Here is a 114,776-nt window from a genome sequence, read left to right as displayed (position 1 = left end):
CATACCGCGCGCCTTGCGGGTCTCGCTGGGCGGCTCGCCGTTCCACCGGACGTAGGCGCGGCGGAATTCGCGCGCATCGCTGTAGCCGGTCTGGGTCGCGATCTGGGCGATCGTCATGCCGGTCTCCCGGACCAGGAACAGCGCCCGGCGCTGTCGCACCCTGTCGCGGATATCGCTGAAGCGCTCGCCGGCGACGGTGAGCTGTCGGCGCAGGGTGCGCTCGGTGACGAACAGCCGATCCGCTACCTCGGCCATGGTGATCACCCGGCGCAGATTCTCGCCGAGGATGGCCTCGACCGAGGCGACCGTGTCGGTGCGATCGGGGACCGCGTCGACCATGCGCTTGAAGGCGTCCAATGAGGCATGGAGGTTGGCCTCGTTACAGGTGCGGATGGGGCGGCCGAGCAGGTGGCTGGGAAAGGTCAGCTCGGTGACGCCACGGCCGAATTCGATCGGGCATCGGAAGTATCTGCGGTAATAATCGGCGTGCGGCGGTTCCGGATACGCGATGCGCACGCGTTGCGGGCAGATATCGTCCTCCAGCACCCACCGTGCGGTCATCAAGGTGGTGAATATCGCCTCCTCGGTCAGGAATCGCACCGTTTCGGGATCGGGAATCCGCTCGAGAACCCGCAGGGTGCTCGATTCCGGCCCGCAGTCGAACTCGAAGTCGAGCATGCTGCCCACCGACCGATGCAATTCGACGCCGAGGCCGAATGCCTCCCCAGCGATGCGGCAGGAACGCATCGCGGTCCCGAGCAGGCCGAAGCGCACGGTCGCGTTCTTCACCCCCATCTCGACGCCCCACGGGCCGTCCGGCAGGGCGCGCAGCGCGCGGCGCAGAATCGTCGCCGCCTGCCGGAAGGAGACTCGGGCGTCGGATGCGTCGAGCTGGTCGGGTACCACGCCTATCCCGTCGAACCACAGCTCGGTGTCGAAACCACGGTCCGCGGCGAGCCTGCTCAGGTGCAGCAGGATCGTCGGCGGGATTACGGCGGCGCTGAACTGCGGATCGAAGAGGTCCATCGCGGGTGAAACTCCTTTTGTCGAGCTTGCGAGCTTGCAACAGAAGTCCTTGCGGGACCGAACCGATGGTTCTCGGACGACTGCACCAGCGTCAAGCAACCTATCGGCAACATTTGGATCCGAGCAGGTCAGCGGCGCGCGCAAAAGATCGCCTGGCGATAATATTGACGAGTTCCTAACGGTCCAGGCCTTGACAGTCGCCCACTCGCGCGAGCTGCGCGGCCTGCCGGGTCTGCTCGGTCACCTCCTGGGACGCCATGAGCAGACTCCGGGATCCGTTGCGCAGGATCCGTCCGGCATGGGTGAGCGTCACCCGCCGCGTCGTCCGGTCGAACAGCATGACGCCGAGTTCTTGCTCGAGACGCCGCACGGAAACGCTCAGGGCCTGCTGTGTCATGTGCAAGCGCTGGGCGGCCCGGGTGAAACTCAACTGCTCGGCCACCTCGAGGAACTGGGTGATCCGATACAGATTGAGCGGTTCTGCACGTGTCAACAGTGGAATCGGCTCCATAACACTGCCCTTCTCGGTCCGGCACGGACGGGCCGGCGACGCTGCCGACCGGGGAAACCTTCAGGGCCGTAGCTTATTTTGCCAAGTTTGCGACACGGGAGGGCATTGCAGGCCGAAAGGGTGTGCCGCCCGGACGATCCGACCTCCGGTTCGTCCCTAAGTTTGCGACACGGGAGGGCATTTCAGGCCGAAAGGGTGCATCACCCGGACTGTCTGACCTCCCGTTCGTCCCTCGGCGGGCGTTCGGATCGGCCACGACGGCCGCGATGTCGGAGCCGGAAAATCGGTCGGGAATCACAAAGAATTGCGAGAGTCAAGGGGATTTCCGGGCATTCGACCGGACAGGCCGACCGATTTCTATTGACGTGAGTATGTGGATTATGGAATATCTTTTGCATTCGCTGGCTCGTCGACGGTGAGGGGATTCGCATGCTTGATTATCGGGCTCCGCGGCGATCGGATTCGCCACCGGTCATCCGGTCGCGGCGCGACCGGCCGAAGCGTGATCGGAACGGTTTGATTCGCGTGCTCGCCGGAATCTTCATCGCCTACCTGCTCGTTTTTATCTCGAGCGTGGTGGTGATCGTCGCCCTGGTGTGCCGCTGAACGCCCCGATTCACAAAGAATCTGCGTAGGCCGGCCGTCCAGTGTGGAAGCTGGCTCCCATTCATCAATTTTATTTGTATGGAAACGTACGTCACATGGATATTCGTTGCCCTTTTCGTATGCCCCACTATTATTTAGCTGGAAATTAGCTCCACCGAATATCGGAATTCTGGGCGTCACACGCTATGGACAGGAGTCCCCGATGGGCTATCTCGATTACGAACCCGGCCGGAAAACACGAACCACCAAGGCCTCGGGCCAGCACCGGAGAAACACCGACAGAAATCGCCGCGGCCTGTATACGGCTGCCGCGTTCGCCTCCATAGCGGCGGCGTCGTTCGGCGCCCAGAGCGTCGCGCAGGCGGAGACCACACCGGCCACCGCCACGGCCACCGATACCGGCGGCGGGCCGCTCGGCCGGCTCGGTGCGGCGGTCGGGACCCATCTCGATCCGGGCGCACGCGCTCAGCTCGAGTCGGCTCTGAACGGTGCCCAGGGGCTGGCGACGGGCAGCCCGCTGGCCGCACCCCTCGGCACATTCGCCGACGGGGTGAGCGAGCCGGCCCCGCAGCGCGCGGTCGATCCCGCTCCGCCGGTGTCGGAGGCGACGTCCACCCCGGCCACGGCCGCACCCCTGATCCGCCCGGCGGTCCAGGCGGCGGCCGAGCCCGAGAACGAGGGGGTCGCCAGCAACGGTGACACCGGTCGTGCCCCGCTGGCCGTCGAGAACATCGCCGGTGCGGTCGGCCAGATCGCGACCTCGGGCCTGAATCTGACGCAGGTCAGCGCATGGGCCGAACAGATTCCGGTCGGCCCGCTGCGGCAGCCGGCGGAAGATGTGCTCGCCTTCGTCCGCGATGCCACCGAAATGGCCGGCGCCCGAAGGGATTCCGGCGATTCCGTGATCGATACCCTGATCGCTCAGGCGCGGGAGGTCTTCGGCACCCCGCAGGAGGGCGGGGAGGATCCGACCAGGGCGCTGCGCGAACTGGTCGAGCCGGTGCTCTCCCACGCCACCAGCGCCGACTGGTCACCGGTGCTCGCGCAGATCGCTCCGGCGTTGCGGGACATCGCATCCGGGGCCGACATCAAAACCGTTGTCGCCGATCGCCTGACGCCGCTGCTGCAGTCCGGGCCGCTGGCCGATGTCGTGCGACCGATCCTCATGCACTTCGCCCCGGTCCTGCGAGAGGCGGCCCCGACCCTGACGGCCGTCGCCGCGGGATCACAGCCGCTGAGCGCGCTGCTCGGCGCGTTCGAGCAGGTGGTCCGGTCCGGAACGCTGATGGCCTCGCTCGCCCCCCTCGCCGGATTCGTGAGTCCGCTGCTCAATGCCGTCACCAGCCCCGGCTCGATCTTCGCGCCGCTGCGCGACATGGTGCTGCGCGGTGTGCGGGGGCTGCTGCCGGGCCAGATGCACAACACCGCGGTGTTCCTATTCGGCGGCGTGGCCATCGTGCCGGGGCTGCTGATCGTGGCCGCCGTCGTGATCGGTCTGGTGGTCGTGGGCGCGATCGTGCTCGCCCCGGTGCTGATCATCGGTGCGATCATCGCGCTGCCGGTGGTGCTGGGCCTGGGCGCACTGGCCTTGGGGCTGGGTGCATTGGTCCTGGGCGCGGTGGTGTTCGGTGGGCCGATTCTCGCCGGTATTGCTGCTGCGGTGCTCGGGCTGGGTGCGCTGGCGTTGGGTGCGGTGGTGTTCGGTGGGCCGATTCTGGCCGGTATTGCCGCCGTGGTGCTGGGTCTGGGTGCGTTGGCTCTGCCTGTGGTGCTGGGGCTGGGTGCACTGGCGTTGGGTGCGGTGGTGTTCGGTGGGCCGATCCTGGCCGGTATTGCTGCTGCGGTGCTGGGGCTGGGTGCGCTGGCGTTGGGTGCGGTGGTGTTCGGCGGGCCGATCCTGGCCGGTATTGCCGCCGCGGTGCTGGGTTTGGGTGCGCTGGGTCTCGGAGCGCTGGGTCTCGGTGCGCTGGTGGTGGGCGGGCTCGTTCTCGCCGGTATCGCCGCCGCGATCGTGGCCGCACCCGTGGTGCTGGGTCTGGGTGCGCTGATTCTGGGTGCGATCGTGTTTGGTGGGCCGATTCTCGTTGCGCTGGGTCTGGGTGCGCTGATTCTGGGTGCGATTGTGTTCGGTGGGCCGATTCTCGTTGCGCTGGGTCTCGGTGCGCTGGTGGTGGGCGGGCTCGTTCTCGCCGGTATCGCCGCCGCGGTTGTGGCCGTGCCCCTGGTGCTGGGTCTGGGTGCACTGGCCTTGGGTGCGGTGGTGATCGGCGGGCTGATTCTGGCCGGTATTGTCGCCGCGGTGCTGGGTTTGGGTGCGCTTGTGCTGGGTCCGCTGGTGCTCGGCGCGCTTGTCCTGGCTGGTATCGCTGCCGCGGTGGTGATCGGTGTGCTCGTGCTGGGCGCGATCGTATTGGCGCCGATCGCGTTCGTCGGTTCGATCATCTTCGTATTCGTGCACCTGGCGTTGATGATCGTCGGGTTGGCGATATTGATGGTCGCCGGTGTCCTGATCGCCTACACCGTGGCTTTCGTGGGCAAGCTGCTCGCCATCGCCGCGCTGGTGGCGATCGTTGTGGCACTGGGATTCGGCACGGTCGCCTCGGCGCTGCTGATCCTCGGCCTGCCGATTATCGGACCGTTCCTTGCGCCGCTGTTCTTCCTCGGGCTGGTCGCGCTGCCGGTCGTCCTCGGGGTGTTCGGGCTGCTGGCCAGCCTCGCGGCGGGCATGGTGGCCACGGTGCTGACCGTGGGTATCGGGCTCGTGGTGATCGCAGGCCTGACCGCCCTGCTACTACTGCTCTCGCTGCCCCTGATGGTGATCATGCCCTGGGCCATTCCGTTCATCCTGATCGCGGATGTCGTATTGGCCGCGGTCGTGGCGGTCGCGCTGGCCGCGCTCTGCATCGGAGCGGCCGCTTCGACGCTGGTCGAGGGCGGCGCCTTCGTCTTGGCGGCGCTCGTCGCCGCGGTTGTCGTCGTCGGCGGGTTGTTCGTCGCCGGTTCCGCCCTGGCGGTGGTCACTGTCGTCGCAAACCTGATCGCGGCGGTGTTGCTGGCCATCTTCTGCCCGCCGCTCGCCGTGCTGGCCTCGCCGCTGATCTTCGGCGCGATGCTGTTCAACGTGCTCGCCATGGTCGGAACCGCGATGCTGGTCGGCAACGCGGTGGCCGTCCTGCTGGCGATCGGCGCCGTCGGAATGGGAATCGTCTGGGGCCTGACCGTTCTCGGGTTCGCAGCGGGCCTGCTTCTCGTGAGCGCGCTGTTCCCGCCGCTGTGGTTGATCACGATCCCGGTCGCGATCGTGCTCGTCGCCGCGATCTGGCTGGTCGCCGCCGTGGGCATCGGCGCGGTCCTGATCGCGCTGGGCGTGGTGGCGCTGGCCGGCAATATCGTCGCCATTGCCGTCGGGATTGTGGCGGCCGTGGCTGTTGCGGCGATCGTGCTGGTGGCCACCGTGTTCGCCGCGGTGCTGACGATTCCGTTCGTGCTGTTCCTACCGGTCGCGATCTTCGTGTTCCCGCTCCTCGCGATCGGTCTGGTGGTGCTGGCCTCGCCGGTGTTCCTCGCCCTGCTCGCGGTCGCCGCCCTGGCGGCGCTGGTGGTGGGGGCCGTCTCGGTGGTGGCGGGCCCGGTGGCCGTGGTCGTCGGGCTGGGCGGGCTGTTCGTGCTCGGCTGCATCATCCTCCTGGGGTCGATGATCATCGCGCTGCCGATAGTGGTGGTATCGAAATCGACCGGCGGATCGGGCACTCGGGGCCTGCGCAAGCGTGGCAACGGAAAACAGGTGGCCGCGGATGTCGACACCGCACAGGTCGTCGCCGGGCTACAGAATCTGCTGGCTCCGAAACCGGCTGCGACCGAGACCGTTTCGCCCGAACCGGGCATCCCGACCGTCGGAGCCGGTGCGGCCGACGGCCCGGTGCGCGAATCGGCCAACCGGTTGGTGTCCGTAACGCTGTGATCCGTTGACCGCGGTACCGGGGCCGGCCCATCCGGGCCGGCCCCGGTCACCCTCCGACAACTCCCGAGGTGCGAACGATGACTCGTATCCAGACTCACATCGTGACAAGGGTTTTCAGCTTCGTCGTCGTCGCAGCGGCGATGTGCGCGGTCGATCTCGTTGCGCCCGTGGCCACTGCGTTGCCGCCGGTACCGGGACTTCCGAGCCCGTCCGATGACCCGTTCTACACGCAGCCCGCATCGTTCGAGGGTGCCCGGATGGGTGAGGTCGTGGACAGCAGACCGGTCGAGATACCGGATATCCCCGCGGGGGAACCGCTGACCTCCTGGCAGGTGAAGTACGTGAGCCAGGACACCAAGGGCACACCCTGGACGACGGTCGCGACGATCATCCAGCCGGTCGGCGGCGCGCAGTCGACGAAGCTGGTGGCCTTCGATCCGTGGGTCGACGCGCTGAGCGATCGGTGCAATCCCTCGTATCAACTGCGGGCGGGCACCGCGTACCTGGCGTCCACGGGAATGGTTACGGAGCTGCCGAATCTGGTCGCACTGCTCGGTCGTGGCTACACGGTCGTCGTCCCCGATTTCCTCGGTCCCGACAACCAATTCACGGCCGCCTACGTCGAGGGCCGCAACACCCTGGACGGCATCCGCGCCGCGCTGAACTTCGCACCGGCGGGACTGTCGCCCGGAACTCCGGTCGGGATGCTGGGCTACTCCGGTGGTGCGCGCGGCACCGAATTCGCCGCCGAGTTGGCACCGGAATACGCGCCGGAGCTGAACCTGGTCGGTGCGGTCGCCGTGGGATTGCCCGCCGACCTGAACGCCTCGGGGCGGCGAATGAACAAGAGCCCCTTCGCCGGAATCGACTTGACCTCGATTTTCGGCTTGGCCCGGGCCTATCCGGAACTGAATCTGCCCGGCCTGTTCACCGATCCGGATCTGGGCCGCGAACTGAGCAGTATGTGCAATGGCGAGGTGCTGGCCCGCTATGCCTTCGCCGACGGCCGTGACACCACGGTCGACCGGATCTGGCCCATGGACCCGCCGCAGGTCGCGGCCGTCGTCGAATCCGTCCGAGCCGGTCGGCTGGGAACACCGCGGGTGCCGCTGTATCTGGCCGTGGGCGAGAACGACAGTGTCGCGCTGCCCGAGGCCAACGACCGCCTGGCGGCGGATTACCGCAGCCGAGGTGTCGATCTGACATACGTGAAACTGCCCCTCGCCGAGCATCTGTCGTCGGCCGCGATGGCGGCGCCGATGGCGCTGGCCTGGCTGTCCGACCATCTCGACCGGGCCTGACGAGGGGTGTGCGGGTGCGCGACCGGGGTCCGGGCGGACAACTCGGTCCGCCACCGGAAAGGTAACTAATAGTTAGCCATAGGCTGGCCGGGCGCTATCGCTGGAACTGAATCGGGCACGTTCGACGCTGGAAGGGTCTTCGATGACGGTGAAACGGAGCGCTGCGCTCTTTCCCGGGCAGGGGGCATATGCCCCTGGCGCCCTGGCGGCTGTGCGGGATCTGCCGGAGGTCCGGGAGACGCTATGTGAGATCGACGCGGTGACAGGCCGATTGGCGGGCGGAACCGTCTCGGATCTGCTGTACGACACCGACGCCCCGGATATCGATGAGCTCCTGCGGTCGAGTCCGGATCTGCTGCAGGCGGCGATCTACGGCACCTCGGTGGCCGCGTATCGCGTCCTGCTCTCGCGCGGACCGCGCCCGGATGTCTTGGTGGGGCACAGTTTCGGTGAGATCGCCGCACTGGTGTGCGCCGATGCGTTCTCCGTCACCGCGGGTGCGGAGATCGTCTGCCACCGCGGCGCGGCGTTGGACGCGGCGGGGGAGCGCGACGGATGTCAACTCGCGTTGAGCACCGATGTCCGTGCGGTCGAACAGATTCTGCTGCTGATCGGTGATCCGCAGGCGGTCGTCGCCGCGGAGAACCATGCCGCGCAGACGGTGATCGCGGGCCCGGGCGGCTCGGTCGAGAAGGCGCACGCGATCGCCACCGCGCTCCGAATCGGCACGGCGGCACTGAAATCGGCCTATCCGTTCCACAGCCCGATGCTGTCGGCCGCGGCCCTGGACTTCGCCCTGCGGATCCGGCACATTCCACAGCAGCGGCCGCGGGCCGAGGTCTGCTCGCCGATCCTGGGCCGCGCCTATCGGGACACCGACGATCTGACCGCGGCACTGGCCGGACATCTCACCCGGCGGGTGCGTTTCGCCGATACCGTGCGCGCGCTGCGCGCCGGTGGTGTCGGTACTTTCGTCGAGTGCGGTGCGCTCGACGCGCTGACCAAGATCACGCGAGGTGCCCTTGGCGATGGCCCGGAAATCGTTTCGCTGCTGCGAGATTCGGTCCGGCCGGAGATCTTCGCGGAGGTAGCGGGACAGGTACCGCAGCGTGAGGCGGACGAATTCGATCGGCTGTGGCAGACCCGTGTCGAACGCATCGCGCAGCTCACGATCAGTGAATTCGTGGCCGCCATGCACGACGACGCGCCGGCTCGCGCGGTATCCGCCGCCGTATCCGACGAACCGCCCGCGCCGGCCCTCACGCCCCGCCGGGAATCCGTGCCCGAGGACGAAACACCTTCTCGGAAGGAACTTTTCCAGCAACTGGTCGTCCTCTACGCCAACGCTCTGGAATACCCGCCGGAGGTCTTCGACGAGGACACCGATCTGGAAGCGGAGCTGGGTGTCGACTCGGTGAAGCAGACCGAACTGCTGATGCGGATCGGGGACACCTATCGGCTCGGCCCGCTGCCGGCGGACTTCAAGATCGGAGAGTTGAACACTCTCGGACGTATCGCCGACCTCATCGTCGCGACGTAGGCAGCGGAGAAGGCTGTGTACCTCGACGGGAAGATCGCGTTGGTCACCGGCGGCGCACGCACTGTGGGCCGGGCCATCGCCCTGCGCTTGGCGGCCGAGGGTGCGCTGGTGATCGTCAACCACTTCCGCTCGCCGGAGCAGGCGCGTGCGACCAAGGCCGAGATCGAGGCCGCCGGTGGGTGTGCCCACATCATTCGGGCCTCGGTGGCGGACGCGGCCCAGCGTGACCGGATGTTCGATGAGATCGCCGCGGAATTCGGGGCGCTGGACGTCTTGGTCAACAGCGCCGCCGACGGTCGCCTGGCCACCGGGCCCGAGGTCGACGAGGCGATGATCGACCGCGCGATCGATACGAATCTCAAAGGCGGGCTGGGCTGTTCGCGCCGGGCCCTGTCGCTGATGAAACACCGTCCGGGTGCGAGCATCGTGAACGTCTCCACCCTCGGCGGCGGCCAGTTCGTCATGTCGGGATATCTGGCCTGTGGCCCGGCCAAGGCCGCCGTCGAGGCCCTGACCCGCTACCTCGCCGTCGAATTCGCCGAATTCGGCATCCGGGTGAACACCGCCGCGGCCGGAATGCTGAAAAGCCCAGTGGCCGACCAGTTTCCCGATGCCGCCGCCATGCAGCAGGCGACGATCGCCGCGACACCACTGGGCCGTCTCGGCACCCCCGAGGAACTCGCCGCAATCGTCGCCTTTCTGGCCTCTCCGGACGCGAGCTGGGTGACCGGACAGGTCCTCCTGGCCGACGGCGGCCTGTCGACCGGTGCGGCATTGCTGTCGCCGCCAAGGGATTTCGTGCCGCGCGAGGCCCCGACCGCTCCCGCGGCCACTGTGGCTCCGACCGCTCCCGCGGTCGCTGCCGCACCGGTGGACGACGAGGACGACGGGGACGCCATCGCGATTGTCGGGATGGGTGTCACGGTCTCCGGAGCGAACGATCCCGAGGAGTTCTGGCGCGAACTCGTCGCGGGGGGCGAGCGTTTCATGCGGGTTCCCGTGGATCGGTGGGACAACGAGAGCTTCTACTCGCCGGATCGCGGTACCGAGGACAAGTCCTATTCCCGGCATTCGGCGTTCATCACCGACTTCGTCCCGCATCCGGACCTGGCCGCGGAACTCGCCGCCGCGGGGCGGCATCCGGGCGATATCGAATCGACCACGCTGTGGCTGCGTAATTCGGTGCTGCAAGCGCTGGACTCGGTGGTCCGGCGGCCGTCGGACAGGTTCGGATTCCTGGTCGGGTACACCGCCGACGGCAATCAGCACGCCGAGGAGGCGACGGTTGTCGCGGGCATTGTCCGGCGGGCTCGACAAGCGCTGCGGGACAGGGGAGTCGACCGGATCGAAGACCGGCTGGCCGCAATCGAGGCCCGGCTGCGGGCGCGGTATCCGCGCAGCATCATCGATCCGAATCGGATGTTCCCGCATCAGGTCGGCGCCGGGGCGATGGCGGGCCTGCTGCCCGACGAGACCGAGATGATGATGATCGATACGGCGTGCTCGTCATCGCTGTACGCCGTGGATCTCGGTCTCGAGGGCCTGCTGGCGGGCCGGTACGACATCGCGGTCTGCGGTGGCGCGTTCGCGGTCGGGCCGCGGGGTTCGGTGCTGTTCGCGAAGCTGCGGGGCCTGTCGGAACGCGGTGAGGTGCGCAGCTTCGACAAGACCAGTGACGGTGTGCTGTTCTCCGACGGCGCGGCCACGGTCGTGCTCAAGACCTTGCGCCGCGCGCGCGGCGACGGTGACCGAATCCTCGGAGTGGTCAGGGCTTTCGGCGCCTCCTCCGACGGTAAGGGTAAGGCGATCTACGCCCCGAGCGCGGTGGGTCAGGAGCTGGCCATCCGGCGCGCGGGGACGACGGTGCCGGACTGGGTCGTCGCCCATGCGACGGGTACCCCGGCCGGGGACGCCGCGGAGTTCGCCTCGCTGCGGGCCACCATGTCGGGTTCCGAACCGGTACGGGTGACCTCGAACAAATCGGTCATCGGCCATACGGGCTGGGCGGCGGGGACATCCTCGCTGATCCAGATCCTGCTCGGCTTCGCTCACGAACTCATCCCGCCGCAGCACCGATTCGACCATGCCCCAACGGAATTCATGATCGATTCGGGCAATCTCGAGATCCCGAAGACGGCCGTGCCCTGGCCTGCCGGCGGGAGGAAGCCGCGGGTGGCCGCGGTATCCGGCTTCGGATTCGGTGGCACCAACGCCCATCTCGTCGTCGAGGAACCACCGGTGCCCGGACAGTGGGCCGTCGACGCCGCCGACCGTTCGGAAAGGCCCACCGCCGCCGGGCGACTCGCCGTGGTCGCCGTCGCCTCGCATCTGCCCGGCGCGACCGATCCGGACGAGTGGCTGGCCGCGCCGGAACCCGCGACGACCTTCGGTGACCAGTACCCACTGCCGACCATCGACGAGGTCAAGTTGCCGCCGGGGCTGATGCGTGCGATCGACCGCTGCCAGCTGATGATTCTGGCCTGCGCCCGGTCCATCCAGGCCCGCATCGGCGACTTCTGGACCGCGAATCAGGCCGAAATGGGCGTGATACTGGGCCATTTCGGAGAGACCCGCAATGCCACCCTCTATGCGACCCGCTGCTATCTCGACGACGCCGCCACCGCGCTGCGCACCGATCCGGCACTGGCTCGCGAACCCTGGCTGGAGCAGATGCTGGCCGATATCGCGGCGGATGTGCGGACCCTGATCCCCCCGGCGACCGAGAACACCTTCCCGGGCATGATGCCGAATGTCATCCCCGCCCGGGTGTCGAACTACTTCGGCCTCAACGGTGTGACGATGACCGTCGACACCGGGTTCACCGCCTCCATGAGCGCGATCGACGTGGCCGCCCGGTATCTGCGCACCGGCGCGCTGCGCATGGCATTGGTGGGCGGTATCAACGGCAACACCACCGCTGAGCACCGGACACTGCTCGGCGATCTGCTGCCTCCCGACGCTCGTATCGCGGAGGGCGCCTTCCTGCTCGCGGTGACCACCGAGGAGACCGCCACCCAGGCCGGACTGCCGGTGCTCGGCTTCCTGGACCCGATCGCCGCCGACATCGCGGGCGATATCGAATGCGGCGCCCGCAATGACGGCGGCCGCCCGAACTTCCTGGGCGGTGAGGGAGCGTTCGGCATCATCTCGGCCCTGCGCTCGGTCGCATCGGGCGGCAGCGCGGTCGTGCGCTGCCACGGCGAGGACGGTGCGCCGGACGCCGCGGTCCGCGTCACCGGCACCGAAAAGCACGCGGTCCCAACCCGTGTCGACCCGCACGCCTGGAGTCTGGAGCCGGAGCCCGGTGTCGCGGTGCGCCCGGCGATCGACTTCCTTCCCGAGGCGCCCACCCTCCTGATGGTCGAGGACCCGTCGGTGTTGCGCGGGATCGCGGTGCCCGAGCGGACCACGGTATTGTCGTTGCGGCCCGGCGCGGGTGTGCTGCACGTGCCGGATGTGACACCGGAGGCAGTTGCCGCGGTACTGGAACGCACGGCCGGGACACGGCATGTACGTCTGGTCGCCGACCTCTCGGGTGAGATCGGCATCGAGCGCACTCGAACCCTGTGTGCGTTGCACGATCTGTGGTTCCTTGTGGCACAAAAGCTTTCGGACCCGCTGGCCGAACCCGATTCGTCCACCGTAGTCCTGCTGACCCATGCCCTGAACGCGACCACACCGAACCCGTATGTGGGCCTGTTCACCGGGGCGATCAAGGTCGCCGCCCTCGAACGACCCCGCAGTACGACCTTTGCCCTGGTGACCGACGGCGATATCGCCGATGGTCGCTCGCGGGTCGCGGCGGAATCCATGCTCGACCGATCGGCCCCGGTGGCGTATTACGCCGACGGCCTCCGATACCGGGCTCGCCTGACGGTGCTCGACGACCCGCAGTCGGAAATCTCGCCCCTGGACGGCAATTCGCTGGTCGTGGCGGTCGGCGGCGGCCGGGGCATCACCGCCGAACTCCTGGTGGCCGTGGCCCGGAACTTCGGCAGTCGATGCTATGTCCTGGGCAGCACCGAATTCGACGCGCTGCCCGCGGAGTACCTCGACCTCCCCGATGCCGAATTCGCCGCCGCGAAACGGGAGTACATGCGGCGACGGCGGGCCGAGGAGCCGACGGCGACACCGCGGGACCTGAATCTCGAATACGAGCGAATCGCCAACGCGCGCACCGTGATCCGAAATCTGCGCCGAATCGAGGAAGCGGGCGCGGCCGTGGAGTATCTGGCCTGCGACGTGCGCGACAGGGACGCGGTACAGCGCGCGATGGACCGAATCCACGTGGCGGCAGGCCGAATCGATCTGCTGATCAACGCGGCCGGCCTCAACCGTCCCGCACCCATCGCGGCGAAGGACTTCGGCGAATTCCGTGCGATCCGCGATATCAAACTGCTCGGCTACACCAATCTCGCTGCGGCCCTGACCGATCGGCCACCACGCCTCTGGTGCAACTTCGGCTCACTGCTCGGCGTCACCGGGCAGATCGGTGAGGTGGACTACGCCTCGGCGAACGATTTCCTGGGCACCGCGGCACTGGCGTCGGCCGGAGGGGGCCGCGACGAGTTCACCATCGGGTGGACGCTCTGGGGGCAGGTCGGGCTGGGCGCCAACGATTTGACCAAGGCATACTTCGATCGCACCGGTCAGTACTCGAACATGTCGACCGACGAGGGCGTGCACCATTTCCTGCGCCAGTTGCGGGCGGCGCGACCCAGTCCGTATGTGGCGCATCTGGGTATCGCGGAATACGGCGCGGTCGACGCGCTGCTGCCCGGCTTCCTCGGGCCGACTCCACGTCCGTTCTACCTCGACCGCGAGGTGGCCGGAGGTGTCGTGGACGGACGACCCTGGGCGGTGCACGAGCACACCTTCGATCTGCGCAGTGACAGCTATCTGACCGATCACCGGGTCGGCGATGTCGCGACCCTGCCCGGGGCGTTCGTCGCGGAGATCGCACTGCAGGCCGCCGCCGCGCTGGTGCCGACGATGCGGGTATACGCCCTCGAGGATATGACCTTCGACCGGTTCCTCAAGGTGTACGCGCCGGATCGGCCCGCGCTCAAGAGGATTCGGGCCGAGGTGTCGCAGCGACGGGACGATCTCGGGCAGGTGCGCGTCGATGTCGAGGTCACCGGCGATATCGTCGCGCCCAACGGCACCGTGCTGGTGCGCGATATGGTCCACTTCCGTGCCACGGCCCTCATGGCGGCGACCATGCCCGCGGCCCCGCCCTGGCGGTCGTGGTATCCGGCGGCCGAACAACCGGTCGCCGACCCCTACCATCGAGACGGTTCCCCGGTCCTGCTGACCGGCGTCTTCGAATCGACCTCCGGCACCAGGCTGCATCCACTCGGCCGGCGCTCCACCTACGACCTGCGGCTGGCCCCGGACGATCCGGTCTTCTCCCGCTTCCGCGTTCCGGTCGTCCTCCTGGACGCACTGCTACGCACGGGTGTGCTCTCGGCCGGTGACGCCGAGGGTTTCGTGCCGATCGCCGCACCGCTGCGGATCGATCGACTGGATCTGTACGAGCACACCAACGACGCCCTCGTGGCGAGCTCCGGACCGATCGACCTGTACGCCGTCGGAACGTCCGCGCCGGACAACCGATTCGTGGCCGTGCGACCGGACGGCCGGGTCGTCCTGTCGCTGGCCGGACTGGATTGGACCACCACCGGATATCTGAATCCGGCCACCGGCGAAACCCGCCCGGCCGGCATCCATCCACGTAAGGGAGCCGAGTGAGATGACCGCCATCGATATCGGTACGGCACGCCGACTGCCCCCGGGACCTGTGGGGGCCCTGCAGATCGCGAAGCACGTTCGAGCGCTGCGCGGCAACGGCCCCGGCCTGTTCGAGGCCATGCGCCAAAGCTACGGCGATACGGTGCGGCTGCCGCTGGGCCTGATGACCGCCACTCTGGTCTACCACCCGGACGGCATCAAACACGTCCTGCTGGACAACAACGCCAACTACGTCCGTGGCATCGGCTACGAGCGGTTCAAGATCTTCATGGGCAACGGGCTGCTGACCACCGACGGAGAGGCCTGGCGAGTCCGGCGGCGGGTGGTGAACCCGCTGTTCCACCGGGATGCGATCGCCGCCATGGTCGATGCGATGGTGTCCTCGACCGCGGCGGTCCTCGACGGCTGGCACCGGCGCGAGCGCGCCGGATTCACCGGCGACGTGATCCCGGCGATGATGCGAATCACGTTGGACGCGTTGGGCAGAACCCTGTTCGACACCGGTCTGGACGGTGATGCCGAACGGGTCGGCCCGGCCATGGACACCGCCATCGAAGCGATCGTGCACCGCGGCCGGGTGCCGGAACTGCTCCCCGCATGGCTGCCGTTCCCGTCCACTCTGCGCACGGTCCGCGCCCGGAAGACCCTCTACGACATGGTCGGCCGGATCATCGAGGCCCATCGCGGCGGCGCCCATGCCGATCGGCCGGATCTGGTCAATCTGCTGCTGGCGACCGACCGCACCGATGCCGATGTGCGCGACGAGATGATGACGGTCCTGATGGCCGGACATGAAACGGCCGGAACGGGTTTGGCGTGGGCGCTGTGGGAGTTGGCCGATGCGCCCGAGGTACAGGACCGCATGGCCGACGAGGCCCGGCGGGTATTCGGTGGCCGCGATCCCGCGGCCGCGGACGTGCCCGGGCTCACCTATACGAGAATGGTGCTCGACGAGGCACTGCGGTTGCATCCGCCGATCTGGGTGTACCCCCGCGCCACCGTGGCCGCTGATGACATCGCGGGCTGGCACGTCCCGGCGGGCGAGTGTGTCTTCCTGAGTCCGTATGTGACGCACCGGCATCCGGACCTCTGGGCCGCGCCCTACCGCTTCGATCCGGAGCGATTCACCGAGGCCGCCAAGCAGGACCGGCCGAAGTACAGCTACTTTCCGTTCGGTGGCGGCCAGCGCAAATGCGTCGGTGAGATGATGGCCGTGACCCAGATGTGCCTGACGCTGGCAATGCTGGTCTCCCGGTTCAGGATTCGGCGCGTGCCCGGCAGCACCGTGACACTCAGGACCGCCGCCTCCCTGCGGCCCGCCCACGGCATCGAATTGCGGATCGTTCCGAGGGACTCATGAGCGGCGTGCTGCCCGTCCGGCGATTCGTGTGGCGCCCACTGGAAGTCGCGGCGGTACCCGACGAGCCGAGCCCGCAGCTGCCCGGCCGCCGCATCGCCGTCCTCGGCGGCAGCGATGCCTCCGCGGATCGGGTGCTGGCGGCGCTGCGCGGAGCCGGTGCGATGCCGTGGCGCTTGGCGCCCCCGAACGAGGGCGGTGACGTCGCCGAGTTCTGTCGAACCATGGGCCGGATCGACGGCATCGTCGATCTGAATATCGAAGGGACTTTCGGCCTTTCACATCCCGGGGGCTGGGAGGCGCCGCTGCTGCAGACGATCGAACTGCTGCAGCGGTGTTACGACGACTGGCATGCCGAATCCAGTGCCGAGCGGCTGTTCTATCTCGCGGTGACTCGGATGGACGGCTGCCACGGCTATTCGGGCGGCCCCATCGCCCAGCCGCTGGGCGGACTGTGGGCGGGCCTGGCGAAGGGACTGCCGCGCGAATTCGACACTGTGAACATCCGCGTGCTGGACTTCCCGCCCGGCGACACGGCGGTCGAACCGCTCGATGCCGAGATGGCCACCATGATCTGCCGCGAGCTGTATCGGTGGGGCCGCTTCGAGATCGGCTACCACGAGGGTCGGCGCTATACGCTCGCCGCCGAGCGGGCCGAGGTCCCGGGTCCGGTCGTCGACCTCGGGCCCGGCGATGTCGTGGTGATGTCCGGTGGTGGCCGGGGGATCGGATTCGCGCTGGCGCGGCATCTGGCCCTGCGGCACCGCTGCCGCGTGCTCATCAGCGGCAGGATGCCGTTGCCGCGACCGGACGATCCGATCATCGGTCTGTCGGACAGCGAGTTTCGCGAGTACCGGGACCGCAGGCTCATCGAGGCTGCCCGGCAACGCACCCTCGCGCAGACCCGTGCGGAGTTGTCCCGGGCCGCATGGAGTCGGCAGCTCGTCGAACGGCTCGACGATGCGCGTGCCGAGGGGCTCGACATCGGCTATCACCGCTGCGATGTCACCGATCCGGACCAGGTCCGCGCACTGCTGGCCGCGGCGGGGCCGCGGCTGGCCGGTGTCGTGCACAACGCGGGTATCGACGCTCCGGTCCGGCTGCCCGCCAAAACGCCCGAGGTGGTCGGCCGGACCGTCGGCGTCAAGGTCATCGGCCTGCTGAATCTGCTTGCCGCACTGGCAGATCACCCTCCGCTGCGCTTCTTCAGCAGCGCGGGCTCACTCGCGGGACGCTGGGGTGGGATGACCGGGCAGCTCGAGTACGGCGCGGCCAACGACGCGCTGAGCCGGATCGGATTGTGGGCCGCGGGCAGCGGCCCCGGGCCGTCTGTTCCGGTGGCGACGATGTGCTGGCCGACCTGGGAACGACTGGGCATCATCAGCAATTACGAAGCGGCCCTGACCTATACATCGGCGATGCGGGTAGACGAAGGCCTGCGGCACTGGGAGAGCGAGATCCTGGCGGGCACGGCGGGCGAGTTCACCTTCGTCGGCGAAATGGGTAAGGCGCTGCTGCCGTCGCTGCTGCGCGGATATCCGCCGACGGCGGAGCTGGCCGGTATCGGGAATCTTGCCAATCGCCTGCTGTTCCTGGGCGATCCGATCCGGTTCGCGGCCGGTGCGGTGCTGGAGACCGAGGTCGATTTCACCGCGGATCTGCTGTCGGCCTGCGCCGATTTCCGGGTCGACGGTGCTCCCGCGATACCACTGAGCGTCCTATTGGAATTCCTACGCTCACTGGGTGATTGGGTCCGGCCCGACGGTGGTGAGCGGCCGCTGTCGGAGATCCGGGACGTATGGATCGATCTCGCCGCCATCCGGGTCGACGGCGCCCGGCTGCGGGCGACCGCCGAAGGGCGATGGACCGCGGACCGGATCTGGGTGGTTCACGTCTGGGTCCGCCACGGCACGGTGCCCGTGGCCCGAGCGACGCTGCGCTACGGCGCGGGCACCGGAAACGAGGATGTGGCAACGGAAGCCATCGACCACACCGTGTCGGACCCGGACCGCTCGGTGCACGACCTGCGGTGGAACGGCCAGGTGTTCCGGCTCGGCCGATGGACGTCCTCCGGTGCCCGGACCGCCGAGGTGGAGGCCGATCGCCCCCGCGATCTGGTGCTCGAAATCCCGGCGCCGGTACCGGAACTGCCGCTGAATCAACTGGAAACCCTGCTGCGCGATGTATACGAACGCCGGACGGTCCCCGCGGTGCGCTGCCTGCGGATCGGTTCGATCGACATTCCGGCGCCACTGTGCGGGTCCGGGGGCCCGGTCGCCGTCGAAGGCGAGACGTCGACCGCGCACACCCCGGAAGGCCGGGTGCGCCTGGCTGCTCATGGAATCCGTTACGGGAAAGGATGATCCGATGGTGGACCGAACCGAACGATACTGCGTCATCGGCGCGGGCGCCGCGGGCCTGACCGCGGCGAAGAACCTGCTGGAATACGGCTTCGCGGTCGATGTCATCGAGCGGGCCGCGGATGTCGGCGGCACCTGGAATCCGGACTGCCCGACCAGCGGTGCCTATCCGTCGGTCCACCTCATCACGTCCAAACCGTTCATCCAGTATCCCGACTTCCCGATTCCGCGCGACTATCCGACCTATCTCGGACAGCGGCACATCATGTCCTATCTGCGTTCCTACGCAAACCATTTCGGTATTCGCGCACATATCGAGTTCGACAGTTCGGTGGAATCGGTCCGCCGGGTCGACGGTGGATCGGACTGGCTCGTACGGATACGCAACGCCACGGGCGTCACCGAACGGCGTTACGGCGGAGTGGTCATCGCCAACGGGCACCACTCGTCGCCGCGGCAACCGCAGCTTCCGGGCGTCTTCGACGGGCTGCAGATACATGCGATCGACTACAAGGGCCCGGAGCTGCTGCGCGGGCGGCGGGTGCTGGTCATCGGCGCGGGCACCTCGGGCTGCGATATCGCCGCGGAGAGCTGCCAATCCGCCGCGGAAACCTTCCTGAGCGTCCGGCGTGGCAACTACATCTGGCCGAAGTACATGTTCGGTATTCCCACCGATGTCTACTACGAGTTCATGTTGAAGTTCCATATGCCGCGTCCGCTGGTGCGGACCTTCGGTAAGCCGCTGCTGCGCATGAACAGCGCGGGCAATCCGGTGCACTACGGCCTGCCGCGCCCCGAGCACAAGCTGCTGGAAGAGCATTTCGTCATGAACTCGACGCTGCTCTACCACCTCGGGCACGGCGATATCGGTGTGAAGCCGGAGGTGACCGAATTATGCGGGGACCGGGTGCGTTTCGCGGACGGCTCGGAGCAGCGGATCGATGTCGTGGTCTATGCGACCGGCTACCACCAGGCCGTATTCCCGTTCATCGACCGGAAGTACCTGAACTGGACCACCGGCCCGATCCCCGAACTACATCTGCACGCCTTCCACCCCGACTACGACAATCTGTTCGTCATCGGCTACTTCCAGACCGCGACCGGCACCTGGCCGCTGATGGACTACCAGTCTCGGATCATGGCCAGATACCTGTACCTGTCGCATACCGACCCGCGACGGGTGGCGGAATTCCGTGCGGCGAAGGCGAATCCGGTCTTCGGCCCGAGATTGAACGGCGGTATCGACTTCTACCGGTCCGAGCGGCACTGGCTGCAGGTCGAACACGTCTCCTACCGGAAGCGATTGCGCCGCTTGGCGAAACACCTCGAGGTCGCACCTCGTCAGTCCACCGCGACCGGCTCTATCGGCCAGGCCAATTCGGTCCGCCGAACGCCCGAGCCGCCCGCGATCGTGGGCGCGTCCAGGTAGGTCTCCCAGCGTAGGGCCGCGGGCTCGAGCCGGCGACCATCCATCCACTGCCGCAGGGCCTTCCATGCCTGCGCGAGGTCGGCGGGAGTGCCGGTGTGCACGGCCTGGGCGACGTGGCCGGTCGGGAGCAACCCGACGGTGAAGTAGTCGTCGGAGGGGACGCGGCGGTCGATCGGGAAGCCCAGTTCGACATCGATCAGGCCGTCGGCCGCGGGACGATAGAGGGCGAAAGCGAATCCGGTGATCGCGGCGCCCTGGGCGACGATGGAGACCGGCAGGGTTCGCCGGACCCAGTCACGGAAGTCGGCGAGTTCGGTGTCCGGTAACACCGTGTGGATCACGCCCGTGGGGGTGATCCGGGTGCGGCGCAGGATCTTGGGGTCGAGATGCATCATGGTCGTTCACGTTCAGCCGGGGTAGACGCCCGCGACGAAGGCGCCTCTGGTGGTGTACTTCTCGAGCGGTTGCAGGGTGTCGGTGTCGTAGGCGGTGACCGAGGTGTCGAGATCGGCGAAGTTGGCCATGAAGGGATCCCACGCCTGTTGTTTGGAGTGGTACCAGCCCGCCAGCGGACTGAAGTAGATCAGCGGCACGCCGTCCGACACGGTCGACAGGTATGCGGTGTGGCCGTCGGAGGAGAACCCGGCGTAGACGGCCGCGCCGTCGGTGGGGAAGCGGTTCAGTTCCGCGCCGGTGTGCGCGTCGAGGATGATCACCTCGTCGGAGTTGTAGTCGCACACCCACAGCCGATCACCGTCCGGGGTCAGGGTCGCCGAGATCGGTTCCGCCCACAGATCCATGAATGTGGTTGTACGCACGGTCCAGCTCGGCACATCCACGATCGTGACGCCGGACCAGAAGTTGACCGCGTAGAGCGTATCGCCGTTCGCCGACAGCGCGCCCCAACCGGGTGCCGCTCCGTTGAGGAATAACGGAATTCCTTGGACCGCACCGGTGTAGGCATCGTATTCGGTCAGGATTCCGGCAGCGGACAGCACGTAGAGCGATGAGCTGTCCGGCGATACCTCGATATGAGCGGGACCGGGCGGCAACATCACCGGAATGGTCCGTACCACCTCGAGGGTCGTGGTGTCGATGACCTGCGTGACCGACAGCGCGGTCGGCGCGAACAAATAGCGACCATCGTGCGACAGGGTGATCGTCGCGTAGGGGGCGCCGAGTGTCGGAATCCGTTTCACGACTTGGCCGCTCGGCATGTCGATCACCGACACGTTCCAGGTCAGCGGATTCGCCGGGCCGAAATTGCCGACGAATATGCGCGATCCGTCCGGCAAGGCCTTCATGACCATCGGATGATCGCCGACATTCGGTATCTCCTGCTGGACTGCCAGGGTGGCCGGATCGAGCTTCACCACCGATCCGGTGCCGTAGTTCGGCACCCAGATCGATCCATCGGGACCGCTGGTGGATCCCGGGATCGATGGATTGGCCAGTGCCATACCGGAGGTCGCGCAAAGGGCGATAGCGCACGCGGCGATGAGGACTGCGGCGCGACGCATCAGCCCGTGGGCGGCTCGATCGATGTCGATGAACAAGACAGACTCTCTTCGTCGTTGCCGGGCGGGCGGTGCCGCTACTTCAGGGAGGGGAGCCACACCGGAACGCCGGGACCGACATTCACCGGAATGGGGTCTCCGACAATCTGATCGGTGCGGGGATCGAAGACGATCACCTGCCCCGGAGTGAGCCCGATACCGGCGGTCACCAGATTGCCGAACAGGAGCGGATCGAGAATCGGGCCTGGATAGGCATTCGACGACGGACCCATATCGGAGATGTAGCCGCGGGTGCCGTCCGCGCTGAACATGACCGCGGTCGACGCGCCGGTGGTCGGAATACGCCCGATCACTTCGTCTTTCGCGGTGTCCACGATCAAGACGTCCGTGCCGCCGAACATCGTGACGTACAGTTTGCTGCCGTCGGGGGTGAGCGTCGAGACGAAGGCGCCGGGATTGCTCAGGTGGTAATCGTGGTCCTCGCCGGTGTGGATCAGCTTGGCCACCCGCCAATTTCGCAGATCGATGACGCTGATCGTGTTGATCGAGTTGGCGTAGAGCTTGGATCCGTCCTTGCTGAAGGTGTACCAGAAGGTGCCGATGCCACCGACGATGAGCGGTGGGCGGACGACGTTTCCGGTGATCGGGTCGATCGCCTCGACCATGCCGCTCTGCATGAATCCGACGTAGAGCAGGCCGTCGGGTCCCTGGATGGCACCCGCCGGAATATCCGGAATCCGCCCGGAAGGCAGATCGGGATAGTGGAAGCGGCGCACGATCGTATCGGTGGCGACGTCGAGAACCTCGATCACGTAACCGATTTCGGGTATAAAGATCTCCCTGCCGTCGTTGGACGTGAAGATGCCCAGCGGCGGGCTTTCCACCGGAACGGACCGGGTGGTGTTCGAGGGCCGGTCGATGACCGTGACGCTCGGCGGGGTGAAGCCGAAGTTGTCGACGTAGACCTTTCTGCCGTCCGGGGTCGCGGTCAGGACGCCGGGTTTGGTCGCCGGACCCGTCGGTATCCGCTCGGTGATGGTGTCGGTCGCGGTATCGATCACCGCGACGGTATTGCTCTGCACCTCCGGCAGATACAGCTCACCGGGTGGTCCCTGCGGCTCGGCGGGCGGGTCCGCGTGCGCTGTGCCCGCCACGACGCACAGCGCGAGGATCGCCGAGATGGCGATGCGGTTGCTGATGATTCGCATATACCCCTCCGGTCGTCAGATGTTGGTGCTGGTGGGAATGCGGCTGGGGAGCAGGTACGTATACGGATCGCGCCCGGAATTGCGATCGTTGATCGTGGCCTCGACCGCCTGCAACGCCGACCTGAACTGCTCCAGAGGGCCACCGGGGCCGACGATCCGGGGATCGTCGAACGCGTTCGGGAACGGGGGGTGATTGGTGCGGTAATCGCCCAGCGGGCGGTAGAGGACACTGCCGAGGCTGTCCAGGGTGTACAGCTGGGCGATCGCCGTCAACAGCGGCGGCAGCATCCGAACCCAATCGGGTTCGGTATTCCCGGTCAGGTCGGATGGTGGCGGAGCCGAGGCGATACCCGCCGAGAACGGCGGGTATTCCATCACGGTTTTCTGCGGGAAGTTGACGGCGGCGTGCTGGGCACTGGCGGTGAAGATGATCATCGCCACGACATCGGCCAACTGCTCGCTGGTATCGATTCGCCGGAAGCCCTTGACCTTTCCGGTTCCCGCGATCTCGTCGGCCCACGCGGTCAGCTCGAAATCGTCGCGCACGTCGCCGTCGGACTGGTAGTACGTCCGGATGTACCCGTCGGCCCAATCGTGGATGGTCGTCCAGATCAGCAGCGCGTCGTCGCGGTACGGGTATTGCAACTGGGCGCCGTCGACGCCGCGTGCGGAGAATTCACTGGGCGGCATGTTCTCGTAGAAGTCCCAGCCCAATCGCGCTTGGCCCGCTCCGGCGATGATGTCGTCGAGTTGCGCGGCGAGGATCAGGTCACCGGTGAGCTCCGGTGCCAGGATGAGGTAGGTCGCCAGCTCGTTGATGAACAGCGACCCCTCGAAATGTGGTGTCAGCAGGACGTTCAACGGGTGATTCACGCCCAGGTGCCGACGGGTGGCCACACAGAACGCCTCGGTGACCAGATGGGTCCGGGCAAGGTGTGAGAACATCTCGTGGTGGTTGAAATCCGCCACTTGGACAACCGTTTTCGCCATCTGCCAGCCCCAGTAGCGGTCGGCGGCGCCGGGATCGGGGCGCAGGAACATCACATGCCTTCCGGGATCCTGGCCACACTGGATCGCCACCGCTTGCAGTTCCCCACCGCCCGCGGGGACCGCGAATGCGGCCATCGGCGCGGTGTTGTATCCGGGCCCGGTCAGCAACTTGTAGGTCGCGGATTCCGATGCCATCGGTCCCAGCTCCGCATAGTCGGCCAGGTACAAGCGGCTCTGCGAGATCGCTGCGCTCAAGCTGTCACCGGGGCCCATCACCGACTGGTAGCCGCGGTTGTCGAGCGGGAAGTTCGCCGGTAGCGAGTCCCGAACCTGCCGCAGCACCATCGGATTCGGGCCCGCGACCCGCATGCGCGCGAAAACCTGGTCGTCGTGGATGACGTCGGCGATCGCGGGCACCGGCAGGGTGGCGTAGAGGAGCCGGTAGCGCTCGACCCCCTCGGGGGTGCCGAAGTTTCCGGTACCCGGACTGTCGAACATCTTGCGCAGGGTGATGAACAGCCCGTCACGAATCTGGTCGAGCGTGCGCAGCGCGGTTTCCGCGGTCTGCATCGCGAGGAATTCAGCACCGCGGGCGACGGGGTCGAGCGGATGGAATACCGGGCCCCCGACCACGGGTGCGACCGTGCGGGCGACGTTGTCGAGCGTGGCCTGCAGACCGGCCAGCTGATCGACCAGCGGTTGCAGCAGATCACCGGCCAGGTGGTTGAAGTGCCTGCTCAGTGCCACCATGATGTTGGAGATCACGTCGTACTGCTGTTGGAGGGTAATCGTCAGCCACTCGAGGGTCGGATAGTCCTCGAGTGACAGCGAGGCGGCCATCGGGACCCCGTGCACGAAATTGGCATCCTCGGTCCACACGTACTTCGACTGCAGGCGGACGAGTTCGCCCGCGCGCGGGGCGGGGTTCGGATCATGCTGTGGGAGTAGCGGATTCACCGGCCCCGGTGCCGCTGGATCACCGAACGGCAGCGGTAGGGGCAGGTCGAACGGCGGCTGGCCGGCCGCGCGCGACCCCACGGTGCCTGCCATCGAAGCTCCGGCTGCCACGACTGATGCTCTGAAGAATTGCCTGCGATCCATTATCAATCCTGACGTGTTCGATTTCCGAAGATTGGATGACCGGAATCGGTCATCCATCACGACTGGACAGCAATCGTTCAGCAACAGTAACTATTGATGATTTGCCGGACAGAGATATGTGAACTAAGACACTATGCAAGTAAGGGTGTAACGGATTCGAAGAATCAAACGATAACCGATCTGGATCAATCTCGTACGAACGAGTCGGATGATCCGGCGATCCCGGCGGTTCGTCTCTATCAATTGCACTCTGCATCAACATGATTCGACAATGGGATGCTCGGCCGGAGCATGTCGGAACGAATGCCCAGTCGTGCCGGCGCTGCCTGTTCGGGTGTGCGGAGCTGAATTTCCGGAAGACCGGATGGACCACCCGACTGACCGGTTGCACCCCCCATTTTCATTCGGCAATCGAAGGCCCGTCACGCATTATCAGCATCTCATTTGTTAATGCGTAGCAAATCTAAATCCGATGTACCGGATCGGAGCGACAGAGGGGAGCGCACCCGAAGAAGACTCACGCGCTCCGCTCCTGAAAGCCGCCGAAGTCCGGCGGCATCGCATGTGTGCTCTGTCAGCGCGGTAGCGGAAAGATGTCGCCGTCACGGGCGATGCTGAGCCGCCCTCGATAGTGCCGGCCGATGCGGTCGGCCCAGCGTGGATCGTCCGGTGGCGCACCGTAGTAGTGACTGAGCACCAGATGTTTCGCCCCGGCCGCGGCGGCCACCGCGCCGACGTCCTCGGCGCTGGTGTGCGAGGCCCGGCTGTAGTCGTCCTCATGGTCGAGAATGGCTTCGTGCACGAGAATGTCGGTGCCGGAAGCCAATTCGATCACGTTGTCGGATTTCACGGTGTCGCCGGAGAAGGTCACCGACCCGCCGTCGATCAGATCGAACCGGAAAGCGAACGACGGGTAGACATTGTGATGCGGTACCAGCGTCGCGGTGACGGCCACGGTCTCGTCGCGGTACACGGGAAACGGGGACATCCGTGGCGCGGTGTGGATGAAATCCGAGCCGGGCGGGACCGCGATCTCGTGGGCTGCGATCAGCTGCCGGATATCACCCTGATGCATGGATCGGATATGGACGTTCACTCCGTAGGCGTAGCCGGCGATGAGGTGGTCGGTGAGGGCGCCGAGCCCGGGTTCGCCGCCGAGGTCGATTCCAGCCGCACTCCCGACGGTCGGCGCGGCCGGATCGAGGCCGGGCTGCAGTCCGCGCGCCGATCCGGGCCCGTACACCTGGAGGGGTCGGTCGGTTTTTCCGTCCCACCAGTAGCCGAGCAGGAAGCTGGGGTAGTCGACGATGTGGTCGATATGGAGGTGGGTGATGAACATCGTTCGCAGCCGGTGGATGTCGAGCCCGGCGTGGTGGAACCGGGGGACCGTGCCTCGGCCGCAATCGACCAGATAGATGTGTGCGTCGTCGCCGTCGCCGATTGTCAGTGCGGTAGCGAATCCGGCTCGGTCGCCGATCGGCGGCCCTGCCGCGGTACCGAGGGTGATCAGCGAATCGGCGGGTGTGGAAACGGATACGTTCCGCGGGGCCGCGGCCATCGCGGCCGGACCGGCTCCTGCGGTCGAACCGACGACCGCTGCCGCCCCACGCATCAGCGACCGCCGGGACACGAGTCCATGATCTTGGCACATGAGGCGCCAACGTAGCGGCCGATCCGAGATTCCGAAAGATAAACGGTCACTGAGATTTTGGGTATTCGGATCGACCGAGTGCGGGTTGCGCAGGGGCTCAGGGAGTGATTGCTGTGACGCCGGGTAGCTGTCCGAACCGTGCTTTCGCATCGAGGGAGACCACAGTTCGGGCGGTTTCTGCTGCGTGGGATGCGATGATCAGATCGTGGGCGCCGCGCGGTGCACCCGCTCGGCGGACGTGGGCAAGAAGTTGGGCGTGGTAGTTGACCGTGCGTTTGGTGTATTCCAGCACGTCGATATCCGCGAGGAGCAGATCCAGTCTGCGTGACCTCGCCGCCGCGCGATCCGGGGTGTCGGCCAGTTCGATGCCGACCCGGAACTTCGCGACGGTCACGGCTGCGACGGCGAGTTCGTCGTCGTCGTAGGCGGTCCGTTCGATGGTTCCCCGCTCGTACGCGATCAGTACTCCCGTGTCGAGGATCAGTGTTCGGCCCACGGGTCCTTCACCTCATCCGAAACCAGCGACAACGCGTTCGCGATGTCCGACTCGTAATCTTCATCGAACGGTGGCACGTCGGTGTCTTCCAGAGCCAAGCGCAGGGCCCGGCCGGTCCGTTTCGGAGCTGGTGTGATGGTCGCGACGGTGCGTCCGTGCCGGACGATCGTGATCGTCTCGCCGTGCTCGGCACGATCGAGCACCGCCGAGAAGTTTCTCGATGCCTCGGCTGCCGTCATCGTAGTCATGAATTCAGAATATCTGATTTTGGGATCCTCGGGCAGGTAGGCAGCAGGGCCTCATAGGCGGCGACGAGGTCGTTGCGGGAGGGCGTTGCCGCCGACCGTCGTCGTGCGTGTGGGTGTGCTGCCACGCCGAAGCGGGTCTGTTTCTACTGGAAAGGATTTCAGGGGAACTGAAATCGATCATGATCCGAAAGGGCGGTGTAGTTTGCTGGAATCTCTTCTGCTGCTTCAACTTGGTTAAGGAGGACCTAAACCGAGTTGGTTAAGCAGGACCTAAAAGGGAACGGACCGGTCGTGCTCTGCGCCGGGGCGTGAGCGGGAGGGTGAAACCCCAGGTAGCGCGGATTTCGGAGGTTCGGGGGCAATGTGCGCCAATGGCAAGTTCATCTTTACGTTGTGTTCTGGGAACGCCATTCCTTTGCGGAAGCGATAAGCTCCCGCGAGAACGGCTGCCGGACGCTGGTTTTCATGTGTCGTGGTGGCTATCCGCAGGAAGCGGCCGAGGTTGGCCGTGCGAGGGAAAGGCCGAACAGAGTATGCGAGGCGTGACTGTGCGCAAGGAGCAGGGAAGACGTCCGGGACGGTGGGCCGGCTGGCTCAGGCGATCCGCGGCATGGATGGCGTTGGCGACGCTGTTGCCGTTCGGGGTGTCGGTGGCCGATGCCGGCACTGCTTCGGCCGCGTTCAATCCGTCGGGCGCCGACTTCTGGGTGACGTCGCCGACCATGGGGCCGATCAAGACCCGCGTCTTCCGTGCGGCCGACGGCAACACCGGTCGCGTCGTGTACGCGCTCGACGGGATGCGCGCCGGACAGGATCTGTCCGGGTGGGAGATCAACACCAACATCGTCGACGCGCTCACCAAGGCGAACATCAATGTGGTGATGCCGATCGGCGGCCAGTCGAGCTTCTATGCCGACTGGAACTCGGCGAGCGAGTTCTTCGGTATGGCCCCCTCGGGTGGAGCGCCGGGCGGTCCGGGCATCACCCAGGTGGCCGCCGGTGGCCCGGGCAAGAGCTACCGCTATACCTGGGAGACCTTCCTGACCCAGGACCTGCGCAACGCCCTGAAGGATCGGCTGGGCTTCAATCCGGTCCGCAACGGCGTGTTCGGCCTGTCCATGGGCGGCAGTGCCGCGCTGACGCTGGCGGCCTACCACCCGGACCAGTTCAGCTACGCCGGTTCCTACTCCGGCTACCTCAACAACTCCGCGCCGGGTATGCGAGAGGCGTTGCGCGCGGCCATGATCGATGCCGGTGGCTACAACATCGACTCGATGGCTCCGCCGTGGGGCGCGGCATGGTTGCGGATGGACCCGTTCGTATTCGCACCGCAGCTCAAGGCCCACAATACCCGACTGTGGGTCGCCGCCGCGACCGGTATCCCCGCCGCGGGCGATGTGCACAGCGCCCTGGACGTGGTTCAGGGTGTCCCGCTGGAGACACTGGCCATGGCCGGCACCCGGGCCTTCCAGGTGCGGATGATGAGTTTGGGTGGGGGCAATACGACCTACGACTTCCCGACCGTCGGCATGCACAACTGGCGCAACTGGGAGTCCGAGGTCTACCGCATGCTCCCCGATCTGTCGGCGAACATCGGCTGATCCGCCGGGAGCCGCCGGCCTAGATCCAGCCCTTGTCACGGGCTTTGAGGGCGGCCTCGTAGCGATTGGATACGCCGAGCTTGGCCATGGCCGAGGACAGGTAGTTGCGTGTGGTGCCCGCCGACAGATGCGCGCGGCGCGCGATGTCCTCGACGGGTGCGCCGTCGATGGCGTATTCGAGGACATCGGCTTCGCGTGCGGTGAGGACGGTGTTGCCGGAGCTGATGGCTTCGGCGGCCAGTTCGGGGTCGACGTAGCGGCCTCCGTTGTGGACGGTGCGGATCACCTCGGCCAGCGTCGCTGCCGAGGTGGTCTTCGGCAGGAAGCCACGCACTCCGGCCGCGAGGGCTCGTCTGAGATAGCCGGGTCTGCCGTGGCTGGTGACGATCAGGCTGCCCGCGCCGGGTGTGAGCCGCTGCAGTTCCACGGCGGTCTCGATACCGTCGATGCCGGGCATCTGGAGATCGATGACGGCCACCGCGACAGGCTCGCCGCTGTCGCTGTGGCGCCGCCACGCGGCGAGGAGCTCCTCGCCGGAGCCGACGTGGTCGACCACGTCGATATCGGCCTCGAGACCGAGCATGGTGGCCAACGCGGACCGGACAAGCGTTTCGTCATCGGCCAGGAATACCGGAATCATCTGTTCTCCCAACGAATTTCGAGCATGAACTCCTCGCGTGACGCGATGACGCGGTTCGTCATCAGTAGTAAGCGCAGTCATCGAATCCCGGTGAGGGACTCCATGATTCGGTGATGACAAAAGTCATCACCGCCGTCCCCGGTCGCGCGCCCGTCGGCTACTGTCCTCAGCTGCCGGTGCTGCCGGTGCCGAGTGCGTCGGTCAGCAGTTGGAGGACGCTCTGACCGACCGACACCACGTCGTAGCCGAGTGTTCCGAGCATCGTGGTGAAGTCCTGCATGGTGGTACTCCTGTCGGGCAGATGACAACGTCGGCGAAACCGCTTGCTCGGCACGGTAATCAGCGATCCGACGCTCGCCAAGTCCGGCGATTCGCCCGCGAGTTCGCCGCTGCGAGATCAAAAGCCCTTCTCGTGCACCAGTTTCCGGTCGGCCGACCCGGTGCTCGTGACCTCTTCCGCCGGGAACCTCTCATCGGACTCCCAGCGGAATTCGCAGCAGATCCGCAGCATCTTGTCGCGGTGTCGCCGACACGCCGATCTCCACCCCGTCGCGGTCTTCGATGCCATCGGATGGCCTCAGGGTGCCGCGTGGAAGGCGATGCGTTCGAGCATGGCGTCGAGTCCGGCCTCGAGTGCTTCGGTATCGCGGTGGGCGCGAGTGAGGATCAGCCCGCCCTGCAGGGCCGCCACCGTCGCGAGCGCGAGGTGGTGGGGGTCGGTGTCGTCGCGCAGGACGCCGCGGTCGACCATGGCGCGCAGGCCGTCCTCGATCGCGGTGGTCCATCGGGTGAAGCTGTCGGCCAGCGCGGCACGGGCGAGCGGATCGCTGTCGGCGAGTTCGTTGGTGAGGCTGCCGAGCGGACAGCCGCCGCGGCAGTCCAGGTCTCGGACGATCGAGACCACCGCGTCCCGCCAGGCGCGCAAGGCCCGCATACTGTCGAGCCGACCGAGTAGGGCCTGCTGTCCGTCGAGGATCCGGGCGGCCTGGAATTCGATCACGGCCCTGGTCAGGGCGCTCTTATCCGCGAAGTAGTGATAGATCTGCGACGAGCTGACCGCGGCGGCATCGCGCACGTCCGGTGTGCTGGTGCCCGCCACGCCGCGTTCGAACATCAGCTGCGCGGCGGCGGTGACGATCCGTTCTCGGGTCGCCTGCCCGCGCGCGGTGCTCGGGCGGGTGGCTGTCTCGCTCATCGCTCCAGGGTACGAGAGATCCGGAAAACTGGATTTGACTATCCAGTCACAGCTCGGTATTACTGGATTGTTCGATCCAGTCAATGACGAAGCCCGAAAGGCTCGATATGACAACCGAAATCGACACGATCGCCCAGCGAGTAGCGACCCTGCATGCGGAATCGGTCACCCGGCTCCCCGGTGAGGTGCTGGCCGCATTCAGCGCCGAGCAGGCGCTTCTGGACGAGGCGGGAATCCCGGCCGGAGTCCTGCCCGCCGGATCCGCGATGCCCGATGGTGAACTGCTCGACGTGCACGGCAACCCGACCACACTCACCGAGGCCCGCCGGGGTAAGCCCGCGGTGGTCGTCACCTATCGCGGCGCGTGGTGTCCGTACTGCAATGTCGCCCTCCACGCGTATCAGGAACAGCTCGTGCCCGTCCTCGCCGACCGGGGAATCGAGCTGATCGCGATCAGCCCGCAGAAGCCGGACGGCTCACTGACCATGGCGGAGAAGAACGAACTGACCTTCACGGTGCTGTCGGATCCGGGCAACCGGATCGCCCGCGGCCTGGGCGTGCTGACCGCCTCGACCGAGGCAGCCCGCACCGCGCAGCAGACCCTCGGACTGGATCTGACCCAGGTCAACGCCGACGCCACGCACGACGTCCCGATGCCCACGGCGGTGCTCGTGGACGCGACCGGGGTGATCCGCTGGATCGACGTCCACCCCAACTACACCACCCGCACCGAATCCGCCGACATCATCACCGCACTCGATCTGCTGGCGTGACACCGTTCAGTGCTGGAGGGTTCCGTCCGGGCTGAGCAGTACGGTCGCCGCCTGCGCGCGCTGGAAGTCGAACATGCCTGTCAGATCACCGGATTCGGTGTCGGAGGCGCCGTTGCCCAGCGCGGGCAGGCTCCAGTTCTGCTCGATGAACTTCACCACCGACGACTCCTCGGTGAGCGTGTGATCGACGTAGTTCGACTTGGCGTAGGGAGAGACGACCAGCAGCGGCAACCGCGGACCGACACCGCAGCGGCCCTGATGGCCGCCCATCGCCGGTGTGGTCCCGCAGGCGGCGTAGGCATCGGATGAGGTCTTGGAGCCGTTGATGATCGGCCCGGCGACGTGGTCGTACCAGCCGTCGGAGTCGTCGTAGGCGAGGACGATGGCGGTCGAGGCCCAGTCCGGCGACTGCTCGACGGCGTTGATGGTGTCGACCAGGAAGTGCTGTTCGTCGATCGGATCGGAATAGCCCGCATGCCCGTTCTGGTACGCACCGGCTTTCACATAGCTCACCGCCGGCAGCTTGCCCGCCTTGGCGGCCCGGGTGAACCAGGTCGCGTCGTATTGGTGATTGGCGGGGCCGCCCCGGCCGATCTCGTCCAGTGATCCCGGTTCCGTGTGGTGGGGGTTGGCCGTGGACTTGTAGAACTGGAACGGATCATGGTGCGGCACATAGTCGATGACCTGTTGTCCGCCGAGGTTCTGATGTTGGGTATCGCAGACGGCATAGCCCGCGGCGTTCTTACCGGTCGCGGTGAACCCGGCCTGGAACCAGCCCCAGGAGATGCCCTTGTCGTTCAGGCCGTCGCCGATATTCCTGCCCATCATGGTCAGCAGGTTGTCGGTGCTGGTGTGGCTCTTGTCCGAACAATCGTCGTAGGCGGGGTCGGCGTCGTCGATATCGGAGCCGACGCCCTGGTCGTCGGCGGCGGCCACCAGATTCGGATCCTCGACGACCTTGCCGGTCTTCGGGTCGGTCGCTCGCGCGCCGTAGGTCTGTGCCGCGGTGACTTCGAGTGCTCCCGGGGTGGACGGGCCGAAGGTGGTGCCGAACGAATTGTCGTTCAGTGCATAGTGCTGGGCGTAGTTCCACAGTGCGGTGACGGTGTTGCCGTCGTAGTAGTCCATCACGATGCCGTTCGGGCCGTATTCGCCCTTGCAGTCGGCCACCTGGGTCTTCTGGACGAATTGGTCCATCTTGCCGTTGTCGTAGGCTTCCTGCTCCGGTTTATAGGAGTGGTCCTGATCGCAGGTCATCGCCTGTGTCGGTGAAAGGCGTTGCGGTGGAAACAGATTCGGGTTGTGGGTGAGTAGATCCGGCGTCAGGCCGTTGACCTGCGGCGTGCCCGCGGTCGCGGTGAACGGCACCCCGTCGGTGTTGGCCGCGTTCGGGTAGGTGCCGAAGTAGTGGTCGAACGAGATGTTCTCGTCGTAGAGGACCACCAGATGTTTGATCGGCGTCGTGGTCGCCGCCGCTGCCGGTGGGGTGGTGGTGGGCTGGGTGCCGGTCGACGACGAACATCCGGCGGCGGCCAGTAATCCGGTGGCCGCCGCAGCGGCCACGATCGCGCGGGGCGTGCGCCGTCGTGCCCCGTCGAGCACGGAGATGCGCTGTGCCCGAGGATTTCTGCCCATGGAGTCCTCCTGTGAAGCAGTGTGGTGCAGCCAGCTGATCCTCGTACCCGCAGCTGTCGGCCCGGTGAACGGGCGGCGACCGGCAATCGTCACCGCAGTAGTGCGCGCCCGTAGTAGTCGTGGTCGTCGCGTACGCCCGGCAGTATGAAGAAGTATCCGCCGCCGAAGGGTGAAATGTAGTCCGTCAGTGGCTCATCGATCAGTCGCCGCTGCACCGTTTCGAACTGGTCGATCGGATTGCGCTGGTAGCACAGGAAGATCAGGCCCTGGTCGAGGTCGCCGACGGTGTCCATACCGCGGTCGTAGTTGAAGCTGCGGCGCAGGATCCGGCTGTCCGCGGTCTGCGGTGTGCGCGGATTGGCCAGCCGGATATGCGAATTCAGCGGGATGACCGAACCTTCCGGATCCGTGGCGTAGTTCGGTCGGTCCTGCTCGTGATCGCCGTCCAGCGGCGCACCGTCGCAGCGGCTGCGGCCGAACATGTTCTCCTGCTCGGTGATATCGACCCGATCCCAGAATTCCACCAGCATCCGGATGAGTCGGATCACCTGATACGTGCCGCCCGCCGCCCAGGCCGGCTCTGTCTCGCCGGCCCAGACCAGCCGGTCGTATTCCGGCGGATCCGGATTGGCGATGCCATCTTTGAAGCCCATCAGGTTTCGCGGTGTTCCGGACGGTCGCGGTGGACTGACGAAACCGTCCATGCGCCACCGTGGTTGCATCGCACCGCGGGTGGCGCGGGTGATGGCGCGCAGGGCGTGTACGACGGTATCGGAGTCCGGCGCGCTCACCTGCAGGCTCAGATCGCCATGGCAGTACTTCGGTCGCAGGTTGTCGTTGGGGAAGCCGCGCATCGCATGCAGTGCCGCGGGACGCCGGTCGGCCAGGCCGTACCGGTCGTCGAACAGCGATGCGCCCACCCCGACCGTCACGGTCAGGCCCGCCGCCGGGGCATCGGGTCCCAGCAGCCCACTGTCGGCGGGCGGTGCGGAGATGCCGACGGCGGGTGCGGGGCCGCCGGTGGTCAGGGCGCGCGCGGTGTCGGTGAGAGTCCGCAGCAGGTCGGCGAGTTCGGCGGGATTCTCCGCGATCATGTCGTAGGCCGCCACGATCGTCCGCGTTCCCGGTCGCGGTGGATCCGCGATGCCCGCCTGATGAATTCCGTGGAAGGCGGGTGTGGGCGGTATCGCCCCGTGCTGCTGCGGCGCCGCCGACGCGGCGCTGGCCGCACCGGCGACTCCGGTGGCGAGCGTGCCGCGCAGGAAGGATCGGCGATTCACCGAAGGCGGTGTCATTGGAAGGTTTTCCGAGGGGTGCAGATGGTGGCGATCGGGGCGAGGTATTCCAGGAGTCGGCCCAGCGTGCCGTCCAGGTGTTGCCGGTCGGCCTCGCTCAGGTCCGCGACCGGGGTCCAGTGCGCGTCGTGGTGCTGGGCGGTCAGCAGGGTCCGGAACCGGTGCAGCCAGGTGGTGGTCTCGGGCAGTGGCGAATAGCGGGTTCTCAGCAGCGGATCCAGCACCGACAGCAGCTCCTCGGTGCCGTCGACATTGGCCTGCGCGGTGGCCAGCGTGGTGCCGCTGCCGTAGTCGGCATCCCCGGTCAACTGGAATTGCAGTGTGTTCTCCAGGATCTCGTGGGTGCGCAGCCCGAGATCCCGGATCGGCACCTGCATGGTGGGGAAGTCCGCGACCAGGGCGTGCACGTCGGTGTCGAGTCGATTCGCCGGTCCGATCAGGTCGACCGAGGGTTCGGTATGCCACAACCCGTATTCCATCCGGTGGAAGCCGGTGAATCGCGGGTCGTGCACCCCGCCGGGCAGGCCGTCGGCGCGCCCGTCGAGTCTGTCGTCGTACTCGCCGAATGCGTCGTAGGCCGCGCCGAGGCGCTCGTAGTCGAGGTGGGCGGTCAGCCATGTGGTCCTCGCCGCCGCGGTGTCGCCGCGATCGATATCGGCGCGCAAGGCGTCGGTGTCGATCGCCAACTGCCGCAACCCCTTCGAGACGTACGCGGTGTACTGGGCATCCGGACCGTACAGATCGCCCGGGGCGACCGGTGCGATCGCGGGCCCGGCCGCGGCGCCGGGGAGGGTGATGACCGGACCGGTGATCATCGGATTGTCCGAATTCTCCATGGCGCAGCGGAAGGCGAAGCGGCCGCCGCCGATTCGCACCCGGACGCCGCGGGTGGTGTTCGGGCCCATGTCGACGACCTCGGCGTAGATCGCGCCGGTACCCACATCGATCAGGTCGACGGTCGTCGGATTGCTGCCGGTGTTTCGGAGATACAGCGTCTGCTCCCCGGGCCGCGGATTCTGCCAGCCTGTGCCGCAGTCGTTTTCGGCGACCTGGATGGTCTGCAGGTTGGGTGTGCCGGTACACGAGGCCGTGGCCGTCAGCGCCGCCGCCACGGCCACGGCGGTGATGCCGCGCCGCGGCCGACTCATCCTGCCCATAACCAGGCCAGCCTAGGACTTCGGTTCATCGGCTCACGCCGCCGTCACCACCTGTACAGCGGGAATTCATATCCGCGGCGAAAGGCGAACCTTCCGCAGGTCATGGCGACCTCACGATAGGCCCCAATAATGTTGCGGTACAAGGGATTCGGGGTCGGCAATAGGGGATGCCTTGGAGCGGTTGACCAACCGATGCTTCCGTGCGAAAGTGGTTGGGCGAGCGATAGTTTCGAAGCAACTTAAGGTCTTCCTAGACGTTCGATCGGCGTCATTACCGAGGCGCATTCTCCGGCCTGTGCCGAAACCAGTGAATACCTCCGCGCTGCGCGGAAACTCGCGACGGCCCGGTGGAAGAAAAGAAGTAACCAGAAGAAGTGATAACGACGGAATGGAGTTCGCTCATGCAGGATACGACCGCCAAGGAAGCAGTCTCGAAGCGCTACGCGCCTCCGGTCGCCGTGCGGGTCGGTCGCGTCGCCACCGACACGTTCGGCACGATTCACACCAAGAAGGACGCCACCACCTGGGGTTTCAAGAAGCAGCACTGAAACCGATCGGGGCCCAGTGATACAGGCCCCATTCCCGGGAACCACTTCGGGTTCTGAGCAACACCGATGAAACACGGTGGGGATCGAGACTCGTCGATCCCCACTCGTGCGCCACATCGTCCCCGTCATCGCCCGGCATTACCGTCTGTTTCGAGGCTGCCTATGTACGCGCTGACCACAAGCCTTGTCGTCCTTCCCGATTCGTCGGGTGGCGTCCGGGCCGGTCGACAGGTTCCCCATCACGACCCTGAAATCGTCACCCATTCGTCCGGGCGACCGTGGCTGATCGGCCAGTGGGCGCCGGAGAATCTCGTGGTGGCCGAGGCGGGCGGTGTGCGGATCGCGGTGTTCGGGCATTGCCCGATGAGTTCGGAGCGACTGACCGCATTCGCCGCCCGCATTCGTACGCCGAGCGATGTGGACTCGCTGGCTCGGATATTGCCCGGCAGCGCGCATCTCATCGCCTCGATCCACGGCCGGGTCCGGTTCCAGGGCACACTCACCGGTTCCCGGCAGGTCTTCTCTGCCCGCCTGGAGCAGATCCCGATCGCCGCCGACCGGGCGGATGTGCTGGCGGCGATGATCGGCGCCGAGCTGGACGAGGATATGCTCGCGGTGAATATCGCATGCCAGCAACTGATTCCACCGCTGAGCGAGCGCAGCTGGTGGCGCGGAGTGCAGCGGGTCGCCCCGGATTCCTATCTGGTGCTCGACGATACCGGCGCGCGGCCGGTGCGCTGGTGGAGCCCGCCGGAGCCGACCCTGACCCTCGCCGAGGGCGCGCCCGAAGTGCGTGAGGCATTGCGGGAGGCGGTGGCGTGGCGCAGACCGGCGCAGGGGCGGCTGTCGGCCGATCTGTCCGGGGGAATGGATTCCACCTCACTGTGCTTCCTCGCCGCCGAGCACACGCCCGATCTGCTCGTCTTCCGCCGGACCGAGGGCAGCGCGATCAACGACGACCCGCACTATGCGGGCGAGGCCGCGCGGCTGCTGACGCGGGCCGAACATATCGAACTGCGCGATGACGACGGCCCGACGGTGTTCGCGCCCCCGTACTCGTTGCCCGATACCGAAGCTCCGCATGCCCTGGTCCGAGGCATCAACACCATCAGAAACCAGATCCAGCGACTGGTCCGGCACGGCACCACCCTGCACCTGGCCGGACATGGCGGTGACGAACTGTTCACCGGCAGCGCCGTATACCTGCACTCCCTGCTCTGGCGGCAACCGGTGACGGCGTGGCAGGATCTGCGCGTACACCGGGCCTTGGGACGATGGCCGCTGCTGCCCACGCTGGCCGCACTGTGCCGCAGCGGCGACCTGAACTCGTGGTGGCGGCACAGCGCCGACCATCTCACCGACCCGCCACAGCCGCCGAACGCCCCGAAGCTGGACTGGGCCTATCCGCTGCGAGTCACGCCGTGGGCCACCGCCGATGCGGTCGGCACCGCGCGACGAGTGCTCCGCGACGTCGCCGAGCAGGCCGTGCCGCTGGCGCGTGATCGCGGTCAGCACGAGGCGCTGACCTATCTGCGTTTCGCGGGCCCGCTGTTCCGGCAACTCTGCCGCGACTACGCCGAAGGCGGTCTCCGCCTTGATCTTCCGTACCTCGACGATCGCGTGGTCGAGGCCGCGCTCATGGTCCGGCCCGCCGAACGGTACAGCCCGTGGCGGTACAAACCCCTGCTGGCAGAGGCGATGCGCACCCATGTTCCCGATTTCATCCTCGATCGTCGCACCAAGGGCGACTACGAGGAGGAGGTCGATCATGCCCTGCACCACCATCTTCCCGACCTGCTGGATCTTTTCGAGGATTCGGCCCTGGCCGCCCGCGGGCTGATCGACGTCGATGCGCTGCGCACCAGCCTGTACACGCCGACAGGCGGCGAGCAGGACGATCCGGCGCCGAATCTGGAGATGACGCTCGGCTGCGAGATGTGGCTGCGGCACGTCGCACAGCCCCGGCAGGCCCGCGCGGAGGAGAGACTATGAGCACGCCCTACGCCGCACCCGAACGGATCCGATTGCCCTGGCGGAACAGGGTTGTGCCGCTGCTGGCCGTCGCGGTGGCCGCACCGCTCACCCGGCTGCCACCCGCGGTGCTGCGCGCGGTGCTGGCATTCGTCAGTCGCGGCGCCCGCCCGGCCCGGGCCGACCAGGCCTCCGCGGCGCGCCGGGCGGTCATGGCGGTCAGCATCCGCTGCGCGGTCAACGGCTGTCTGCAGCGGGCGATCGCGACGGCACTGCTGTGCCGGGTCCGCGGCAGCTGGCCCACCTGGCAGCTCGGCGTGCGTACCGCACCCTTCGGCGCGCACGCCTGGGTGGAGGCCGAGGGGCGGATGATCGATGAACCGCTGCCCGAGGGGTACTACACGCCGTTGATGACCGTCGCGCCGGCGCGATCCGGCGCCACACCGGACCGTCCTGCCCCGCTGGACACGGGCACGGGGATCTTCCGTACTCGTGCCCCACGGGGCACGGGCACGGGAACCTTTCGTATGCATCGTGACGTGCTCAGCGCCGAAACGAACGCCGGGGCGGTGCTGCTCAATCTGCGCACCGGGCAGTACTGGCAGCTCAACGACACCGGGCTGGATTCGTTGCGGCGCATGCTGTCCGGGCAGTCGGTCGACGATATCGCCCTCGGGCTCGCGGGTGAATACGATATCGAACCCGCGCGCTCGCGCCACGACCTCACCACGATGGCCGACCAGCTACTGGGCGCCGGATTCCTGGTGAAGCCGTAATGCTGCGCCAACTCTGGCGGATGACCGGGGGGCACCGTGTCGCACTCGCCGCGGCCCTGCTGCTGACGCTCGTGGCGGCCGGGCTCGGGATCGCGCAACCGATCGCGATGAAGGCCGTCATCGACGCGCTCGGCACGGGCCGGTCGATCACGCTGCTCGTGGTCGGACTCGTGAGTCTGCTGCTGCTCGAGGCCTGCGTCGGCGCGGGGGCGTCGTATCTGCTGGAACGCACCGGGGAACGGTTCCTGCTGCGGATGCGCACCCGCCTGTTCACGCATCTGCTGCGGCTGAGGATGCCCACGTTCGACCGATTCCGCCTGGGGGACTTGATGTCCCGGGCGTCGACGGATGTGATCATGGTGCGCGAGGCCGCGACCCGGTCGGTCGTGGATATCGCGACGAGTGTGGCGATGATCGTGGCCACGATCATCGTCATGTTCCTGATCGACCCGGTGCTGATGGGTGTCGTCGTCGGTGTGCTGCTCGCCGTCACCGCCGCGACCAGCGGCATGACCGTCGGGATCGGCCGGGTATCGGCCCGGCTGCAGCATACGGTCGGCGCGATGTCGGCGGATCTGGAGCGCGTGCTGGGGGCGATCCGGACGGTGCGGGCCAGCCGCGCCGAACACCGTGAGACGCAACGTCTGATCGGCCTCGCGCACGACGCCTATGACGCCGGGGTGCACAGCGCCCGTCTCGTGGCCGGGGTCCACGCGCTCATCACGATGGCCGTGAACGGTGCCTTTCTCGCGGTTCTGCTGGTCGGTGCGGTGCGGGTCAGTCAGGGCGTACTCACCTTCAGCTCACTGGTGGCGCTGCTGTTGTACGCCAACCAGCTCGTACTGCCCGTCGCCCAACTCGTCGAGGGTGTCGCGACGGTGTACAAGGTTCGGGGCGCGGCCGAACGGGCTCAGGAGGTGTTCGCACTTCCCGTCGAGGAGTCCGCGGCCGTCGGTGCCGCCGTACCGAGCGCCGCGGATTCCTCGGCGGTGCTGGAGATCCGGAATCTGCGCTTCGGATACTCCCCGGCCGCGCCTGTGCTGCTGGACCTTTCGCTGACCGTGCCGCGGCATTCGATGGTGGCGCTGGTCGGATCGTCCGGAGCCGGGAAGTCCAGCACCTTCGCCCTGATCAACCGCTTCTACCAGCCGTGGCAGGGCAGTATCCGGCTCGACGGGCATTCGCCGGACGAGCTCGATCTCGCCGCTTGGCGTGCGCGCATCGGCTGGGTCGAGCAGGATTGCCCGATACTGCACGGCACGCTGCGCGACAATCTCCGTTACGCCGCTCCCGACGCCGACGACGAGGCCCTCTGGCACGCCATCGATCTGGTCAATCTGCGGCAGAAGGTCGAGAAACTGCCGGACGGGCTCGATGCCCAGGTCGGCGAGCACGGCGCCCGGCTGTCCACGGGGGAACGCCAGCGCGTGGCCATCGCCCGAGCCGTTCTCACCCGGCCCCGCCTGCTGCTGCTGGACGAGCCCACCGCACATCTGGATCCGGCCAACGAGGCGGCGCTGACCGCGACCCTGGGCAATCTTCGCCGGGAATGCTCGCTGCTCGTGATCGCCCACCGCATGTCCACCATCCGGTCGGCAGACACGATCCTGTTGCTGGCCAATGGAACTGCGCGGGCGACGGGGGCCTGGCCGAAGCTGTTCGACACGCATGTCGAGTTCGCCGCGCGATAATCGTATTCCTCGCCGCCGTAGCGGTGTCGATGGTCATAATGTTCATGCTCTTGGCGGGTTCTCGCCGAACAATCGCTCTGCCGTCGTTCGAACTATCGAAATGAGGTGAGCTGGATTGCTGTGTGCCACACGCTCGACCGGGAAGACAGTGTCGCGTTGGGGTCTCGGTGTGATCGCCGCGCTGGCGGTCGCATCCTGTTCGAGTTCACATGCCAGCGACGCCGCCGCGCCGGGGACGCTGGACGCCGGATTCGGGTCCGGCGGGAAGGTGTCCACCGATCTCGGTTCGCCCGCCGATCACGCGCGGGCGGTCGCGGTGCAGCCGGACGGCAAGATCGTGGTCGCGGGGGCGACCCAGGATCCGGCGCAGGGGGATAACTTCGCCCTTGTCCGCTACACGACCGACGGGAAGCTCGATACCGGATTCGGTGATGGCGGCAGGGTGTCGACCGATTTCGGTGGGAAGGCCGATGTGGCCAATGCGGTGGTGATCCAGCCGGACGGCAAGATCGTCGCGGCGGGCACCAGTCATGGCACCGCGTCCGGCGATAACATCGCGCTGGCTCGCTATACCTCGGATGGCAAGCTGGACAGTGGGTTTGGTGATGGCGGCAGGGTGTCGGCCGATCTGGGTACCCAGGCCGATCATGCCAATACTGTCGCTGTGCAGTCCGATGGCAGGATCGTCGTCGCGGGTTCCACGCACGATCCCGTCCAGGGCGACAACTTCGTGGTACTGCGCTATAACGCCGATGGTAAGCCCGATGCCGGATTCGGTGATGGCGGCAAGGTGTCGACTGATTTCGGTGGGAAGGCCGATGTGGCCAATGCGGTGGTGATCCAGCCGGACGGCAAGATCGTCGCGGCGGGCACCAGTCATGGCACCGCGTCCGGCGACAATATCGCGTTGGCTCGCTATACCTCGGATGGCAAGTTGGACAATGGTTTCGGTGACGATGGCAAGGTGTCGACCGATCTGGGCGCGCAGGCCGATCATGCCAATGCTGTCGCTGTACTGTCCGACGGGAGGATCGTCGTCGCGGGTTCCACGCGCGATCCCGTTCAGGGCGATAACTTCGTGCTCGTCGGCTACACCACGGATGGCAAGTCCGACAATGGATTCGGCGACAAAGGCAAGGTGTCGACCGATTTCGGCGGCAAGGCCGATATCGCCTACGGATTGGCGATCGCGCCCGGTGGAAAACTCCTCGCCGCCGGGACGAGCACCGGCACCGCGACCGGCGACAACGTCGCGGTGGCCCGCTATACCCCGGAGGGCAAGCTGGACAACGGTTTCGGTGATGGTGGCAAGGTGTCCACCGATCTGGGCACCAAGGCCGATCGCGGCACCGCGGTCGCCGTCCAGCGCGATGGGAAGGTCATCGTGGTCGGCAGCACCGCGGATCCGCAGCAGGGCAACGACTTCCTGGCGATCCGCTACAACGGCTGACCGGCCGGTCGCTCGCGCGGCGTGCCGCGCAGCACCTGAAAACCGGCACGCGCCACCACGACCGGGATCCGCCGCGCGGCCTGCATATGCCGCACCCGCGCGGCGTCCGGCAATTCGTCCCATGGCAGCGGCACGGCGTCATCGAGGTCGTGCTGTTCGGACAGATTCGCGAAGCGCGCGGCGATCTTCTGCTCCATCCAGCGGTCGTACTCGAGCCGGGCCAGCGAGCGCACCTCGCGGTCGTCGAAGACCGCGTCCAGCCCGGGGGCGAATGTGGGCACCATGAAACAGCCGATCGCGGCGAGGTTCTCACCGAGGCGGCGGGCCTGCACCCGATTGGCCTCCCGCGCCCGATCCGGCAGCTCCTCCCATCGGCGCAGGACGTCGGCGTCGGCCGGGACCGCGCCGGTGGCCATGGCCTCATGGACCCGTGCCTGATGGGCCAGCCGCTCGCTCGTATCGTGCACCGCCTGCGCCAACTGCTCGGTGACCCGGACGGTGACATATCCGGTGAGACTGTCGAGCACGCGGTCCTGCGCGATCAGCCGCTGTTCCATCCGCCGGCATTCGTGCAGCACCGCCTGGGCATCGAGGAAGGTCTGCTCGGAGCGCCGGTCGCCGGTGCGGCCCAGGACATCCTGGCCGACCATGATCACGATCATGAACGCCAGCTGGGCGAGGCTGGACAGAAACGTCATGAACAAGAACGGATACCGATCGAACCGCTGAATTCCGGCCTCGGCCAGTACTATCCACACCACCTGTGTCCCGGCGGCCAGATAGAACGCCCACACGCTGCCCAGCCGCGTGGTCAGCCAGGCCGCGATCCGGTCGTTGCGCGTGACCGCCTGATCGGCGGCCTGGGGCGGATGCTGGACCCGATGCTGTTCGATCCAGGGATGTGGGCTCGACTCCAGCAGACTCAGGCCCCGGCTCAGCACCCGATCCTGTCGATCGAGATGCGCCTGCAGGTCCGCGACCTGCCGGAAGATCGTCTCGGTGTTCTCGTAGGTCTGCACCGACCGCCGGTCGGCGGCCGCGCTGAGCACTCGCTGACCCACCAGAATGATCAGACACAACACCAGTTGCGCGACGTTGTTCAGGAAGAGCAGGAACGGGAACGGATACGGATCGATCCGATGCAGCGGATCCCACCAGGTCGCCAGCGCCATATATCCGCTGAAAACCACCAGCACCAGGTACAGGGCGGGCATCGATCCCACCCAGCGGGTCACCGTGGCGGCGACGGCGTCGTTCGCGCCGATCCGCTCGTCGGCCATCAGTACCGGAGAGTGTCCCTCGATCGCGGTGCCGCTGCTCAATGGTTCGTCTCCTCGCCACGCAGTTCCGTAACGCCCCACAGTAGTTCGGCACCGCCGCCATCCCGCACTCACCATCACGGTAGCCGCGCACCGTCGGATCCCGGCCCGGATCGAGTTCCTCCGCCTACCGGCCCCATACTGGGAGCTACCTACTACCGGAGGTGTCCGATGGAACGCCACGAGGATCTATCGCAGGACGCACGCCGCAAAGCAGAAGACGAACGAGCCGCCGCCCACCGCGCGGAACGCCACGACCAGACCGCCGAGATGAATGCCGTCCGCGATGCCTCGGGTGGCGATTACGCCGAAGAGACCCGCGATATGTACCGCGAGGACGGCGACGAGAACCCGACTTAGTCAGCGGACATACTCGTCAACGGCGTCCTTGCGTGATACGCATTCTCCACGAAATCGAACGCGTCTCCGGTCACGCGGCTACCGAGAATATCCAAGTGGTGTAAGCATATTGGAGCATGGTCCATCGGTACCGGACCGTGGAGCGCGAGCGACGCGACGCCCGGTTCAGCCCGGCTGGTTGATCGCTCCGTCGACCACCTGGGCCAGCACCGTGTCGGTGGGGTAGATACCGATCCACAGGGCGGGGGAGCCGGTGCAGTTCAGCATGGCGATGCCGTGCAGGGCCGCCGACAGGCCCGCGGCGATCACACCGGAATCGCCCACGGCCGCCTCGGTGCGGCAGCGGGCCAGTGCGTCGGCCAGGACCTGCATGGACTTCGCGGCCGAGGACTCCTCGTCCACCCGCTGGGTCATCACCTGATACCGCAAGGGATGTCGGCGCGCGAATTCGACGTAGGCGACGCAGCCGAGCATCAGGCGCTCGCGCGGATTGCGGCCGTGTTGGGCGTTGCCGGTGATGGTGCCGACGAGGTCCTCCCAACCGGCTTCGGCCACCGCATCGATCACCGCGTCACGGTCGGGGAAGTGCGGGTAGATCGCGGGTGCGGATACTCCCGCCGCGCGCGCGATGCTGCGCAGCGTCAGCTCCGATTCGGTATCCGCCTCTGCCAGCAGGCGAGTGGCCGCGTCGACGATCTCGTGACGTAGCGCACTCCCCTGGCCTCTAGCGTTGCGCTTGCGCGGTGTCGGTGCCATGCTCCCAGCTTAACAGCTGTAAACTAACACTTGTTAACTTAGGGGCAAGCATGAAAGTCGCACGGGCCTTCGGCCGTCACCCGGGTACCTGGTTACCCCCCTTACTGGTCGTTCTGTTTCTGGCGGCCGCGCTGCCCGCCGTCTATCTCGGCGGCAGCGTCGACCCGGCCGGGAATCTGCGTGATCTCCCGATCGGCCTGATTGTCGAGCCACAGACCAGCGCCGCGAACACCGCCGCCGATCAGGTCGCCACCGCGATCCGCAATAGCGTGAACCACGAGGCGATCGACCTGATCTCGATGAGCGCCGAGGAAGAACAGCGCCAGATGGGCGCCGGTAAAATCTTTGGGGCGGTGCGCATTTCGGCCGATTTCAATGCCGAGATCGGACGCCTGGCCAGTGGTGCGGCCGGACCGCCCGCCCATGCGGTTGTGCATCTGGACACCGCCCCGGCCACCGGCGGATTGACCACCGGACTGTTCACCGGGCAGGTCGCGCCGGTCGTCGCCGCCGTGAACGCCAAGTTCGGGGCCCAGATGGCGGCCGACGCCGCGACCGTGGCCTCGGCGACCGCCCTCGCCGCTCCGTTCACCGTCGCCAGCGCGCCACTCACGCCGCTGGCCGGCCATACCGGTCTGGGAACGAGCATCTTCTACTACGCGATCGTGCTGGTGCTGCTCGGCTTCGTCGGCGCCTCGGTGATCCACCCGACCGTCGACTCCGCCAGCGGCTTCCAACCCAGCGAATTCGGCCCGATGGTGCAGCGCCGCAAGTATATTCACCTGCTCCGACTGCATCTGCTGCTCATCAAATGGGGGGTCATGCTCGCGGCGGCGCCGCTGGGGGCCGGGATCATCCAGCTGATCGCGGGCACGATGCTGGATATGCCGATTCCGGCGCCGCTCGAGCTCTACCTGTTCTCCACGACCACGATCGCCGCCATCGGCATCGGCGCACTCACCGTCTTCGCCGTGTTCGGCTCGCTCGCACCGCTGGTCAACATGTTCTTCTTCGTCGCCCTCGCCATGACGACCTCGGCGGGGACGATCCCGCTGGAAGCGACCCCCCAGTTCTTCCGGACCATCGCCGCGATCGAGCCGATGCGCCCCATCGTCACCGGGCTTCGCTCGATCCTGTACTACGACTCCTCCGTACTGTCCGGACTGCGCTCGGCGTGGATCCGCATCGGCATCGGCGCGGCCATCGGTGCGGCCGTAGGCGCCGTTGTCACAAGCCTTTTCGACGCTCACCCGCCCTTCAGCCGGGATCCCGGTCACCCCGTGGCGCAATCCGGATCGTCGGCTGCCGAGCCCGTCCATACCCACTGAGCCCCAGATCAATTCAATTGCAGAGAAAGGAACGACAATGACCATCAACATCCGCAAGGTGACCGTCCTCGGAACCGGAGTCCTGGGTTCACAGATCGCCTACCAGACCGCCTTCCATGGTTTCGAGGTCACCGCCTACGACATCAACGACGAGGCCCTCGACGCCGCCCGCACGCGCCTGAGCCATCTCGTAGCCACCTATCGCGACGAGGTTTCCGGGGCAGGCGACGGAAAGGCCGAGCACACGGCGGCGGCGATCGTGCTGACTTCGGATCTCGCCGAAGCAGTTCGCGAGGCCGATCTGGTCATCGAGGCCGTGCCCGAGACACTCGCCATCAAACAGCAGACCTATGCGTTCGTGAACGCGGCCGCACCCGAGCACGCCATCTTCGCCACGAACTCCTCGACCCTGCTGCCCAGCGATATCAAGGACTTCACCGGCCGCCCCGACAAGTTCCTCGCCCTGCATTTCGCGAACCAGATCTGGAAGCGCAACATCGCCGAGGTCATGGGCACCCCCGAGACCGATCCCGCGGTGTTCCGCGCCCTCGTCGACTTCGCGGGCGCGATCGGCATGGTTCCGATCGAGATCCACAAGGAGAAGGCCGGTTACGTCCTCAACACGATGCTCGGCCCGTTCCTTATCTCCGGAATCGAGCTTGCCGCAGGCGGATACGCCACACCGGAGACGATCGACCGCACCTGGCGCATCGTCACCGGTATGTCCGCCGGCCCTTGCCAGATGCTCGATATCGTCGGCCTCAACACGCCCTACAACATCCTGCTCTCCCGCGGCAATGACAAGGCGGATGAGCTCGCGGCCTGGCTGAAGGCCAACTACATCGACAAGGGCAAGCTCGGCGTCGCCACCGGTGAGGGCTTCTACCGATACGACACGGCGTCCAACTGATTCAGACCTCTCGGCGCACCGCGGTGACGGCCTTGCGGGCCGCGACCAGGATCGGGTCCCAGACCGGGGAAAACGGTGGGGCATAACCCAAGTCGAGTGCGGTCATCTGTTCGACGGTCATGCGGGCGGTCAGCGCCACCGCGGCGATATCGATGCGTTTGCCCGCACCCTCGCGGCCGACGATCTGGACGCCGAGCAGGCGGCCGGTGCGGCGTTCAGCGAGCATCTTGACCGTCATGGGGGCCGTGCCGGGGAAGTAGCCGGAGCGGCTGGTGGATTCGATGGTGACGGTGACGTATTGCAGCCCGACGCGGTGAGCGTCCTTCTCGCGCAGGCCCGTTCGGGCGACCTCGAGGTCGCAGACCTTGCTGACGGCGGTGCCGACGACACCGGGGAAGGTGGCATAGTCGCCGCCGACGCCGGAACCGATGATCTGGCCGTGTTTGTTGGCATGGGTGCCGAGCGGGATGTGGCGCTGGGAGCCGGAGACCAGATCCAGCACCTCCACGCAATCGCCACCGGCCCAGATGTTTTCGTGGCCGAGCACGCGCATGGCCAGATCGGTGAGCAGTCCGTCGTGGACGCCCAGCGGTAGTCCGGCGGCGCGGGCGAGGTCGGTGGCGGGGCGCACGCCGATGCCGAGGACGACGACATCGGCCGGATACTCGGCCTCATCGGTCGCGACCGCGCGGACCCGGCCGGTCCCGTCGGTGCGGATGGCGGTGACCTCGGCATCGCCGACGATGCGAATATCCATGCCCTGCATGGCCTTTCGGATCAGCACGCCCATATCCGGATCGAGGGTGGCCATCGGCTCGGCGCCGCGGTTGATCATGGTCACCTCGTAGCCGCGGTTGATCAGCGCCTCGGCCATCTCGACGCCGATATAGCCCGCGCCCACCACGACCGCGCGCCGCCCCCGGCTCGTATCGAGGGTGTCGATGAGGGCCTGGCCGTCGTCGAGGGTCTGCACGCCGTGCACTCCGGCGGCGTCGATGCCGGGCAGCGGCGGCCGGATCGGGGTGGCGCCGGTGGCGAGGACGAGTTTGTCGTAGTGCCACCAGGTTTCGTCCCCGCTGGCCAGATCGCGAGCGCACACGCGGGAGCCGGGCACATCGATCTCGAGCACCTCGGTGCGCAGGCGCAGATCGATGCCGTGGGCCCGATGCTCCTCGGGCGTGCGGGCGATGAGGTCGTCGCGCTCGGCGACCTGGCCGCCCACCCAGTAGGGAATGCCGCAGGCCGAATACGAGGTGAAATGCCCGCGCTCGAATACCACGATCTCGAGTTCGCCCGCATTCTTCAGCCTGCGGGCCTGCGATGCCGCCGACATCCCGGCCGCGTCGCCACCGATGACCACCATGCGTTCGCTCATATGATCACCGTACGAGGGCTCCGGCGCCGCGGTGCGCGCGGCCGCGCGGATCGGTCAGTCGTTCTGGATTCGGTGTTCCAATTCCGTTGCGACAGCGGCCATTCCGGCCTCGGTGGGGTGGTAGGAGGAGGCCATCGACAGCGGCCCGGTGGTGACGGGGTTGTGGAAGCCGCCGACCCAGGGCTCGGGAGAGCAGGCGGTATGCGCGTCGGCGTCGGGGATCGCGATGCTGCCTGCCCCCGCGTCGCGGGCCGCGGCCCGGGTGGCCGCGATCAGGCCCTCCCAGGTGTGGCGGGCGGTGCGGGCGTCCGGTGCGGTCAGGGGGACCGACGAGCAGGTCGCGGCGTCGGGGCTCAGGGCGGGCAGATACTCCACCAGCAGGACCGTCGCCGACGGGGCGATGTCGTGGATCCGATCGACGATATCGGCCATCGCTTGCCGAACGGCCGTGAAATCCGCTGCGGTGGACTGCTTCTGGTGGCCCAGCGCCCGCTTGCAGGCCGCCGATACCGGATCGTGCAGTGCCGGTGCGCCGGCCACGATCGCCGGACAGCTGTCGGCGATCATGCCGCCGATCAGGCCGAGATCGTTACCGCCGATGGTGACGGTGACCAGATCGGTATCCGGTGTCACCGCCTGAATCTGCGGCGGGACGGTCGCATGCGTCGGCACCCGCTGCGCGCGATGCAGCACATCGGCGGTCGTGGCTCCGGAGCAGGTGGCATCGACCAGATCCAGGCGCAGCGCCTGGGCGAGGCGATGGGGGTAGTCGTTGCCCGAGCGGGCGCAGCCGATATCGATCGTGGGTGCCAGACCCGGTCCTGCGGCGTAGGAGCTGCCCAGGGCGACGTAGTGGGTGGGGTGATCCGGCTGCGCATGCGCGGAGGCGGCGGTCGCGGCCAGTGCGAGCGCGGCGAGCAGGAACGCCGTCGGGCGGGACGTGGTCAACGTGGCTCCCTTCGTGGCGGATCAACGATAAACCGGTGGTCGCGGATGAGCACCCCGGGGGCGGCCGATTGACGACAAGTACTCCAATTGGCAACAAGGCTTCTTGTTGGAGTGGGTGTTTTCTGCTGTAATGGCGCGGATCGGCCGACTAGCGGAGAGAGTGCGAGCGATGCGGGTGCAGGACAGTGTGGCCCTGGTGACCGGGGGCGCTTCGGGTTTGGGGCTGGCCACCGCGCGGCGGCTGACGGCTGCGGGGGCGCGGGTGGTCGTGGTGGATCTGCCGGACTCCGACGGGAAGCAGATCGCCGCGGAGCTCGGGGGGATCTTCGCGCCCGCCGATGTGACCGACGAGGACGAGGTGGACGCGGCGTTCGACGCGGCCGAGCGGCTCGGACCGGTGCGAATCGTGGTGAACTGCGCGGGAATCGGGCTGCCGGGGCGGGTGCTGACCGGCGATCGGGTGTTGCCACTGCACGCGTTTCAGTTGGTCGTGGAGGTCAATCTGGTGGGGACCTTCAACGTGCTGCGGCTGGGGGCGCAGCGGATCAGCCGGACCGAGGCGATCGATGGCGAGCGCGGGGTCATCGTGAACACCGCCTCGGTGGCGGCATTCGACGGGCAGATCGGGCAGGCGGCCTATGCGGCGTCCAAGGCGGCGATCGCGGGGATGACGCTGCCGCTGGCCCGGGATCTGGGCGACCACCTGATTCGCGTGGTGACGATCGCGCCCGGGATGTTCGATACGCCGCTGCTGGCCGCGCTGCCGCCGGAGGCGAGGGCCTCGCTGGAGGGGCAGGTTCCGCATCCGAAGCGGCTGGGCGATCCGGCGGAGTATGCGGCGCTGGTGGCGCATATCGTCGAGAATCCGATGCTCAACGGCGAGGTGATCCGGCTCGACGGGGCCATTCGGATGGGTCCGCGCTGAACCGTCCGGCCCTTCCCTCTAGCTGGAACAGGTTATAGATTGATCCGGCGATACCGTTGTCAGCGGGAAGGGAAGCCATGTCCGCCACCGCATCCGGGGCCGAACTGCTGGCGGCCGTCGAGCAATCGCCACGGGCGGTCGCCGCACACGATCGCGCGGCGTGGGTGGGACTGTTCACGGATCGGGCGCTGGTCGAGGACCCCGTCGGATCGCGTCCACATATCGGAACTGCCGCGATCGAGCGGTTCTACGACACCTTCATCGCGCCCAATGCCATTACCTTCCGGGTCGACCACGATGTGATCTGCCCGATGGGCGTGTTCCGCGATCTGACCATCGAGATCGCCATGTCGACCGGGGTGACGCTGCGGGTGCCGATGCATCTGCGCTACGACCTCGAGCGGATCGACGGGGAGCTGAAAATCGCTGAGCTGCATGCCCATTGGGAGCTTCCGGTCATGGTCTCCCAGCTGCTGCGGGCCGGACTGCCCGGGCTGGGCGCGGCGGCGACGCTGGGGCCGCGGCTGTTCGCCAACCAAGGGGTCGGCGGGACACTGGGTTTCGCGCGCGGGTTCGTCCGGGTGGGTGCGGCGGGTCGGCGGGTGGCGACGGAACTGTTGGCTGCGTCAGGGCGGGGCAGCGTTGCGGCTGTCCGAAATGCCGTGTTGCCCGGGGCGGTTCTCGAATGGCCGGTCGGAAATCCGGTCACCGCGGACGAATTCGTCGCCCGCGGGGCCGGAGTGCGGGTGAGCAAGGTGATTTCGGCCGGGCGCTTCGTCACCGCCACCGTGGAGACCGCTGCCGGGCGCGGCATCGCCGAACTCGAGGTCGCGGTGGGCGGCAGGCATATCGTGGCGGCCCGGATCCATCTCGCCGACTGATCGCCGGACGCCCGAATCGGGGCGAAATGGGCATTTGTCCAGGTAGCGGCGTAGATTTCGTTCGAACGGGTCGGCTTGTTGTGCGGGCCGGATGCGGGAGCGCCGGGCAGAATGCCGGGTGTGGATGGCTGGGGCGGGCAGGCATCGGAACACCGGCGGGCCGAGGGGTCCGGCGGGGCCGGTGCGCGCAAGCGGCACGGCCGCCACTACACGCCGGTGCGGTTGGCGGAATTCCTGGCGGAGCGGCTGTTCGAACATGTGGCGCCGCGGGATCGGGGCGAGCTGCGGGTATTGGATCCGGCGTGCGGGGACGGGGAACTGCTGGTGGCGGCGCGCCGGGTGGCGCGGCGGCGGTTTCCGGGACTGCGGCTGCGGCTGGTCGGATACGACCTGGACGAGGCCGCGGTCGGCGTCGCCGCCGCGCGCGAGCCCGAGATCGACTGGCGGGTCGGCGACTTCCTGCAGGCCGCAACGAGTTTGGCCGATGAGGGATTCGACGCGGTCATCACCAATCCGCCGTATGTGCGCACCCAGCAGCTCGGCGGGGCGACCGCGCGGCTGCTCAGCAGGCAGTTCGGGCTCCAGGGCCGGATCGATCTGACCCATCCGTTCGTGGCGAGCATGCCTCGGCTGCTACGGCCCGGCGGGGTGCTGGGGTTGTTGTGCGCCAACCGATTTCTGACCACCAAGGCCGGGGCGAATCTGCGGGAGCTGCTGAGTTCGGAGCTGTCGCCCGTCGAGCTGTACGACCTCGGCGATACCCGGCTGTTCGAGGCCGCGGTGCTGCCCGCCGTCACGATCGCGGTCCGTGGGGCGGGCGTCCCGCGATGCCGGTATGTGTCGGCCTACGAGATTCCCGAGGGCGAGGCCGGCGACGATATGGATCTGTTCGCCGCGCTGGCACATCCGCGTGAATGCCTGATCGATCACGAGGGACGATGTATCGCGGTCGAGGTCGGATCCCTCGAGATCGGAAGTGCCGCTGCGCATTCCGTGTCGGGACCGAGAGTGGCCGATCATACGGTCCCGTGGCGCATGTCGCGGCCGGGGACCGACGAGTGGCTGCGGCGGGTGGGGAACGGGACCTGGCGGACCTTCGGGGAACTGGCGCGAATTCGCGTGGGTATCAAGACAACCGCGGATCGGGTGTTCATCTCCGATCAGTGGGACGAGCGGTCCCCGCGCCCGGAACAGGCGCTGTTGTTCGATCTGCTCACCCACCACGATATGGCCGCCTGGCGGGTGGCTCGGGAGCGCGCCACTCGGGTGCTGTATCCCTACGATGTCACCAGCCCTCGCCGCACACCCGTCGATCTGGCCCAGTTCCCCGGGGCCGCAGCGTATTTGGCCGAGCATAAGGATGCGTTGGCCGCGCGGGACTATCTGACCGCGAGCGGGCGGGAGTGGTTCGAGATCTGGGTGCCGCAGCGACCGCATCTGTGGCGGCAGCCGAAGGTGGTGTTCCCCGATATCAGTGTGCGACCGCGTTTCGCGCTCGACCGCAGTGGCGCCATCGTCAACGGCGACTGCTACTGGATCTCGGTGCCCGATATCGGCGCGGACAATCTGGCGTATCTGCTGATGGGCGTGGCGAATTCGACGCTGGGCATGCGCTTCTACGATGCCGTCTGCGGGAATCGGCTCTATGCGGGGCGGCGTCGCTGGATCACCCAGTACGTCTCCCGGCTACCGATGCCCGATCCGTACACCCGCCAATCGCTGGCCCTGGCCGAACTGGTCCGGGGGCTGGTCGATGGTCCTGGCGTCGATGCCGGTGAGCTCGACGAGCGGGTGGCCGCCGCGTTCGGAATCGCCTCACTCAGCCGCGGCGGGTGCTGACCATGGGAAACAGGGTGCGGCGGGAGAATTCGCGGGCGGCGCGTTCGTCGCCGAGAGGGATGAGGCCCTCGGGGGTGAGGGCCAGGGATTGGGCCAGGCGGGCCATGATTTCAGCGACCAGGTCGGGGTCGAAGTCCAAGGCGGGGTCGGAGGCACGCAGGTCGTGGAGCTTATCGGCCAGGTAGGCGCGGCCGATGGCCAGAATCGGGGCGGCCTCGGTGGTCAGGCGGGGCAGGATCATATCGGGCTCGGTGCGCAGCAGGCGCTGCAGCAGTTCGTTGCGGGCCAGCAGGGTGATGAATGCGACGAACACCTCGACCAGTTGGTCCTCGCCGTCGGGGATACTTCCGACCCGCTCCTCGATCTCGGCGACGAACAGCTGTGCCTCCCGCACACCGACCGCCTCGACCAGGTCGTTCTTCGATTCGAATCGCCGATACAGCGTGGCCGGGCTGATGCCGGCGCGGCGTGCGATCTCGCCCATACTGGTCCGCTTGATGCCGAAGTCGAGGAATGCCGACAGGGCGCTCTCGAGCAGCTGTTCGCCGTCGGATCGCGGCTTTTCGAGGATACGAGCCAGGATGGGGGGAACGGTGGGCATCGAGTCTCCAGTCGAATCGGCGGGATACCGCGTCGATGCGGAAGGTGGACACTCATTGTCTCATTGAATCGCCGTGCCTGGAGGCACCGCGGCCGCGACCCCTACCGCTCAGCGCGGGAACGCAATCCGTGCACCCGGTGCCGCAGGGCCTCGGGGCATGCTAACAAGGCCTCTTGTTGGACATTAGACCAGTGTGAGGCGTCTCATAGCTGTTTGCCATCTCGATGGACCGCGAGGTTGTGCAGATAGACCGCGGCATTGAGCCGGATCCGTTCCAACTCCGCCTCGCCCAGCTCGCGGCGCACCTTGCCCGGCACCCCGGCCACCAGCGAGCCCGGCGGAATCTGCGCGTTCTCCGGGATCAGGGCGTTGGCCGCGATCAGGCTGCCCGAGCCGATCACCGCGCCGTTGAGCACCGTGGCGCCCATGCCGACGAGGACATCGTCGCCGACGGTGCAGCCGTGCAGAATCGCGTTGTGCCCCACCGAGACTCCGGTGCCGACGGTCAGCGGGAAGCCGGGGTCGGCGTGCAGCACGCAGCCGTCCTGGATGTTGGTTCCGGCACCGACGGTGATGTCCTCGATATCGCCGCGCAGGACCGCGCCATACCAGATGCCGACCTGTTCGGCCAGGCGCACCCGCCCGATCACGGTGGCGTTCGGCGCGATCCAGGCGCTGTCGTCGATCTGCGGCGCGTGCTCACCCAGCTGAATCCTCATGATCGTGAACTTAGTTGTTCCGGAACAGCGCGCGGCGGGCGGCCGGGGGACAGGCTCGGCGAGGAGATCGTGCTGTAGGCAATTCCGTTGGCGGGAAGCGGGATTCGGTCAGATGCGCGATCGGGACGCATGACATGACCAGCTGTGCACCCTGCACAGCATCCAGGCTGATAGTTGCCAATTGATTGCCATCTTGCGAATCGCCGCCTGTGGATCGTGGCGGACGCGGCGCGGGTGGATCACGATGGCGGTATGAGAATCGGGGTGCCGCGGGAGATCAAACCGCAGGAGAAACGGATCGCACTCACCCCCGCCGGGGCCACTGAACTGGTCCGGCATGGGCATCGAGTACTCGTCGAGGCCGGGGCGGGCGCCGGATCCGGCTTCGACGATGCCGACTATCGCGCGGCGGGGGCGCGCATCGTGGGTTCCGCCGACGATGTCTGGGCGGATGCCGAACTGTTGCTGAAGGTGAAGGAACCCGTGGCGGCAGAGTATGCGCGGATGCGAATGGGGCAGGTACTGTTCACCTTTCTGCATCTGGCCGCCTCGCGGGATTGCACCGAGGCGATCCTGCGCTCCGGCATCACCGCGATCGCCTACGAGACCGTCCGCGGGCACGACGGCGCGCTGCCGCTGCTCGCGCCGATGAGCGAGGTCGCGGGCAAGCTCGCACCGCAGGTCGGGGCGTATCACCTCATGGCGTCCGCCGGGGGCGCGGGCGTGCTGCTCGGCGGGGTGCCCGGCGTGCGGCCCGGGGAGGTGGTGGTGCTCGGCGGCGGGGTGGCCGGATCGAGCGCGGCGAGCGTCGCGGTGGGGATGGGGGCACGAGTCACCGTCCTCGATACCAATCCGATTCGGTTGCGGGAGCTGGATATTCGCTTCGGTGGCCGGGTGATCACGGTGGCCTCGCAGGCGGCGGAGGTCGAAAGGTCGGTTCTGGCAGCCGATCTGGTGATCGGGTCGGTGCTCGTGCCGGGTGCGCGGGCCCCGCGGCTGGTGCCCGACGATCTGGTGGCCCGGATGCGTCCGGGTTCGGTGCTGGTCGATATCGCGATCGATCAGGGCGGCTGCTTCGAGAGTTCGCGACCCACCACACATGCGGATCCGACCTTCCTCGTGGCGAATTCGCTGTTCTACTGCGTGGCCAATATGCCCGGCGCGGTACCGCACACCTCGACGGTGGCACTCACCAACGCCACGCTGCCCTATGTGCTGGCCATCGCCGACCACGGCTGGCGAGCGGCCGCGGACGCCGATCCGGGCCTGGCGCGGGGGCTGACCGCGGAGGGGGGACAGCTGTTCTCCGATGAGGTCGCCCGGGCGCACGGCCTGCTCGCGGTGGGCGGCCCGAGCGCGGTGTGACGGAATCTCAGAAGTACCAGTCCGGTTCGGCGGCGGGCAGGTTGTGCAGCTTGTCCGGGTTGCGGACCACGGTGATGCCCGTGATGCGGTCGTGTTCGATGATGAAGGAGAAGACGCCGAGGTGGTGACCGTCGAAGACCATGAGGCCGGGGCGGCCGTTGACCAGAACCCTTCGGCCCCAACCGCCGTCGCCCGCGCGGTACCAACCGAGGAACATCCTGGCGACCAGTTCGCCGCCGGAGACCGGCTGCCGGATCGCGGGCACCTTGCCGCCGCCGTCCGCGGTGAGGGTGACCTTGTCGTCGAGCACGCCGAGCAGTGCGCCGAGATCGCCGGAGCGCCACGCCACCGCGAAGGCCGAGACCGCCTTGGCATGGTCGCCGGGGCTGGCGGGGAAGCGCGGGGTGCCCTCCTCGACGTGTTTGCGGGCGCGTGATGCCAACTGCCGCACGGCCGCCGGGGTCCGGCCGACCACCTCCGCCACCTCCGGCCCGCTCATGCCGAACACGTCCTGCAGCACGAAGGCGGTGCGCTCGGCAGGGGACAGCGATTCCAGCACGATCAGCAGCGCGGTGGTGACGCGCTCGTCCTGGGTGACCCGATCGGCCGGATCCTCCCAGGTGGTCACCTCCGGTTCGGGTAGCCATTCGCCGACGTACTGTTCCCGGCGCGCCCGAGCGGATCCGAGTTGATCCAGCGCGAGCCGCCCGACGACGGTGGACAGCCAGGCCCGCAGATTATCGATCTCCGCACCGGGCGAACGGTTTTCATACCACCGCTGCAGCCGCAGCCAGGCCTCCTGCACCACATCGTCGGCATCGCTGAGGCTACCCAGCGTGCTGTAGGCCAGCCGCCGCAGATACTGCCGGTGTTCCTCGAACCGACGCGCCAATTCCGCCTGATCGATCTCTCCGGTAGCCACGCCACCACCCTTCCGTCCCACCAAGCCTATCCACGCCGAACCCACCCCCGACAAGCCGCCGCACCCCCGGCGTGACCCAATCGCCGCACCCCTTCCCGCACTCCGCACCCGCTCCAGTCGCCCACAAGGGGTGCGGAGTGCGGGAAGGGGTGCGGCGTTGGGGTGGTTAGGCTGTGGCGGTGCGATTGGGGACTGCGGTGGGGGTTGCGGTGGGGTTCGGGGTGGATCGTGTGGTGGGGGATCCGCGGCGGTGGCATCCGGTGGCCGGGTTCGGGCGGGTGGCCGGGGGGTTGGAGTCTGTGGTTTATCGGGAGGGGCGGGGCGCGGGGGTGGGGTATGAGGTGTTGTTGGTCGGGGGGGTTGTGGGGGTCGGCGGGGTGGCGCAGTGGTTGGGGGGCACGGGGTTTCGGCGGGTGGTAGTGACCGCGCTCGCGACCTGGACGGTGCTGGGCGGGCGGTCGCTGGTGCGGGTCGGCGGGGAGATGGCCGATCGGCTGGAGGCCGGGGATGTCGAGGGTGCGCGGCTGTTGCTGCCCTCGCTGTGCGGGCGGGATCCGGCGGCGCTCGATGCCGACGGCCTGGCCCGGGCCGCGCTGGAATCGATCGCCGAGAACACCTCCGACGCTGCCGTGGCCCCGCTGGTATGGGGTGCGATCGCGGGAGTGCCGGGCCTGCTGGGCTATCGCGCGATCAACACCCTCGACGCGATGGTCGGCTACCGCAACGACCGCTACCGCGAATTCGGCTGGGCCGCGGCCCGAACCGACGATGTCGCCAACCTGATCCCCGCCCGCGTGAGCGGCATCCTGACCGCCCTGCTCGCCCCGATCGTCGGCGGCCGCCCCCGCGCCGCGCTCGCCGCCTGGCGCCGCGACGCCGCCGCCCACCCCAGCCCCAATGCCGGAGTGGCCGAGGCCGCCATGGCCGGAGCCTTGGGCATCCGCCTCGGCGGCCTCACTCAGTACCGCCACGGCACCGAACGCCGCCCGACCCTCGGCACCGGCCCAGCCCCACGCGTCCCGGACCTACGCCGCGCGGTCCGGCTGTCCGAGGCCGTCCAATACGCCGCGGCCGCGGTCGCTGTCGTCGCCTGTCTGCGTCGTTGACGCGGAAGATCGGGCGGGCGTTCAGGATTCGCTCGCGCGGGGGGTGAAGATCTCCGAGAGTGCCGGGCCCGCTTCGGGTTCGGCCAGGATCAGGACCTCGTCGGCGCGGCGCAGGACCGTTTCGGCGGTCACGGTGACCAGGCGGCCGCGCCGGATGATGACGCTGACCCACAGGTCGTCGGAGGGGAGGTCGGCGACCGTACTGCCGTCGGCGGCCGAGCCCGCGGCGACGATGAAGCGGTGCAGGCTGTCGGGTTCCTCCTCGAAGCGGGCGTTCATGGTCCACGGGCGCGGGTTCACCGTCTGCAGCGGGATGCCCAGGCGGCGGGCCAGGGCCGGGACCGCGCCACCCTGCACGATGACCGAGAAGGCCACCACCACGAAGATCACCTCGTAGGCGCGCCGGGCGTCGGGGACACCGGCCTGAACGATCGCGGTACCCAGCAGAATCGGCACCGCGCCCTTGAGCCCGGTCCACAGCACGAAGGCGCGTTCGCCGCGGGTCAGCCGCACCCGCCACAGCAGCAGCCCCACCAGCAGCGGGCGGATCACCAGAGCCAGCAGGATCGCGAGCACCAGGCCGATCAGCCACGCCCCGCCCTCGACGATGCCGTGCGAACCGGTCAACTGAATGGTCAGGCCCAACATGACGAACGCGACGATCTCGGCGAGATTGGCCAGCGCCGAATGGAACCGCTCCACCTCGGCTTTGAACGGCGCGCGCTGATCGCCGATCACGATCCCGGCGACCAGCACCGCGAGGAATCCGGACCCGTGCGCGAGCGTGGTGATCGCGAAGATCGCCATCACCGCCATCAGCACCCGCACCGAATACAGTCCGGACGAGGGCAGCGGCACCCGGCGCATGAACCACAGCAGTCCGAGCCCACCGGCCAGCCCGGCCGCCGCGCCCACCACGATCTGCATCGCGAACGTCCCCACGACCCAGCCGGCCGAATGCCAATCCAGGCTCTCGGTGCCCAACAGCACCACCAGCAGCGCGATACCCACCGGATCGTTCGCGCCGGACTCGCCCTGCAGCAGAATGCCGCTGCGCCCGCCGATCTGACGCCGGCCCAGCACCGAGAACACCACCGCGGGATCGGTCGGCGACAGCGCCGTGCCCAGCAGCAGCGAGATGCGCCAATCCAACCCGCAGAGGGCATGCGCGGCCACGGCCAGCGCGACGGCGGTGACCAGCGTCCCCGCCACCCCGATCCAGGCGATCGCGCCGGCGTTCGCTCGGAACTTGCGCCAGCCGATCTGCATACCGCCGTCGAACAGGATCACCACCAGCGCGACGGTGACGACCTTCTCCACCAGATCGACCGGCACCTCCGCCAACCGCGACCAGATATCGGAGGCCGCGGCCGCGCCCAGCAGGAACAGCGCCGACGCGGGGACCGGAAACCAGTCACCGAGGCGATTGGACAGGACCGCGGCCAGACCGATCACGGCCACGATCAGCAGGGCCACCGCGAACGGTGCCGCGTCGAGCACGCGGTGACCTCCCATCGAGCGAGCGATATTGCCGCCGACCAGACTTCCCGGCACACCGGGGTCAACCTTAGCGGCTCGGCGGGGGCGTCTCGTTCGTCAGCGGCGGGTGTTGCCGTATCGGTCGGCCAGTCGTTCCGCGTTGGTGGGTTCGCGCACCGGTCCGGCGGGAGCCGGGACCGTCTCGGATCCGGCTGCGGGATCGGTGGTTTCGATGACCGGGGGCGTCGATTCCGTTGGGGCCGTGCCGCGTTCCCTGCGGCGCTCGCGAAGTTCGGCGAAGACGAAGTAGCCCAGGCCCAGTGGCGCCATGATGCCGAAGGCGATCCACTGCAGCCCGTAGGACAGATACGGCCCGGCCTCGAGCTGCGGCAGTGGGAGCGGGGTGAGCGCGCCCGGCTGCTTCTCGGTCAGCTGCAGGTAGCCGCCGGGGCCGCCGGTCGGGATGGTCGTCAGCGGGCCGCTCAGCACGGTCGAGAGCTGGCCGGTGTCGATCGAATACACCTGCCGATAGCCGTCCTGGATCATCGGATCCTTGCCCGGCGTGACGCCCTCGGATTTGCGCACCCGCGCCTGGATCCGCTGCGGGCCGGTGGGCGGTTCCGGAATCGGCGGCAGGCTGATCGCATCGGCGGCGGCCAGCAGCCCGCGGTCGACGAGCAGGGTGCGGCCGTCGTCGAGGCGGAAGGTGGCCAGCACGCCGAAGGCCGGTTTGTCGTCGAGCCGCTGCAATCGCTCGACCACGGTCGAACCCGGAACATAGCTGCCCGTGGCGGTCACCCGTCGCCATTCGGTGTCGGTGGCCGCCGGATCGTTCAGCAGCGTGGTGACATCGATCGGCGCGGCGTCGACCGAGGCGGCGATGAGCTTGTTGCGATGCGAGGTGGTGATGTTCTTGCCCAGCTGCCAGGGGGCGAGCACGGTGAAACACAGATAGGCGAACGCCACGACCACCGCGGCCAGGATCACCCAGCTCGGTCGCAGCAGGAAGGTCAGCCGGCGTATCGGATTCATCGCGGCAGCTGCTCGCGGACCCAGTCGAGCAGGGCGGGCATGGCCGCCTCGATCTGCTCGCGGACCAGTTCGAAATCGGCGACGCCGCCGTAGTACGGATCCGGGACGTCCGGACCGTCGGCGTCGGGATCGAAACTGCGTAGCAGTCGCCGGCGCTCGCGCGGGACGTCCAGGCGGGCGAGATAGCGGTCGTGTTTACCGTCCATCCCCACCAGCAGATCGGCGTCGAGATGATCCGCACCGACCTTCGCCGCGATATGACCGATCGGATAGCCGTGCCTGCGCAGCACCGCGGTGGTCCGCGGGTCGGCATCGGATCCGATATGCCACGAGGTCGTCCCGGCACTGCTCACCCGCACCCGGTCGGCCAGCCCGGCCCGCTCCAGATGCGCGGCGAAGATCTTCTCGGCCATCGGCGACCGGCAGATGTTGCCGGTGCAGATGAAGGTCACGTGCAGCTCGCCCACGACAGCCATTCTGTCCGGTGCCCGAGCGGGGCGCCCACGTAGGGTGGATGGTTGTGCCCGAGTCCACCGCCCTGCCCGCTGCCGATCGAGACAGGCTACGGCATCACGGGGATGTCGACGTCTCGCCCGGGATGCTGGATTTCGCGGTGAACGTGCAGGGCAGCGGGCCGCCGGACTGGTTGCGGGAGCGGCTGGCCGCGCGGCTGGGCGAGCTGGGCCGATATCCGTCGGCCGCCGACGAATCGGCCGCGCGGGCGGCGGTCGCGGCGCGGCACGGGCGGGCGCCGGAGGAGGTGCTGCTGCTCGGCGGCGGCGCCGAGGGGTTCGCCATGCTCCCACGGCTGGCGCCGCGGCTCGCGGCGGTGGTGCATCCGTCGTTCACCGAACCCGAACTGGCGCTGCGGGAGGCCGGGGTCGCGGTGGCGCGGGTGCTGCTCGAGCCGCCGTACGCGCTGGATCCGGCGTTGGTGCCCGCCGAGGCCGATCTGGTGGTCCTCGGCAATCCGACCAACCCGACCTCGGTCCTGCATCCGGCCGAAACCCTGTACGCCCTGCGGCGGCCGGGCCGGATCGTGGTGATCGACGAGGCCTTCGCCGACGCGATTCCCGGCGAACCGCAATCGGTTGCCGCCCAGAGCCTTCCGGATGTGCTGGTGCTGCGCAGCCTCACCAAGACCTGGGCGCTGGCCGGCTTGCGCTGCGGCTATCTGCTGGGCCCGCCCGCACTGCTGACGCGGCTGTCGCACGGTCGCGCCCACTGGCCGCTCGGCACGCTGCAGCTGGAGGCCATCGCCGCGACCGCCGATCCGGCCGCGCTCGGCGAATCCCGTTCGCGGGCGGTCGATATCGCCGCCGAACGCGCGGTGATGATCGAGCGGCTGCGCGGGCTCGGCATCGAGGTCTGCGAACCGGCGCACGGCCCGTTCGTGCTGATTCGGGTGCCCGACGGGGAACTGCTCCGCAAACGATTGGCAGACAAGGCGATCGCGGTCCGGCGCTGCGATACGTTTCCGGGGCTGGGGCCCGATCATCTGCGGCTGGCCGTGCGTGGGGCCGCCGAGGTCGACCGGCTCGTCGCGGCGATCCGGTCGTCCGGCCTGTGAGCGCGCGGTAACCGTTACAGTGCCCCGGTGACCGAAGCTTCGCAGCGAGCACGCAATCCGTGGGGCCAGGGCGATCGGTTGCGGGTGGAGATCCTGGAGGCGGCCGCGCGGCTGCTGTCCGAGCTCGGTGGTGAGCAGGGCCTGACGATCCGCGGCGTGGCCCGGGCGGCCGGTATCTCCCCGGCCAGCATCTATCAGCACTTCAGCGATAAGGCCGCCCTCGTGGACGGCCTGATCGCCTACGACTACCAGCAGCTGGCGGCCGCGATGGACGCGGCCGAGGCGCAGTGCCCGCCGGAGGCGCCGCTGGATCGGGTGCGGGCGCGGATGAAGGCGTATTGCCGGTTCGCACTGGACAATTCGGGCCACTACCGGTTGATGATCGACAACCGGCCCGCGCCGTCCGCGCGGTCGGGTCCGCTGGTGGATGTCGTGCGGCAGGTGGTCACCCTGTTCGAGTGCTACGAGCGGACGGGCGCGCGGCTGCGGGTCTCGGCCGAACAGGCCGCAGTGATCGTCTTCGTCGGCGCGCACGGCCGAGTCGCGTTGTGGCACAGCAGGGGTGATGCCGCGCAGGCCGAGGCGATCATGGAGTTCGTCGACCAGCTCATCTCACTCGTGATCGAGTAAATCGTTGCCTTGGGGAACCATTCGGACCTACTCTGGATGGAGTTAGTGAACGTTCGTTTAGTAACTCCTGGGGGTCACGATGACCGAAACCCTTCCCTCCTACCCCATGATCCGGGCCGCTGGTCGCCCGTTCGATCCGCCGCCGCAGCTGCGCGAGGTGGATTCCGTTGGCCGGGTGAACATTTGGAACGGCGAGACGCCGTGGCTGATCACCGGCTACGACGATCTGCGCGCCGTCCTGGCCGATCAGCGGTTCAGCGCCGACCCGTACAAGGACGGCTATCCGCATCAATCCGCCGCGATCGCGGCGCGCCGCATGAGCGGCACCCGCGCCTTCATCGCGATGGACGATCCCGAACACGCCTGGCACCGCAAGATGCTCACCCGCAACTTCATGATCAAACGGGTCGAGGAGATGCGGCCGCGAGTGCAGCAGATCGTCGACGAGCTGATCGACGACCTGCTCGCCGGGCCGAAACCGGCGGATCTGGTGACCGCGTTCGCGCTGCCGGTGCCGTCGATGGTGATCTGCCGGCTGCTCGGCGTGCCGTATGCCGATCACGAGTTCTTCCAGGCGTGCAGTAAGAAGCTCATCTCGCGGGAGACCCCCGTCGACGAGGCGCTGGCCGTCAGCGACGAGCTGCGCGCGTATCTGCGGGATCTCATTGCGGTCAAGCGGAACTCGCCCACCGACGACATGATCGGCCGGTTGATCACCGGACAGCTCGCCGCCGGTGAACTCATCGTCGACGAGATCGTGGATATGAGCCTGCTGATGCTGATCGCCGGGCACGAGACGACCGCGAACATGATCGGGCTCGGCACGCTGGCGCTGCTGGAACATCCCGATCAACTGGCCGAACTGCGAGATACCCACGACCCCAAGCTGATTGCCGACGCCGTCGAAGAACTGCTGCGGTATCTGACCATCGTGCACGGCGGCCGTCGCCGGGTGGCCACCGAGGATGTCGAGATCGGCGGGCGGACGATTCGCGCGGGCGAGGGCGTCGTGCTGGCCACCGAGGCCGCCAACCGGGACGACACCGCATTTCCGGATCCGGATCGTCTCGACATCCACCGGGAGGCGCGCCATCACGTGGCGTTCGGCTACGGCGTGCATCAGTGCCTGGGCCAGCCGCTGGCCCGGATGGAACTGCAGGTCGTCTACGGCACGCTGTATCGGCGGATACCGACGCTGCGGCTGGCGATTCCGTTCGCGGATGTGCAATTCAAACATGACATGGTCGTCTACGGCGTCCATGCCCTTCCCATCACCTGGTGAGGATCGAGTGTCATGAAAGTTGTTGTGGATCAAGACAAGTGTGTGAGTGCGGGCCAGTGCGTACTGCTCGCGCCGGAGGTGTTCGACCAGCGCGACGAGGACGGCGTCGTGGTGCTGCTGCTGGATCATCCGCCGGCCGAACTGCACGATGCGGTGCGCCAGGCCGCCCGGGTATGTCCCGCGCTGGCGATCGAGCTGGGCGAGTAGTGATCGGATGCTGATGCCGAACTCGGCCCCGGGGACCGGTGGTCGATCGGGGCCGAGGCGGTAGCTTCGTAGGGTCGGTGTGGGTGCGAGGTGGAGGAGGTCGGCGGTGGCGGGCGTGACGGTCGCAGAGGTGGTCGGAGTGCTGGAGGAGGCCTATCCGCCCCGGTTGGCCGAGTCGTGGGATTCGGTGGGGCTGGTGTGCGGGGACGCGGGGGAGCCGGTCGGCCGGGTGCTGTTCGCGGTGGATGCGACCGCGGCGGTGGTGGACGAGGCGATCGCCTGGGGCGCACAGGTTGTGGTGGTGCATCATCCGCTGTTGCTGCGCGGAGTGGATTCGGTGGCCGCGAGCACGCCCAAGGGTGCGCTGGTCCATCGGCTGATCCGCAACGGCTGCGCGCTGTTCACGGCGCATACCAATGCCGATTCCGCCGATCCGGGCGTCTCCGATGCGCTGGCCCGCGCGGTGGGGCTGACGGTGACCGGGCCGCTGGATCCGAAACCGGCCGCGCCGGTGGACGAATGGACCGTGCAGGTGCCGCGCTCGCAGACCGACGCGGTGCTCGCGGCGCTGTTCGAGGCGGGTGCGGGCGGGAACGACCGTTATCGCGAATGCGCCTCGCGCGCGGCGAGTGTCGGGCAGTTCCGCCCGATGCCGGGCGCGCGTCCGGCGGCCGGTGTGGTCGGCGAGCTCGAGCTCGTCGACCAGGACACCGTCGAGGTGGTGGCCCCGCCGTCACGGCGGGCCGCGGTGCTGGCCGCGCTGCGCGCCGCCCATCCGTATGAGGATCCGGCATTCCATGTGACCGAGCGGGCGGGGCTGCCGTCGGGCCTCGGGCTGGGCCGGATCGGGGAGCTGACGCGGCCGGAGACGTTGCGCGCCTTCACCTCCCGGGTCCGCGCGGGACTGCCCGGCACCGCGTGGGGAGTGCGGGCCGCCGGCGATCCGGACCGGATGATCCGCACGGTCGCCGTCTGCGGTGGCGCGGGCGATTCCTTCCTCACCACGGTGACCCGGCTGGGCGTCGACGCCTACGTCACCGCCGATCTGCGCCACCATCCGGTCGACGAACATCTGCGCGCGGGCGGTCCGGCGCTCATCGACGCCGCGCACTGGGCCACCGAATTCCCGTGGTGCGGGCAGGCGGAGCAGATCGTGCGAAAGGCGCTGCCCGACTTGGAGACCCGGGTGTCCACGATCCGCACCGACCCGTGGACCCTCGGCGCCCTCGACGAGTGATCAGCCCGCCTCGGCGCGGATATCGGGCTCGTGCTCGACGGGGAAGTTCATCGAATTGGCGATGAAACAGCGCTTATGCGCGTCGGCGTGCAGGGCGCGGGCGTCGTCGATGCGGGACGGATCGGTGATGGTCACCCGCGGGCGCAGCACCACGCGATGGAAGCGCTCGTCGTCCATCGCGCCCGTCGCCGGGTCGCGGTACTCGGTCACCACGATCCCGGCCGCGGTGCACAGATGGAGGTACCAGAGCATGTGGCATTCGGACAGGGCGGCGACCAGCAGCAGCTCCGGATTCCAGTGGTCCGGATCACCGCGGCCGATGATCGGGTCGGCGCTGGCGGGCAGCGGTGGGCGGCCCGGTGCGTGTACCTCGTGGTTGCGGGAATAGGCCCGATAGCCGGTGGTCGCTCCGGTCCATACGGTCTCGACCTCGTAGCTGTGCATGTCAATGAGCCTGCCACGGAGTCGCTTTCGGCCGCCGCCGAATAACGGGCCCGATCGATCGGGGAGCAATGAGGTGGGGTTGGGCCGCGACTCGGCGCGGGCGGGGTACGGTTGAGGGTCCGTGCTGGGCGTCCGACCGGGCGTCCGAGAAGTCCACAGTGTCGAGGAGTTAGTCCCGCGTTGAATGTCGAACCATCGATCCAGGCCAAGCTGCTCGACCTTGCCGCTGTCGACGCCGAACTGACGCGCATCGAGCACCGCCGCAAGGTGTTGCCCGAGCAGCAGGAGGTGCAGCGCCTCGAGGAGGAGCGCACCACCCGTAAGGATGCGGCGGTGAAGGTCGAGATCCTGATCGACGACCTCGACCGCGACATCCGCAAGCTCGAGACCGAGATCGACGGCGTCCGCAAGCGGGAGCAGCGCGACCGGGGCATGCTCGACGGCGGCAGCGTCGGGGCCAAGCAGCTCTCGGAGCTGCAGCACGAGCTGGCCAGCCTGGAGCGTCGCCGCTCGGTGCTCGAGGATGATCTGCTCGAGGTGATGGAGCGCCGCGAGGCGGCCGTGGCCGATCATCAGCACGCCGGCGCCAACCTGAGCAAGGCCGAGGAGGATCTGACCGACGCCCTGCGCCGCCGCGACGAGGTGCTCGCGGATCTGGCCGTCGCGAGTCAGCGCTGCGCGAGCGACCGCGACGGACTGATCACCGCGTTCCCGGACGAACTGCTCGCCGTCTACGACAAGCAGCGCGCCGAGCGCGGGGTCGGGGCGGCCCTGCTGCAGGCCCGCCGCTGCGGCGCCTGCCGCATCGAACTGGACCGTGGCGAGATCGCCCGCATCGCCAAGACCGCACCCCAGATCGTCGCGCGCTGCCCCGAATGCGGCGCGATCATGGTGCGCACCAAGCAATCCGGGCTGTGATGCTGGTCGTCGTCGAGGCCGATGGCGGCTCCCGCGGCAATCCCGGCCCCGCCGGTTACGGCGCGGTGGTGTGGGACGCCGATCGCGCGCAGGTGCTGGCCGAGCGCAAGCAGGCGCTCGGCATCGCGACCAACAACGTGGCCGAATACCGCGGCCTGATCGCGGGTTTGGAGGCCGCCGCCGAACTCGGCGCGCGCGAGGTCGAGGTCCGCATGGACTCCAAACTGGTCGTCGAGCAGATGTCGGGCCGCTGGCAGGTCAAGCACGAGGCCATGATTCCGCTGGCCGACCGCGCGCGGCGACTGGTGGCGGGCTTCGATCGCGTTCGGTTCCAATGGATTCCGCGTAAGGAGAACTCCTACGCCGATCGGCTCGCCAACGAGGCGATGGACGATGCGAAGGTGATCGATGAGGTGCGCGAGGCCGAGCCGGTAACCGCTCCCGCGACAACGGCTCCCGGCTGGACCGGCGCTCTCGGGCGACCCACTCGCCTGCTACTGCTGCGGCACGGCCAGACGGAACTGTCGGTCCAGCGCCGATATTCGGGCCGGGGCAACCCACCGCTGACCGCCCTGGGCCGCGAACAGGCGGCCCGCGCGGCGAAGTACCTTGCCGCCAAGGGCGATATCGCCGCGGTGGTGACCTCCCCCCTGGATCGGGCCCGCGAAACCGCCGAGGCCGTGGCCCAGGCCGCCGACATCCCCGTACGAGTTCTCAACGGCCTCATCGAAACCGACTTCGGCGACTGGGAGGGCCTCACCTTCCCCGAAGCGGCCCAACGAGATCCGGCCCTGCACGCCCGCTGGCTGGGCGACCCTTCCCTCCCCGCCCCGCACGGCGAGAGCTTCGACCAGGTCCGCGAGCGCGTCGAGTCCGTCCGCCGAGATCTGGTGGGCCTGTACCCCGACCAGAACGTGCTGGTCGTCAGCCACGTGACCCCGATCAAAACCCTGCTGCAACTGGCATTGGGCGTGGGCCCCAGCCTGCTGTACCGGCTGCATCTGGATCTGGCATCACTGTCGATCGCGGAGTTCTATCCCGATGGGGGATCCTCGGTGCGATTGGTGAACGAAACGTCTTATCTGTAAGCGGTCAGCGCAGTTCCCGCACCATCTCGTTTTCGACGTTCGGGCTGTGCGGGGAGATCAGTTGCCGACGGCCGGTGGGCAGGAAACCCTGTCTGCGGTAGAGCTTTTCGGCGGGGGTGTTGCCCTCCATCACCCACAGTCGCAGTTGTGCGTGTCCGCGGGCGCGTACCCAGCGGGCGATCCATTCGAGGAGCAGGTCCGATGCGCCGGTGCCGCGGGCGGTGGGGGTTACCCAGACCGAGACCAGGACCGGGCCCAGGTTCTCGAACAGGAGTCCGGCGCAGCCGAGGGGGGTGGTCTGCGATTCCACGATGAAGAAGGTCTTCCTCGTCGAATACCATTGGCGCCAGCGCTGATCGTCCCAGGTCGACGCCTCCTCGTAGGTCGACCCGAAGGTGCCGGGCGGGGAGGTGGCCAGTGCGGCGAGCCGGATATCGCGTGCCGCTTGCCAATCGTCGTCGCCCAGTTGCCGCACTCGCATCCCGCCGATGCTGCCTGGATCCGGTGGGGAGGGCAACCGGTTATGGGCGCAGCACCGAGACCAGGAAATCGATTTGGTCGTAGACGGCCTTCTCGAACCAGTCGTCGAAGTAGATATCGAAGTGCCCGATCGGGTAGCGCTTGACCAGAGCGTGTTTGGTGCGTTCGGCGGCCTTGAGCGTCGGGCCGATCGGGGCGACGGAATCGTTGTCGCATACCTGATACAGCACCGGCACCTTGATGGCCTTGGTGCGCCGCCACGGCGAATCGAACATCACCGACAGGCCGAAGCGGGCGGCCACCTTCGGCTGATAGCTCTCGCTGTCCTCGGCGAGGCGGCCGTAACCTTCCGGCACATCCGAGGCGCCCATCAGCGCGGCCGAATGTCTGCGCCCGGCCAGGCGCGCGCCGATCGGCTTGCGCCGGATCGGTCCGATGAGCAGATCGGTCATCGCCAGGGTGCCGGATTTGGCGATGCCGATCGGGCCCTTCGCCAGTGTCGAGGCGCGACCGCTGGTGAACGGGCACTGCGCGACGACCGCGGCGAGATAGTCGTCCTCGTGCGCGATCGACAGCACATGTCCACCGCCGAACGAACTGCCCCACAGCGCGATTCGGGTGGCGTCGAAGCCCTTGAGGGTGCGCCCGAAGGTGATCGCCGCGCGCCAGTCGTCGCGCTGGCGGGCGATATTGATCATCTGCCGGGGTGTGCCACCGCTGGCGCCGAAACCCCGATAGTCGAACGCCAGCACACCCATTCCCGCGGCGGCGAATCGACGCGCGTACCGGTCCAGCCCCATCTCCCGGTTGGCTCCCAGACCGTGCCCCATGATGACCAGCGGCCTCGGCTTGGGCGGCCCGTCCGGCAGATACAGCCATGCAGCACACTGATCGCTTCCCGACGGGAACCCCACCTCGACACGCTCCATGGCGAATTACGGTACTGGTTCACCGCCCGCACCGCTGACCTGGATCCCATGGTCTCGCCCCGATCCGGACAGATTCCGGCATACCGGACCCCGAGAGGTTCGCGGCCCGGCTCGTCGTTTCGGGGTCGCTGCGTAAGCGACGAAGGAGCAAGCAGCGGCCCCGAAACGACGAGCCTCAGGGGGCCGCGAACTTGCCGCGACGAAGGAGCGGCATAATAAACACAGACGAGTCGGTCGGGCGGCCGCGTCGGTAGGAACGGACACAATGTGTCGCTGCCTATCGCCGAGGAAAGTCCGGACTCCACAGAGCAGGGCGGTTGTTAACGGCAACCCGGGGTGACCCGCGGGACAGTGCCACAGAAAGCAGACCGCCGGCGTGCACAACGCCGGTAAGGGTGAAACGGTGCGGTAAGAGCGCACCAGCGCCCCGGGTGACCGGGGCGGCTCGGTAAACCCCGCCCGGAGCAAGGTCGAAGGCCGCACTCCCCGGAGTGCGGCTGCGCAGGTGTCCGAGGGCTGCTCGCCCGAGCCTGCGGGTGGACCGCTCGAGGTGCCCGGCAACGGTGCACCCAGATGGATGGCCGCCCCCGGTCTCGACCGGGACAGGATCCGGCTTACAGACCGACTCGTCTTCACACCTCCACGGACCGCCGCTGTCCGGTCGGTGGGACTGTTCCGGCCGCGGGCCGCACGGCGGCCCTAACGTCGATCGGATGCGCGCTTCGATCTATCACCAGGGAGAGTTCACCGTCGGCGAGTTCCCGCTGCCCGAGCTGGCGGCCCGGCAGATCCGAGTGCGCCCGATCGCCAACGGCATCTGCGGGGGAGACCTGTCGGCCTGGGCGCATACCGGGGAATTCCTGGCCGCCAATCGGGAGGCCAGGCAGGACACCTTCCTCTTCGACGCCGAGCGCCCGCTGGTCTTCGGTCATGAATTCACCGCCGAGGTCACCGAACTCGGGCCGGGGGTGGGCGAATACGCGGTCGGGCAGCGGCTTTTCGTGCTGCCGTGGGTCGCCGACGCCGCGGGCGTGGTGCGCTGCGTCGGCTATGCCAACGACTATCCCGGCGGGATGAGTACCGAGACGATCGTCGGCGCGGGTATGCATGTGCCGCTGACCTCGGGTGTGGATCCGGTGCTGGCCGCGACGCTGGAGCCGATCGCGACCGGAACCAACGGCGTTCGCCAGACCGGGATCTCGGCGGGGGAGGGCGCGCTGGTGATCGGCGCGGGGCCGATCGGACTGGGTGCGGTGGTGGAACTGGCCGCGCGCGGGGCGAATCCGATCGTGGTGTCCGATCCGTCCGCGAAGCGCCGCGCGATCGCACTGGTCTACGGCGCGCATACCGTGATCGATCCGCGCACGGCCGATCCGGTCGAGGTGTGGCGGGGGCTGGCCGGGAAGGGCCGGCGGCTGTATGTGGTCGAGGCCTCGGGCGCGCGGCTGCTGTCGGAGCTGATCGCCACGGTGCCGCCGCATACGGTGATCAGTGTCGTGGGCGCGAATGCCGAGCCGGAGCCGATCCGCTCGATGACCGCGGTGGTCAACAACCTCACGCTGAAGTTCGTCTGCGGGCCGGTGTACGGCGAGACCCGCTACGAGGGTGTGTGGCGTGCGTACCAACATCTGCGCGAGGGCCGCTACGATCCGGCGCAGATGGTGACCGCCTATACCGGATTGGCCGGAGCCCGTGCGGCTTTCGAGGCGCTGCGGCCCCGCGACGGCGCGACCGAACAGGTCAAGATCCTCATCCTGCCCGAGCTGGACACCGACGAGCTGCTCGCTCCCGAGCAGGCCGGATTCGCCGCCGCGCCGAGCTAACTCGGACCGGCGACGCGCGGTCCGGCGGCACGGATGGCGACCGTGGCCCACGTTCGCCAAGGGCGCCAGGCCTGCGCGAGGCGCTCCAGCTCCTTCTGCGTGGCCGGGCCCGGCTCGCCGAGTAGGCGTCCGAGGGTCTCGAGCAGGCGTGGCTCACCCTCGGCCAGGACGTCGGTGTGGCCGAGCGCCCGCACCACCACCAGCATGCTGTAGAAGGGCCCGATCCCCTTGATGCCCTGCAGCGTTCGCAGGCATTCGTCGGGATCGAGCGCGCGCAGCCGGTCGGTGTCCAGCCTGCCCTCCAGGGCCCACCGCGCCACCTCGTGCAATCGGGTCAGTTTCTCCTCCGGCAGTCCCGGAAACGAGCCGACCCGCAGCAGTTGCTCGGGAGTGGGGAAGGCGTGCAACGTCTTTCCGGCGATCTCGAAGCTCGCACCGTGCGCCTGCGAGAGCCGGTCGCGCAGCGCGCCCATCGCCGCCGCCGGTCGGCGGGCGGACAGGACGGCCCACGCGGTGGCCTCGTACGCGGAGTGGAACAACGGGGGCCGCAGACCCGGCCGGGCGGCCTGCAGGGTCCGGATGAGCCGATCGTCGTGGCCGAGTCCGTCCCAGCCGGTGCCGTCGACATCGATGGACAACATGCGCGCGACCTGGCGGAGCACCCGTTCGGCATCGGGGGCCGCGACGATATCGACGCGGATATCGTCGGCGGCTCGTTGCGTGACCGCCACCGCGGCATGCTCGTCGTAGCCGTCGGTGACGAACGCCAGGCGCATCGTCTGCTCACCGGCCTCGGCTCGGCGCGCGCCGAAGCCGAAGTCGATCGATTCGGCGAGGGAGAATCGCCCGCGCACGGCGATCCTCCCCAGCTGGGTGTCGATGCGTGGTGCGCGCGAAACATCGGATGCGCGAGCGTCTGTCATATCAGGCCGGGGCCGACTGCGGGCGGGAGGCGATATCGAACAGCGATTTCATCGCGTCCGGGAAATCGGCGCTGATCTGCGGGCCGAGTTCCGGCCCGATCTCATCGACCCCGGGACCGTCGATGATCAGCTCGTGCGTGACGGTGAGGCCATCGCCGCCGGGCTGGAATCGATGCCGGAACGTGAGCTCGAGACCGTTGAATTCCGTACGGTCGGCATAGGTTTGGTCCTCGACCAATTCGACGATGACCGACCGGAACGTCTCCTGCCCCTGCGGCGTCACCGACAGCTCGGTACCCAGCTCGTACGGGCCGTGAATCTCGAACACGTCACCCCCGCCGCTGGCCACCACGCCGGTATGCACATCGCGCAGGGCATTCCACACGGCCCGGACGGGCAGATCGGTGGTAGCGCTGTATTCGGTCTTCCACATCATGATCTCCTTGGATTGCTGCTTTTCGCGGCGGTGACCCCGCCGCGAAATCTACTAGAGGCGTCTGACAATTCGGCGCGGATTCAGGCCCTACTTCGGACTCGCCTATGGGGACACGCCGTGGCCATATCCGCCATCACACCGGCGAGGTCGAGCGGCGTGCCACCGGGTACGCCGCGCAGGTCGGCCATCGCCCGATGCACGTTCGCCACATGCCGCTCGGCGTCGATCCAGTCCGGGAACGGTCCCGGACCGGCTTCGCCGACCACTCGAAGTGGGCTGCGGCCGTGGAGAATCGCCAGTTCGGCGAGTGCGAGGATCCACTCGAGATAGGTGATGTTGTCGTCGATGACCCGGGCCCCGGTGACCGTCCCATGGCCGGGCACGACCACCCGCGGCCGCAGGTCCCGCAGGACCTCCAGCACCTCGAGGCCACCGACGACCGATCCGAACAGCAGAAACGGTGTGCAGCCCGACATCACCTGATCACCGGCGAACAGCACGCTCTGCTCGGGCAACCACGCCACCAGATCGTGGTCGGTATGCGAGACGCCGATATGCCGCAGCTCGATCCGATGCGAACCGGTATGCAGGACAGCGAAATCCGATACCTCCACATCCGGAAGCCGGACGCGGACCGCTCCCCACTCGACCTCGGGCCACAACTCGGTGATGGCCAGCCCGGTCTCCGCCATCAGTGCCCGCATCCCGACATGTGCGAAAACCCGTGTGCCGCTGTCGAGAAACGCGTTACCGAGGGTGTGGTCGCCGTGGAAGTGGGTGTTGACCACGACCCGTGGCAGGTCCGGCGCGAGGGCCTGGACCTCGGCGAGCAGTGCGCGCGTGCGCCGTTCGGTCGCCGCGGTATCGATCATCACCGTGAGATCGGACCCGACGACGATGCCGACGTTGTTGAGGCACCAGCCACCGTCGGGCTGGAGGTAGGCGTAGATCTCGTCGCCGATCGACCGCATCCACCCCAGCGGCGCCGTCATGGTCGGTGTCCCGCCACCCCGGCGCCGGTGAGTGCGGCCAGCGTGGCCCGGCTGTTCGCGCTCAGCGCGGCGCCGGAGCTCGCCCGCAACCGCGCCGCCTGCTCGCGGTCGGTCACGGTTCCCGGCGCCAGCAGGGCCACGTGGCTGCTGGTCACGGTCGAGGTGTCCCGGTCGAATTCCCAACTGCCGCTGTGCCCGGCCAGTCCGGCGGGGGTGCGGAGCTGCTTGTAGCGGATCCGTTGTCCGGCCGTGCAGAGCCGGATCGATCGGGTCCGATGCTCGGCGCCGTCGATGGTCCGCACGCTCATCCGCAGATCCTGAATGCCGGGTTCGGGTTCGGTCAGCGCGACCTCGTGCACATGGGGGAGCAGGTCCGGCCAGGCCGCGGCGTCGTCGATGGCGCGATAGGCGCGGTCGATATCGTCGACCCGCACGCTGTCGGTGCAGCGCACGATCAGATCGTCGACGGGCACCGCCGCCGCGCAGATCTCGGTGAGCGCGCCGAGTTCCCGCGCGGAATTGGCGTCCAGCGCCGCCCGCAGCCAGGCGTGGTTCTCGGGCCGATCATCGGTGAGCCGATAGTCGTGGCGCAGCTCGACCCGGGTGCCACCGGGCTCGGGGTGGAACGACCAGGTGCCCGCCATGGATTCGACCGGCGCGCGCGTGTGCTCCTGGCGGAACGCGATCGTGCGCGCCGTCGCGTCCAGATCCCGTCGCGAGGTCCAGGCGCGCACCTCATCGTCGACCAGCGCGACGATCCGGAACGATTCGGCGACAAGCGGACCGCGCACATCTCGGCTCAGCACATCGACGGCGACGGTCGGGCCGAAGACGACGGGCCAGAGGGTGACATCGGCGACGATCCGGTAGACCGTCTCCGGCGCGGCCTCGCACCGGATCGAATGCGGCTCAGCCATTCGCCCGCTCGATCAGTTCGCGAAACGTCCGGCAGTCGGCCACGAGATGGTCGGGAATCTTGACGGCGAACCGCTTTTCGAGCCGGGACACGCTGTCGATCAGGGCCAGCGAGTCGTAGCCGAGCTCCTCGAAGGTCGTGTCGAGCAGGCCCTCGGCGGGCACCTCCGATTCGGGTTCGCCGGCCGAGGCGATGAGCGCGGCCAGGACGTCGGATTCAGTGATCGTTGCCATGATTGCCCTTTCGGATATCGGTGGATGATCCTCGCGTGAGGACCAGGGCGGAGTTGAAGCCGAGCCGGCCCCGGGCGAGGACGAGCGCGACGCGGATCCGCACCGGGCGCGGTGCCCCGAGCACCAGATCGACCGCGCAGTCGCCCCGAATCACCGTGGTGCCCAGGGTGGGTGGCAGCACACCGTGCCGCATGCTCAGCGCCGCGGTGGCCACATCGAGCGGGCCGCCGCCGCTGTAGAGCCGGCCCGTACCGCTCTTCGGGGCGGTGACCGGCGGACCGCATGTACCGAAGACCTCGACGAGGGCATCGGCCTCGCTGCGGTCGAGCTCGGGCACACCGGCCGCGTCGGCGAAGATCGCGTCCACGTCCTCCGGCACGAGTTCGGCGTCGGCGAGCGCGTTGCCGATCGCACGGACCAGACCGGATGAGCCGCCCTGCTCGTCGACAGCATCGAAGGTGGACGCGTGACCGGCGATAACGGCGTACCGGTGTGCGGCATCGCGCGCCGCGGCCGCATCGCCGTCCTCGAGCACCAGCAGGGCGCCGCCCTCCCCGGGAACGTATCCGTCGGCGTCGGGAGAGAACGGCCGATAGGCGCGGTCCGGATCGGTGGCGCGGGTCAGCCGTCCACCAGCGATATGCGATACCCATCCCCACGGATCCATCGAGGAGTCGACGCCACCGCACAGGACCAGCGGTGTGCCCTGCCGCACCACATCGCGTGCCCGCCCGATCGCGTCCAGACCGCCGGCCTGCTCGGCGACCAGAACCGTTCCGGGCCCGCGCATTCCGTGCCTGATCGAGACCTGGCCGGTGTTGACGGCATAGAACCAGGCGAAGGATTCGTACACGCTGACCGCGTCCGCCCCCTCGGTCCAGAGCTTGCGGAACTCGCGGTGGGTGAACTCGAATCCGCCCGTGGCGTTGGAGGTGATGACGCCCTTGTCGAAATCGGCGACGGCGTCGAGGTCGATCCCCGAATCGTCGAGCGCCAGCTGCGCCGCGGCCAGCGCGAACCGGGTCGAGATATCGGTCTGATGCAGCAACCGATTCGACACCCAGCGCCCGGCGTCGAATCCGTCGATCCGGCCCGCCAGGGAGCTGGAGTAGCGCCGCGTCCCCTCGTCGATCCGGCGAATACCGTGGCGGCCGTCCAGGATTCGGCTCCAGTACTCGTCGATGCCGATGCCGCTCGGACAGACGATGCCGATGCCGGTGAGGACAACGCTCATGCGCACAGGCCTTCGACCGACCGCAACACCATCGCGCTCTGGAATCCGCCGAAGCCGCTGCCCACGCTGAGCGCGATATCGACGGTCTGCTCCCGCGCGGTGTGCGGGACGTAGTCCAGATCGCATTCCGGATCGGGAGTATCGAGGTTCGCCGTCGGCGGGACACAGCCAGTGTGAATGGCCAGCGCCGAGGCCGCCAGCTCGATCGAGCCGATCGCGCCCAGCGAATGCCCGATCATCGATTTGATCGAACTGATCGGCACCCGATAGGCGTGCTCACCGAGACTGCGCTTGTACGCGGCGGTTTCGTGGCGATCGTTCTGTTTGGTGCCGGAGCCGTGCGCGTTGATGTACTGCACCGCGGTCGGATCGACCCGCGCGCTGTCGAGGGCCCGGCGGATCGCCTCGGCCATCTCCCGGCCGTCGGGCCGTAGCCCGGTCATGTGATACGCGTTCAGTCTGGTCGCGTACCCGCCGATCGCGGCGTAGATCGTCGCGCCGCGGGCCCGGGCCGCCGCGAGATCCTCGATGACGAGGATCGCGGCGCCCTCCGCGAGCACGAAACCCGCCCGGTCGGCGTCGAACGGCCGCGAGGCGGCCTCGGGTGGATCGTTGTGCGGCGTGGTCGCTCTGATGGCGTCGAAGCTGGCCAGCACGATCGGGGTGATCGGGGTCTCGGCCGCGCCCGCGACAACGATATCGGCCCGGCCCAGCCGGATCATGTCCGCGCCCGTGCTGACGGCGTCGATTCCGGAGGTGCAGCCGTCGGATACCAGTGTCACCGGTCCCTGCGCGTGCACGGCCCAGGCCACCTCCGCGGGCATGGCGGCGGGGCAGAGGTAGTCGAACATGTAGGGGGACAGGTGTTCCTCGTCGACATCCCATTCGCGGCCGCTGTCGGACAGGACGAGATACTCCCGTTCCAAACTGGTGGCGGCGGCCGTCGCGCTGCCCAGGCTCACCCCGACCCGATGCGGATCGGTCGCGGCGAAGTCCAGTCCCGAATCGGCGACCGCCTCCCGGGCGGCGGCGACGGCGAATTGCGTCGCGCGATCCATTCGCCGGATCTCGCGCGGGGTCAGTCCCTCGGCGGCCGGATCGAAATCGCAGTGCGCCGCGATTCTGGATCGAAAGGGTGCCGGATCGAAGTACTCGATGGTGCGAAACACCGGTTTGCCGTCGATCAGCATCTTCCAGAACCCGGCGCGGTCGGTGCTCCCGGGAGCGCGCACCCCGATTCCGGTAATGACGGGAATTCTCATTGCACAGTCGTTTTCGGTAGAGCGGATACGGTTCGGGCGGCCCGGGTGAGCAGCAGCGAGCACGCGCAGGCGGCCGCGGAGACGACGGCGAGCATCAGGAATACGGCCTGGAATCGGCCGGGATCGTGAAATCCGTGAATGGCCTGGCCGCCGATGACGACCACGACGAGGGAGGCGCCGAGCACGCCGCCCACGCGCAGCAGCACGTTGATCACCGTGACGGCATCGGGCATCTGCGGCGGCCGCACCGCGACATAGGCGGCGGTGGACGCGGGCACGACCGACAGCGCCGAGCCGATCCCGAGCACGATCAGGCAGATCTCCGAGACCACGACGGATCCGCCGGTCGAACTGAGCACGCGGGGAAGGAAACTCACCGCGAGAATCGCCGTGCCGGCCACACAGACCGGCCCGCCGCCGATCCGGTCGGTCAGCCGCCCGGACACGATCAGCATCGCCGACCCCAGCGCGAATCCGATCATCGTCACCCCCGAGGCGACCAGGCCCTGCCCGGCGACGATCTGCAGATACAACGGCCACGCGACGAGCGAGCCGAACTGCACCACACCGACGAGCAGGCTGACGAGCGCGGCGGCGCGGAATGCCGGGGTCGAGGCGACCGTGAGATCGATCAACCGGCCCTGGGCCGCGGGCCTGCGCAGGAATACGACGGTCAGCGCCAGACCCAGCAGCAGCGGGACGGCGACGAGGACCACCTGGCCGGACCCCGGCTTGCCGATCCGATCGATCGCGAAGGCGATCAACGGCAGGGCCAGACCGATCAGCACGAATCCGAACGCGTCGAACCGGGCCCCCGCACTGCGCTCACCCGGCGGCACCACCCGCAGTCCGATCGCGATGGCGATCGCACCGACCGGCAGATTGACCAGGAACAACCACGGCCAGCTCAGATGCGCGAGCATGGTGCTGCCGACGATCGGCCCGAGCGCGGGTGCCAGCACCAGCGCCGACCCGACCACACTCATGACCCGCCCCATGGCATTCCGGCCCGCCACCATCGCGATGACCGTCTGCCCCGCGGGCAGCAGAATGCCGCCCGCCAGTCCCTGCAGGCACCGGCCGGCGATGAGCGCTTCGATATCGGGCGCGGCCGCGCAGGCCGCCGAGACGAGCGTGAACGCCACGAGGGCACCCATCCAGACTCGCCCGGCGCCGAAGCGGCGGCACAGCCACGAGCAGGCGGGCAGGCCGACGGCGAGGCCGAGCAGATAGCCGCTGACGATCCACTGGGCGGTGGTCAGCGTGGTACCCAGATCGGCGCTGACGGTCGCCAGTCCGATGTTCACCAGCGCGGAGTCGAGCTGAGTCATGAACGCGCCCAACACGATCGTCGCCGCGATGATCCACGTGCGCTTCGCCACCGCCGGGGGCGTCCGGTCCGACGTTGTCATAGGGCTCCTCATTCGATCAGGCGGGCGTGCATCCAGTCGGCGGCGCGGCCCGCGGCCTGTGCGATCCGGTTGAGGCATACGTGCGCCTCGGACTCGTACACCAGCGATTCGTGCCGCCCCGCCCATCGCTCGTCGAGCGCGCGGATCTCGGCGACGGGGAAGATGTCGTCGAGCGCGCCGTGCACGCTGAGCACCCGGGTATCCGGGATCAGTGCGGTATCGAGCGCCGAATCCCGAAGGAACTCGGTGAGATCGGCGTCCGGGGCCCGCCCGAACGCGAACCGGAAGTCGTCCTTCAGCCGTCGCGGCAGTCCCCGGAACGGCGCGACCCGGGGGCCGCCGGAGAAGTTCAGGACGCATGCGAAGTCGTCCGGCCGCTGCTGAGCCACGCGCAACGCGTGATAACCGCCGAAGCTGATACCCGCGTAGCCCAGGCGCTCGGCCGCGATCCCCGGATGGGAGCGGACGAGATCGACGACGGCGCCGACGATCTCGGCGATATCCACCCGCAGCGGCGTGTGACCGAGGTTCAGACCCTGTCCGGGGCCCTCGAACAGCGCCACCGCGAGACCTCGCGCCAGATAGGTCTCGGCGAGGGCCAGCGGTTCCACCTCGGTGATCGAGTCGAGGCCGTTGCCGACCAGCACGCAGGGGTAGGGGCGGCGAGATGTACCGGGAGGCAACAGAATCCACACCGGGATGGTCGTATCGTCGGCGAGCCGCGCGACCGCGGTGGTCAGCGGCTGCCCCGCGCCCGCCATGCCGCGCTCGAAGCAGCGGCGGACCGACTGCCGCAGCGACCGTTTGAGATCGCGATCGTCGAAGTACATGAACTCGGCCCAGTGATAGCAGGCCGCCGCGCTGCGCCACGCCGCGCTCCGACCGGCCGCGGTGGTCGACTCCTCGGCCGTCTCGACATAGGTCTCGGCCACGATCACCCAGCGCCGCAACCATTCCCGCCAGAATTCCGCCGAGGAGAGATCGAGATCATCGCCCGGGAAGCCGTCGAGCGCGGTCGTGACGTCTCCCCAGTGAATCTGCGGAGCGATCCGGGAGTTCAGGAACATCAACCGCGGCAGGAAGTATCCGCCCGCCTCGAAGACCTCGACCGGAATGCGCGGCGGCCTGCGGACGACAGCGGTCATCGAGCCACCGCGACTCTGTCGGCGATCACGCGCATCTCCGCCCCGGCATTGGTGTCGACGTACGACCGGACGACATGCGCTGCCTGCGAGACTGTGTCGATACCGTCTCGAATTCCGGTGACATCGTCGAGCATCGACCACCAGCGGTCGACCACCAGCAGACAGCGGTCGGGTGCCACCGCGATCACTCGCCATTGCCCGGCCATCTCCGCCACGAACGGCATCGGAACCAGGAGCTGATAGTCGACTCGACGCAGATCGGGATGGTGGGTGCGCCTGGTGTCCCAGCTGACGCGGCGCCCGTCCTGCATCGCCCACACCCGGACATCCGTGGTCTCGCCGTCGATCCGCAGGATGTCGACGTCGACGCAGGCCTCGAACAGCTGGGGCCAGGCGCTGGTATCGCAGACGATGCGGTAGACCGCGTCGGCGTCGGACTCGCACCACACGGTGTGCCGAATCCTGTTGTCGGGCATGGCGTCTTGCGATAACGGCGTCATGTGCCGATGCGCGGCCGCCCGGTAGTCGGCCAGGGCGACGGCGACGTTGCGGTGGATCATGGCGCGCAGCCGGTCGGCCGCCTCGGGGTTGTCGTCGGTGAGCTCTACGGTGTGCTCGGCGAGCAGGACGCAGGCGAACTTGTTCAGCCCCACCACCCGCCAGCTCGTGTGGATCCGCTCGACCAGCGGCATCGGCCGCCGCTGCACCTCTTCCACACCGTAGAACTCGGGCCGCAGTTCCCGCTCGGACACCCAGGTCACGGTCTCGGGTCCGGCGGCCATCGTCATCTCGACGGTCTGTGTGGTCGCGGTCGCGGACCGCACCAGCACGGCCTGGCACGGGGTGAGGATCTCGGGCCATCCGGCCGGATCGGTGAGCAGTGCGTACACCCGCTCGGCCGGGGCCGGGCAGACGATGTTGTGCGACAGTTCGACAGTCACGATCGGTTCGCTTCCACAGGTAGTGCCAAGGCAATGAGCAGGGTCGGGTCGAGGCATTCGACGATGCGGTGGCGATCCACCTTGTCGCCGACATTGACCGGTAGCGGGTCGGGGTGGGGAGACAGCAGATCCGGCCACAGCTCCTCGCTGAGCACGCCGAGCAGACCGGCTCGCACTCGATCGCGAATCTCGGTGGCCGAATGCGACAGCAGCGGTCCGCGGATCGCCGCGACCACGCGTTCGGTGACGCCATCGCTCTCGCGCAGACCGACCACGGCGATCTCGTCGATACCGTCGAGCGTGGCGAGGGCCGCCTCCGTCTCCTCCGGGTGGACGCGATGGCCGTTCTCGCTGAGGATGGCCGCTTGAATCCGGCCCTTCAGCAACAGATCTCCGCTCGGTGCCCACTCGCCGATATCGCCGGTGGGAAACCATTCGCCGAGGGGCCGGGCCAGGCCCGCGGCCGGATCGTAGTATCCCCGCATGATCCGGTCCGAGCGAATCAGGATCTCCCCCTTGGGATATGGGTATTCGGGCGTGGATTCGAGCCGGATATCCACCGTGTCGTCCGGGCGGCCGACGCAGTAGACGCCCGCGCGGTAGCGCCCCTCGGCGTGGCCGGTCTCGTCCAGCCAGCAGAACGGTCCGAAGGTCTCGCTCAGGCCGTAGCCCTGGACCCACTGGCAGTCGGTGCGGGCCCGGGCCTGTTCGAGCAATCGGCGGGGCAATGGCGCCGCCCCGTAGGCGATCACCTCGAGACAGCCGAGATCGGTACCGTCCGCGACGGCCGTATCCACGAATCGGCGCATCGCGGCCGGGCGGAGCATGATGTGGGTCGCCGCATGCGCGGCGACCGCCGCGGGCCAGGTCTCGACGCGACGGTCGGGCGGATAGACGAGCGTCGAGCCGTGCAGCATCGCGCCGAATCCGAAGATCACCCCGGTCGTGTTGTTGATCAACCCCGACATGAAGGCGCGCGCCGCCGGGCCGAAGCGCAATTGCGCTGTGGCGGCGTGTATCCGGCGGCACACCAGGTCCTCGGAGACGCAGATGGCCTTCGCCGGTCCGGTCGTACCGCTCGAGAACAGCACGAGGAATTCGTCGACCGGATCGGCCGATTCCCGCAGCAGCACAGCCGGATCCGTGCCCTCGATGCCGGTGGTAGCCGAAAGATCCAGCAGCGGAACGTGTTCGGCGGCGAGCGCCGCCCGCACCGATTCGCCGACCTCGCGCGTGGTGACGACGCATTCGGGCAGTGCGGCGGTGATCAGCCGCGCCCACTCCGGCGCGGCCGCCCGGGTCAGGTTGTAGGGCATGAGCACCTTGACACCGACCGCGCTCGCGGCCGCGAGGAAGACCAGCCCGCGCCAGTCCTGATCCAGCAGTGCCAGCACGCGCCGGCCGGGACCCAGACCCGCCGCCCGCAGCCGCTGTGCCCCCGACGCCGTGGCGGCGACCAGATCCCGGCGGCTGTGGCGGCGCGGCCCGTCGATGACGGTGAACGCGTCGTCCGCCCCGGCGTCCGCCAGCATCGATACGAGTTTCATCCGATTCCTGTCACGTCGGGGCTAATCGGCGGCGAGATCGACGAGTTCGGCCAGCGATTCCGACAGCGACGCCTGCATCGTCGGCCAGATTCCGGTGCCGAATTCGGCGACGGCCTCGGCCTCGACGTCGGCCTCCACCCGATGCGTGATGACGACGAGATCGCCGAACATCCGCATCCGATGGTCGTTACGGATCAGCCCGAAGGTCATGGGCGTCTCGTCGGTGAATCCCTCGCCCTGGGAGATCTCGGTGATCGTGCCGACCGCCGTCAGGCCGTCCTGCAGGGTCAGATCGAATGTGCTGCCGGTCTTGAAGTTCCCGTTCAACCGGCTCGCCTTGACGCCCGAATTCCACGAGGTCCATCCGTTGACGTCCGCCCACAGGGCCCACACGTTTCCGCGCGTGGCGACGACGGTGGCGGTGGTCGCGGCGAGGAAGCGTTGCCGCTCAGCCATGGTCGGCCGCCTCGGCCTCGGCGGGCCCGCCGGTGATCGGCGGATAGGACAGCATGTCGTCCTCGCCGAGCCAGTAGGCGCGCTCATGCGCCCCGACCTCGACCATCACCCCGTTGAGCGACCAGTTGGGCTGGCGCAGGGATTCCTCGTCGTGCCAGAACTTCTCGTTGAAGAACTCCAGGATCACGTTGGTATGCCAGATGAGGCCGAGCTTGGTCAGCGTCATCCGGTCGTCGGTGAGCTCGATCAACCCCTTGCGTTCGAGCCGGGCGAGTTCGGGGGCGAAGTCGTCGAGGAACGAGGTGCCGAACTTGCTGCGGTAGAACTCGTATTCGATCTCGTAGTACAGCAGCGCGAAGATCACATAGCGTTCCCGCTGCACCCGCGGCGACATCTGGTCGGTGATCGAGCTGATCAGCAGGTCGCCATTCTCCACCCGCTCCATGTACTTCTCCGGATCGGCCTCGGTGCCGAGCCGGTAACCGTCGAAGTAGCTGTAGGAACCCGGGCCGATCGCGAGGGTATCGATATAGACCTTCCAGTTGTAATGGTTGTACAGGTTCTCGTGGCCGGGCCGGCAGAAATGGTCGACCATATACATGCGGTAACCCATGCTCTCGGCGATATCCACCGCCTCTCGATACATGGCCTTCACCATCGGGCTCTCCGGGGCGTCCGGGCGGGGGATCTTGCCCTTGACGATGAGCTTGTCCTGGATCGTGTCCTTGTGGATTCGATACAGATAGATGGTGAAATGCGGAACGTTCAGCTCGTTCAGCGTTTCCAGATCGCGATGCCAGACATCGAGCGTATGCCCGGGCATGTTGAACATGAGGTCGAGCTGGATATTGGTGAAGCCGCGTGCCTGGAATGCTCGGATCACCCGCGCGCTGTCGTCGGCGGCGTGCGGTGAACCGATGATGCCGAGAACCTCCGGCTGAAAGGACTGCACGCCCAGACTGATTCGGTTGATCTTGGATTGCACGACGTAGTCGATCTTCTCGTCGTCGTAATCGCGCGCGTTGCCCTCGAGGGTGAACTCGGCGTCCTCGGCCACGGTGAACACCTCGAAGACGGTGTCCACGATCCGCTTCAGATTGGCCGTCTTGAGAATGCTTCCGGTGCCGCCGCCGATGTAGATGTTGCGGATCAGGCCCTGGGCGAACTTCGGATATGCGGCCCATCGCTTCATATCGATGATCAGCGCATCGACATACCGTTCCTCCCGGCCGCGCGAGTCGTTCTCGGAGAGCAGGCTCGCGAAGTACGGGCACGATTTGCAGCGAGTGCGGCAGAATGGGATGCCGATGTAGAGGACGAAATCGACACCGTCCTGCTGCATATCGATATGCTGTTCGAGCCATTCTCGGCCGCTATCGATGCGGTGCATGCCGGGCGGGTAGAGAATGAATGGCAGATAGCACTTGTTGGGGTAGGGATCGCCGGTTTCCGTCGGTTGCAGTTCGGTGGTGGTCATGCGGTGTCGCCTTTCGTGAATGTCAGTAGTTGCCGAGTCCGCCGCAGACGTTCAATGCCTGGGCCGTGACACCCGCGGCGCGGGGAGATGCCAGGTAGGAGACCATGGCGGCGACCTCGTCGGGTGCGATGTAGCGGCCGAGTGGCACGCGCTCCTCGATGCGCCGGCGGGCCTCGTCGACGGTGGTTCCCCAGATCGACGCGTAGTGCTCGCGCACGCGCTCGGCCATATCGGATTCGACGAAACCGGGGCAGACCGCATTCACCGTGATGCCGGATCCATTGCGCGCCAACTCGAGTCCGAGGGCCTTGGTCAGGCCCACGACGCCGTGTTTGGACGCCGAGTAGGGGACGGCATGGATGACACCCTGTTTACCGCCGGTCGAGGCGATGTTGATGATCCTGCCGCCCTCGCCCATCCGGGAGAAGCGGAGCAGATCACGAATGACGTAGAAGGTGCCGTTGAGATTGGTGGCGATGACGTCGTCCCAGAGTTCGTCCGATATCTCCGCCGTGTAACCGCCACCTGATATTCCGGCGCAGTTCACCAGGATGTCGAGTTCGATGTCGCGAGACGTCAGCGATTCGAACAGTTCTCGGACGGCATGCGGGTGCCGCACGTCGCATATCTCCACCGTGATGGATCGGCCGGGATGCTCCGCCTGGAGCTTGCTTTTGACGCTGTCGAGCGGATCCGCCGATCTGCCTAGCAGAATCACGTCGAAACCGTCCGAGGCCAGTTGGTCGGAGATCGCGAAACCGATGGATCCGGAGCCTCCGGTCACCAACGCCGTATTCATATCTAATCTCTCTAGGGCAATGGTTGTTCACGCCGCGGTCGCGGCCTTATCCTAGGTCGAGTTTCCTGATTTGCAGCGCACGCGGGAATTCTCGATCGGAAGGAAAGCCGTCGGCTACGGCACGCTGATAGTCGAAATTGGAAGTAATCCCCCACGCCTTCTAACTCAGAGAATCCCGGTGATTCACAGGCCCCAACCCTGCAGTTAGGGTATGTGTGTGCCGAGGGGGAGTCAACCCCCCAAGTTCTCAGGTCTAGAAATGCTGAACGGCCGATTCGTATTAAAATAAAGTACCGACTGCCATGGTTTTTCGTCCGGTAACCAAGGGGTAGGAATTGTTGCCCCGATTGTCACCGGCGTGATCCACTCGCCCCCGCGTCCTCGCGGTGCCATGATCGATGGACAGCCCGGTTTCTCTGGCGTGCCGGGCATTTCGCATGGCGGTGCGGTATGGACCTGGTAGCGATCGTGGGCAGTCTCGTCGGCGCGGGGGTGGTGCTGGGCGGGATCGCCATGGGCACCGGCCTGCGGGTGGTCGAACAGTTCGAGCGCGGGCTGGTATTCCGGTTCGGGCGGGTGCGGGGGGTGCGGGATCCGGGCCTGCGGCTGCTGATTCCGTTCGTGGACAGGATGCGCAAGGTGCCGATGCGGATCGTCACCATGCCGGTGCCCGCGCAGGAGGGGATCACCCGCGACAACGTCACCGTGCGGGTCGACGCGGTGGTGTACTTCCGGGTCGTCGATCCGGTGCAGGCGGTGGTCGAGGTGCAGGACTATGTGTTCGCCGTGGCCCAGGTGGCGCAGACCTCGCTGCGATCGATCATCGGCAAGAGCGAACTCGATGATCTGCTGTCCAACCGCGAACAGTTGAACAAGGGCCTCGAGCTCATGATCGACAGCCCGGCGCTGGCGTGGGGCATCCACATCGATCGGGTCGAGATCAAGGATGTGGCCCTGCCGGAGGCGTTGAAGCGATCGATGTCGCGCCAGGCCGAGGCCGAACGGGAACGCCGGGCCCGCATCATCACCGCCGAGGGCGAACTACAGGCCTCCCAGAAACTCGCCGACGCCGGCGCCACCATGGCCGCCGCCCCGGCGGCCCTGCAACTGCGCCTGCTGCAAACCGTGGTCGAGGTTGCGGCGGAACGGAATTCGACGCTGATCCTGCCGTTCCCAGTGGAACTGCTGCGTTTCCTGGAGCGGGCGGCTCCCGCACCCGAGGCGGGACAGCCGCCGATCGATCGGACCGAGCCGTCCTAGAAAGACGAAGGGCGGCACTCGAGATCGAGTGCCGCCTCTGGGGCCGGTCCGCGGCCGGCCCTGGCCTGTCGGGCCGTATCAGCCCACCGGGTTGATGACGAGAATCTGAGCCCAGTAGGCGGCCTGTTCGGGGCCGAGCAGCGGCAGCAGGTAGTCGTAGACGATCGTCGACATACGGTGCGGAACTCCCTTGTTTCTCGACATGCGCATGATGAGGTCGGGACCGACCGGCCCCAAGGACATCGGTCACAGTAACAGCGGGCCGGGAATCCCGCAGGCACAGTGGAAAACGGTCGTATGTGCCAGGTGTTTCCGGGTGGAATTGGCAGAGTTGGCTGCGAGGTGGCCGCGTTCGCGGACCGCGGGGGGATCGCTGCGGATCGACGCGCCGGGGATTCATGCGGTTTGGCTCTTGATCATGGAGTCGGGGACGCGTCACGAATTGCCGTGGACGGCATCGAATCCGGCAATTGGTACCGATCGGTCTGCCGTACCTCGGGCGGCCGCCGGATCGATCACGGTCGTGCCGCCGCGCGGCCGCACGCGGACGTGAATGCCGAGGCACCCGGGGTTGCGACCCTCCTCCGGCGTGGCGTTGGACACGTTTGAAACGCGCGGAATCCAATTGAGCCCGAGTGGGACTGGATACGGCACGCCGGGCCCGCCCCGGTGATCTGTGCTCGAGTGGCCTTATCCGTGACAAACGTCATAGAGTGTTGCTCGTTGGAAAGTTCCGTTGCCTGGGGGCGGCAACGGGGCTGTGGGTGTCAACGACGTCGGAAAGCAGGTTCTATCTCTATGCGCTTGGTTCGCAAGTTGGTTGCCGGTGCCATGATCGCCGGTGCTGCTTCGGTTTTGGCCGTGTTGGGGGCCGGGTCCGCTTCGGCGGTCGCGGTGACACCATTGCCGGGTGGGGTGCAGGTCGACCTCACCCCCGGTGACACCCAGTGGGTGCACCAGACCCACATCGGGAATGCCATCGGCGCATTGCCCCATCCCTCGGCCGCGTCGTTCGGGCAGGCGCTCGATTCGGCGGCCGATCTGTCCTCGAAGTACCCGGATGGTCGGGTCGTGTTCACGGTGTACGGTCCGTTCGACCAGTTGAGCGGCACCATGCTGGCGCTGCAGTAGCTCAGCGTCTCCGCGTGGAACTCCATCAGCGGATCGTGTCGGCGCCGGTCGATTTCGGCGTCGTACGAACCGAATTCGGATTGGCCTCGGAGTATCCGGCCGAGGCCGTCTCGGAGGCCCGCGACGCGGTCGACGCGTTCGCGGGCTCCCGGGCCGATCGCACCGACATCCCGTTCGTCACGATCGACCCGCCCGGCGCGCTGGATCTGGACCAGGCGCTGTATCTCGAACGAACCTCCTCCGGCTTCCTGCTGCGGTACGCCATCGCGGATGTGGCAGCCGTCATCGCGCCCGACGGGCCGCTGGCCCGCGAATCCCATGCGCGCGGCGAGACCTTCTATCTGCCCGACCTCAATGTGCCGCTGCATCCGACGGTGCTCTCGGAGGGTTCGGCCAGCCTGCTGCCGGATCAGGACCGCCCGGCGGCGCTGTGGACCATCGAATGCGATGAAGCGGGCGAACCGCAACGGTTTTCGGTCGAGCGCGCGCTGGTGCGCTCCCGTGCCCGCCTGGACTACGCCGCCGTCCAGGCCGATGCCGACGCCGGTCGGCTCCATCCCTCGATCGCCGCGCTGCCCGAATTCGGGCGGCTGCGCATCGAGGCCGGTCTCGACCGCGGCGCGATCGGGCTGCGGCTGCCCGAGCAGACGGTCGTGCGCGACGAACACGACGACGGGGTGACCCGCAACTGGCAGCTGGTCCTGGAACCGCGCACCGCCGCCGACGATTGGAACGAACAGGTCTCGCTGCTGACCGGCATCTGCGCGGCCCGCATCATGCTGGACGACGGTGACCGGCTCGGCCTGTTGCGCACGATGCCCGCACCGCAGCAGCCCGCGATCGACTCGATGCGGCGCACCGCGGCCGCGCTCGGGGTCCACTGGCCCGCCGAGGTTTCCGTGGGCCGGATGCTCGCCGGGCTGGACCCCACCACGCCCGCGGCGCTGGTGCTGATGTCGGAGGCCACCGGCCTGCTGCGCGGCGCGACCTACACCGTGGTCGACGGCGAGCTGCCGAATATCGTGCAGCACAGCGGAATCGGCGCTCCCTACGCCCATGTCACCGCGCCGTTGCGCCGATTGGCCGACCGCTACGCCACCGAGATCTGCCTGGCCCGCTGCGCCGGGACGCCCGTACCGCGCTGGGTGCGCACCGGACTGGCCGAGGCCGCGGAGGCGATGCGCCGCGGCGACGGGGTCGCGGGCAAGCTCGAGCGCGCATGCCTGGATCTCACCGAATCCATGGTGCTCGCGAGCCGCGTGGGCTCGGTGTTCCGCGCGGTGGTGGTCCGGGAGGCCAACGGCAGTCGTCCCGCGGAGATCTTCGTCGCCGATCCGCCGGTGGTGGCCAAATGCGTCGGCTCCCCGCCGGAGGGCTGGCGGGTGCGGGTGCGGCTGGTGGAATCCGAACCCGCCACGCGCACGGTCACTTTCGCCTTTCCGGCGGACTGACGTTCACTGCCGCGCCGCGACGCGCTCCATCGCGATCTCGACGCGATAGCCGATCATCACCGTGACGATCAGGGCCACCGAGATGATGCCCTCGGCGAGGAAGAACGAGGCGAAGTCGATGACCGAGCCGATCGGCGGGTTACCGGGGACGGCATTGCGCAGCGGTACCACCGCGAACAGCATCACCGCCATCAACGAGCACGCCGGGAACAGCAGCCCGCGCCGCCAGCGCAGCACGTAGTAGGCGGTCGTGACGACGGCGATCGCCAGTCCGAGCATCAGGACCATGAGGAAGACGGCGAAGGTCGTGGTCGGGGTCGTGCGCCGGGCGTCGAGCGTCAGGTCGACCAGCGTGGGATCGCCTCCGTCCGCGGCGCTGAACCTGCTCGCGAGCTGGAAGAACGCGTCGTTGTTGGCGATCGTGACCATGGTCGGGACCGCACGGCCGTCGCTGCCGAGCACCTGAACCACCGGACGGGTGTGGTAGGTGTCGAAGGGGTAATCGGTGGTGGTGCCGAGCAATTCGAGCCTCGTATCGATGGTCGATACCGGATGGCCCGCCTTCAGCGGAATCGGATCCGATTTCGCGGCCGTCGGCATGAGAAGCACCGCATCGGTTCGGAAGTCGCCCGCCTCGTCGGCGAGCGCGCCCCGGGCGAAGACGTTCACCGCGATCGTCGCGGTCTGCGTCGCGGTATCGATCCTGCTGATCGATAAGCTCACCTCGGCCCGGTCCGGCGCGTCGATGCCCCCGAAAGAATAGACCTTATCGGCGCGGTTGCGGCCCACCTCGTACATGCCCAGGCTGGCGGCCATGATCGCGATCAGCGCCAGCGCGGCGAGGGCGGCCCAGAGCCACCCGCGGATTCCGTTCTTCGCCCGATGCTGCATCCGGCGATGGTAGCCACGCGGCGCTGCCCAATCCTCGCGACACGGCTAACAATTGGCAAATCACTAGCCGAGCATGTCCCGATGTCTGTATTTGGTCTGCAGGAACTCCGCGGCGACGGGATAGTTCTCCAAGGCCTTGCGGGCCGCCGCGGCCTCGGACATCGACAGCGCGTCATAGACGTCGGTCTCGGCTCCGCGTGTGCGCGCGGCGGCGGCGCGGGTCTGGATCATGGCCACGGCCTCGATGGCGTCGCGATGATCGCCGAGCACCGACTGCAGCTTCTTGGCGTTGCGGGCCAGCTCCTCGGCCGGGCCGTTCAGCACCCCGATCGCGGCGTCGGAGGAATAGCGCAATCGCTTGGCGGCCTTGCGGATCTCGTGCAGATGTTCGACGCGATCGGTCTCCGGCACCTCCGGCTCGGCGCGCACCATCGTGCGTAATCGCCGGAAGTCCTTGCGTAGCACCGCGGAGAAGATATCGGCAGCCTCGGCCTTGGCGCGTTTCTTGTGCAGCGGCGGATCCGAGCGCAGCTGCGTCAGACGTTCGCGCAGGTTCGCGTAGCGGTCGCCGTCGAGGGCGCGCAGCACGGCCTTGTGCGCGCGGGTGTACTTCGCGCGTTCGGCCGAGACCAGGCGCCGCCCGATGCGCCGCTGTTCGGTGGGCTGCTCCTCGGTCAGCGCGGCGAAGCGTTCGGCGCGCACCTCCGCATCGCGCGCGACACCCAACAACCCGGCCAGCCAACGCAATTCGTCGCGGATCTCACCGATCGGCTTGTCGTGGAACACCTTTCGATACGAGCGCAGCACGCTGCGCAGGCGGCGGGTCGCCACCCGCATGCTGTGCACCGAATCGGGGCGGTCGGCGCGCACGTCCGGCTCGGCGGACAGCAGCCGGTCCAGATCGTCGGCCAGGGCGGCGACGAGGGCGGGACCGGCTGCGGTGCGCATCAGCTGTTCCGGAACTTGTCGGTGGCCTCGATCAGGTAGTGGGTCGTACCCGGCTCGCTGGCCGCATGTCCGGCGTCGTCGACGATGTGCAGTTCCGAATTCGGCCACACCTTGTGCAGATCCCAGGCGCTGATCGCCGGGCAGACGATGTCGTGGCGGCCCTGGACGATGACGCCGGGAATGTGGGCGATGCGGTCGATATCGCGCAGCAGCTGCCCGTCGTCGAGGAAGCCGCCGTGCATGAAGTAATGATTCTCGATCTTCGCGAACGCCAGCGCGAATCGCGGATCACCGGATTCGGCCACCCGATCCGGTTGTGGCAGTAACGAACTCGTCGCGCCCTCCCAGGTGGACCACGCGACGGCCGCGGCGGTGGCCACCTCGGGATCGGGGGAATGCAACAGCCCGTGATAGACGCTCACGAGATCTCCTCGGCGCTCGGATTCCGGCACCGGTGCCAGGAACTTGTCCCATTCGTCAGGGTACACGTAACCGGCGGGCCCGTTGTAATACCAGTCGATCTCCTTGCGGCGCAACAGGAATATGCCGCGCAACACCAATTCGGTGACGCGATCGGGATGGGTCTGCGCATAGGACAGCGCCAAAGTCGAACCCCACGAGCCGCCGAATACCTGCCAGCGCTCGACGCCCAAATGCGTTCGCAGTCTTTCGATATCGGCGACCAGATGCCACGTCGTGTTCGTATCCAGGCTCGCGCCGTCGGCGATATGCGGGACCGAACGCCCGCAGCCGCGCTGATCGAACAGCACGATGCGATAGGCCCGCGGATCGAAGAACTGACGCTGGAACGGGGAGGTGCCGCCGCCGGGGCCGCCGTGCAGGAACACCACGGGCTTACCGTCGGGGTTACCGCTCTCCTCCCAGTAGATCTGCTGGCCGTCGCCGACATCCAGCAGACCCTGGCGGTTCGGTTCGATGGGCAGGTACGGGGCGCGCATCAGAACGCGATCCCCGCCGCCAGATCCTGCAGCTCGAGCGCCTTGAGCGCCTCGGTGCGGACATCCGGGCAGTTCTTCGTGGTGATCCGGTCGACGATCGGCTTATCGGCCAGGACCTGCAGATTGATGCCGCCGTTGCGGGCCGCCCAGTCGTGCACGGTGATGTTGAGCGCCACCCGGCCCAGCGTGGGGCCCTGCACGCGCCAGTCCGACAGCTGCGGGGAGATCGCATCGCACAGCTGCTTGCCGATCTCGTCGGTGACCTGCGCGGGGGCGGGCTTGACGCCGGTCCCGGGCGCGGCCGAGCCGGTGGGACGGGCCGTGGACGTGATCGACCCGCTGGATCCGGCGGGCGTCGTCGATTGGTTCGCGCCACCCCCGCATCCGGCGATCAGTGCGGTCACCACCACGGCTGGGGCGGCGAACGCACCGCGAGTCCTCCAACGGCTCTGCGACATCTGTACCCTTTGTTCGGTTTACTCTGGCGTCGGCCTCCGAGTCTGCCATTGATCGGTATCGCTCGCCCGAACCTCGAGCCGTAATCGGCACGGCCCCCAGTAATCTCTGCGGTATGGCACGGGATGAGCGCGGGGTAACCGCCCAGAGTGAGGACTTTGCTGCCTGGTACAACGAGGTGGTCTTCAAGGCCGGCCTCGTCGATCGAGGCCCGGCCAAGGGCACCATGGTCATCCGACCGTACGGATACCGGTTGTGGGAGCAGTTGCAGTCCGAACTCGACCGTCGCATCAAGGCCACCGGCCACGAGAACGCCTACTTCCCGCTGTTGATCCCGGAGAGCTATCTGGCCCGCGAGGCCGAGCACGTCGAGGGCTTCGCGCCGGAGCTGGCGGTGGTCACCCACGCCGGCGGTAAGGAGCTCGAGGAGGCGCTGGTGGTGCGGCCGACCTCGGAGACGATCATCGGCGAGATGATGGCCAAGTGGATCAGCTCGCACCGCGATCTGCCGCTGCTGCTGAACCAGTGGGCCAATGTGGTGCGCTGGGAGCTGCGGCCGCGAATGTTCCTGCGCACCACCGAGTTTCTGTGGCAGGAGGGTCACACCGCCCATATCGATGCCGACGATGCGCACCGGGAGACCATGCTGGCCTTGGATCTCTATCACGAGGTGGCGCGGGATCTGGCCGCGATGCCGGTGATCGCGGGCGAGAAGACCCCGGGGGAGCGCTTCGCCGGGGCGGTGGCCACCTACACCATCGAGGGCATGATGCGCGACGGTCGCGCGCTGCAGGCGGGCACCTCCCATTACATGGGCACCAACTTCGCTACGGCGTTCGATATCCGCTACACCGGTGAGGAGGGCCGAGAGGAGCTGTGCCACACCACATCCTGGGGTATGAGCACCCGGATGATCGGCGGCGTCGTCATGACCCACGGCGATGACAAGGGACTGGTGTTCCCGCCGCGGCTCGCACCGCATCAGGTGGTGATCGTCCCGATCACCCGCGGCGGCAATACCGCGGTGGAGGAGGCCGCCCAGCAGTTGGCGGGGCGGCTGCGCGGGGCGGGTGTGCGCACCCATGTCGATGCCCGCCCGCAGCTCACGCCCGGATTCAAGTACAACGAATGGGAGATGCGCGGCGTGCCGATCCGGCTCGAACTCGGGCCGCGCGATCTCGAGGCGGGCACCGCGATGATGGTGAAACGTCTTGGCGGCGAAGGGAAACAGGCCGTCGCGATCGATGCGTTGCCGACCGTACTGCCCGGGATCCTCGACGAGTTCCAGGACTATCTGCTCGCCCGCGCGACCGCGTTCCGCGATGAGCACACCCATCCGGCCGACACCTGGGACGAGTTCGTCGCGGCGGTGGCGACGGGATGGGCGCTGAGCCTGCACTGCGGCGCCCCGGCGTGTGAGGCCGATATCAAGTCCGTCACGGCCGCGACACCCAGATGTATTCCGCTGGAAGGTAATCCGGCCGCGGGGGCGTGTGTACGCTGCGGGGCCGCGTCGGCGTACGGGAAGCGAGTGATCTTCGGGCGGGCCTACTGAGGCCCTGGAGGTCCCGGCGAAGAGCGTGCCGGGACCTCCAGGGACCGGAGTGGGGCTCGGATCAGAAGCTGTGCTCGGCGGCCGGATAGGTGCCCCTGCGTACCTCATCGGCGTAAGCCGCTGCGGCGCTGCGCAATTGATCGCCGATCTGGGCGAAATGCTTGACGAACTTGGCGGTCTTACCGCTGGTGTAGGCGGCCATATCCTGCCAGACCAGCACCTGGGCATCGCAATCCGCGCCGGCGCCGATGCCGACGGTCGGAATGGTCAGCTTGCGGGTGACCTGGCCGGCCAGTTCGGCGGGCACCATCTCCATGACCACCGAGAACGCGCCGGCCTCCTGCACCGCCAGCGCGTCGGCGATGAGCTGCTCCGCGGCGTCACCGCGGCCCTGTACGCGGAAACCGCCCAGGGTGTTGACCGACTGCGGGGTGAAGCCGATATGCGCCATCACCGGGATGCCGGCCGCGGTCAGGGTCGCGATCTGCTCCGAAACCCGTTCGCCGCCTTCGAGTTTCACCGCCTGGGCGCCGCCCTCCTTCATCAGGCGCACGGCAGTGTCGAACGCCCGCTGCGGGGACACCTCGTAGCTGCCGAACGGCAGATCGGCCACCACCAGCGCATGCGGCGCGCCGCGCACCACGCCGCGCACCAGCGGGATGAGCTCGTCCAGCGAAATCGGCACGGTCGTGTCGTAGCCGTAGACGACATTGGCCGCCGAATCGCCGACCAGCAGCACCGGAATCTCGGCCTCTTCGAACAGTTTCGCCGTGGAGTAGTCGTAGGCGGTCAGCATCGCCCACTTCTCGCCCGCGGCCTTCATCTGCTGCAGATGCTGTACTCGAATCTTCTTCTTGGAAGGCTGGGTCTTTGTCCCCCAGCCCGCCCCAACAGCACCGTAGGCAGCGTTTTCCTGATCGGACATCATCGTCCCTCTCGTTGTCGCCTCGAGGCCCGATACGGGTCCCCGGGTTGGTATGACCCCCTCAGTGTGCATCGGGCCGATCACGGATTTAAGGGATGAGAACCATGGAATTGGTCACAGGCGACGGGATGGCAGGATCGGACCATGTCGTTGTTGCGTTCCGGTCGTGTCGCCGCCCTCGTGGCCCTGACATGTGTGGCTGCCGCCTGCACCATCTCCGGTAAGGAGGAGCCCGTGCAGTCCTCGTCCGCCCCGACGCCCGCCGCACTGGATCGCTTCTACAAGCAGACCCCACAGTGGAGCAGCTGCACCGGAATCTCCAGCGATCCGCAGGACCGGTTCCCGCGCGATGCCGAATGCACCCGGATCACCGTCCCGATCGATTACGCCAAGCCCGACGGCGGCACCGCCCAGATCGCGGTATCGCGAATCAAGGCCACGGGCCAGCGGATCGGCTCGGTGCTGATCAATCCCGGCGGCCCGGGCGTGGGCGGTCTGGCGATGGCGACGCAGGGTAAGGGCACGCCGCTGGCCGAGCGATTCGATCGGATCGGCTTCGATCCGCGCGGCATCGGGGCGTCCACACCCGCCATCGCCTGCCTGACCGCCAAGGAATGGGACGATCAGCGCGCCGAACCGCAGAAGGACAACTCGCCCGCGGGCATCGCGGCCGCGGAGAACGAGAACAAGCAGTACGCGGTGCATTGCACCGAGCGCACCGGCAACGACTTCCTCGCCCATGTCGGCACCCGAGAGGTGGTGCAGGATATGGACGTCATCCGGGCGGTGCTGGGCGATCCGAAGCTCACCTACGTCGGCTACTCCTATGGCACCCGCCTGGGCTCGGCCTATGCCGAGAAGTTCCCCGATCGGGTGCGGGCGCTGGTGCTCGACGGCGCGGTCGATCCCGAACAGCAGCCGGTGCAGGAGTCGCTGCAGCAGGTCGCCGGATTCCAGAAGGCGTTCGACGCCTACGCCGCGGATTGCGCGAAGGATTCCGACTGCCCGCTGGGCACCGATCCGGCGCAGTCGGTGGGACGATTCCGCGCGCTGATGGCGCCGCTGTGGGATCACCCGCTGGCAACCAAGGACGGCCGCCCGCTGACCTACAGCGATGCGATCACCGGCGTGCAGAACAGCCTCTACGCCGAGGACCGCTGGGAGGTGCTGACCGCCGGGCTGACCCAGGCGATCGGCGGGCACGGCGATATCCTGCTCGCGCTGGCCGACGATTACGACGGCCGCCGTCCCGACGGCAGCTATTCCAATGCCCAGGACGCCTTCCTGGCCATCCACTGCGTCGACGATCCCGCGGTCAAGGACCGGGCGGTGACCGATCAGGAGGACGGCGAGATCCGCAAGGCCGCACCCTTCCTCGACGACGGCCACGCCACCGGGCACGCTCCGCTCGAGCTGTGCGCGTTCTGGCCGGTGCCCAATACCGAGACCCCGCACAAGATTTCGGCCCCGGGCCTGCCCAAGACCGTGGTCATCTCCACCACCCAGGACCCGGCCACCCCGTATCAGTCGGGCGTCAACCTGGCCAAGGACCTGGGCGCGGCGCTGATCACCAACCGCGGCACCCGGCATACGGCGTTTCTGTCGGGCGGCGTGTCGTGTGTCGACAATGCGGTATTCGACTACCTGGTCGAGCTGAAGGAGCCCCCGGCCGGGCTCACGTGCGGATGAGGATGGTTGCTGTCCCGACACGCTTTCCGTCGGGAACTGGCTATGTAACACGGATTTAACGCCGCTTGCTTACGCTCGCGGCTATGGATCGCCAGAAGGAATTCGTGCTGCGGACGCTCGAGGAGCGGGATATTCGCTTCGTACGCCTGTGGTTCACGGATGTCTTGGGGTATCTCAAGTCCGTCGCGATCGCTCCCGCGGAGCTGGAGGGCGCCTTCGAGGAGGGTATCGGCTTCGACGGTTCGGCCATCGAGGGCTTCGCCCGCGTATCCGAGGCCGATATGGTGGCCCGGCCCGATCCCTCGACCTTCCAGGTGCTGCCGTGGTCGACCAGTAAGGGTCATCAGCATTCGGCGCGCATGTTCTGCGATATCGCGATGCCCGACGGCTCGCCGTCGTGGGCCGATCCGCGCCACGTGTTGCGGCGGCAGCTGAACAAGGCCGGCGATCTGGGCTTCAGCTGCTACGTCCATCCGGAGATCGAGTTCTTCCTGGTGAAATCGGGTCTGGTGGACGGCAATCCGGTGCCGGTGGACAACGGCGGCTTCTTCGATCAGACGGTCCACGACGAGGCCCCGAACTTCCGCCGCCACGCCATCGACTCGCTCGAGTCGATGGGCATCTCGGTGGAGTTCAGCCATCACGAGGGCGCGCCCGGCCAGCAGGAGATCGATCTCCGCTACGCCGACGCCCTGTCGATGGCCGATAACGTGATGACCTTCCGCTACCTCATCAAGGAGGTGGCGATCGATGAGGGCGTGCGGGCGTCGTTCATGCCCAAACCCTTTGCCGCGCATCCGGGTTCGGCCATGCATACGCATATGAGCCTGTTCGAGGGTGAGCAGAACGCCTTCGCCGATCCCGACGATCCGCTCAACCTGTCGGAGACCGCGCGGGCGTTCATCGCGGGAATCCTGGAGCACGCCAACGAGATCAGCGCCGTCACCAATCAGTGGGTCAACTCCTACAAGCGGCTGGTGCACGGCGGCGAGGCGCCGACCGCGGCGTCCTGGGGCCGGTCGAATCGCTCCGCGCTGGTTCGGGTTCCGATGTACACCCCGAACAAGCAGTCCTCGCGCCGGGTCGAGATCCGCAGCCCCGATTCGGCGTGCAATCCGTATCTGACCTTCGCGGTGCTGCTGGCCGCGGGCCTGCGCGGCATCGAGAAGGGCTACACGCTGCCGCCGGAGGCCGAGGACGATGTGTGGTCGCTGACCTCGGCCGAGCGGCGCGCCATGGGTTTCCGTGAGCTGCCGGGCAGCCTGGACGAGGCGCTCAAGGCGATGGAGCGTTCGGAACTGGTCGCCGAGGCCCTCGGCGAGCATGTCTTCGACTTCTTCCTGCGCAACAAGCGCCGCGAATGGGCGGGCTACCGTGCCCAGATCACCCCGTACGAGTTGGCGGAGTACCTGGACTTCTAGAGCGGGCACGAACCGGGAACAATGTCCGCATTGTCCGGACGCGACCCTGTAGGTTGAAGGGCATGGTACGGCCACCGACTGCCCGTCCCGCGGTGCCAGGTGCCGGACGGCTCGGGTTGCTCGAGCCGACGGCCGCCGATTCGCTGCGAGAGCTGGCGTGGGACAACGTCGAGAGTATTCCGCTGCTGTGGGCGTTATCGCGTTCGCCGGACGCCGATCTGGCGCTGCTGACGCTGATCCGGCTCCGGGAGCGGCTCGGATCCGAGTGGGCCGCAGTGGATTCGGCGTTGCGCGCCGAGACCGCGCTGCGCGGGCGGCTGTTCGCGCTGATCGGCTCGTCGAGCGCGTTCGCCGATCATCTGGTGGCCGATCCGGAGTCCTGGCGGCTGTTGCGGCGCGGTGATCTGCCCGCCCGCGACGAGTTGATCGCCGATCTGCTCGACGCGGTCGCGGCGACCCCCGAGCAGGGTGACGGCGCCGGGCCGATGCTCTATCGCGCGGGTAATGCCGGTCCGGACGTGATCGCGTTGCTGCGCAAACGATATCGCGATCAGCTGATGCTGCTGGCCGCGCACGATCTGGCCGCCACCGTGGAGAACGAGCCGGTGCTGCCCTATCAGCAGGTGGGCTGGCAGCTGACCGATCTGGCCGATGCCGCGCTGACCGCGGCGCTGGCGGTGGCGGTGGCCCGGGTCTGCCCCGACGGGCCGGTGCCGGTGCGCCTCGGCGTGATCGCGATGGGCAAATGCGGTGCGCGCGAACTGAATTACGTCTCCGATGTGGATGTGGTGTTCGTCGCCGAACCCGCCGACACCACCGCGACCCGGCTGGCCGCGGAGACGATGACCGTGGCGAGCAACGCCTTCTTCGAGGTCGACGCCGCGCTGCGCCCCGAGGGGAAGGCCGGCGCGCTGGTGCGCACGCTGGATTCGCATGTGACGTACTACAAGCGGTGGGCGCGGACCTGGGAGTTCCAGGCGCTGTTGAAGATGCGCCCGGCCACCGGGGATCTGGAGCTGGGGCGGCAGTACCGCGACGCGCTGATGCCGATGGTCTGGAATGCCTCGGAGCGCCCGGATTTCGTCACCGATGTGCAGTCCATGCGCCGCCGCGTGGAGGATCAGGTGCCCGCGGATCTGCGCGAGCGCGAGCTCAAACTCGGGCACGGCAGCCTGCGCGATGTCGAATTCGCCGTCCAGCTGCTGCAACTGGTGCACGGTAAGGCCGATGAGTCGCTGCATGTACAGGGCACGGTCGAGGCGCTGACCGCGCTCGCCGCGGGCGGTTACGTCGGCCGCGACGATGCCGCCAATCTCACCGCCTCCTACGAATTCCTGCGCCTGCTCGAACATCGGCTGCAGTTGCAGCGGCTCAAGCGCACCCACACCCTGCCCGCCGCCGACGACGAGGAGGGTATGCGCTGGCTGGCGCGCGCGGCGCATATGCGGCCCGACGGCCGCCAGGACGCGGTGGGGGTGCTGCGCAGCGAGATCAAGCGCAACACCATGCGGGTTCGGCGCCTGCACGCCAAGCTGTTCTATCGGCCGCTGCTGGAATCGGTGGCGCGCCTGGACGCCGACGCGCTGCGACTGTCCCCGGCCGCGGCCGTGCGCCAGCTCGCCGCCCTGGGCTACGCGGCGCCGGAGAATGCGCTCGGCCATCTCAAGGCGCTCACCAACGAGGTCGGGCGCAAGGGCCGCATCCAGGCGCTGCTGCTGCCGACACTGCTGGAATGGCTTGGGGAGACGCCGAATCCGGATGCCGGACTGCTGGCGTATCGGCGGGTGTCGGAGGGGCTCGACGATCAGATCTGGTTCCTGCGCGAGCTGCGCGACGAGGGTGCGATCGCGCAGCGGCTGATGATCGTGCTCGGCTCCTCGGCCTATCTGCCGGATCTGCTGATCAACGCGCCCGAGACGATCCGCATGTTCGCCGACGGACCGGAGGGTCCGCTGCTGCTGGCGACCCAGCCCGATCAGGTGCGCGAGGGCATTCTCGCCGGGGCCGCGCGCTACGGCGATCCCAAGCGCGCCGTCGCCACCGCGCGCTCGCTGCGCCGCCACGAACTCGCGCGCGTCGCCTCGGCCGATGTACTCGGCATGCTCGATGTGCCGCAGGTATGCAAGGCGCTGTCGGCGGTGTGGGTCTCGGTGCTGGAGGCCGCGCTGCAGGCGGTGATTCGCGCGAGCGAGGCCGAACTGGGCGGACCCGCGCCCGCGGCGCTGGCGGTGATCGGCATGGGCCGGCTCGGCGGCCTGGAACTGGGCTACGGCTCCGATGCCGATGTGCTGTTCGTCTGCGATCCGCGGCCCGGCGCCGACGAGACGGTCGCGGTGAAATGGGCGATCGGCGTGGCCGAACAGGTGCAGCGGCTGCTGGGCGCCCCGAGCACCGATCCGCCGCTGCAGGTCGACGCGGGTCTGCGCCCGGAGGGTCGCAACGGCGCCCTGGTGCGCACGCTGGCCGCCTACCAGGCCTACTACCAGCAGTGGGCGCAGTCCTGGGAGGTGCAGGCGCTGCTGCGCGCACATCAGGTCGCGGGCGATCAGGAGCTGGGCGTGCGGTTCCTGCACATGATCGATGTCGTGCGCTATCCCGAGGGCGGCGTCTCCGGCGATGCGGTGCGCGAGATCCGGCGCATCAAGGCGCGCGTGGATTCCGAGCGGCTGCCGCGCGGCGCGAATCCGGCCACCCACACCAAGCTCGGCCGCGGCGGTCTGGCCGATATCGAATGGACCGTGCAGCTGATGCAGTTGCGCTACGCCCACGAGGTGGTCGAACTGCACAACACCTCCACGCTGGAATCGCTCGATGTGATCGAGGCGGCCGATCTGCTCGATCCCGAGGACGTCGCCCTGCTGCGCGACGCCTGGCTCACCGCGACCAAGGCCCGCAACGCGCTGGTGCTGGTCCGCGGCAAGTCTGCCGACCAGCTACCCGGCCCGGGCCGCCTACTATCGGCAATCGCACGCGTCGCGGGGTGGCCCAACGACGATGGCAGCGAATTCCTCGACAACTACATGCGCGTCACGCGCCGGGCGAAAACGGTGGTGGAGCGCGTGTTCGGCGGGGACGGGTAGACGAGCGGGTGTGGCGCAGATCGCTGTATGTCTGCGGTAGGCGGCCGGGTCGGCGGGTACCCGCTGGCTGAGACGAGAATGGGATGATTCGGATGGCTCGGGGGCAGGCGGATTCTCCGTCGGATGAGTGAGAATTGGTTTGCGGGGAACAGGCGCGGCGCGATATCCGTTGATAGTCGTCTGGAGCGCACGCTGCGCCGCCGAGGTCTCCTGCACTCCGGCGCGCGGGTCCCCGGGGTGTCGAACACCCGGAACCTGCGTTCCGCATAGTGTGTTGGTATGACCATCGGGAGGGTGTTATGGCGGATACCAACTCGGCGCTGACGGGGTATCGAACTTACCGATACGCCGCGCTCTCGCCCACTCGCGCGGTGCGGGTGCCACTCATCGCCGTGCTGCTGCTGGTCGGGATGGTGCTGCTGTACGCCGCCGACCGGGCCGCGCAGGAGGGCGTGAACCGCAGCTGGTTCGTGGCGGTGTCGATCTCCGGACTGGGCGTGGCGCGCGGACTGCATCTGCGGCGGCCGATCACATTGCCGCACTTCACGATCGCGTTCATCGTGCTGGGCGTCTCCAATATCGCCTATCGCGGCGACCATCACGTGGTCGGCTTCGTCTGCCTGGCCTCGACCGGATTCGTGCTGATGCTGCCGCAGAGTTCGCGCCCGCAGCCCGATCAGCGGTTCCGGATCGCGGCGCTGGTGGATCGCACGGTCGACGATCCGATCGCGCCGTTCGCGCTGCATTCGTCGAAAACCTACTTCTTCAACGCGAATTCGACCGCGGCCATCGGCTACCGCACCCGCTTCGGCATCGCGGTGGTCGCGGGCGATCCGATCGGTAATCGTGCCGAATTCGGTGCGCTCATTCGCGAATTCTCCGAGTTCGCGGGCAATCACGGCTGGCGCATCGCGGTCCTGGGCGCCAGCCCCGCCCTGAGCGAGCTGTGGCGCACGCAGGCCGAGGGACACCATGGGCTGCACGCGATTCCGATCGGGCGCGATGTGGTGATCGAGGTCGACGGCTTCGATATGGTCGGCCGCAAGTATCGCAATCTGCGCCAGGCCGTCAGCCGCACGCACAACTACGGCGTGACCACCGAGGTCCTCTACGAGCGGGAACTGGATCCGGCCCTGCGCGCCACCCTGTTCGAGATCGTGGACGAATGGCGCTCCGGCCGCCAGACCCGCGGCTTCTCGATGATCCTCGATCACCTGCTCGACGGCCGCAATCCCGGTCTGCTGCTGGTACTCGCCCGCGATGCCGACGGGCGAGTGGTCGGCTTCCAGCGCTATGGCGCCTCCAACCACGGCAGCGAGCTGAGCCTGGACGTCCCGTGGCGGCGCAAGGACGCGCCCAACGGCCTGGACGAGCGCATGATCGTCGACCTGGTCGCCTACGGCCGCGACAAGGGCGTGCAGCGAATCTCGTTGGCATTCGCGGCCTTCCCCGAGCTCTACAGCGATAAGGACCGCTCCCGCACCAAGCAGAGCCTCTACGTCCTGGCCCGCCTGCTCGACCCGATGATCCGCCTGGAATCGCTCTACCGCTTCCTGCGCAAGTTCAATTCCTTCTCCGACCAACGCTTCGTCCTGATCCGCTGGCGCGAAATCGTCTTCACCGCAGCGGCATTGCTGACATTGGAATTCGTCCCGCACCGCCGCCAGGACTGACTCACGTCATCCCTCGCCGCGCCCGGGCCTTCGGACCGAGTACGGCCATCGCCACAGGCGGTATGGAACCCGTCGGCGAGGCCGGGTGGGGTGTTGGCCCCCGGGGTTGTTCAGAGCTCCTCGACCAGCCCGATGATGATGCCCTCAGGGCCGCGGATATTGCAGTATCGGCAGTAATCCTCGTACCGCACCACCTCGCCCACGAGTTCGGCGCCGTGGGCGCGCAGGCGGTCGAGGACGGTGTCGACGGCGTCGACAACGAACGTGAGACGAGGGATGCCCGGGGTGTTCAGCGGTGCCCTCGGCGCCGCGCTGGTGGCCACCGGCCTGTGGAACGTCGACAGCTCGACCCGGCCGTGGCCGTCCGGGGTCCGCACGACGGCGATATCGGATCGGACGCCGTCCAGCCCGACGAGCTGGTCCACCCATTCACCCTCGACTGTCGTCTCGCCCTCCAGCTCCAGGCCCAGTTCGACGAAGAACGCGATAGCAGCCGCAAGATCCTCGACCACGACGCCGACGTGATCCATCCGGTAGATCGTCATGCCCACGCAGTGTAGGAACACGCGACGACGCGTGTCAGCGTTCACGGAATTCCCCGGGTTGAGCAGGTTTTCGTTCAGGTAAAGGTCGCGGCGCCGTGTTGCACGATTCGACCGCGCATCGGCCATCGGTCATGCCAACGTCACCAGCCCCTTGGAGAGGCATACTGAAATCGGCAATCTCGTGCGTTGGTGGCCGCGCCGGAGGACGTGTCAGCCAAACGATTTGGAGCATGAGAGTTAGGTGTTGTTCACCCAGTTGCTGAAGGAGCTCACTCGGACCCCAGGCCCCACAATGGGGCCTGCCGTGTACAGCGCTGAAGGGGTGCCGGACCCGTCAACGGCTGTGATGGTTTCCGGAGCTGTTCCGCCGGTGACGACGAGCACGGGCACTCCGTCCATGTATCGGATGCTCAGCATGCCTGTTGTCTCCGGTGTGGTCGCAGTTGCCGGAATCTCCCCCAGGTCGGTGATTTCGGGTGTGGCTTGCTCGTCGGACATGGCGTCGCCTCCTCCCGGTCGGTCCGCTACCGACCGACACAGATCATCCCACGGCGAAGCCCGTTCCGACTTGAGATCGGTTGTGTCCCAAGATCAACCAAAGCCAAGCATGGAATCTCCGCGCATCGGCAACATGGTGCGTCCGGCCGGCCTCGGATGAGCACGGCCCGTCGATCTTCCGCGGGCCAGCGCTGGCGGCTCGAGACAGCGCGGGTCGCGGCAGAAGACGTTCGTTGCGGCCGATTCCAGCCGACACTCCCATCCGGAGTCTCGGTGCCGGGAACCATCCACGTCGTGTGCGGCAACGAAGATGAAATGGACTGGTTCGGATGGTTGGCGTGTGAGGCCCGGGATCCGATCGGACAGGCGCTCGAATAGTGCAGCGTCTGTGCTGAATTCGATGCGCGGAAAGGGACATGATGTTGCTGTTCGGTATCGGTGAGGCACGTCGCGCCGGCCTGCTAGGTGTGGCGGTCACAGCGGTGCTCGGAGCGGGGAGCCTGATTGCGTCCGCACCTGCCGACGCGATTGTCGGTGGTGTGTTGGAGAAAGACGGTGACTCCCCGTGGCAGGTGTCGGTGCAGGCGAAGGGCTGGAGCGGGTATACGCACGCCTGCGGGGGTTCGATCATCGACGCGCGCACCATCGTGACCGCGGCGCACTGCGTGCAGGGCAAGACTGCCGCGGACCTGCGGGTGGGTTACGGCAGCCTGAAGTACTCGCAGACCACGCCTGTCGCGGTGTCGGATGTCCGAGTCCACGAGAATTACGAGGCGAGAACCTCTTCGGACGAGGCCGGAACAAAGGACTATTCGAATGACGTTGCGGTGCTGAAGCTGGCCCAGGACATCCCCGTGGATTCGGGCGACCCCAACATCGGCACCGTCGCGTTGGCTTCGAGTGGCAACGACCCGGCGAAGGGCACCCCGGTGACGGTCTCGGGCTGGGGAGTCACCAGATCCGGCGGATCCATCCCGGCGGACCTGTACAGGGTGACCGTGCCGATCGTCGACCGACCCACCTGCAACACCGCCTACGCTCAATACGGCGGAGTCGACGACAGCATGATCTGCGCCGCCGAGGAAGAGGGCGGCCACGACCGTTGCCAAAGCGATGACGGTGGACCGGCGGTCACCATCGACGGCGGCACCGCGACATTGGTCGGCATCGTCTCCTGGGGCTATGGCTGTGCGGTCAAGGGCTACCCCGGCGTCTACGCCAGGATCGGCAACCTCCGCTCCTGGATCGACGCGCACCGCAGTTGACCCCGTCGGACCGCGCTGTCGCCGACGCCCTGACGTGAACGTTTCTGAGTTACTCGGACATGAATTCCTATGCTGGACAGGGCATTCTCCGCACACAAGTGCGTGGTGGCGGATGTGAGCAACCGGCGCCCGCACCCATTCTCTGTCGTCGATCAATACGGAGCCACAGAGCTACACACCCCAGAGAACCGTCGTAAAACCCCGCCGTGGTGTCCGTGGCACGACATCTCACCACAGGCTGTGAACCCAGAGAACGCGCGATATTCGGCAGAAGCGTGCGTTGGGAATTGCTGCCAGCCAACCAATTTGAACGGCCGACCAACGCCCGGAACGCGGCTTTTACCGTGCGTTGGCCGCCGGGAACGCGGGCGCTTACCGGCGGCCAGGCTAGGCTACTACCAGCTGTACTGCCCGTACGACGAGCCGTAGTACGGGGGGTAGTTGCCGCTGCGAGCGGCGCTATCCGGGGGACGACGGCGGGGGGCTGGCCGTCACCAGGGCGTAGGCGCGTGCGAGTGCTTCCAATGCCTCGGCGGACTTGCCCGCTTGCTTGGCGGTGATGGACTGGGCCTCGGCGGCGATGGCGGCGAGGAGCTGATCGCGGGCATCGACGGCGGTTTCAGGTAGTTCGGGGGGCTGCGATGGTGAACGGGATCTGTTGTACCCCATCGGTCCACCTAGTTCTCGGTACTACTGGCGGGTGACAGTAAGTTACCCCGTCGGAGTGACGACCCGAGAGCGGACGTTCCTTACCGTTGGCGATCATGAATTCTCGACGATTTCATTCGCTCACGTTCGGTATCGGTGTCGCCGCGGTCTTCTCGGCCGCAGTCGCCGTGACAGCACCACCGGCAGCCGCGACGGATCTCGCGCCCGGAGTTCGGTGCGACTGGCAAACATGCCGAAACGACACCGACGACACCTACCGAGTCACCGCTGATGTCGCATGCTGGTCAGCGGGAACCCGCTCGGAAGTCAGATATGTACGACCACACGAAACGAAGTCGATGACATTCGTTTGCCCGGATCGCACCGAAAGAGACAGCGACGGTCACTCGAAGAGCTGGCCCGAGTTCCCCAGGAGTATCAACTACCGAGGTGCCGCGGTCGAACACAACCCGCCAGCCCCATCCGGTTCCGCCGGCTCCTGATTCATCGCGGCACCACATTCGAGCGAATCTCCATGATCGACCGCCTGGTCCACCACGCCGAGGTCATCTCGTTGAAAGGCGACAGCTATCGACTCAAGGACCGTGACCTCGGCCGCGTGCCTGCCGCCAAAGCCAACGACTGAAGCAGAGACCCGGCCCGCCGGGCAGGACCCCGGCCGCAGGCGAGCACCTTCTCGTCGGCATGAACGCGTGTTGGAACACCATGTCGCCCAGCCGATCTGAACGGTTGACCAACACGCGATATGCGGCATGAGAGCGCACTTGCGTCGACTGAAGTCAGCGGGGCTGGAACATCAGAACCCGCTTGATGTAGAACGACTTACGCTGATGAGAGCGCATTCCAGCGACTCGGCGAGTCCTCGGCGGAAGTGGTGTCAGAATTCGCGCTTACGGCCATGTGCGCGGATACAGCAAACCAGACGACACCTCGAACTCATGATCGCGCCGTAACCCCAGTTCAGGTCCCTGTGTATGTGCCGACCGAGACCCCACACCGCCGTCCGGTAGGAGGGGCAAGGCTTCGACCACCCCAGGGGGCCACCCCGCACGGCCGAAACGCCCCGCCCCAGGCATACGTGCCAAACACGCACGCGACCCAGGGTGGGGTGGGTCGGAACCAGCGCCGCCGAGTCGGCAGCACTGGGCACTTGATCTCGGTTCGACATCGACCCACTACAGCTAATCATCAGCAAACTATCATGGCGTTGAGGCCGGATCGGCCCACGGGGGAGCCAGAGGAGACGATGATGGTCACAGGTCGTGGATATCTCCGCAGATCGCTGTTCGGGTGTCTGGTTGCTGCCGGAATCGGTGCTCTGATCTCCTTTGCGCCCGTCAGTTCCCCGGTCGCGCATGCCGATGCCGACTACGGAGGCGGCTGCGTTCTGTTCGCCGATAGCCGGGCAGCAACACTGGATTCGCTGCGTTTGCGATGCACGCCCGAGCAACAGGAGTCGATCTTCCGCGAGGCCCGGCGAGGTGATGTGCCGGTCGGCGTCAGGGAGGGCTGGCTGATCAGCCCGCGGGATATGCAGTCGTGGGCGTCGGCGGCATGGCTCGGCAAGTCGTTCCACACAGGCCCCGACGGCGGATATCTGCTGAACCGGGTCAGTCCGGCCGGCATCGAAGCCTGGCCCGCCAACGTCTATTCGGGTTCGTCGGTACTGGATGGGCAGTCGGCATGGGAGATCGACTACGCCCCCTCGCCGACCCCCCAACTGTTGGACGAGATCCGTGAGATCACACCCGGGGTATGGTTCGGCTACTGTTGGTCACGCGACCCAGCTGGACCGCAGTACCGGCTGACGTTCGCTCTGGCGTGAGCGGCAGATCCGCGCGCTGCTGGGTGTCAATCCCGGTTGGTTCGTGGATCAGGCACACTTTCCGTGATCGTGTTCGCCGGATTGATCACGGTCGCACGGGCGAGTAGCAGGCTCGCGTGCTTCGTGGCATCAAGTCTGTCGGCCCCTCGGTCCATACTGCATCTCATGACAGTAAACCCCTTGGTAGAGGACGGTTTTGAGCTGAGACCAGGTATTCCGGCTGTTGCCGATTACCAGTATTTGCGCACCGCCTGCGGACTGAGCGCCAAGTCCATCGAGGCTGCGCAACTCGGCTTACCCAACAGCTGGCACGGCATCACAGTGCTTCATGGCGGCGTGCCGGTGGGCATGGGACGCATCGTCGGGGACGGCGGCTGCTTCTTCCAGGTCGTCGACATCTGCGTGCTCCCCGAACATCAGGGGAAAGCGCTGGGAAGGCGCATCATGCAGGCACTCACCGACGAGCTCGACCGCCGGGCCCCGTCCTCGGCCTACGTCTCCTTGATCGCCGACGGCGACGCCCATCAGCTGTACCGCAAATTCGGCTTCACCGACACAGCACCGGCGTCGATCGGCATGTACCGCACGCTCAGCGAGCGTGCCGTGCCGCGCGCATAGCAATCCGTCCTCACCGCGCGCCGGGCCGCACCGCAATGCCGTCGGGTGCCGGTCGCCGCCGACCTACGCGAGGACTGGCCGACGGCGTTGCAGGCTGCTGGACTGCGGGACGAGCCGACCGCCTGGCTTGCCGAAGGACTGTTGTTCTACCTCACCGAAGCCGACGGCCGGCGACTGCTCCGTCAGGTGGCAGAGCTGTCGCCGCCTGTGAGCAGGCTCGGTGTCGAGCACGTCGACACCGAGATGGTGAAACTCCTTGCTCCGATCACCGATCTGCTGCGGCATCGTGGCGCGCCCTGGGTTTCAGCGGTCGACGATCCGACCGACTGGTTAGCTCAACTTGGCTGGCGGGCCGAGATTTCCGCCCACATCCAAACCGCCGCCCGTTACCGCAGACCGGTGCCGGAGACGTGGACGGGTACCAGTGCCCGCGCGTGGCTGATCCAGGCCACCCGCGATACCGAAGTCCCGTGAGCCCGCGCGACTGCCACTCCGGATGAGTACCCAGTTCCGCCGACAGACCTTCGGTCCTCGATACCGCGAATCACCACCCGTTTTCTACTCCGCCTCACCTCACACGGCCATCCGCACATCGGCATGGGCGGGCACTGGCCGGCGGCCCGAGATGATCTCGGCCCGTTGATTCCGCGTGGCCGTTTAGAACCGCGCTCCACGCGGCTATATAACGGACGTTCGCGAGATCGGCTGGCGGCCAACGGTTACGGCTCGCTCGAACGCTCGGAACGCGGCATGTGCGTGTGTCGGTTTGTCATGTGTCGGAGCGAACGTGCCGAACTGTGCGTTCCTCAGCGGAGATGGTTGGTGATCCATCGCTGTGCTATGGCGAACCAGTGGTGCGCGTTCGGGGCGTAGTTCAGGTCGTGTCCGGCTCCGGGGAGCACATAGGCGTCGACCGATGGAACGTCGGCGCCGAGAAACCTGCGCTCGTAGGCCGAGAGGCTTGCCGAGTCGGAGCAGTTCGGGGCGATCGGCCCGCCGCAGAACAGTGGATCGTCGCTGCCGTCGGCGAGGAGCACAGGGACGCGGATATCGACGGGTTCGAGCAGGATTTGTGGGAAGTTGTCGATTTCGCCGACGGTGACAGTCTGCTTGTGTTGTTCGTCGTAGTCGAGCAGGGTCGGATCGACCCGCCCGGGTGCGTGGAACATGAGTTGGCGTAGTCCAGGGCGCGAGGTGAGGTAGCCCAGATCCGGAACGGTGCCGGACAGCTCGGGATCCCATTGAGCGGGATACAGGTTCGGGAGCACCGCCAGCGGGCTGAGGGGGTTGAGTCCATGGGCGGCACCGGAAAAGACAACGGCATCGACATCGTGGTAGGCGCCCGCCTCGTGCCACGATGTCCACGAACCATAGGAGTGGCCGACAAGGGCAACCTTCGAGTATCCCGGCGCCCCTGCGATACCGTGCCGAAGGGCCTGCACGACCTCGTGCACGACATAGGAATTCGAATCCAGGGTGACTGCCGCGCCCGGGGGGTGTGAGCTGCGACCGATGCCTATCCGATCGAGTGCGAAGGTCGCCATGCCGGCATCGGTTGCCGCATCGATGTATGAATAGCGCTCGTGGCCGACCGAGTCGGGCAGATCCCAATAATTGTGGTCGTAGGTGATCCCCGCCACGAGCAGCTGTACCGCACGGCCGCCGCCGTCGGGCGGCCTGCACAATCGCCCGTACACCTCGTATTCGGTCGCCGACGCCGCGGTCAGTGACACCGGCACTTCGACATCCTGACAGGTTCTCGCCGACGGGGACGCCGTCGCCGCCGCGTGGACCAGGCCGGACCAAACCGTGGCGAGAACCATCGCCGACGCGATTCGGCTGTATCGGTATTTCATGAGGAACTTCCGTGGTTGCCGCGAGGGGCGACAGTGAGCGGGGTTGATGTCGTATTCAGAGTCGATCCGGTCAGGGCAGCGTCGATTCGGCGGTACATGCACGAGCGGCCTTCGAGAGTGGCAGGGATCGAGCAGTGTCCGGGTACCCGCACGGTACGAACAGCCCCGTTCACAGGCAACCGACTATTCGGATTCGAGCACTGCACGGCCGAGCACATTCCCGATATTCGCTCTACTGTTCAGCGCTGTCACCTGCCTCGTCGCCGATAGCGTTCTCGGAGAAGTTCGCTCGCTGTCGGTTCGAGATTCCATCTACCACTTCGTTGCTCGTGCGCATACCTCTGTCATCGCAATCGGATCGATGTATCGCGCACGATATCGCTGGACGAATGCCCATGTGCCGCAACGGATTACTGAGGACAAACATCCTGTAATTGGTGATTGATTGGAGTGCCATGGACCGATCTGCATCCAACGGCGCGATTGACGGCCCGACCATCGCCGCGGTGATCTTCATATCCGATCGGTCAGCACAACCTACGCCGAGCATGGTGTACCCGACCATCATGGGGCTGATCCTGGGAGCCTGTTCGCATCAGCACCGCCAGGATGATCGCGCCCGCGGCGAGGAAGCCCGCTGCCCACCAGAAGCTGGTGATATAGCTGTGGATCTGGGCTTGCGACTCGAGCACTGGGCTCGGCGCCTTGCCCACCAGATAGTGGGTCATCGCGGTCGCGGCGAAGGTGGACAGCAGCGCGGTGCCGATCGAGCCGCCGATCTGCTGGGAGGCGTTGGTCATCGCCGAAGCGACACCCGCGTCGGCGTGGTCGACTCCCGCGGTGGCGCTCTGCATCGCCACCGAGATCGCGGCTCCGACGCCGAGCCCGAGCAGGATCTCCCCGGGCAGGAGGTGGCCGTAGCCGGTGTCCAGTCCGATCCTGGTCAACGCCGCCATGCCGGCCGCGGCGACGAGGAGTCCACCTGCCACGGTGAGCCTGGTACCCAGCCGCGGCAGCAGCACCGACGGTGTCGTGAGCGATGACAGCACCAGCGCGGCCACCATCGGCAGGAATGCGACGCCGGTCAGCAGCGGCGAGTAGCCGCGGATCAGCTGCATGTAGTAGGTGAGGAACAGGAACACGACCCAGAGCCCGATCCCGATGGTGAATACGGCGAGATAGGCGCCGCTTCGAATGCGGTCGAGCACGATCCGGGGCGGCAGCAGCGGGTCGGTGACTCGGGTTTCCACGATGACGAACGCGCAGAGCAGTGCCACGCCGACGATCAGGAATCCGATCGTGACGGTGTTGGACCAGCCGTTCGTCTCGGCGTGGGAGAAGCCGTAGACGATGCTGAACAATGCGGCGGTGACCGTCACCGTCCCGGGCAGGTCGAGTACCGGTTTCGGGTGGGCGGCGTGCCGGGCCAGCAGCAACGACGCACCGACCAGGGCGACACCGGCGAACACCAGATTGATGTACAGCGCCCAGCGCCACGAGGCCCATTCGGTGAGCGCACCGCCGAGCAGCAGACCGGTCGCGGCGCCGCCGCCGGTGATGGCGCCGAAGATGCCGAACGCCTTCGCCCGCTCGGACGGCTCGGTGAAGGTGACCGACAACGTGGACAGGATCGCGGGCGACAACACCGCGGCGAAGACGCCCTGGGCCACCCGGGCACCGATCAGCATGTCGAGGTTCACTGCCGCACCGCCGACCGCGGAGGCGATCGCGAAGCCTGCCAGACCGGCGATGACCATGCTGCGCCTGCCGAACAGGTCGCTCAACCGACCGCCGAGCAGCAGCAGGCTGCCGAATGCCAGCGTGTAGCCGATCACCACCCACTGTCGGCTGGCGTCGGAGAAACCCAGATCGCGCTGCGCGTAGGGGAGGGCGATATTCATGACCGTCGCGGTGAGCGTGATCGTCAGCTGCGCGGTGCCGAGCACCGCGAGCACCCACCACCGCCGGACAGATGAATCGTGAGCAGCCCCGGAGTCGCCGACAAGACTGTCCTGTGTCCCCGGTGCGGTCGTGATCGTCGCCATGTTCACCTCTCGAAGTCGGTAGCGGACAGGCCCTCCGCATAGCTCTGAGTGCTTTATCCAGCAAGCCGAATGTTCACCGCATGACCTTCCCGCCCGGCTCGTACGTGGGTGATTCAGGCGGCGATCTTTTCCTGTTCGCCCGGCTTTCCGTGGTGCCTGGCCATGTTGCGTTCCAGCAGTGCGAGCGACGTGCTGACCCCGACGCTTGCGTCGTCGGTTTCCGGCAGCCGGCCGTCGTTGGCGCGCAATTCGAGGAGTGCCTCGGTGATCGCGGTGTGCGCTGCGAACAGGCACGGCGTGGAGTAGATGGCGACATCGACGCCGAGGCCCTGCAGTTCCGACAGCGACAGCCGCGGTGACAGACCGCCGGCGATCTGGTTGAACAGCAGCGGTTTGTCGCCGATGACCTTGCGGATCTTGCGGATCCATTCGACGCTGCGGACGCCGTCGACCAGCAGGACGTCGGCGTCGGTTTCCGCCAGGGCCGCGGCGCGGCGAAGGATCTCTTTTTCCTCGGTGGCATCGGTGCGCGCCACGACGACCAGATCGGATCTGGTCTCCAGCACCAGGTTCAGCTTCTCCAGATATTCGTCGAGAGGAAGGATCTGTTTGCCCGCCACATGGCCGCAGCGACGCGGCCCCTTCTGATCTTCGAGGATGACCCCGGAGGCCCCGATCCGTTCGAGGTGGGTGACGACGTGGCAGGCGACCTCGGGGTCGACGTAGCCGTCGTCGATGTCGACCAGCAGATGCTGATGCGGGAACGCCAGCCGCAGCCGCTGAACGAAGTCGACCATGTCGGGCCAAGCGATGAATCCGATGTCGGGCAGCCCGTAGTGCGAAGCGGCGAATCCGAAGCCGGAGACGAACATTCCGTCGTAGTGCTGGGCGGCCAGCGAGGCAGAGTACATGTCGTAGACACCGATGAGCGGTGTTATGCGATCATCGCGAATTTCTGTGCGTAGTGCATTTCCGTAACTCATTGACGTCTCCTGATCCTGATACTGCGGCTTGTGAGGCCGGTTCTTGGACGAATGAGATGGCCCTTCTGTCGCGGGCCGCTTCTGGATCCTGTCCGTGCTGCGTCTCGGATCGAGACCGGGTTACTCCCTGTTCTCGAGGCTGGCGTCCGACGAGTCCGATGCCCTTGCCGCCTCTGGTACAGCTGCGGCGATCACCTCGCCACCACACTGAAACTAGTCACTCATCAGTCTGGTGTCAACACTGTTGTCACCAATGGTGACAGTGATAGAAATCTAGCGCACTGGTGTGTTGAACGCGACGAAGAGAAGCACCGGGCGTCCCCGGAACAACACGGCCCGCGAGGGGCAGGTGGTGAGAAGGCTCGGTTCCTGCTCCGGGAGGCTTCACCCACCTGGTACTGGTATTCGAGCAATGTCGCGCGTGGATCACCGACGAGCTGTCACACCGAGCGTCGACCACGCTCAATGGTGAGAAGCTGAATGAGTTTCGAGGACTGAGCGAGGTCGGAGGGCTGCGCTGAGTGAGCGGTCGGCATCGGCGGTTTGCGGGGTCAGCGCCGCTGCGTCCAGTGCCGCCAGGTCCTCGGCGGTCAAGGCAAGCCGCGCGGCGGCGATGTTGTCCTCCAGATGGGCGACGGTGGACGTCCCGGGGATCGGCAACATGACGGGGGAGCGGTACAGCAGCCACGCCAGCGCGAGCTGAGACGGGGTGGCGCCGTGTTGACGGGCGAGGGCGTCCAGCGGCCCGCCGGGCCGGGCCAAGTGTCGGTTCGCCAGCGGGAACCACGGAATGAATCCGATGCGGTGCGCCGCGGCGTATTCCAGCAGTGGTTCGGAGGACCGGTCGGCGACGTTGTAGAGGTTCTGGACCGTGGCGATGGGGGTGATCTGTTGGGCCTGGCGGAGTTGGTCGACATCGACCTCGGATAGGCCGATGTGGCGGATTTTGCCTTCGTCCTGCAGGAGTTTCAGCTCGCCCATCTGGTCGGCGAGGGGGACCCAGGGGTCGATGCGATGCAGCTGTAACAGGTCGATGCGTTCTACGCCCAGGCGTTGCAGGCTTTTCTCGGTTCGCAGGCGCAGGAATTCGGGTCGGCCGACGGGCCACCAGTCGCTGGGTCCCATGCGGGTCATTCCGGTCTTGGTGGCGATGACGAGGTCGGCGGGGTAGGGATGGAGCGCCTTGTTGATCAGCTGCTCGGCGACGCCCGGCCCGTAGGCGTCGGCGGTGTCGATGAAGTTCACACCGAGCTCGACCGCGCGCCGTAGAACCCGTACGGCTTCGTCGGGGTCTTTGGGATCACCCCAGACTCCGGGCCCGGTGAGTTGCACGCTGCCGTAACCCAGTCGGGTGACGGGCAGGTCGTTGCCGATCAGGAACTGACCGGACGCCTTGGCGGATTGCTGCTGTTGGATGCCGACCATTTGGGGGACCGCCTCTCTGCGTAACGACAACCATGAGCCACCTCGCTCTTTGAGCGAAGGGATGGACATAGCACCTCAGGAACATGTGCTGGGACGTCGGTTGATTGCTCAGCCGTAGTTCGCACCTCGCTGTGATCACGCGGGTTGGTCAGCCGCCCAGGCGGCCAGAAGATTGCGACGAATCTTGGAGTTGTGCCGGTAATCGGTCGGGAATTGCGGGTGGAACAGGACCCTTTGGATGTCTTTGGTCTGCGGGAATTCGGCGGCCAGCCGATGAACCTCGGCGGTAATGCGGTCACGATCGGACGAGCCGGGCTCGGTCACCGATTCGATGATCAACACGGGCACCTGGTTCGGTGCGGCACCCAGCCCGACCAGCGCGCTTCGGCGCACGCCGTCGATAGTGTCGAAGATCGGTTCGACCTGATCGGTGTACAGGTCTCCGTCGGAGGTCTGCACTCGATCGGCTTTGCGGCCGCAGAGCCAGATTCGGCCCCTGTCGTCGAACCATCCGAGGTCGCCGGTGCGATGCCACACGCGATCGCCGTCCGGGATTTTCGCCAAGGCTGTCGCCTCGGGATTGCCGACGTACAACTTGCTGACACTCGGCCCTTTGACGGTGATTTCGCCGACGGTGCCGGCCGGAACCACGAGTTCATCGGTCCATTCACGGACCGGGTCGTCACTGATGCGAATGGCCCGCACGGTGAGGTCGAGCGGCGAGCCGACACAGACACCCGCCCCGCGATCGGTGGCTCCGCGTTCGGCGATTATCTCGCGACTTTCGATCATAGAGATGCCGATGGATTCGGTCGCACCGTAACCGACAAGGACGTCGGCATCCTCGGGCAGGCACCGACGCATCCTCGCGATGATCTCGGGGTTCACCGTCGCCCCACCGCCGCCGACGCGCTTGACACCGTCGAGTACGACCCCGTTCTCGACACAGTAACGGGACAGCTGATCCAGTACAGCCGGAGGAAGCATCAACGCCGTCACTGCGAACTGCCGGATCGTCTCGATGATCACCTCGGGTGCGAGCTGCTCCGGGTCGAACCCGTCTCCCAGAAACACCACGGTGCCCCCGGCGGCGAACACCCCGGGCAGATTCCAGTGAAGGACCGCCAAGAAGGTCTCGCCCGACATATCTTGTCCCCCGCTTATCAACCGGTTGAAGTACTGCTGCGCTTCCCAGCTCCACGCCACCCCCTTCGGAGTTCCGGTCGAACCGCTGGTGGTGAGGATCCGGGCCAGATCGTCCTTGTCCAGCGTCACCGGTTCCGGTATCGGATCGGACGCGGCCTCCGCACGCAGCCCGTCCAGCGTCGGCTCCTCATCAACCGGCTCGGGTCCGACGGTGACCGCGGTCCGGATACTGTCGCGTGCCCAGCCGTTCTCCAGTCGCTGACGTTGCACCTCGGCGTCGCCGATGAACGCCTGAGGCTCGAAGTTGGCCAGAACTCGCGCTACGGCATCGGCGCCGATCTGACGTTCCACCTCCACCGGCACGGCGCCGAGTCTCGGCAATGCGAGGTTCAGGGCGATGAAGTCGACTCCGACCGGGCTCATCAGCGCTA

General features: G+C 67.3%; 96 protein-coding genes, 1 other RNA gene and 2 pseudogenes (2 of these 99 only partly in view). 45 read left to right on the top strand and 54 right to left on the bottom strand.

Annotation, left to right across the window (positions count from 1 at the left end; translation table 11 throughout):
- A protein-coding gene (locus tag ACIA76_RS35790) for an AraC family transcriptional regulator (protein ID WP_397158545.1) crosses the window boundary here: on the bottom strand, window positions 1-1,026 show its 5' portion. It extends 57 nt beyond the left edge of the window; only the first 1,026 of its 1,083 coding nucleotides appear in the window; it begins with the start codon at window positions 1,024-1,026; its stop codon lies off the left edge, out of view.
- A 175-nt stretch (window positions 1,027-1,201) separates the two neighbouring features.
- Complete coding sequence (locus ACIA76_RS35785; RefSeq protein WP_397158543.1) at window positions 1,202-1,519, bottom strand: LysR family transcriptional regulator; 318 nt, start codon at window positions 1,517-1,519, stop codon at window positions 1,202-1,204.
- A 447-nt stretch (window positions 1,520-1,966) separates the two neighbouring features.
- On the opposite strand from ACIA76_RS35785, the gene ACIA76_RS35780 reads away from it, so the two are divergent.
- The 8 genes from ACIA76_RS35780 (at window position 1,967) to ACIA76_RS35745 (ending at window position 19,842) form a co-directional block, all read left to right on the top strand.
- Complete coding sequence (locus ACIA76_RS35780) at window positions 1,967-2,143, top strand: hypothetical protein (protein WP_397158541.1); 177 nt, start codon at window positions 1,967-1,969, stop codon at window positions 2,141-2,143.
- 202 nt (window positions 2,144-2,345) lie between these two features.
- Window positions 2,346-6,104 (top strand): hypothetical protein, encoded by a 3,759-nt coding sequence (locus ACIA76_RS35775; protein ID WP_397158540.1) that lies wholly within the window; start codon window positions 2,346-2,348, stop codon window positions 6,102-6,104.
- A 77-nt stretch (window positions 6,105-6,181) separates the two neighbouring features.
- Window positions 6,182-7,405, top strand: coding sequence for a lipase family protein (locus tag ACIA76_RS35770; protein ID WP_397158538.1), 1,224 nt, complete (start codon window positions 6,182-6,184; stop codon window positions 7,403-7,405).
- A gap of 142 nt (window positions 7,406-7,547) precedes the next feature.
- Window positions 7,548-8,945, top strand: coding sequence for an acyltransferase domain-containing protein (locus ACIA76_RS35765; RefSeq protein WP_397158536.1), 1,398 nt, complete (start codon window positions 7,548-7,550; stop codon window positions 8,943-8,945).
- Between the two features lie 15 nt (window positions 8,946-8,960).
- On the top strand, window positions 8,961-14,696 hold the full coding sequence (locus ACIA76_RS35760; RefSeq protein ID WP_397158534.1) for an SDR family oxidoreductase: 5,736 nt from the start codon (window positions 8,961-8,963) through the stop codon (window positions 14,694-14,696).
- Between the two features lies 1 nt (window position 14,697).
- On the top strand, window positions 14,698-16,056 hold the full coding sequence (locus ACIA76_RS35755) for a cytochrome P450 (RefSeq protein ID WP_397158532.1): 1,359 nt from the start codon (window positions 14,698-14,700) through the stop codon (window positions 16,054-16,056).
- On the top strand, window positions 16,053-18,416 hold the full coding sequence (locus ACIA76_RS35750) for a KR domain-containing protein (RefSeq protein ID WP_397158531.1): 2,364 nt from the start codon (window positions 16,053-16,055) through the stop codon (window positions 18,414-18,416). Before ACIA76_RS35755 ends, ACIA76_RS35750 begins: the two co-directional genes overlap by 4 nt.
- A gap of 4 nt (window positions 18,417-18,420) precedes the next feature.
- The gene (locus tag ACIA76_RS35745; RefSeq protein ID WP_397158529.1) at window positions 18,421-19,842 is read left to right on the top strand and encodes a flavin-containing monooxygenase; all 1,422 of its coding nucleotides are present in this window, start codon (window positions 18,421-18,423) and stop codon (window positions 19,840-19,842) included.
- Here the strand turns inward: ACIA76_RS35745 and ACIA76_RS35740 are convergent.
- From ACIA76_RS35740 to ACIA76_RS35710, 7 genes are all read right to left on the bottom strand, one after another.
- The gene (locus ACIA76_RS35740) at window positions 19,755-20,237 is read right to left on the bottom strand and encodes a GyrI-like domain-containing protein (RefSeq protein WP_397158527.1); all 483 of its coding nucleotides are present in this window, start codon (window positions 20,235-20,237) and stop codon (window positions 19,755-19,757) included. The genes ACIA76_RS35745 and ACIA76_RS35740 overlap by 88 nt on opposite strands.
- 12 nt (window positions 20,238-20,249) lie before the next feature.
- A complete protein-coding gene (locus tag ACIA76_RS35735; protein WP_397158526.1) occupies window positions 20,250-21,398 on the bottom strand; it encodes a hypothetical protein in 1,149 nt (382 codons plus the stop codon).
- A gap of 38 nt (window positions 21,399-21,436) precedes the next feature.
- Window positions 21,437-22,567, bottom strand: coding sequence for a YncE family protein (locus ACIA76_RS35730; RefSeq protein ID WP_397158524.1), 1,131 nt, complete (start codon window positions 22,565-22,567; stop codon window positions 21,437-21,439).
- A 15-nt stretch (window positions 22,568-22,582) separates the two neighbouring features.
- Complete coding sequence (locus ACIA76_RS35725) at window positions 22,583-24,607, bottom strand: lipoxygenase family protein (RefSeq protein ID WP_397158522.1); 2,025 nt, start codon at window positions 24,605-24,607, stop codon at window positions 22,583-22,585.
- Window positions 24,608-25,232: 625 nt separating this feature from the next.
- On the bottom strand, window positions 25,233-26,270 hold the full coding sequence (locus ACIA76_RS35720) for an MBL fold metallo-hydrolase (RefSeq protein WP_397158569.1): 1,038 nt from the start codon (window positions 26,268-26,270) through the stop codon (window positions 25,233-25,235).
- A gap of 136 nt (window positions 26,271-26,406) precedes the next feature.
- Window positions 26,407-26,805, bottom strand: a complete 399-nt coding sequence (locus ACIA76_RS35715) for a PIN domain-containing protein (protein WP_397158520.1) — start codon at window positions 26,803-26,805, stop codon at window positions 26,407-26,409.
- Window positions 26,790-27,044, bottom strand: a complete 255-nt coding sequence (locus tag ACIA76_RS35710) for a type II toxin-antitoxin system Phd/YefM family antitoxin (RefSeq protein ID WP_397158518.1) — start codon at window positions 27,042-27,044, stop codon at window positions 26,790-26,792. The genes ACIA76_RS35715 and ACIA76_RS35710 overlap by 16 nt, the downstream gene beginning before the upstream one ends.
- 542 nt (window positions 27,045-27,586) lie before the next feature.
- Here ACIA76_RS35710 and ACIA76_RS35705 point away from each other — a divergent pair.
- Entirely contained in the window at window positions 27,587-28,654 is a 1,068-nt protein-coding gene (locus ACIA76_RS35705) for an alpha/beta hydrolase (RefSeq protein ID WP_397158516.1), read from the top strand.
- 19 nt (window positions 28,655-28,673) lie between these two features.
- On the opposite strand, the gene ACIA76_RS35700 is transcribed toward ACIA76_RS35705, so the two are convergent.
- A complete protein-coding gene (locus ACIA76_RS35700) occupies window positions 28,674-29,294 on the bottom strand; it encodes a DNA-binding response regulator (protein WP_397158514.1) in 621 nt (206 codons plus the stop codon).
- A gap of 577 nt (window positions 29,295-29,871) precedes the next feature.
- The gene (locus ACIA76_RS35695) at window positions 29,872-30,489 is read right to left on the bottom strand and encodes a TetR/AcrR family transcriptional regulator (RefSeq protein ID WP_397158512.1); all 618 of its coding nucleotides are present in this window, start codon (window positions 30,487-30,489) and stop codon (window positions 29,872-29,874) included.
- An 83-nt stretch (window positions 30,490-30,572) separates the two neighbouring features.
- Here ACIA76_RS35695 and ACIA76_RS35690 point away from each other — a divergent pair, with 83 nt between their 5' ends.
- Complete coding sequence (locus ACIA76_RS35690; protein WP_397158510.1) at window positions 30,573-31,262, top strand: peroxiredoxin-like family protein; 690 nt, start codon at window positions 30,573-30,575, stop codon at window positions 31,260-31,262.
- A gap of 6 nt (window positions 31,263-31,268) precedes the next feature.
- On the opposite strand, the gene ACIA76_RS35685 is transcribed toward ACIA76_RS35690, so the two are convergent.
- The 3 genes from ACIA76_RS35685 to ACIA76_RS35675 form a co-directional block, all read right to left on the bottom strand.
- Window positions 31,269-32,897, bottom strand: coding sequence for a phospholipase C (locus ACIA76_RS35685; protein ID WP_397158508.1), 1,629 nt, complete (start codon window positions 32,895-32,897; stop codon window positions 31,269-31,271).
- Window positions 32,898-32,986: 89 nt separating this feature from the next.
- Window positions 32,987-34,192, bottom strand: coding sequence for a Dyp-type peroxidase (locus tag ACIA76_RS35680; protein WP_397158506.1), 1,206 nt, complete (start codon window positions 34,190-34,192; stop codon window positions 32,987-32,989).
- The gene (locus ACIA76_RS35675; RefSeq protein ID WP_397158504.1) at window positions 34,189-35,349 is read right to left on the bottom strand and encodes an EfeM/EfeO family lipoprotein; all 1,161 of its coding nucleotides are present in this window, start codon (window positions 35,347-35,349) and stop codon (window positions 34,189-34,191) included. Before ACIA76_RS35675 ends, ACIA76_RS35680 begins: the two co-directional genes overlap by 4 nt.
- A 401-nt stretch (window positions 35,350-35,750) precedes the next feature.
- On the opposite strand from ACIA76_RS35675, the gene ACIA76_RS35670 reads away from it, so the two are divergent.
- From ACIA76_RS35670 to ACIA76_RS35650, 5 genes are all read left to right on the top strand, one after another.
- Window positions 35,751-35,897: a hypothetical protein gene (locus ACIA76_RS35670; RefSeq protein WP_397158502.1), complete on the top strand. Its 147-nt coding sequence runs from the start codon at window positions 35,751-35,753 to the stop codon at window positions 35,895-35,897.
- Between the two features lie 162 nt (window positions 35,898-36,059).
- Window positions 36,060-37,889 (top strand): asparagine synthase-related protein, encoded by a 1,830-nt coding sequence (locus ACIA76_RS35665; protein ID WP_397158500.1) that lies wholly within the window; start codon window positions 36,060-36,062, stop codon window positions 37,887-37,889.
- A complete protein-coding gene (locus tag ACIA76_RS35660) occupies window positions 37,886-38,644 on the top strand; it encodes a lasso peptide biosynthesis PqqD family chaperone (protein WP_397158498.1) in 759 nt (252 codons plus the stop codon). Before ACIA76_RS35665 ends, ACIA76_RS35660 begins: the two co-directional genes overlap by 4 nt.
- 20 nt (window positions 38,645-38,664) lie before the next feature.
- Window positions 38,665-40,335: an ABC transporter ATP-binding protein gene (locus ACIA76_RS35655; RefSeq protein ID WP_397158496.1), complete on the top strand. Its 1,671-nt coding sequence runs from the start codon at window positions 38,665-38,667 to the stop codon at window positions 40,333-40,335.
- A 148-nt stretch (window positions 40,336-40,483) separates the two neighbouring features.
- Window positions 40,484-41,785, top strand: a complete 1,302-nt coding sequence (locus ACIA76_RS35650) for a WD40 repeat domain-containing protein (protein WP_397158494.1) — start codon at window positions 40,484-40,486, stop codon at window positions 41,783-41,785.
- On the opposite strand, the gene ACIA76_RS35645 is transcribed toward ACIA76_RS35650, so the two are convergent.
- Window positions 41,773-43,107, bottom strand: coding sequence for a DUF1003 domain-containing protein (locus ACIA76_RS35645; RefSeq protein ID WP_397158492.1), 1,335 nt, complete (start codon window positions 43,105-43,107; stop codon window positions 41,773-41,775). The genes ACIA76_RS35650 and ACIA76_RS35645 overlap by 13 nt on opposite strands.
- Window positions 43,108-43,275: 168 nt before the next feature.
- Between ACIA76_RS35645 and ACIA76_RS35640 the strand changes: the two genes are divergently transcribed.
- A complete protein-coding gene (locus tag ACIA76_RS35640) occupies window positions 43,276-43,464 on the top strand; it encodes a hypothetical protein (protein WP_397158490.1) in 189 nt (62 codons plus the stop codon).
- A 165-nt stretch (window positions 43,465-43,629) separates the two neighbouring features.
- Here ACIA76_RS35640 and ACIA76_RS35635 read toward each other — a convergent pair whose 3' ends face one another.
- Complete coding sequence (locus tag ACIA76_RS35635) at window positions 43,630-44,220, bottom strand: TetR/AcrR family transcriptional regulator (protein ID WP_397158488.1); 591 nt, start codon at window positions 44,218-44,220, stop codon at window positions 43,630-43,632.
- Window positions 44,221-44,270: 50 nt separating this feature from the next.
- Here ACIA76_RS35635 and ACIA76_RS35630 point away from each other — a divergent pair, with 50 nt between their 5' ends.
- Entirely contained in the window at window positions 44,271-45,548 is a 1,278-nt protein-coding gene (locus ACIA76_RS35630) for a DUF3533 domain-containing protein (protein WP_397158486.1), read from the top strand.
- Between the two features lie 37 nt (window positions 45,549-45,585).
- Window positions 45,586-46,458 (top strand): 3-hydroxyacyl-CoA dehydrogenase, encoded by an 873-nt coding sequence (locus ACIA76_RS35625; RefSeq protein ID WP_397158484.1) that lies wholly within the window; start codon window positions 45,586-45,588, stop codon window positions 46,456-46,458.
- Between the two features lies 1 nt (window position 46,459).
- On the opposite strand, the gene ACIA76_RS35620 is transcribed toward ACIA76_RS35625, so the two are convergent.
- Both ACIA76_RS35620 and ACIA76_RS35615 read right to left on the bottom strand, forming a co-directional pair.
- A complete protein-coding gene (locus ACIA76_RS35620) occupies window positions 46,460-47,833 on the bottom strand; it encodes an FAD-dependent oxidoreductase (RefSeq protein WP_397158482.1) in 1,374 nt (457 codons plus the stop codon).
- A 54-nt stretch (window positions 47,834-47,887) separates the two neighbouring features.
- Window positions 47,888-48,781 (bottom strand): SGNH/GDSL hydrolase family protein, encoded by an 894-nt coding sequence (locus ACIA76_RS35615; RefSeq protein WP_397158480.1) that lies wholly within the window; start codon window positions 48,779-48,781, stop codon window positions 47,888-47,890.
- Window positions 48,782-48,950: 169 nt separating this feature from the next.
- Here ACIA76_RS35615 and ACIA76_RS35610 point away from each other — a divergent pair, with 169 nt between their 5' ends.
- From ACIA76_RS35610 to ACIA76_RS35600, 3 genes are all read left to right on the top strand, one after another.
- Complete coding sequence (locus ACIA76_RS35610) at window positions 48,951-49,706, top strand: SDR family NAD(P)-dependent oxidoreductase (RefSeq protein WP_397158478.1); 756 nt, start codon at window positions 48,951-48,953, stop codon at window positions 49,704-49,706.
- Between the two features lie 77 nt (window positions 49,707-49,783).
- Window positions 49,784-50,587: a nuclear transport factor 2 family protein gene (locus ACIA76_RS35605; RefSeq protein WP_397158476.1), complete on the top strand. Its 804-nt coding sequence runs from the start codon at window positions 49,784-49,786 to the stop codon at window positions 50,585-50,587.
- 111 nt (window positions 50,588-50,698) lie between these two features.
- Window positions 50,699-52,426 (top strand): Eco57I restriction-modification methylase domain-containing protein, encoded by a 1,728-nt coding sequence (locus ACIA76_RS35600; RefSeq protein ID WP_397158474.1) that lies wholly within the window; start codon window positions 50,699-50,701, stop codon window positions 52,424-52,426.
- Here ACIA76_RS35600 and ACIA76_RS35595 read toward each other — a convergent pair.
- On the bottom strand, window positions 52,407-53,027 hold the full coding sequence (locus ACIA76_RS35595) for a TetR/AcrR family transcriptional regulator (protein ID WP_397158472.1): 621 nt from the start codon (window positions 53,025-53,027) through the stop codon (window positions 52,407-52,409). The genes ACIA76_RS35600 and ACIA76_RS35595 overlap by 20 nt on opposite strands.
- 203 nt (window positions 53,028-53,230) lie before the next feature.
- Window positions 53,231-53,746 (bottom strand): gamma carbonic anhydrase family protein, encoded by a 516-nt coding sequence (locus ACIA76_RS35590; RefSeq protein ID WP_397158470.1) that lies wholly within the window; start codon window positions 53,744-53,746, stop codon window positions 53,231-53,233.
- Between the two features lie 252 nt (window positions 53,747-53,998).
- Between ACIA76_RS35590 and ald the strand changes: the two genes are divergently transcribed.
- Window positions 53,999-55,111: an alanine dehydrogenase gene (gene ald / locus ACIA76_RS35585; RefSeq protein WP_397158468.1), complete on the top strand. Its 1,113-nt coding sequence runs from the start codon at window positions 53,999-54,001 to the stop codon at window positions 55,109-55,111.
- A 7-nt stretch (window positions 55,112-55,118) separates the two neighbouring features.
- Here ald and sigJ read toward each other — a convergent pair whose 3' ends face one another.
- On the bottom strand, window positions 55,119-56,033 hold the full coding sequence (gene sigJ, locus ACIA76_RS35580) for an RNA polymerase sigma factor SigJ (protein ID WP_397158466.1): 915 nt from the start codon (window positions 56,031-56,033) through the stop codon (window positions 55,119-55,121).
- Window positions 56,034-56,218: 185 nt separating this feature from the next.
- Between sigJ and ACIA76_RS35575 the strand changes: the two genes are divergently transcribed.
- Window positions 56,219-57,139 (top strand): cobalamin biosynthesis protein, encoded by a 921-nt coding sequence (locus ACIA76_RS35575; RefSeq protein WP_397158567.1) that lies wholly within the window; start codon window positions 56,219-56,221, stop codon window positions 57,137-57,139.
- Window positions 57,140-57,160: 21 nt separating this feature from the next.
- Here ACIA76_RS35575 and ACIA76_RS35570 read toward each other — a convergent pair whose 3' ends face one another.
- From ACIA76_RS35570 to ACIA76_RS35560, 3 genes are read right to left on the bottom strand one after another with little or no spacing between them, the layout of a single operon-like run.
- Window positions 57,161-58,693 carry a cation:proton antiporter gene (locus tag ACIA76_RS35570; RefSeq protein WP_397158464.1) on the bottom strand — a complete coding sequence of 511 codons (1,533 nt, stop codon included), beginning with the start codon at window positions 58,691-58,693 and terminating at the stop codon, window positions 57,161-57,163.
- Between the two features lie 42 nt (window positions 58,694-58,735).
- On the bottom strand, window positions 58,736-59,641 hold the full coding sequence (locus ACIA76_RS35565; RefSeq protein WP_397158565.1) for an SURF1 family protein: 906 nt from the start codon (window positions 59,639-59,641) through the stop codon (window positions 58,736-58,738).
- Between the two features lie 5 nt (window positions 59,642-59,646).
- Window positions 59,647-60,126, bottom strand: coding sequence for a low molecular weight protein-tyrosine-phosphatase (locus ACIA76_RS35560; RefSeq protein ID WP_397158462.1), 480 nt, complete (start codon window positions 60,124-60,126; stop codon window positions 59,647-59,649).
- A 44-nt stretch (window positions 60,127-60,170) separates the two neighbouring features.
- Between ACIA76_RS35560 and cobC the strand changes: the two genes are divergently transcribed.
- The 5 genes from cobC to ACIA76_RS35535 all read left to right on the top strand — a co-directional run bounded on the left by cobC (window position 60,171) and on the right by ACIA76_RS35535 (window position 64,576).
- Window positions 60,171-61,220, top strand: coding sequence for an Rv2231c family pyridoxal phosphate-dependent protein CobC (cobC, locus tag ACIA76_RS35555; RefSeq protein WP_397158460.1), 1,050 nt, complete (start codon window positions 60,171-60,173; stop codon window positions 61,218-61,220).
- A 27-nt stretch (window positions 61,221-61,247) separates the two neighbouring features.
- Window positions 61,248-61,850: a TetR/AcrR family transcriptional regulator gene (locus tag ACIA76_RS35550; RefSeq protein ID WP_397158458.1), complete on the top strand. Its 603-nt coding sequence runs from the start codon at window positions 61,248-61,250 to the stop codon at window positions 61,848-61,850.
- A gap of 79 nt (window positions 61,851-61,929) precedes the next feature.
- A complete protein-coding gene (locus ACIA76_RS35545; protein ID WP_397158456.1) occupies window positions 61,930-63,132 on the top strand; it encodes a cytochrome P450 in 1,203 nt (400 codons plus the stop codon).
- 12 nt (window positions 63,133-63,144) lie between these two features.
- The gene (locus ACIA76_RS35540) at window positions 63,145-63,339 is read left to right on the top strand and encodes a ferredoxin (RefSeq protein ID WP_397158454.1); all 195 of its coding nucleotides are present in this window, start codon (window positions 63,145-63,147) and stop codon (window positions 63,337-63,339) included.
- Window positions 63,340-63,445: 106 nt separating this feature from the next.
- Window positions 63,446-64,576: a Nif3-like dinuclear metal center hexameric protein gene (locus tag ACIA76_RS35535; RefSeq protein ID WP_397158452.1), complete on the top strand. Its 1,131-nt coding sequence runs from the start codon at window positions 63,446-63,448 to the stop codon at window positions 64,574-64,576.
- On the opposite strand, the gene ACIA76_RS35530 is transcribed toward ACIA76_RS35535, so the two are convergent.
- Window positions 64,577-65,020, bottom strand: a complete 444-nt coding sequence (locus ACIA76_RS35530) for an OsmC family protein (protein WP_397158450.1) — start codon at window positions 65,018-65,020, stop codon at window positions 64,577-64,579.
- Window positions 65,021-65,200: 180 nt separating this feature from the next.
- On the opposite strand from ACIA76_RS35530, the gene ACIA76_RS35525 reads away from it, so the two are divergent.
- Window positions 65,201-65,938 (top strand): zinc ribbon domain-containing protein, encoded by a 738-nt coding sequence (locus ACIA76_RS35525; protein ID WP_397158448.1) that lies wholly within the window; start codon window positions 65,201-65,203, stop codon window positions 65,936-65,938.
- Window positions 65,938-67,026 carry a bifunctional RNase H/acid phosphatase gene (locus ACIA76_RS35520; RefSeq protein ID WP_397158563.1) on the top strand — a complete coding sequence of 363 codons (1,089 nt, stop codon included), beginning with the start codon at window positions 65,938-65,940 and terminating at the stop codon, window positions 67,024-67,026. Before ACIA76_RS35525 ends, ACIA76_RS35520 begins: the two co-directional genes overlap by 1 nt.
- 4 nt (window positions 67,027-67,030) lie before the next feature.
- Here ACIA76_RS35520 and ACIA76_RS35515 read toward each other — a convergent pair whose 3' ends face one another.
- Both ACIA76_RS35515 and ACIA76_RS35510 read right to left on the bottom strand, forming a co-directional pair.
- Entirely contained in the window at window positions 67,031-67,507 is a 477-nt protein-coding gene (locus ACIA76_RS35515; RefSeq protein WP_397158446.1) for a GNAT family N-acetyltransferase, read from the bottom strand.
- A 40-nt stretch (window positions 67,508-67,547) separates the two neighbouring features.
- Complete coding sequence (locus ACIA76_RS35510; protein ID WP_397158444.1) at window positions 67,548-68,435, bottom strand: alpha/beta hydrolase; 888 nt, start codon at window positions 68,433-68,435, stop codon at window positions 67,548-67,550.
- A gap of 226 nt (window positions 68,436-68,661) precedes the next feature.
- Between ACIA76_RS35510 and rnpB the strand changes: the two genes are divergently transcribed.
- Both rnpB and ACIA76_RS35500 read left to right on the top strand, forming a co-directional pair.
- Window positions 68,662-69,068, top strand: an RNA gene (gene rnpB, locus ACIA76_RS35505) — RNase P RNA component class A.
- An 80-nt stretch (window positions 69,069-69,148) separates the two neighbouring features.
- The gene (locus ACIA76_RS35500; protein WP_397158442.1) at window positions 69,149-70,258 is read left to right on the top strand and encodes a zinc-binding dehydrogenase; all 1,110 of its coding nucleotides are present in this window, start codon (window positions 69,149-69,151) and stop codon (window positions 70,256-70,258) included.
- Here ACIA76_RS35500 and ACIA76_RS35495 read toward each other — a convergent pair.
- The 14 genes from ACIA76_RS35495 to ACIA76_RS35430 form a co-directional block, all read right to left on the bottom strand.
- Window positions 70,255-71,181 carry a DNA-3-methyladenine glycosylase family protein gene (locus ACIA76_RS35495; protein WP_397158440.1) on the bottom strand — a complete coding sequence of 309 codons (927 nt, stop codon included), beginning with the start codon at window positions 71,179-71,181 and terminating at the stop codon, window positions 70,255-70,257. The genes ACIA76_RS35500 and ACIA76_RS35495 overlap by 4 nt on opposite strands.
- A gap of 1 nt (window position 71,182) precedes the next feature.
- Window positions 71,183-71,617 carry a hypothetical protein gene (locus tag ACIA76_RS35490; RefSeq protein ID WP_397158438.1) on the bottom strand — a complete coding sequence of 145 codons (435 nt, stop codon included), beginning with the start codon at window positions 71,615-71,617 and terminating at the stop codon, window positions 71,183-71,185.
- A gap of 80 nt (window positions 71,618-71,697) precedes the next feature.
- Window positions 71,698-72,609, bottom strand: a complete 912-nt coding sequence (locus ACIA76_RS35485; RefSeq protein ID WP_397158436.1) for an MBL fold metallo-hydrolase — start codon at window positions 72,607-72,609, stop codon at window positions 71,698-71,700.
- Entirely contained in the window at window positions 72,606-73,526 is a 921-nt protein-coding gene (locus ACIA76_RS35480; protein WP_397158434.1) for an SRPBCC family protein, read from the bottom strand. The genes ACIA76_RS35485 and ACIA76_RS35480 overlap by 4 nt, the downstream gene beginning before the upstream one ends.
- Window positions 73,519-73,758, bottom strand: a complete 240-nt coding sequence (locus tag ACIA76_RS35475; RefSeq protein ID WP_397158432.1) for an acyl carrier protein — start codon at window positions 73,756-73,758, stop codon at window positions 73,519-73,521. The genes ACIA76_RS35480 and ACIA76_RS35475 overlap by 8 nt, the downstream gene beginning before the upstream one ends.
- On the bottom strand, window positions 73,742-74,992 hold the full coding sequence (locus ACIA76_RS35470) for a ketosynthase chain-length factor (RefSeq protein ID WP_397158430.1): 1,251 nt from the start codon (window positions 74,990-74,992) through the stop codon (window positions 73,742-73,744). The genes ACIA76_RS35475 and ACIA76_RS35470 overlap by 17 nt, the downstream gene beginning before the upstream one ends.
- Window positions 74,989-76,254 carry a beta-ketoacyl-[acyl-carrier-protein] synthase family protein gene (locus ACIA76_RS35465; protein WP_397158428.1) on the bottom strand — a complete coding sequence of 422 codons (1,266 nt, stop codon included), beginning with the start codon at window positions 76,252-76,254 and terminating at the stop codon, window positions 74,989-74,991. Before ACIA76_RS35465 ends, ACIA76_RS35470 begins: the two co-directional genes overlap by 4 nt.
- Complete coding sequence (locus ACIA76_RS35460) at window positions 76,251-77,666, bottom strand: MFS transporter (RefSeq protein WP_397158426.1); 1,416 nt, start codon at window positions 77,664-77,666, stop codon at window positions 76,251-76,253. The genes ACIA76_RS35465 and ACIA76_RS35460 overlap by 4 nt, the downstream gene beginning before the upstream one ends.
- Before the next feature lie 8 nt (window positions 77,667-77,674).
- Window positions 77,675-78,811, bottom strand: coding sequence for an alpha/beta hydrolase family protein (locus ACIA76_RS35455; protein ID WP_397158424.1), 1,137 nt, complete (start codon window positions 78,809-78,811; stop codon window positions 77,675-77,677).
- Window positions 78,808-79,752 (bottom strand): SRPBCC family protein, encoded by a 945-nt coding sequence (locus ACIA76_RS35450; protein ID WP_397158422.1) that lies wholly within the window; start codon window positions 79,750-79,752, stop codon window positions 78,808-78,810. Before ACIA76_RS35450 ends, ACIA76_RS35455 begins: the two co-directional genes overlap by 4 nt.
- On the bottom strand, window positions 79,749-81,299 hold the full coding sequence (locus ACIA76_RS35445) for a class I adenylate-forming enzyme family protein (RefSeq protein ID WP_397158420.1): 1,551 nt from the start codon (window positions 81,297-81,299) through the stop codon (window positions 79,749-79,751). The genes ACIA76_RS35450 and ACIA76_RS35445 overlap by 4 nt, the downstream gene beginning before the upstream one ends.
- A 21-nt stretch (window positions 81,300-81,320) precedes the next feature.
- Window positions 81,321-81,755 (bottom strand): hypothetical protein, encoded by a 435-nt coding sequence (locus tag ACIA76_RS35440; RefSeq protein ID WP_397158418.1) that lies wholly within the window; start codon window positions 81,753-81,755, stop codon window positions 81,321-81,323.
- Entirely contained in the window at window positions 81,748-83,232 is a 1,485-nt protein-coding gene (locus ACIA76_RS35435; RefSeq protein WP_397158416.1) for a coproporphyrinogen-III oxidase family protein, read from the bottom strand. The genes ACIA76_RS35440 and ACIA76_RS35435 overlap by 8 nt, the downstream gene beginning before the upstream one ends.
- Before the next feature lie 22 nt (window positions 83,233-83,254).
- Window positions 83,255-84,031, bottom strand: a complete 777-nt coding sequence (locus tag ACIA76_RS35430; protein WP_397158414.1) for an SDR family NAD(P)-dependent oxidoreductase — start codon at window positions 84,029-84,031, stop codon at window positions 83,255-83,257.
- Window positions 84,032-84,481: 450 nt separating this feature from the next.
- Between ACIA76_RS35430 and ACIA76_RS35425 the strand changes: the two genes are divergently transcribed.
- The 3 genes from ACIA76_RS35425 (at window position 84,482) to ACIA76_RS35415 (ending at window position 87,873) form a co-directional block, all read left to right on the top strand.
- Window positions 84,482-85,291, top strand: a complete 810-nt coding sequence (locus ACIA76_RS35425; protein ID WP_397158412.1) for an SPFH domain-containing protein — start codon at window positions 84,482-84,484, stop codon at window positions 85,289-85,291.
- 798 nt (window positions 85,292-86,089) lie between these two features.
- Window positions 86,090-86,422 (top strand): hypothetical protein, encoded by a 333-nt coding sequence (locus tag ACIA76_RS35420; protein WP_397158410.1) that lies wholly within the window; start codon window positions 86,090-86,092, stop codon window positions 86,420-86,422.
- A 14-nt stretch (window positions 86,423-86,436) separates the two neighbouring features.
- Window positions 86,437-87,873 carry an RNB domain-containing ribonuclease gene (locus tag ACIA76_RS35415; protein ID WP_397158408.1) on the top strand — a complete coding sequence of 479 codons (1,437 nt, stop codon included), beginning with the start codon at window positions 86,437-86,439 and terminating at the stop codon, window positions 87,871-87,873.
- A 3-nt stretch (window positions 87,874-87,876) separates the two neighbouring features.
- Here ACIA76_RS35415 and ACIA76_RS35410 read toward each other — a convergent pair whose 3' ends face one another.
- The 4 genes from ACIA76_RS35410 to ACIA76_RS35395 all read right to left on the bottom strand — a co-directional run bounded on the left by ACIA76_RS35410 (window position 87,877) and on the right by ACIA76_RS35395 (window position 91,129).
- A complete protein-coding gene (locus ACIA76_RS35410) occupies window positions 87,877-88,764 on the bottom strand; it encodes a DUF4436 family protein (protein WP_397158407.1) in 888 nt (295 codons plus the stop codon).
- Between the two features lie 63 nt (window positions 88,765-88,827).
- Complete coding sequence (locus ACIA76_RS35405) at window positions 88,828-89,712, bottom strand: CHAD domain-containing protein (protein WP_397158405.1); 885 nt, start codon at window positions 89,710-89,712, stop codon at window positions 88,828-88,830.
- The gene (gene pip / locus ACIA76_RS35400) at window positions 89,712-90,671 is read right to left on the bottom strand and encodes a prolyl aminopeptidase (RefSeq protein WP_397158403.1); all 960 of its coding nucleotides are present in this window, start codon (window positions 90,669-90,671) and stop codon (window positions 89,712-89,714) included. Before pip ends, ACIA76_RS35405 begins: the two co-directional genes overlap by 1 nt.
- Window positions 90,671-91,129 carry a hypothetical protein gene (locus tag ACIA76_RS35395; protein ID WP_397158402.1) on the bottom strand — a complete coding sequence of 153 codons (459 nt, stop codon included), beginning with the start codon at window positions 91,127-91,129 and terminating at the stop codon, window positions 90,671-90,673. The genes pip and ACIA76_RS35395 overlap by 1 nt, the downstream gene beginning before the upstream one ends.
- Window positions 91,130-91,242: 113 nt before the next feature.
- Between ACIA76_RS35395 and proS the strand changes: the two genes are divergently transcribed.
- Window positions 91,243-92,682: a proline--tRNA ligase gene (gene proS / locus ACIA76_RS35390; RefSeq protein ID WP_397158400.1), complete on the top strand. Its 1,440-nt coding sequence runs from the start codon at window positions 91,243-91,245 to the stop codon at window positions 92,680-92,682.
- A gap of 61 nt (window positions 92,683-92,743) precedes the next feature.
- On the opposite strand, the gene panB is transcribed toward proS, so the two are convergent.
- Window positions 92,744-93,610, bottom strand: a complete 867-nt coding sequence (gene panB / locus ACIA76_RS35385; protein WP_397158398.1) for a 3-methyl-2-oxobutanoate hydroxymethyltransferase — start codon at window positions 93,608-93,610, stop codon at window positions 92,744-92,746.
- 141 nt (window positions 93,611-93,751) lie between these two features.
- Between panB and ACIA76_RS35380 the strand changes: the two genes are divergently transcribed.
- The 4 genes from ACIA76_RS35380 (at window position 93,752) to ACIA76_RS35365 (ending at window position 101,470) form a co-directional block, all read left to right on the top strand.
- Window positions 93,752-95,296: an alpha/beta hydrolase gene (locus ACIA76_RS35380; RefSeq protein WP_397158396.1), complete on the top strand. Its 1,545-nt coding sequence runs from the start codon at window positions 93,752-93,754 to the stop codon at window positions 95,294-95,296.
- An 83-nt stretch (window positions 95,297-95,379) separates the two neighbouring features.
- Window positions 95,380-96,717: a type I glutamate--ammonia ligase gene (glnA, locus tag ACIA76_RS35375; protein WP_397158393.1), complete on the top strand. Its 1,338-nt coding sequence runs from the start codon at window positions 95,380-95,382 to the stop codon at window positions 96,715-96,717.
- A gap of 62 nt (window positions 96,718-96,779) precedes the next feature.
- Complete coding sequence (locus tag ACIA76_RS35370) at window positions 96,780-99,797, top strand: bifunctional [glutamine synthetase] adenylyltransferase/[glutamine synthetase]-adenylyl-L-tyrosine phosphorylase (protein WP_397158391.1); 3,018 nt, start codon at window positions 96,780-96,782, stop codon at window positions 99,795-99,797.
- Window positions 99,798-100,096: 299 nt separating this feature from the next.
- Window positions 100,097-101,470, top strand: coding sequence for a bifunctional lysylphosphatidylglycerol flippase/synthetase MprF (locus ACIA76_RS35365; protein WP_397158389.1), 1,374 nt, complete (start codon window positions 100,097-100,099; stop codon window positions 101,468-101,470).
- Window positions 101,471-101,580: 110 nt separating this feature from the next.
- On the opposite strand, the gene ACIA76_RS35360 is transcribed toward ACIA76_RS35365, so the two are convergent.
- The gene (locus ACIA76_RS35360; RefSeq protein WP_397158387.1) at window positions 101,581-102,015 is read right to left on the bottom strand and encodes a VOC family protein; all 435 of its coding nucleotides are present in this window, start codon (window positions 102,013-102,015) and stop codon (window positions 101,581-101,583) included.
- 237 nt (window positions 102,016-102,252) lie between these two features.
- Complete coding sequence (locus ACIA76_RS35355) at window positions 102,253-102,513, bottom strand: hypothetical protein (RefSeq protein WP_397158385.1); 261 nt, start codon at window positions 102,511-102,513, stop codon at window positions 102,253-102,255.
- Window positions 102,514-102,929: 416 nt separating this feature from the next.
- Here ACIA76_RS35355 and ACIA76_RS35350 point away from each other — a divergent pair, with 416 nt between their 5' ends.
- Window positions 102,930-103,778: a serine protease gene (locus ACIA76_RS35350; protein ID WP_397158383.1), complete on the top strand. Its 849-nt coding sequence runs from the start codon at window positions 102,930-102,932 to the stop codon at window positions 103,776-103,778.
- A 459-nt stretch (window positions 103,779-104,237) separates the two neighbouring features.
- Here the strand turns inward: ACIA76_RS35350 and ACIA76_RS35345 are convergent, their stop codons facing one another.
- Window positions 104,238-104,447: a hypothetical protein gene (locus ACIA76_RS35345; RefSeq protein ID WP_397158381.1), complete on the bottom strand. Its 210-nt coding sequence runs from the start codon at window positions 104,445-104,447 to the stop codon at window positions 104,238-104,240.
- A 511-nt stretch (window positions 104,448-104,958) separates the two neighbouring features.
- On the opposite strand from ACIA76_RS35345, the pseudogene ACIA76_RS35340 reads away from it, so the two are divergent.
- The 4 genes and pseudogenes from ACIA76_RS35340 to ACIA76_RS35325 form a co-directional block, all read left to right on the top strand.
- Window positions 104,959-105,072, top strand: a pseudogene (locus ACIA76_RS35340) (ATP-binding protein); the annotation flags it as partial.
- Window positions 105,073-105,696: 624 nt separating this feature from the next.
- Window positions 105,697-106,272 (top strand): hypothetical protein, encoded by a 576-nt coding sequence (locus ACIA76_RS35335; RefSeq protein ID WP_397158379.1) that lies wholly within the window; start codon window positions 105,697-105,699, stop codon window positions 106,270-106,272.
- Between the two features lie 165 nt (window positions 106,273-106,437).
- Window positions 106,438-106,890 carry a GNAT family N-acetyltransferase gene (locus tag ACIA76_RS35330; RefSeq protein ID WP_397158377.1) on the top strand — a complete coding sequence of 151 codons (453 nt, stop codon included), beginning with the start codon at window positions 106,438-106,440 and terminating at the stop codon, window positions 106,888-106,890.
- Between the two features lie 15 nt (window positions 106,891-106,905).
- A pseudogene (locus ACIA76_RS35325) lies at window positions 106,906-107,364 on the top strand (class I SAM-dependent methyltransferase); the annotation flags it as partial.
- 332 nt (window positions 107,365-107,696) lie between these two features.
- On the opposite strand, the gene ACIA76_RS35320 reads toward ACIA76_RS35325, so the two are convergent.
- The 5 genes from ACIA76_RS35320 to ACIA76_RS35300 form a co-directional block, all read right to left on the bottom strand.
- Entirely contained in the window at window positions 107,697-108,629 is a 933-nt protein-coding gene (locus ACIA76_RS35320) for an alpha/beta hydrolase (RefSeq protein ID WP_397158375.1), read from the bottom strand.
- Between the two features lie 644 nt (window positions 108,630-109,273).
- A complete protein-coding gene (locus ACIA76_RS35315) occupies window positions 109,274-110,791 on the bottom strand; it encodes an MFS transporter (protein ID WP_397158372.1) in 1,518 nt (505 codons plus the stop codon).
- 113 nt (window positions 110,792-110,904) lie between these two features.
- Window positions 110,905-111,774 carry an oxaloacetate decarboxylase gene (locus tag ACIA76_RS35310; protein ID WP_397158370.1) on the bottom strand — a complete coding sequence of 290 codons (870 nt, stop codon included), beginning with the start codon at window positions 111,772-111,774 and terminating at the stop codon, window positions 110,905-110,907.
- A 462-nt stretch (window positions 111,775-112,236) separates the two neighbouring features.
- Entirely contained in the window at window positions 112,237-113,199 is a 963-nt protein-coding gene (locus ACIA76_RS35305; RefSeq protein ID WP_397158561.1) for an aldo/keto reductase, read from the bottom strand.
- A 135-nt stretch (window positions 113,200-113,334) separates the two neighbouring features.
- On the bottom strand, window positions 113,335-114,776 hold the 3' portion of the coding sequence (locus ACIA76_RS35300; protein WP_397158368.1) for an AMP-binding protein. 184 nt of this gene lie beyond the right edge of the window; the window shows 1,442 of its 1,626 coding nt (coding positions 185-1,626); the start codon falls outside the window, past its right edge; the stop codon is at window positions 113,335-113,337.

It is taken from the genome of Nocardia sp. NPDC051570 (assembly GCF_044454005.1).
Taxonomy (GTDB): Bacteria; Actinomycetota; Actinomycetes; order Mycobacteriales; family Mycobacteriaceae; genus Nocardia.
This window is presented reverse-complemented; position numbering and strand designations above follow the sequence as displayed.

What these genes read in the sequence shown, in the direction of transcription:
- ACIA76_RS35780 (WP_397158541.1), top strand. Translation starts at nt 1,967, where the DNA reads ATGCTTGATTATCGGGCTCCGCGGCGATCGGATTCGCCACCGGTCATC.
- ACIA76_RS35775 (WP_397158540.1), top strand. Translation starts at nt 2,346, where the DNA reads ATGGGCTATCTCGATTACGAACCCGGCCGGAAAACACGAACCACCAAG.
- ACIA76_RS35770 (WP_397158538.1), top strand. Translation starts at nt 6,182, where the DNA reads ATGACTCGTATCCAGACTCACATCGTGACAAGGGTTTTCAGCTTCGTC.
- ACIA76_RS35765 (WP_397158536.1), top strand. Translation starts at nt 7,548, where the DNA reads ATGACGGTGAAACGGAGCGCTGCGCTCTTTCCCGGGCAGGGGGCATAT.
- ACIA76_RS35755 (WP_397158532.1), top strand. Translation starts at nt 14,698, where the DNA reads ATGACCGCCATCGATATCGGTACGGCACGCCGACTGCCCCCGGGACCT.
- ACIA76_RS35750 (WP_397158531.1), top strand. Translation starts at nt 16,053, where the DNA reads ATGAGCGGCGTGCTGCCCGTCCGGCGATTCGTGTGGCGCCCACTGGAA.
- ACIA76_RS35745 (WP_397158529.1), top strand. Translation starts at nt 18,421, where the DNA reads ATGGTGGACCGAACCGAACGATACTGCGTCATCGGCGCGGGCGCCGCG.
- ACIA76_RS35740 (WP_397158527.1), bottom strand. Translation starts at nt 20,237, where the DNA reads ATGATGCATCTCGACCCCAAGATCCTGCGCCGCACCCGGATCACCCCC.
- ACIA76_RS35730 (WP_397158524.1), bottom strand. Translation starts at nt 22,567, where the DNA reads ATGCGAATCATCAGCAACCGCATCGCCATCTCGGCGATCCTCGCGCTG.
- ACIA76_RS35725 (WP_397158522.1), bottom strand. Translation starts at nt 24,607, where the DNA reads ATGGCAGGCACCGTGGGGTCGCGCGCGGCCGGCCAGCCGCCGTTCGAC.
- ACIA76_RS35720 (WP_397158569.1), bottom strand. Translation starts at nt 26,270, where the DNA reads ATGCGTGGGGCGGCAGCGGTCGTCGGTTCGACCGCAGGAGCCGGTCCG.
- ACIA76_RS35710 (WP_397158518.1), bottom strand. Translation starts at nt 27,044, where the DNA reads ATGACGGCAGCCGAGGCATCGAGAAACTTCTCGGCGGTGCTCGATCGT.
- ACIA76_RS35705 (WP_397158516.1), top strand. Translation starts at nt 27,587, where the DNA reads ATGCGAGGCGTGACTGTGCGCAAGGAGCAGGGAAGACGTCCGGGACGG.
- ACIA76_RS35700 (WP_397158514.1), bottom strand. Translation starts at nt 29,294, where the DNA reads ATGATTCCGGTATTCCTGGCCGATGACGAAACGCTTGTCCGGTCCGCG.
- ACIA76_RS35695 (WP_397158512.1), bottom strand. Translation starts at nt 30,489, where the DNA reads ATGAGCGAGACAGCCACCCGCCCGAGCACCGCGCGCGGGCAGGCGACC.
- ACIA76_RS35690 (WP_397158510.1), top strand. Translation starts at nt 30,573, where the DNA reads ATGACGAAGCCCGAAAGGCTCGATATGACAACCGAAATCGACACGATC.
- ACIA76_RS35685 (WP_397158508.1), bottom strand. Translation starts at nt 32,897, where the DNA reads ATGGGCAGAAATCCTCGGGCACAGCGCATCTCCGTGCTCGACGGGGCA.
- ACIA76_RS35680 (WP_397158506.1), bottom strand. Translation starts at nt 34,192, where the DNA reads ATGACACCGCCTTCGGTGAATCGCCGATCCTTCCTGCGCGGCACGCTC.
- ACIA76_RS35675 (WP_397158504.1), bottom strand. Translation starts at nt 35,349, where the DNA reads ATGGGCAGGATGAGTCGGCCGCGGCGCGGCATCACCGCCGTGGCCGTG.
- ACIA76_RS35670 (WP_397158502.1), top strand. Translation starts at nt 35,751, where the DNA reads ATGCAGGATACGACCGCCAAGGAAGCAGTCTCGAAGCGCTACGCGCCT.
- ACIA76_RS35665 (WP_397158500.1), top strand. Translation starts at nt 36,060, where the DNA reads ATGTACGCGCTGACCACAAGCCTTGTCGTCCTTCCCGATTCGTCGGGT.
- ACIA76_RS35660 (WP_397158498.1), top strand. Translation starts at nt 37,886, where the DNA reads ATGAGCACGCCCTACGCCGCACCCGAACGGATCCGATTGCCCTGGCGG.
- ACIA76_RS35655 (WP_397158496.1), top strand. Translation starts at nt 38,665, where the DNA reads ATGACCGGGGGGCACCGTGTCGCACTCGCCGCGGCCCTGCTGCTGACG.
- ACIA76_RS35640 (WP_397158490.1), top strand. Translation starts at nt 43,276, where the DNA reads ATGGAACGCCACGAGGATCTATCGCAGGACGCACGCCGCAAAGCAGAA.
- ACIA76_RS35635 (WP_397158488.1), bottom strand. Translation starts at nt 44,220, where the DNA reads ATGGCACCGACACCGCGCAAGCGCAACGCTAGAGGCCAGGGGAGTGCG.
- ACIA76_RS35630 (WP_397158486.1), top strand. Translation starts at nt 44,271, where the DNA reads ATGAAAGTCGCACGGGCCTTCGGCCGTCACCCGGGTACCTGGTTACCC.
- ACIA76_RS35625 (WP_397158484.1), top strand. Translation starts at nt 45,586, where the DNA reads ATGACCATCAACATCCGCAAGGTGACCGTCCTCGGAACCGGAGTCCTG.
- ACIA76_RS35620 (WP_397158482.1), bottom strand. Translation starts at nt 47,833, where the DNA reads ATGAGCGAACGCATGGTGGTCATCGGTGGCGACGCGGCCGGGATGTCG.
- ACIA76_RS35610 (WP_397158478.1), top strand. Translation starts at nt 48,951, where the DNA reads ATGCGGGTGCAGGACAGTGTGGCCCTGGTGACCGGGGGCGCTTCGGGT.
- ACIA76_RS35605 (WP_397158476.1), top strand. Translation starts at nt 49,784, where the DNA reads ATGTCCGCCACCGCATCCGGGGCCGAACTGCTGGCGGCCGTCGAGCAA.
- ACIA76_RS35600 (WP_397158474.1), top strand. Translation starts at nt 50,699, where the DNA reads ATGCCGGGTGTGGATGGCTGGGGCGGGCAGGCATCGGAACACCGGCGG.
- ACIA76_RS35595 (WP_397158472.1), bottom strand. Translation starts at nt 53,027, where the DNA reads ATGCCCACCGTTCCCCCCATCCTGGCTCGTATCCTCGAAAAGCCGCGA.
- ACIA76_RS35590 (WP_397158470.1), bottom strand. Translation starts at nt 53,746, where the DNA reads ATGAGGATTCAGCTGGGTGAGCACGCGCCGCAGATCGACGACAGCGCC.
- ald (WP_397158468.1), top strand. Translation starts at nt 53,999, where the DNA reads ATGAGAATCGGGGTGCCGCGGGAGATCAAACCGCAGGAGAAACGGATC.
- ACIA76_RS35560 (WP_397158462.1), bottom strand. Translation starts at nt 60,126, where the DNA reads ATGGCTGTCGTGGGCGAGCTGCACGTGACCTTCATCTGCACCGGCAAC.
- ACIA76_RS35545 (WP_397158456.1), top strand. Translation starts at nt 61,930, where the DNA reads ATGACCGAAACCCTTCCCTCCTACCCCATGATCCGGGCCGCTGGTCGC.
- ACIA76_RS35540 (WP_397158454.1), top strand. Translation starts at nt 63,145, where the DNA reads ATGAAAGTTGTTGTGGATCAAGACAAGTGTGTGAGTGCGGGCCAGTGC.
- ACIA76_RS35530 (WP_397158450.1), bottom strand. Translation starts at nt 65,020, where the DNA reads ATGCACAGCTACGAGGTCGAGACCGTATGGACCGGAGCGACCACCGGC.
- ACIA76_RS35520 (WP_397158563.1), top strand. Translation starts at nt 65,938, where the DNA reads ATGCTGGTCGTCGTCGAGGCCGATGGCGGCTCCCGCGGCAATCCCGGC.
- ACIA76_RS35515 (WP_397158446.1), bottom strand. Translation starts at nt 67,507, where the DNA reads ATGCGAGTGCGGCAACTGGGCGACGACGATTGGCAAGCGGCACGCGAT.
- ACIA76_RS35510 (WP_397158444.1), bottom strand. Translation starts at nt 68,435, where the DNA reads ATGGAGCGTGTCGAGGTGGGGTTCCCGTCGGGAAGCGATCAGTGTGCT.
- ACIA76_RS35500 (WP_397158442.1), top strand. Translation starts at nt 69,149, where the DNA reads ATGCGCGCTTCGATCTATCACCAGGGAGAGTTCACCGTCGGCGAGTTC.
- ACIA76_RS35495 (WP_397158440.1), bottom strand. Translation starts at nt 71,181, where the DNA reads ATGACAGACGCTCGCGCATCCGATGTTTCGCGCGCACCACGCATCGAC.
- ACIA76_RS35490 (WP_397158438.1), bottom strand. Translation starts at nt 71,617, where the DNA reads ATGATGTGGAAGACCGAATACAGCGCTACCACCGATCTGCCCGTCCGG.
- ACIA76_RS35485 (WP_397158436.1), bottom strand. Translation starts at nt 72,609, where the DNA reads ATGACGGCGCCGCTGGGGTGGATGCGGTCGATCGGCGACGAGATCTAC.
- ACIA76_RS35480 (WP_397158434.1), bottom strand. Translation starts at nt 73,526, where the DNA reads ATGGCTGAGCCGCATTCGATCCGGTGCGAGGCCGCGCCGGAGACGGTC.
- ACIA76_RS35475 (WP_397158432.1), bottom strand. Translation starts at nt 73,758, where the DNA reads ATGGCAACGATCACTGAATCCGACGTCCTGGCCGCGCTCATCGCCTCG.
- ACIA76_RS35470 (WP_397158430.1), bottom strand. Translation starts at nt 74,992, where the DNA reads ATGAGCGTTGTCCTCACCGGCATCGGCATCGTCTGTCCGAGCGGCATC.
- ACIA76_RS35465 (WP_397158428.1), bottom strand. Translation starts at nt 76,254, where the DNA reads ATGAGAATTCCCGTCATTACCGGAATCGGGGTGCGCGCTCCCGGGAGC.
- ACIA76_RS35460 (WP_397158426.1), bottom strand. Translation starts at nt 77,666, where the DNA reads ATGACAACGTCGGACCGGACGCCCCCGGCGGTGGCGAAGCGCACGTGG.
- ACIA76_RS35455 (WP_397158424.1), bottom strand. Translation starts at nt 78,811, where the DNA reads ATGACCGCTGTCGTCCGCAGGCCGCCGCGCATTCCGGTCGAGGTCTTC.
- ACIA76_RS35445 (WP_397158420.1), bottom strand. Translation starts at nt 81,299, where the DNA reads ATGAAACTCGTATCGATGCTGGCGGACGCCGGGGCGGACGACGCGTTC.
- ACIA76_RS35440 (WP_397158418.1), bottom strand. Translation starts at nt 81,755, where the DNA reads ATGGCTGAGCGGCAACGCTTCCTCGCCGCGACCACCGCCACCGTCGTC.
- ACIA76_RS35435 (WP_397158416.1), bottom strand. Translation starts at nt 83,232, where the DNA reads ATGACCACCACCGAACTGCAACCGACGGAAACCGGCGATCCCTACCCC.
- ACIA76_RS35430 (WP_397158414.1), bottom strand. Translation starts at nt 84,031, where the DNA reads ATGAATACGGCGTTGGTGACCGGAGGCTCCGGATCCATCGGTTTCGCG.
- ACIA76_RS35425 (WP_397158412.1), top strand. Translation starts at nt 84,482, where the DNA reads ATGGACCTGGTAGCGATCGTGGGCAGTCTCGTCGGCGCGGGGGTGGTG.
- ACIA76_RS35420 (WP_397158410.1), top strand. Translation starts at nt 86,090, where the DNA reads ATGCGCTTGGTTCGCAAGTTGGTTGCCGGTGCCATGATCGCCGGTGCT.
- ACIA76_RS35410 (WP_397158407.1), bottom strand. Translation starts at nt 88,764, where the DNA reads ATGCAGCATCGGGCGAAGAACGGAATCCGCGGGTGGCTCTGGGCCGCC.
- ACIA76_RS35405 (WP_397158405.1), bottom strand. Translation starts at nt 89,712, where the DNA reads ATGCGCACCGCAGCCGGTCCCGCCCTCGTCGCCGCCCTGGCCGACGAT.
- pip (WP_397158403.1), bottom strand. Translation starts at nt 90,671, where the DNA reads ATGCGCGCCCCGTACCTGCCCATCGAACCGAACCGCCAGGGTCTGCTG.
- ACIA76_RS35395 (WP_397158402.1), bottom strand. Translation starts at nt 91,129, where the DNA reads ATGTCGCAGAGCCGTTGGAGGACTCGCGGTGCGTTCGCCGCCCCAGCC.
- proS (WP_397158400.1), top strand. Translation starts at nt 91,243, where the DNA reads ATGGCACGGGATGAGCGCGGGGTAACCGCCCAGAGTGAGGACTTTGCT.
- panB (WP_397158398.1), bottom strand. Translation starts at nt 93,610, where the DNA reads ATGATGTCCGATCAGGAAAACGCTGCCTACGGTGCTGTTGGGGCGGGC.
- ACIA76_RS35380 (WP_397158396.1), top strand. Translation starts at nt 93,752, where the DNA reads ATGTCGTTGTTGCGTTCCGGTCGTGTCGCCGCCCTCGTGGCCCTGACA.
- glnA (WP_397158393.1), top strand. Translation starts at nt 95,380, where the DNA reads ATGGATCGCCAGAAGGAATTCGTGCTGCGGACGCTCGAGGAGCGGGAT.
- ACIA76_RS35370 (WP_397158391.1), top strand. Translation starts at nt 96,780, where the DNA reads ATGGTACGGCCACCGACTGCCCGTCCCGCGGTGCCAGGTGCCGGACGG.
- ACIA76_RS35365 (WP_397158389.1), top strand. Translation starts at nt 100,097, where the DNA reads ATGGCGGATACCAACTCGGCGCTGACGGGGTATCGAACTTACCGATAC.
- ACIA76_RS35360 (WP_397158387.1), bottom strand. Translation starts at nt 102,015, where the DNA reads ATGACGATCTACCGGATGGATCACGTCGGCGTCGTGGTCGAGGATCTT.
- ACIA76_RS35355 (WP_397158385.1), bottom strand. Translation starts at nt 102,513, where the DNA reads ATGTCCGACGAGCAAGCCACACCCGAAATCACCGACCTGGGGGAGATT.
- ACIA76_RS35350 (WP_397158383.1), top strand. Translation starts at nt 102,930, where the DNA reads ATGATGTTGCTGTTCGGTATCGGTGAGGCACGTCGCGCCGGCCTGCTA.
- ACIA76_RS35345 (WP_397158381.1), bottom strand. Translation starts at nt 104,447, where the DNA reads ATGGGGTACAACAGATCCCGTTCACCATCGCAGCCCCCCGAACTACCT.
- ACIA76_RS35335 (WP_397158379.1), top strand. Translation starts at nt 105,697, where the DNA reads ATGGTCACAGGTCGTGGATATCTCCGCAGATCGCTGTTCGGGTGTCTG.
- ACIA76_RS35330 (WP_397158377.1), top strand. Translation starts at nt 106,438, where the DNA reads ATGACAGTAAACCCCTTGGTAGAGGACGGTTTTGAGCTGAGACCAGGT.
- ACIA76_RS35315 (WP_397158372.1), bottom strand. Translation starts at nt 110,791, where the DNA reads ATGGCGACGATCACGACCGCACCGGGGACACAGGACAGTCTTGTCGGC.
- ACIA76_RS35310 (WP_397158370.1), bottom strand. Translation starts at nt 111,774, where the DNA reads ATGAGTTACGGAAATGCACTACGCACAGAAATTCGCGATGATCGCATA.
- ACIA76_RS35305 (WP_397158561.1), bottom strand. Translation starts at nt 113,199, where the DNA reads ATGGTCGGCATCCAACAGCAGCAATCCGCCAAGGCGTCCGGTCAGTTC.